The organism is Bradyrhizobium zhengyangense, from assembly GCF_022012555.1.
In the GTDB taxonomy this organism is placed as follows: Bacteria; Pseudomonadota; Alphaproteobacteria; order Rhizobiales; family Xanthobacteraceae; genus Bradyrhizobium; species Bradyrhizobium zhengyangense.
Window position 1 is genome coordinate 443,227 of the sequence record NZ_JAKLTZ010000003.1, and the last position, 113,914, is coordinate 557,140.

109 protein-coding genes and 1 tRNA gene (1 of these 110 cut by a window edge) are annotated in these 113,914 nt (G+C 64.0%); 74 read left to right on the plus strand and 36 right to left on the minus strand.

Annotation, left to right across the window (positions count from 1 at the left end):
• The 5 genes in view from L6639_RS12715 to L6639_RS12735 are tightly spaced (at most 59 nt apart) and all read right to left on the minus strand, a layout consistent with a single transcriptional unit that may run on beyond the window.
• Positions 1–749, minus strand: the 5' portion of a protein-coding gene (locus tag L6639_RS12715) for a cation diffusion facilitator family transporter (protein WP_237861852.1). Its footprint begins 229 nt before the window's first position; the window shows 749 of its 978 coding nt (coding positions 1–749); its start codon is at positions 747–749; the stop codon falls past the left edge of the window.
• Positions 742–3,963, minus strand: coding sequence for an efflux RND transporter permease subunit (locus L6639_RS12720; RefSeq protein ID WP_237861854.1), 3,222 nt, complete (start codon positions 3,961–3,963; stop codon positions 742–744). The genes L6639_RS12715 and L6639_RS12720 overlap by 8 nt, the downstream gene beginning before the upstream one ends.
• Positions 3,956–4,933, minus strand: a complete 978-nt coding sequence (ihpB, locus tag L6639_RS12725) for a divalent metal ion exporter adaptor subunit IhpB (protein ID WP_237861856.1) — start codon at positions 4,931–4,933, stop codon at positions 3,956–3,958. The genes L6639_RS12720 and ihpB overlap by 8 nt, the downstream gene beginning before the upstream one ends.
• Entirely contained in the window at positions 4,930–6,204 is a 1,275-nt protein-coding gene (ihpA, locus tag L6639_RS12730; RefSeq protein ID WP_237861858.1) for a divalent metal ion exporter subunit IhpA, read from the minus strand. The genes ihpB and ihpA overlap by 4 nt, the downstream gene beginning before the upstream one ends.
• Positions 6,205–6,263: 59 nt before the next feature.
• Positions 6,264–6,623, minus strand: coding sequence for a hypothetical protein (locus tag L6639_RS12735; protein WP_237861860.1), 360 nt, complete (start codon positions 6,621–6,623; stop codon positions 6,264–6,266).
• A 369-nt stretch (positions 6,624–6,992) separates the two neighbouring features.
• On the opposite strand from L6639_RS12735, the gene L6639_RS12740 reads away from it, so the two are divergent.
• Positions 6,993–7,886, plus strand: coding sequence for a hypothetical protein (locus tag L6639_RS12740; protein ID WP_237861862.1), 894 nt, complete (start codon positions 6,993–6,995; stop codon positions 7,884–7,886).
• Between the two features lie 7 nt (positions 7,887–7,893).
• Here L6639_RS12740 and L6639_RS12745 read toward each other — a convergent pair whose 3' ends face one another.
• Positions 7,894–8,484 (minus strand): MarR family winged helix-turn-helix transcriptional regulator, encoded by a 591-nt coding sequence (locus tag L6639_RS12745; RefSeq protein ID WP_237861864.1) that lies wholly within the window; start codon positions 8,482–8,484, stop codon positions 7,894–7,896.
• Between the two features lie 245 nt (positions 8,485–8,729).
• On the opposite strand from L6639_RS12745, the gene L6639_RS12750 reads away from it, so the two are divergent.
• Positions 8,730–9,818 carry an AraC family transcriptional regulator gene (locus L6639_RS12750; RefSeq protein WP_276576233.1) on the plus strand — a complete coding sequence of 363 codons (1,089 nt, stop codon included), beginning with the start codon at positions 8,730–8,732 and terminating at the stop codon, positions 9,816–9,818.
• A gap of 2 nt (positions 9,819–9,820) precedes the next feature.
• On the opposite strand, the gene pepT is transcribed toward L6639_RS12750, so the two are convergent.
• Together pepT and L6639_RS12760 are read right to left on the minus strand one after the other, a co-directional pair.
• A complete protein-coding gene (pepT, locus tag L6639_RS12755) occupies positions 9,821–11,068 on the minus strand; it encodes a peptidase T (RefSeq protein ID WP_237861868.1) in 1,248 nt (415 codons plus the stop codon).
• 117 nt (positions 11,069–11,185) lie between these two features.
• The gene (locus L6639_RS12760; RefSeq protein ID WP_237861870.1) at positions 11,186–11,545 is read right to left on the minus strand and encodes an HU family DNA-binding protein; all 360 of its coding nucleotides are present in this window, start codon (positions 11,543–11,545) and stop codon (positions 11,186–11,188) included.
• Between the two features lie 232 nt (positions 11,546–11,777).
• On the opposite strand from L6639_RS12760, the gene L6639_RS12765 reads away from it, so the two are divergent.
• A tRNA-Asp gene (locus L6639_RS12765) sits at positions 11,778–11,854 on the plus strand.
• Positions 11,855–12,047: 193 nt separating this feature from the next.
• Here L6639_RS12765 and L6639_RS12770 read toward each other — a convergent pair.
• The gene (locus tag L6639_RS12770) at positions 12,048–12,251 is read right to left on the minus strand and encodes a hypothetical protein (protein ID WP_237861871.1); all 204 of its coding nucleotides are present in this window, start codon (positions 12,249–12,251) and stop codon (positions 12,048–12,050) included.
• Between the two features lie 215 nt (positions 12,252–12,466).
• On the opposite strand from L6639_RS12770, the gene L6639_RS12775 reads away from it, so the two are divergent.
• Positions 12,467–13,369 carry an alpha/beta fold hydrolase gene (locus tag L6639_RS12775; protein ID WP_237861873.1) on the plus strand — a complete coding sequence of 301 codons (903 nt, stop codon included), beginning with the start codon at positions 12,467–12,469 and terminating at the stop codon, positions 13,367–13,369.
• 6 nt (positions 13,370–13,375) lie between these two features.
• Here L6639_RS12775 and L6639_RS12780 read toward each other — a convergent pair whose 3' ends face one another.
• Entirely contained in the window at positions 13,376–14,668 is a 1,293-nt protein-coding gene (locus L6639_RS12780; RefSeq protein WP_237861875.1) for a spinster family MFS transporter, read from the minus strand.
• A 56-nt stretch (positions 14,669–14,724) separates the two neighbouring features.
• Positions 14,725–15,915, minus strand: a complete 1,191-nt coding sequence (locus L6639_RS12785) for an aromatic ring-hydroxylating dioxygenase subunit alpha (RefSeq protein ID WP_237861877.1) — start codon at positions 15,913–15,915, stop codon at positions 14,725–14,727.
• Between the two features lie 196 nt (positions 15,916–16,111).
• Here L6639_RS12785 and L6639_RS12790 point away from each other — a divergent pair, with 196 nt between their 5' ends.
• The 24 genes from L6639_RS12790 to mtnK all read left to right on the plus strand — a co-directional run bounded on the left by L6639_RS12790 (position 16,112) and on the right by mtnK (position 37,702).
• Entirely contained in the window at positions 16,112–16,627 is a 516-nt protein-coding gene (locus L6639_RS12790; RefSeq protein ID WP_237861879.1) for a MarR family winged helix-turn-helix transcriptional regulator, read from the plus strand.
• A 69-nt stretch (positions 16,628–16,696) separates the two neighbouring features.
• Positions 16,697–16,921 carry a hypothetical protein gene (locus L6639_RS12795; RefSeq protein WP_237861881.1) on the plus strand — a complete coding sequence of 75 codons (225 nt, stop codon included), beginning with the start codon at positions 16,697–16,699 and terminating at the stop codon, positions 16,919–16,921.
• A gap of 250 nt (positions 16,922–17,171) precedes the next feature.
• Positions 17,172–17,537, plus strand: coding sequence for an NADH-quinone oxidoreductase subunit A (locus L6639_RS12800; protein ID WP_092290902.1), 366 nt, complete (start codon positions 17,172–17,174; stop codon positions 17,535–17,537).
• Complete coding sequence (locus tag L6639_RS12805) at positions 17,528–18,115, plus strand: NuoB/complex I 20 kDa subunit family protein (protein WP_237861883.1); 588 nt, start codon at positions 17,528–17,530, stop codon at positions 18,113–18,115. Before L6639_RS12800 ends, L6639_RS12805 begins: the two co-directional genes overlap by 10 nt.
• Before the next feature lie 11 nt (positions 18,116–18,126).
• Positions 18,127–18,738, plus strand: a complete 612-nt coding sequence (locus L6639_RS12810) for an NADH-quinone oxidoreductase subunit C (protein WP_237861885.1) — start codon at positions 18,127–18,129, stop codon at positions 18,736–18,738.
• Positions 18,739–18,740: 2 nt separating this feature from the next.
• The gene (locus L6639_RS12815; RefSeq protein WP_237861887.1) at positions 18,741–19,937 is read left to right on the plus strand and encodes an NADH-quinone oxidoreductase subunit D; all 1,197 of its coding nucleotides are present in this window, start codon (positions 18,741–18,743) and stop codon (positions 19,935–19,937) included.
• Entirely contained in the window at positions 19,937–20,899 is a 963-nt protein-coding gene (locus tag L6639_RS12820; RefSeq protein WP_237861889.1) for an FkbM family methyltransferase, read from the plus strand. Before L6639_RS12815 ends, L6639_RS12820 begins: the two co-directional genes overlap by 1 nt.
• A gap of 10 nt (positions 20,900–20,909) precedes the next feature.
• Positions 20,910–21,521 (plus strand): NADH-quinone oxidoreductase subunit NuoE, encoded by a 612-nt coding sequence (gene nuoE, locus L6639_RS12825; RefSeq protein WP_237861891.1) that lies wholly within the window; start codon positions 20,910–20,912, stop codon positions 21,519–21,521.
• Complete coding sequence (locus tag L6639_RS12830; RefSeq protein ID WP_237861893.1) at positions 21,521–21,724, plus strand: hypothetical protein; 204 nt, start codon at positions 21,521–21,523, stop codon at positions 21,722–21,724. The genes nuoE and L6639_RS12830 overlap by 1 nt, the downstream gene beginning before the upstream one ends.
• 15 nt (positions 21,725–21,739) lie before the next feature.
• Complete coding sequence (gene nuoF / locus L6639_RS12835) at positions 21,740–23,065, plus strand: NADH-quinone oxidoreductase subunit NuoF (protein ID WP_237861895.1); 1,326 nt, start codon at positions 21,740–21,742, stop codon at positions 23,063–23,065.
• Positions 23,066–23,070: 5 nt separating this feature from the next.
• Positions 23,071–25,146: an NADH-quinone oxidoreductase subunit NuoG gene (nuoG, locus tag L6639_RS12840; protein ID WP_237861897.1), complete on the plus strand. Its 2,076-nt coding sequence runs from the start codon at positions 23,071–23,073 to the stop codon at positions 25,144–25,146.
• Between the two features lie 6 nt (positions 25,147–25,152).
• On the plus strand, positions 25,153–26,220 hold the full coding sequence (nuoH, locus tag L6639_RS12845; protein WP_128961317.1) for an NADH-quinone oxidoreductase subunit NuoH: 1,068 nt from the start codon (positions 25,153–25,155) through the stop codon (positions 26,218–26,220).
• A 14-nt stretch (positions 26,221–26,234) separates the two neighbouring features.
• Positions 26,235–26,723, plus strand: coding sequence for an NADH-quinone oxidoreductase subunit NuoI (gene nuoI, locus L6639_RS12850; protein ID WP_026232873.1), 489 nt, complete (start codon positions 26,235–26,237; stop codon positions 26,721–26,723).
• 9 nt (positions 26,724–26,732) lie between these two features.
• On the plus strand, positions 26,733–27,371 hold the full coding sequence (locus L6639_RS12855; protein ID WP_237861899.1) for an NADH-quinone oxidoreductase subunit J: 639 nt from the start codon (positions 26,733–26,735) through the stop codon (positions 27,369–27,371).
• On the plus strand, positions 27,368–27,676 hold the full coding sequence (gene nuoK, locus L6639_RS12860) for an NADH-quinone oxidoreductase subunit NuoK (protein WP_008547737.1): 309 nt from the start codon (positions 27,368–27,370) through the stop codon (positions 27,674–27,676). Before L6639_RS12855 ends, nuoK begins: the two co-directional genes overlap by 4 nt.
• An 8-nt stretch (positions 27,677–27,684) precedes the next feature.
• Complete coding sequence (gene nuoL, locus L6639_RS12865) at positions 27,685–29,766, plus strand: NADH-quinone oxidoreductase subunit L (RefSeq protein ID WP_237861901.1); 2,082 nt, start codon at positions 27,685–27,687, stop codon at positions 29,764–29,766.
• On the plus strand, positions 29,767–31,275 hold the full coding sequence (locus L6639_RS12870; protein WP_237861902.1) for an NADH-quinone oxidoreductase subunit M: 1,509 nt from the start codon (positions 29,767–29,769) through the stop codon (positions 31,273–31,275).
• 22 nt (positions 31,276–31,297) lie between these two features.
• Entirely contained in the window at positions 31,298–32,734 is a 1,437-nt protein-coding gene (gene nuoN, locus L6639_RS12875; protein ID WP_237861904.1) for an NADH-quinone oxidoreductase subunit NuoN, read from the plus strand.
• Position 32,735: 1 nt separating this feature from the next.
• Entirely contained in the window at positions 32,736–33,542 is an 807-nt protein-coding gene (locus L6639_RS12880; RefSeq protein WP_237861906.1) for a biotin--[acetyl-CoA-carboxylase] ligase, read from the plus strand.
• Positions 33,542–35,212 (plus strand): ribonuclease J, encoded by a 1,671-nt coding sequence (locus L6639_RS12885; RefSeq protein ID WP_237861908.1) that lies wholly within the window; start codon positions 33,542–33,544, stop codon positions 35,210–35,212. Before L6639_RS12880 ends, L6639_RS12885 begins: the two co-directional genes overlap by 1 nt.
• A gap of 43 nt (positions 35,213–35,255) precedes the next feature.
• Positions 35,256–35,660: a methylmalonyl-CoA epimerase gene (mce, locus tag L6639_RS12890; protein ID WP_237861910.1), complete on the plus strand. Its 405-nt coding sequence runs from the start codon at positions 35,256–35,258 to the stop codon at positions 35,658–35,660.
• 9 nt (positions 35,661–35,669) lie between these two features.
• The gene (locus L6639_RS12895; RefSeq protein ID WP_237861912.1) at positions 35,670–35,945 is read left to right on the plus strand and encodes a DUF1467 family protein; all 276 of its coding nucleotides are present in this window, start codon (positions 35,670–35,672) and stop codon (positions 35,943–35,945) included.
• A 33-nt stretch (positions 35,946–35,978) separates the two neighbouring features.
• On the plus strand, positions 35,979–36,326 hold the full coding sequence (locus L6639_RS12900) for a hypothetical protein (protein WP_237861914.1): 348 nt from the start codon (positions 35,979–35,981) through the stop codon (positions 36,324–36,326).
• A gap of 86 nt (positions 36,327–36,412) precedes the next feature.
• Positions 36,413–37,702: an S-methyl-5-thioribose kinase gene (mtnK, locus tag L6639_RS12905; protein ID WP_237862563.1), complete on the plus strand. Its 1,290-nt coding sequence runs from the start codon at positions 36,413–36,415 to the stop codon at positions 37,700–37,702.
• A gap of 37 nt (positions 37,703–37,739) precedes the next feature.
• Here mtnK and L6639_RS12910 read toward each other — a convergent pair whose 3' ends face one another.
• Positions 37,740–38,075, minus strand: a complete 336-nt coding sequence (locus L6639_RS12910) for a hypothetical protein (RefSeq protein ID WP_237861916.1) — start codon at positions 38,073–38,075, stop codon at positions 37,740–37,742.
• Between the two features lie 259 nt (positions 38,076–38,334).
• On the opposite strand from L6639_RS12910, the gene L6639_RS12915 reads away from it, so the two are divergent.
• The 6 genes from L6639_RS12915 to L6639_RS12940 all read left to right on the plus strand — a co-directional run bounded on the left by L6639_RS12915 (position 38,335) and on the right by L6639_RS12940 (position 44,418).
• Entirely contained in the window at positions 38,335–39,921 is a 1,587-nt protein-coding gene (locus L6639_RS12915) for an ABC transporter substrate-binding protein (RefSeq protein WP_237862564.1), read from the plus strand.
• Positions 39,922–39,980: 59 nt separating this feature from the next.
• Positions 39,981–40,904 (plus strand): ABC transporter permease, encoded by a 924-nt coding sequence (locus tag L6639_RS12920; protein ID WP_237862565.1) that lies wholly within the window; start codon positions 39,981–39,983, stop codon positions 40,902–40,904.
• Positions 40,901–41,722, plus strand: a complete 822-nt coding sequence (locus L6639_RS12925; protein ID WP_237861917.1) for an ABC transporter permease — start codon at positions 40,901–40,903, stop codon at positions 41,720–41,722. Before L6639_RS12920 ends, L6639_RS12925 begins: the two co-directional genes overlap by 4 nt.
• Positions 41,719–42,699, plus strand: coding sequence for an ABC transporter ATP-binding protein (locus L6639_RS12930; protein ID WP_237861919.1), 981 nt, complete (start codon positions 41,719–41,721; stop codon positions 42,697–42,699). Before L6639_RS12925 ends, L6639_RS12930 begins: the two co-directional genes overlap by 4 nt.
• Positions 42,692–43,723, plus strand: a complete 1,032-nt coding sequence (locus tag L6639_RS12935) for an ABC transporter ATP-binding protein (protein WP_237861921.1) — start codon at positions 42,692–42,694, stop codon at positions 43,721–43,723. Before L6639_RS12930 ends, L6639_RS12935 begins: the two co-directional genes overlap by 8 nt.
• Positions 43,724–43,974: 251 nt before the next feature.
• On the plus strand, positions 43,975–44,418 hold the full coding sequence (locus L6639_RS12940) for a CBS domain-containing protein (protein WP_237861923.1): 444 nt from the start codon (positions 43,975–43,977) through the stop codon (positions 44,416–44,418).
• 101 nt (positions 44,419–44,519) lie between these two features.
• Here the strand turns inward: L6639_RS12940 and chrA are convergent, their stop codons facing one another.
• Positions 44,520–45,758, minus strand: a complete 1,239-nt coding sequence (gene chrA, locus L6639_RS12945) for a chromate efflux transporter (protein ID WP_237861925.1) — start codon at positions 45,756–45,758, stop codon at positions 44,520–44,522.
• Positions 45,759–45,843: 85 nt separating this feature from the next.
• On the opposite strand from chrA, the gene L6639_RS12950 reads away from it, so the two are divergent.
• The 3 genes from L6639_RS12950 to L6639_RS12960 all read left to right on the plus strand — a co-directional run bounded on the left by L6639_RS12950 (position 45,844) and on the right by L6639_RS12960 (position 47,711).
• Positions 45,844–46,086 (plus strand): hypothetical protein, encoded by a 243-nt coding sequence (locus tag L6639_RS12950; RefSeq protein ID WP_237861927.1) that lies wholly within the window; start codon positions 45,844–45,846, stop codon positions 46,084–46,086.
• Positions 46,087–46,548: 462 nt separating this feature from the next.
• Entirely contained in the window at positions 46,549–47,469 is a 921-nt protein-coding gene (locus tag L6639_RS12955; RefSeq protein WP_237861930.1) for a DUF6065 family protein, read from the plus strand.
• A complete protein-coding gene (locus L6639_RS12960) occupies positions 47,466–47,711 on the plus strand; it encodes a hypothetical protein (RefSeq protein WP_237861932.1) in 246 nt (81 codons plus the stop codon). The genes L6639_RS12955 and L6639_RS12960 overlap by 4 nt, the downstream gene beginning before the upstream one ends.
• Positions 47,712–47,753: 42 nt before the next feature.
• Here L6639_RS12960 and L6639_RS12965 read toward each other — a convergent pair whose 3' ends face one another.
• The 6 genes from L6639_RS12965 to L6639_RS12990 all read right to left on the minus strand — a co-directional run bounded on the left by L6639_RS12965 (position 47,754) and on the right by L6639_RS12990 (position 52,907).
• Positions 47,754–48,098 carry a serine hydrolase gene (locus L6639_RS12965; protein ID WP_237861933.1) on the minus strand — a complete coding sequence of 115 codons (345 nt, stop codon included), beginning with the start codon at positions 48,096–48,098 and terminating at the stop codon, positions 47,754–47,756.
• Positions 48,095–48,640, minus strand: coding sequence for a serine hydrolase domain-containing protein (locus tag L6639_RS12970; RefSeq protein ID WP_237861935.1), 546 nt, complete (start codon positions 48,638–48,640; stop codon positions 48,095–48,097). The genes L6639_RS12965 and L6639_RS12970 overlap by 4 nt, the downstream gene beginning before the upstream one ends.
• 134 nt (positions 48,641–48,774) lie before the next feature.
• A complete protein-coding gene (locus L6639_RS12975) occupies positions 48,775–49,803 on the minus strand; it encodes an ABC transporter permease (protein ID WP_237861936.1) in 1,029 nt (342 codons plus the stop codon).
• Positions 49,804–49,815: 12 nt separating this feature from the next.
• Positions 49,816–51,318 (minus strand): sugar ABC transporter ATP-binding protein, encoded by a 1,503-nt coding sequence (locus L6639_RS12980; RefSeq protein ID WP_237861938.1) that lies wholly within the window; start codon positions 51,316–51,318, stop codon positions 49,816–49,818.
• A gap of 23 nt (positions 51,319–51,341) precedes the next feature.
• The gene (locus L6639_RS12985) at positions 51,342–52,364 is read right to left on the minus strand and encodes a sugar ABC transporter substrate-binding protein (protein ID WP_237861940.1); all 1,023 of its coding nucleotides are present in this window, start codon (positions 52,362–52,364) and stop codon (positions 51,342–51,344) included.
• Between the two features lie 138 nt (positions 52,365–52,502).
• Complete coding sequence (locus L6639_RS12990; RefSeq protein WP_237861942.1) at positions 52,503–52,907, minus strand: globin; 405 nt, start codon at positions 52,905–52,907, stop codon at positions 52,503–52,505.
• Between the two features lie 479 nt (positions 52,908–53,386).
• Between L6639_RS12990 and L6639_RS12995 the strand changes: the two genes are divergently transcribed.
• From L6639_RS12995 to L6639_RS13030, 8 genes are all read left to right on the plus strand, one after another.
• Complete coding sequence (locus L6639_RS12995) at positions 53,387–53,761, plus strand: DUF2946 family protein (protein WP_237861944.1); 375 nt, start codon at positions 53,387–53,389, stop codon at positions 53,759–53,761.
• Positions 53,762–53,847: 86 nt separating this feature from the next.
• On the plus strand, positions 53,848–56,319 hold the full coding sequence (locus L6639_RS13000; protein WP_237861946.1) for a TonB-dependent receptor: 2,472 nt from the start codon (positions 53,848–53,850) through the stop codon (positions 56,317–56,319).
• Positions 56,320–56,362: 43 nt separating this feature from the next.
• Positions 56,363–56,884 (plus strand): copper chaperone PCu(A)C, encoded by a 522-nt coding sequence (locus tag L6639_RS13005; protein ID WP_237861947.1) that lies wholly within the window; start codon positions 56,363–56,365, stop codon positions 56,882–56,884.
• Between the two features lie 31 nt (positions 56,885–56,915).
• The gene (locus L6639_RS13010) at positions 56,916–57,434 is read left to right on the plus strand and encodes a YcnI family copper-binding membrane protein (RefSeq protein ID WP_237861950.1); all 519 of its coding nucleotides are present in this window, start codon (positions 56,916–56,918) and stop codon (positions 57,432–57,434) included.
• Positions 57,434–58,996, plus strand: a complete 1,563-nt coding sequence (locus tag L6639_RS13015) for a copper resistance CopC/CopD family protein (RefSeq protein ID WP_237861952.1) — start codon at positions 57,434–57,436, stop codon at positions 58,994–58,996. The genes L6639_RS13010 and L6639_RS13015 overlap by 1 nt, the downstream gene beginning before the upstream one ends.
• Positions 58,997–59,143: 147 nt before the next feature.
• On the plus strand, positions 59,144–60,463 hold the full coding sequence (proS, locus tag L6639_RS13020; protein ID WP_237861954.1) for a proline--tRNA ligase: 1,320 nt from the start codon (positions 59,144–59,146) through the stop codon (positions 60,461–60,463).
• A 73-nt stretch (positions 60,464–60,536) separates the two neighbouring features.
• Entirely contained in the window at positions 60,537–61,817 is a 1,281-nt protein-coding gene (locus tag L6639_RS13025; protein WP_212232535.1) for a lipoprotein-releasing ABC transporter permease subunit, read from the plus strand.
• A 7-nt stretch (positions 61,818–61,824) separates the two neighbouring features.
• Positions 61,825–62,529 (plus strand): ABC transporter ATP-binding protein, encoded by a 705-nt coding sequence (locus L6639_RS13030; protein ID WP_128951551.1) that lies wholly within the window; start codon positions 61,825–61,827, stop codon positions 62,527–62,529.
• Between the two features lie 131 nt (positions 62,530–62,660).
• Here L6639_RS13030 and L6639_RS13035 read toward each other — a convergent pair whose 3' ends face one another.
• Positions 62,661–63,740: a quinone oxidoreductase family protein gene (locus L6639_RS13035; protein WP_237861956.1), complete on the minus strand. Its 1,080-nt coding sequence runs from the start codon at positions 63,738–63,740 to the stop codon at positions 62,661–62,663.
• A 263-nt stretch (positions 63,741–64,003) separates the two neighbouring features.
• Here L6639_RS13035 and L6639_RS13040 point away from each other — a divergent pair, with 263 nt between their 5' ends.
• Both L6639_RS13040 and L6639_RS13045 read left to right on the plus strand, forming a co-directional pair.
• Positions 64,004–64,174 (plus strand): hypothetical protein, encoded by a 171-nt coding sequence (locus L6639_RS13040; protein WP_237861958.1) that lies wholly within the window; start codon positions 64,004–64,006, stop codon positions 64,172–64,174.
• Positions 64,175–64,334: 160 nt separating this feature from the next.
• Complete coding sequence (locus L6639_RS13045) at positions 64,335–65,108, plus strand: helix-turn-helix transcriptional regulator (RefSeq protein WP_237861960.1); 774 nt, start codon at positions 64,335–64,337, stop codon at positions 65,106–65,108.
• A 25-nt stretch (positions 65,109–65,133) separates the two neighbouring features.
• Here the strand turns inward: L6639_RS13045 and L6639_RS13050 are convergent, their stop codons facing one another.
• The 4 genes from L6639_RS13050 to L6639_RS13065 form a co-directional block, all read right to left on the minus strand.
• The gene (locus L6639_RS13050) at positions 65,134–65,562 is read right to left on the minus strand and encodes a putative quinol monooxygenase (protein WP_237861962.1); all 429 of its coding nucleotides are present in this window, start codon (positions 65,560–65,562) and stop codon (positions 65,134–65,136) included.
• A 40-nt stretch (positions 65,563–65,602) separates the two neighbouring features.
• Positions 65,603–66,004: a (R)-mandelonitrile lyase gene (locus L6639_RS13055; protein ID WP_237861963.1), complete on the minus strand. Its 402-nt coding sequence runs from the start codon at positions 66,002–66,004 to the stop codon at positions 65,603–65,605.
• A 95-nt stretch (positions 66,005–66,099) separates the two neighbouring features.
• Positions 66,100–66,792 carry a carboxymuconolactone decarboxylase family protein gene (locus L6639_RS13060; RefSeq protein ID WP_237861965.1) on the minus strand — a complete coding sequence of 231 codons (693 nt, stop codon included), beginning with the start codon at positions 66,790–66,792 and terminating at the stop codon, positions 66,100–66,102.
• Between the two features lie 89 nt (positions 66,793–66,881).
• Positions 66,882–68,090 (minus strand): arabinose transporter, encoded by a 1,209-nt coding sequence (locus L6639_RS13065; protein ID WP_237861967.1) that lies wholly within the window; start codon positions 68,088–68,090, stop codon positions 66,882–66,884.
• A gap of 150 nt (positions 68,091–68,240) precedes the next feature.
• Between L6639_RS13065 and L6639_RS13070 the strand changes: the two genes are divergently transcribed.
• The 4 genes from L6639_RS13070 (at position 68,241) to L6639_RS13085 (ending at position 71,955) form a co-directional block, all read left to right on the plus strand.
• Positions 68,241–69,140 carry a LysR family transcriptional regulator gene (locus tag L6639_RS13070; protein ID WP_237861968.1) on the plus strand — a complete coding sequence of 300 codons (900 nt, stop codon included), beginning with the start codon at positions 68,241–68,243 and terminating at the stop codon, positions 69,138–69,140.
• Positions 69,141–69,376: 236 nt separating this feature from the next.
• Positions 69,377–69,991 carry a TetR/AcrR family transcriptional regulator gene (locus L6639_RS13075; RefSeq protein ID WP_237861970.1) on the plus strand — a complete coding sequence of 205 codons (615 nt, stop codon included), beginning with the start codon at positions 69,377–69,379 and terminating at the stop codon, positions 69,989–69,991.
• A 70-nt stretch (positions 69,992–70,061) separates the two neighbouring features.
• A complete protein-coding gene (locus tag L6639_RS13080) occupies positions 70,062–70,919 on the plus strand; it encodes a DMT family transporter (RefSeq protein ID WP_237861972.1) in 858 nt (285 codons plus the stop codon).
• 103 nt (positions 70,920–71,022) lie between these two features.
• Entirely contained in the window at positions 71,023–71,955 is a 933-nt protein-coding gene (locus L6639_RS13085) for a dihydrodipicolinate synthase family protein (RefSeq protein WP_237861974.1), read from the plus strand.
• Positions 71,956–71,990: 35 nt separating this feature from the next.
• Here L6639_RS13085 and L6639_RS13090 read toward each other — a convergent pair whose 3' ends face one another.
• The gene (locus L6639_RS13090) at positions 71,991–73,250 is read right to left on the minus strand and encodes a COG3904 family protein (RefSeq protein WP_237861976.1); all 1,260 of its coding nucleotides are present in this window, start codon (positions 73,248–73,250) and stop codon (positions 71,991–71,993) included.
• A 630-nt stretch (positions 73,251–73,880) separates the two neighbouring features.
• Here L6639_RS13090 and L6639_RS13095 point away from each other — a divergent pair.
• The 19 genes from L6639_RS13095 (at position 73,881) to lpxB (ending at position 97,780) form a co-directional block, all read left to right on the plus strand.
• Positions 73,881–74,600, plus strand: a complete 720-nt coding sequence (locus tag L6639_RS13095; RefSeq protein ID WP_237861978.1) for an outer membrane protein — start codon at positions 73,881–73,883, stop codon at positions 74,598–74,600.
• Between the two features lie 467 nt (positions 74,601–75,067).
• On the plus strand, positions 75,068–78,571 hold the full coding sequence (gene dnaE, locus L6639_RS13100; protein ID WP_237861980.1) for a DNA polymerase III subunit alpha: 3,504 nt from the start codon (positions 75,068–75,070) through the stop codon (positions 78,569–78,571).
• Between the two features lie 135 nt (positions 78,572–78,706).
• Positions 78,707–79,219 carry a DUF2846 domain-containing protein gene (locus L6639_RS13105; protein ID WP_237861982.1) on the plus strand — a complete coding sequence of 171 codons (513 nt, stop codon included), beginning with the start codon at positions 78,707–78,709 and terminating at the stop codon, positions 79,217–79,219.
• A gap of 101 nt (positions 79,220–79,320) precedes the next feature.
• Positions 79,321–80,061: a carbonic anhydrase gene (locus tag L6639_RS13110; protein ID WP_237861984.1), complete on the plus strand. Its 741-nt coding sequence runs from the start codon at positions 79,321–79,323 to the stop codon at positions 80,059–80,061.
• 162 nt (positions 80,062–80,223) lie between these two features.
• A complete protein-coding gene (locus L6639_RS13115) occupies positions 80,224–82,668 on the plus strand; it encodes a caspase family protein (RefSeq protein WP_237861986.1) in 2,445 nt (814 codons plus the stop codon).
• Positions 82,669–82,877: 209 nt separating this feature from the next.
• Complete coding sequence (locus L6639_RS13120; protein ID WP_237861987.1) at positions 82,878–83,867, plus strand: 30S ribosomal protein S2; 990 nt, start codon at positions 82,878–82,880, stop codon at positions 83,865–83,867.
• A gap of 135 nt (positions 83,868–84,002) precedes the next feature.
• Complete coding sequence (gene tsf, locus L6639_RS13125) at positions 84,003–84,926, plus strand: translation elongation factor Ts (RefSeq protein ID WP_237861989.1); 924 nt, start codon at positions 84,003–84,005, stop codon at positions 84,924–84,926.
• A gap of 60 nt (positions 84,927–84,986) precedes the next feature.
• Complete coding sequence (gene pyrH, locus L6639_RS13130; protein WP_237861991.1) at positions 84,987–85,703, plus strand: UMP kinase; 717 nt, start codon at positions 84,987–84,989, stop codon at positions 85,701–85,703.
• Positions 85,704–85,770: 67 nt separating this feature from the next.
• Positions 85,771–86,334: a ribosome recycling factor gene (gene frr, locus L6639_RS13135; protein WP_128951567.1), complete on the plus strand. Its 564-nt coding sequence runs from the start codon at positions 85,771–85,773 to the stop codon at positions 86,332–86,334.
• 11 nt (positions 86,335–86,345) lie between these two features.
• Entirely contained in the window at positions 86,346–87,104 is a 759-nt protein-coding gene (locus L6639_RS13140) for an isoprenyl transferase (RefSeq protein ID WP_237861993.1), read from the plus strand.
• Positions 87,101–87,943, plus strand: coding sequence for a phosphatidate cytidylyltransferase (locus tag L6639_RS13145; protein ID WP_237861995.1), 843 nt, complete (start codon positions 87,101–87,103; stop codon positions 87,941–87,943). The genes L6639_RS13140 and L6639_RS13145 overlap by 4 nt, the downstream gene beginning before the upstream one ends.
• 4 nt (positions 87,944–87,947) lie before the next feature.
• Positions 87,948–89,171, plus strand: coding sequence for a 1-deoxy-D-xylulose-5-phosphate reductoisomerase (dxr, locus tag L6639_RS13150; protein WP_237861997.1), 1,224 nt, complete (start codon positions 87,948–87,950; stop codon positions 89,169–89,171).
• 44 nt (positions 89,172–89,215) lie between these two features.
• Positions 89,216–90,367, plus strand: coding sequence for an RIP metalloprotease RseP (rseP, locus tag L6639_RS13155; protein WP_237861999.1), 1,152 nt, complete (start codon positions 89,216–89,218; stop codon positions 90,365–90,367).
• Between the two features lie 174 nt (positions 90,368–90,541).
• The gene (gene bamA, locus L6639_RS13160; RefSeq protein ID WP_237862001.1) at positions 90,542–93,076 is read left to right on the plus strand and encodes an outer membrane protein assembly factor BamA; all 2,535 of its coding nucleotides are present in this window, start codon (positions 90,542–90,544) and stop codon (positions 93,074–93,076) included.
• A 149-nt stretch (positions 93,077–93,225) separates the two neighbouring features.
• Positions 93,226–94,293 carry a UDP-3-O-(3-hydroxymyristoyl)glucosamine N-acyltransferase gene (lpxD, locus tag L6639_RS13165; RefSeq protein ID WP_237862003.1) on the plus strand — a complete coding sequence of 356 codons (1,068 nt, stop codon included), beginning with the start codon at positions 93,226–93,228 and terminating at the stop codon, positions 94,291–94,293.
• On the plus strand, positions 94,290–94,751 hold the full coding sequence (gene fabZ / locus L6639_RS13170) for a 3-hydroxyacyl-ACP dehydratase FabZ (RefSeq protein ID WP_237862005.1): 462 nt from the start codon (positions 94,290–94,292) through the stop codon (positions 94,749–94,751). Before lpxD ends, fabZ begins: the two co-directional genes overlap by 4 nt.
• Before the next feature lie 188 nt (positions 94,752–94,939).
• Positions 94,940–95,731 carry an acyl-ACP--UDP-N-acetylglucosamine O-acyltransferase gene (gene lpxA / locus L6639_RS13175; protein WP_237862007.1) on the plus strand — a complete coding sequence of 264 codons (792 nt, stop codon included), beginning with the start codon at positions 94,940–94,942 and terminating at the stop codon, positions 95,729–95,731.
• A 19-nt stretch (positions 95,732–95,750) separates the two neighbouring features.
• Entirely contained in the window at positions 95,751–96,608 is an 858-nt protein-coding gene (locus tag L6639_RS13180; protein ID WP_237862009.1) for an LpxI family protein, read from the plus strand.
• A complete protein-coding gene (gene lpxB / locus L6639_RS13185; RefSeq protein ID WP_237862011.1) occupies positions 96,605–97,780 on the plus strand; it encodes a lipid-A-disaccharide synthase in 1,176 nt (391 codons plus the stop codon). The genes L6639_RS13180 and lpxB overlap by 4 nt, the downstream gene beginning before the upstream one ends.
• Before the next feature lie 127 nt (positions 97,781–97,907).
• On the opposite strand, the gene L6639_RS13190 is transcribed toward lpxB, so the two are convergent.
• From L6639_RS13190 to gltX, 8 genes are all read right to left on the minus strand, one after another.
• Positions 97,908–98,675, minus strand: coding sequence for an SDR family NAD(P)-dependent oxidoreductase (locus L6639_RS13190; protein ID WP_237862013.1), 768 nt, complete (start codon positions 98,673–98,675; stop codon positions 97,908–97,910).
• The gene (locus tag L6639_RS13195; protein WP_237862015.1) at positions 98,672–99,787 is read right to left on the minus strand and encodes an ABC transporter ATP-binding protein; all 1,116 of its coding nucleotides are present in this window, start codon (positions 99,785–99,787) and stop codon (positions 98,672–98,674) included. Before L6639_RS13195 ends, L6639_RS13190 begins: the two co-directional genes overlap by 4 nt.
• A 10-nt stretch (positions 99,788–99,797) precedes the next feature.
• Positions 99,798–100,655 (minus strand): carbohydrate ABC transporter permease, encoded by an 858-nt coding sequence (locus L6639_RS13200; protein WP_237862017.1) that lies wholly within the window; start codon positions 100,653–100,655, stop codon positions 99,798–99,800.
• Entirely contained in the window at positions 100,648–101,523 is an 876-nt protein-coding gene (locus L6639_RS13205; protein ID WP_237862566.1) for a carbohydrate ABC transporter permease, read from the minus strand. Before L6639_RS13205 ends, L6639_RS13200 begins: the two co-directional genes overlap by 8 nt.
• A gap of 50 nt (positions 101,524–101,573) precedes the next feature.
• Positions 101,574–102,860, minus strand: coding sequence for an ABC transporter substrate-binding protein (locus L6639_RS13210; RefSeq protein WP_237862019.1), 1,287 nt, complete (start codon positions 102,858–102,860; stop codon positions 101,574–101,576).
• An 84-nt stretch (positions 102,861–102,944) separates the two neighbouring features.
• Entirely contained in the window at positions 102,945–104,123 is a 1,179-nt protein-coding gene (locus tag L6639_RS13215; protein WP_237862021.1) for an ROK family transcriptional regulator, read from the minus strand.
• A 175-nt stretch (positions 104,124–104,298) separates the two neighbouring features.
• Positions 104,299–105,603, minus strand: a complete 1,305-nt coding sequence (gene gltA / locus L6639_RS13220; protein ID WP_237862023.1) for a citrate synthase — start codon at positions 105,601–105,603, stop codon at positions 104,299–104,301.
• A gap of 144 nt (positions 105,604–105,747) precedes the next feature.
• Entirely contained in the window at positions 105,748–107,175 is a 1,428-nt protein-coding gene (gene gltX, locus L6639_RS13225; protein ID WP_237862025.1) for a glutamate--tRNA ligase, read from the minus strand.
• 144 nt (positions 107,176–107,319) lie between these two features.
• Here gltX and L6639_RS13230 point away from each other — a divergent pair, with 144 nt between their 5' ends.
• The 4 genes from L6639_RS13230 (at position 107,320) to L6639_RS13245 (ending at position 112,107) form a co-directional block, all read left to right on the plus strand.
• Positions 107,320–108,996, plus strand: a complete 1,677-nt coding sequence (locus L6639_RS13230; RefSeq protein ID WP_237862027.1) for a glutamine--tRNA ligase/YqeY domain fusion protein — start codon at positions 107,320–107,322, stop codon at positions 108,994–108,996.
• Between the two features lie 20 nt (positions 108,997–109,016).
• Positions 109,017–109,403 (plus strand): nuclear transport factor 2 family protein, encoded by a 387-nt coding sequence (locus L6639_RS13235; protein WP_237862028.1) that lies wholly within the window; start codon positions 109,017–109,019, stop codon positions 109,401–109,403.
• 88 nt (positions 109,404–109,491) lie between these two features.
• Positions 109,492–109,725 carry a DUF2171 domain-containing protein gene (locus tag L6639_RS13240; RefSeq protein ID WP_063194708.1) on the plus strand — a complete coding sequence of 78 codons (234 nt, stop codon included), beginning with the start codon at positions 109,492–109,494 and terminating at the stop codon, positions 109,723–109,725.
• A gap of 99 nt (positions 109,726–109,824) precedes the next feature.
• On the plus strand, positions 109,825–112,107 hold the full coding sequence (locus L6639_RS13245) for a ComEC/Rec2 family competence protein (RefSeq protein WP_237862030.1): 2,283 nt from the start codon (positions 109,825–109,827) through the stop codon (positions 112,105–112,107).
• A 10-nt stretch (positions 112,108–112,117) separates the two neighbouring features.
• Here the strand turns inward: L6639_RS13245 and L6639_RS13250 are convergent, their stop codons facing one another.
• The 3 genes from L6639_RS13250 to lexA form a co-directional block, all read right to left on the minus strand.
• Complete coding sequence (locus L6639_RS13250) at positions 112,118–112,552, minus strand: hypothetical protein (RefSeq protein ID WP_237862031.1); 435 nt, start codon at positions 112,550–112,552, stop codon at positions 112,118–112,120.
• A 191-nt stretch (positions 112,553–112,743) separates the two neighbouring features.
• A complete protein-coding gene (locus L6639_RS13255; RefSeq protein ID WP_237862033.1) occupies positions 112,744–112,950 on the minus strand; it encodes a hypothetical protein in 207 nt (68 codons plus the stop codon).
• Between the two features lie 158 nt (positions 112,951–113,108).
• Positions 113,109–113,810 carry a transcriptional repressor LexA gene (lexA, locus tag L6639_RS13260; protein ID WP_128951590.1) on the minus strand — a complete coding sequence of 234 codons (702 nt, stop codon included), beginning with the start codon at positions 113,808–113,810 and terminating at the stop codon, positions 113,109–113,111.
• Positions 113,811–113,914: the final 104 nt, after the last annotated feature.

The window sequence follows — 113,914 nt, forward strand, 5'->3', positions numbered from 1 at the left end:
AGGAACGCCTTGATCGCGGCAAGGTCGGTGCCCTTGGGCGCGGCCGCCATGGACATGTCGATGGAGCCGCGGAGCAGGCTGGTCGTGCCCCACAAAATGCTGGCGCAGATGGCGAGGCTGGTAACTGGGTCGAGCCAGAGCCAGCCGGTCCAGATGATCAGCGCCGCCGAAATCACGACGCCGAGCGAGACCGCGGCGTCGGCGGCCATGTGCAGATAGGCGCCCTCGATGTTGATGTCGTCCTTGCGGCCGCTCGCAAACAACATGGCGGTAAAGCCGTTGATGAAGATGCCGATGCCGGCGACCACCATCACGGTCACGCCCGCGACGGGCTCGGGCTCGCGCAGCCGCAGGATCGCCTCCCAGCCGATCGCACCGGTCGCCACGAGGAGAAACACGGCATTGGCGAGCGCCGCCAGAATCGTGGACGCGCGGAAGCCATAGGTGAAGCGGCCGCTCGGCGCACGCTTCGCCGCGACCGAGGCGCCCCAGGCCACGACCAGGCCGAGCACGTCGGACAGATTATGGCCGGCATCGGCGAGCAGCGCGGTGGAATTGCCGATATAGCCATAGATCGCCTCAGCCACGACCAGCGCGGTGTTGAGCGTGATGCCGATCGCGAAGGCCTTGCCGAAATTGGCGGGCGCATGGACATGGGCGTGACCATGACCATGGGAATGATCGTGGCCATGATCATGCGCGTGGCCGTGGTCATGGTGGTGATGACCGTGATGGTCGTGGCTACCCAAACCTAGCGCTCCCGGCTTCAGCCAAATCAGGCGCCATTGTAGGCGTTTCGCCTGCGCCGTCACGTCGGAACAGCATGTAGAGCGCCGGTAGCACCAGCAATGTCAGGATGGTCGAGGAGATGATGCCGCCGATTACGACGGTCGCGAGCGGCCGCTGCACTTCGGCGCCGGCACCGGTTGCGAGCGCCATCGGCACGAAACCGAGGGAGGCGACCAGCGCCGTCATCAGCACCGGGCGCAGCCGCGTCAACGCACCCTCGCGCACGGCCTCGGCGACGGGGCGTCCGTCGCTGCGGAGCCGCTCGATGAAGGCGATGATGACGAGGCCGTTGAGCACGGCGACCCCTGATAGCGCGATGAGGCCGACCCCGGCGCTGATCGACAGCGGAATGCCGCGCAGCAAGAGCGCCGCGACACCGCCCGTCAGCGCCAGCGGTACGCCGGAGAACACCAGCGCCGCATCTGCCGCCGATCCCATGCTCATGAACAGCAGCAGGAACACCAGCGCGAGCGCGACCGGCACGACGATCGTCAGCCGCTTGCTGGCGGAGACCAGTTGCTCGAACTGGCCGCCCCAGCCGATCCAGTAGCCCGGCGGGAGTTTTACTTTCTCGGCGACGGCGGCTTGCGCCTCAGTGACGAAGGAACGCAGGTCGCGGCCGCGAACATTGGCCATGACCACCACACGGCGCTTGCCGTTCTCGCGGCTGATCTGGTTGGGGCCGGGCGCGATCTCGATCGCGGCCACGGAGGAGAGGGGGACGTAGCGGAGCGTTGCGCCCGAGACGCCGGACCAGGCGGTCTTGGTGACGGGCATCGCATCCTCGCCCGGTGGCAACGGGATCGGCAGCGACTTGATCGCGTCAGGATCGGCGCGCAGGCTCTCCCGCAGCCGCACCACGATATCGAAGCGGCGATCGCCCTCGAACAGCTTTCCGGCCGGCTTGCCACCGATCGCGATCTCGACGAGGTCTTGCACTTCGCTGAGGCTGAGGCCGTAGCGCGACAGCGCCTGGCGGTCGAGCTTGACGGTGAGGATCGGCAGGCCTGCGATCTGCTCGGTCTTGACGTCGGCCGCGCCGTCGATGCCGCGCATGACGCCATTGACCTGCTGCGCAACATTGGCCAGCACGTCGAGATCGTCGCCAAAAATCTTGACGCCGACGTCGCTCCTGATGCCGGCGATGAGCTCGTTGAAGCGCATCTGGATCGGCTGGGTCATGCCATAGGCCGTGCCGGGCAGGGTGTTGGCGGCGCGTTCAATCGCCTCGATCACCTCATTCTTCGGCTTGGCGGGATCGGGCCATTCCTCGCGCGGCCTCAGCGTGACATAGGTGTCGGCGGCGTTCGGCGGCATTGGATCGTTGGCGATTTCGGCGGTGCCGATCTTGGAGAAGATGGTCGCCACTTCCGGCACCTGTTTGACCGCCTTCTCCAGTCGCAGTTGCATGTCGACGCTCTGGGTCAGGCTGGTGCCGGGAATCCGGATCGTCTCGATGGTGATGTCGCCTTCATCGAGGCTCGGGATGAACTCGCCGCCCATGCGCGTTGCCGCAAACAGGCTGCCGGCGACGATCAGGACAGCACCGAGCGCAACGCCGCGCCGGTAGCGGATGGCACGGTCGAGCAGCGGCACATAGACCCGCTTCGCCGCGCGCATGAAGATGTTCTCGGTCTCCGAGACCTTGCCGGTGACGAAGATCGCAATCGCTGCCGGGACGAAGGTGACGGAAAGCAGGGCCGCGCCGGCGAGCGCCATCAGCACGGTCAGCGCCATCGGGGTGAACATCTTGCCCTCGGTCCCCGTCAGCGTCAGGACCGGGAGGTAAACCACGGCGATGATGAGCGTGCCGACCAGGCTCGGCTTGATGACCTCGCTACTGCCGTCTCGGATGGTCTGGAGCCGTTCATCCAGCGTCAGCAGCCGGCCGCCCCGGTGCTGCTCGGCGGCCAGCAGCCGCAGGCAGTTCTCGACGATGATCACTGCACCGTCGACGATGATGCCGAAGTCGATGGCACCTAAGCTCATCAGGTTGGCGCTCACCTTGCTTTCGACCATGCCGGTGATCGTGAACAGCATGGACAGCGGAATGACGCAGGCCGTGATCAGCGCGGCACGGATGTTGCCGAGGATCAGGAACAGCACCGCGATCACCAGCGCGGCGCCCTCAATGAGGTTCTTCTCGACGGTTTGAATGGTGGCTTCCACCAGATGGGTGCGGTCGTAGACCGCGTGCGCGATGACGCCGTCGGGCAGCGATTTTGCGATCTCGCCTAGCCTTGCTGCGACCCGCTGGGCCACCGTGCGGCTGTTTTCGCCGATCAGCAGCATGGCAGTGCCGAGCACCGTCTCGCTGCCGTTTGCTGTCGCAGCGCCGGTGCGCAGGTCCTGGCCCTCACTCACCTCGGCGACGTCGCGGATGCGGACCGGCACCCCGCCGCGCGAGCCGATCACGATGTCTCTGATATCAGCGATATCGGCGACCTGGCCCGGCGCACGGACCAGATATTGCTCGCCGTTGCGTTCGATATAGCCGGCGCCGATATTGGCATTGTTGGCGGCAAGCGCCGTCATGATGTCGCGGAAGCCGAGCTTGTAGGCCATCAGCCGGCCGGGGATCGGCAGCACGTGGAATTGCCGCTCATAGCCGCCGATCGAGTTGACCTCGATCACGCCGGGAATGGTGCGCAGCTGCGGCTTGATGATCCAGTCCTGGATGGTGCGGAGCTCCGTCGGCGTAAAATCAGCACCGCTCGGCGACTTCGCGCCCGCCTTGGCTTCGACCGAATAGACATAGATCTCGCCGAGCCCGGTCGAGATCGGTCCCATCGCGACCTCGGTGCCTCCAGGAAGCTGATCCTTGGCCTGCTGAATGCGCTCGTTGACGAGCTGACGCGCGAAATAGATGTCGGTGCCATCCTGGAACACGACGGTCACCTGGCTCAGGCCATAGCGCGAGATCGAGCGGGTGTAGTCGAGCCTGGGCAGGCCGCCCATCGCGGTCTCGAGCGGGAAGGTGATGCGCTGCTCGGCTTCCAGCGGCGACAGGCCCGGTGCGCGCGTGTTGATCTGCACCTGCACGTTGGTGACATCAGGGACGGCGTCGATCGGCAAGCGGGTGAAATTCCAGACCCCGAAGGCGCCGGCCGCGAGCGCAAGCAGCACCACCAGCCAGCGCTGGCGGATAGAGAAGGAAAGCAGCGCGTCAATCATGATCGGCGTCTCCTTTGCCCATCTCGGCCTTCACGACAAAACTGTTCTCGGCGACGTAATGCTCGCCCGCGGTGAGCCCCGCCTTGATCTCGACGAATTGCGGATCGGAGTCGCCAAGCTCGACCGGGCGCGCCTCGATCTTGTCGCTGTCCTCGCGAACGAACACGATGGTCCTGTTCTCCAGCGTCTGGATCGCGCTCCGGCGCACGGCGACCGCGACATTGCGGGCGGCGAGGACCAGCCGCGCGGTGACGAACAGGCCAGGACGCAAGCGTCCGTCGGGATTTGCCAGCAACACGCGGGCGAGAGCAGTCTGTGTCTCGCTCGAGCCGATCGGTGCGATGTAGGAGATCGTGCCTTTGATCTCTCCGCGGCCGTCGTCGGGATCGATCAGCACCTGATCGTTGAGGCGCACGCGCTTGAGGTCCTGCCGATAGATCGAGAGGTCGACCCAGATGGTGGAGAGGTCGGCGACGACGAAGGCCGGCTTCTGCTCAGAGGCGTATTCGCCGAGCGAGATCTGCCGGTCGATGATGGTGCCTGGTATCGGCGCCTTCAGCTCGTAGACGGTGAGACTCTGGTTGCTCTCGATGGTGGCAAGCAGATCGTCCTTGCCGACCTTGTCGCCGATGCGCTTCTGGATCGATTTTGCCACCCCCGGAAAACGCGGGGTGACCTGGACGACCGCTTCTTGATTGGCGCGCAGGATGCCGTTGAAGGAGAGCGTATCGGTCAGCGTGGCGCTCGCAGCTTCCGCAAGCGTCACGCCCGCTGCGGCCAGCTTGACATCGGAGATGCGGATGCGGTCGGCGCCGTGCTCGTCCTGCTCGATATGGTCGTTCGGCTTCTCGGGCCTCTTCTCTGCCGCGTGGTCGGTCGATGCGACCTTGACCGGCGTGAGCATGGAATAGCCGTAGGCGCCGAGGGCGGCGGCCACGATGGCCACAACAATGGTCGAGGACGTCTTCATCGCGCGCTCTCCCGGGCCAGCGCAAAGGGATTGCCGACGAGGCCTTCAATTGTGGCGACGCCGGCGTGGAAGTTCTGCAGGGCTTCCTGCTCGCGCAGCCGCGCCTGTGTCACGCTCGCCTGGGCGTCGAGCACCTCGAGCAGGGTGAAGCGGCCCTGGCCGTAGCCTTGCGAGATCGCATCCGCCGCTTCCGTCGCCTTGGGGATGGCGGTCTCGCGCAGCACCGAGAGCTCGCGCAGCGAGCCCTGCAGTGAGTCATAGGCGCGCCCGGCGATCACGATCAGCGTGTTGCGGTTGGCCTCGCGTTCGGCTTTCGTCTTGGCGAGACTTTCCTGGGCCGAGAGGACGTTGCCCTGGTTCTGGTCGAACACAGGGATCGGCACCGAGACGGTGAGACGCACCGCGTCGTCATTGGTTTCGTTGAAATGGCGCCAGCCGGCGGCGATCCGCACGTCAGGATAGGGTTTGAGCCGCGCCATCAGCAGCTCGGCATTGCGCTGCGCATAGACGGCGGTCCAGCGCACCAGCTGCGGATTGGCATCGATGGCCGCGACCACGGACTGGAAGGTCGGCGGCCGTCCCGTGGTGTCGAGCCGGCCGGAGACCTCGCCGAATTTCGCCATGGGATCGCCCATCAGCACGGCCAGCTCGCGCCGGGCGCTTGCCAACGTCGCCTTGAAGCGCTCGCGGTCGGCTTTCACCAGCGCGGAGGCGACCTCGGCGCGGCCGGTCTCGGCCGGCGAGGAGGCGCCGGCCTCCACGCGGCGGTGCAGCAGCGGCGTCAGCCTGTCGATCGCCGCAATCTGCTCGTCGAGGATCTGGATGCGCCGCTGTGCGCCGAGCACGCTGAGAAAGGCGATCGCGGTCTCCGACAGCACCTCCAGCCTGATCGCCTTGCGCTGGATCGCGGCGACCTCCATGCCGGCCGCTCCGGCCGCGATCCGCGCTTCGCGCTTGCCGAACAGCTCAAAGGCCTGGCTGATCTGGAGCGTGGTCTCGGCCGATTTGGTGCCGCGATAGACGCCCGACCCGAACGAATTATCCTGCTCGTAGGATAGTTCCGGATTGAGCAGGGCACCGGCCTGGATGCGCTGGCCCGTGGCGATGCCGACATCGCGCTCCGCCGCGGTCAGGCGCGGGCTCGCGGCCAGCGCGCGCGACAGTGCGGCGCGCATGGTCAGGGTCTGGGCCTGCGCTCGTTGCGCCAGCCAGGGGCTGATAAGCATAGCCATCGCGCACGCAAGGCGCGCGGCCGTCCGTCTGCAAGACATGAAGGTGACCTGTGAACGAGAGCATCATTGGCGCCGCAGCGCCCGGCTGATCAGTTCAGTCAGGACTTGGGGGGCGGGGAGACCGTATCGGGCGCAATTCCGATCAGCGCAGGCACGCGCTGCTGAACCGGCGCTGCCATCAGGTCTGTCGCGGCGCCGGATTGCAGCGGCTGCACGACAGCGACGGAGAAGCAGCCGTGGCAGTGATGGCCTGCCAGCGCCTTGTGATCGCCGTGGCCGTCAAAACCGCTGTCGAGGAGCGATGCGATCTCCGATCCGCCCGAAGGGCTGGTGACATCGATGTCGTGCGCGCCATGGAGCACGCCCGCAAGCAGGTAGATGGTCGCCACCACGACAGCCACCAACCCACGCCAGTTGCGCGGGGAGCAAAAGCTGGAGATGCGGCGGGGCGTGGTCACTGTGGCGCTCGGTTCCTGATCTGCCTCCGGTAGCACGGCGGCCGGAACAGTGTCGACCCGCAACATTGTTACGTGTGGGGAACCTGATGTCGCGAGCGCCCGAACGAAAAGGCCCCAGCCCGGGGCTGACCGGCTGAGGCCTCTTCTGTGCTCACAATCTTCATCCGTTGGGACTTGCAGAGACAATTTCGGTCTCGCTGGTTCGTTCCGGCAGCTTGTAAAATTTAGGAACGTTCTCCGGTCCCCCTCATTAGCGCCCCGGAGCGTTTGAGGAGGAAGGGACTATGGACGGACTGATCTATCTGATCGGCCTGATCGTCGTGATCATGGCGATCTTGTCGTTCTTCGGCCTGCGCTGAGAGACCCGCTATGACGATTGAAACTCTCGTGCAGGACAACATCGTGGAAGGCGGCTTCATCGCCGCCGAGGAGCAGCGGAGCATCCAGTGGAGCTCCGTCATATCAGGCGCTTTCGCGTCCGGCGCAATGTCGTTCATTCTGGTCAGCTTTGGCGTGGCCATTGGCCTCGGAGTCAGCTCGGCGTCGCCGACCTGGCGCGACGCCTCGGCCGCGCTGGCGCTGCTGTCAGGACTGTATCTGATCATCCAGGCGATCGTCAGTTTTGGCTTCGGCGGCTACATCGCCGGCCGCACGGCCAGGCCGGCGCCCACGCTTGCAACGATTGAGGATGACGGCGAGCGGCGCGACGGGCTGCACGGGCTGATGTCATGGGCACTGGCCATTCTGATCGGTGCCGCGCTGCTGGCGATCATCGGTGCCGCGGCGATCGAGCGCTCGCCGGTGCGCAGCGGAGCCGGCAACGCGACCTCCGCCGAGCCCTTGCTCAGCTACGAGCTCGACAAGTTGTTCCGCGCCCCACGCCGACCTGTCAACACCGACATGCGGGAAGCCCGTGCCGAAGCCGGGCGCATCCTGATGACGTCATCGAGCCACACCGGCATCACCGTCGATGATCGTGCCTACCTCGTGCAGCAGGTCGCGGCGCTGACGGGACTGGGCGCACCCGACGCCGAGCGGCGCGTCGATGCGTCGATCGCCGACGCCCACACGGCGATCAATCGCGCCAGGCGCAATTCGGTCATCGTCGCCTTCTCGGTTGCAGCGGCGGCCCTGATCGGCGCTGCCGTGGCCTGGGCTGCGGCCGTGGCGGGCGGGCGTCACCGCGATGGCGAGCCGCTGCCGAACTGGATGGCCAGTTCCAACCGTTTCCATCGCAGCCGGCGTGCCATGCCGGTGCCGTAGCCGGCCTTCAGTCGCCGCTGGCGCGTTCGAAGCTGGTGCAAAGCTGCTCGGTTTCCTGAAGGGTCAGCTGGGCCCGATGAAGCCGGCACCGAAACTCGGTATCGGTGCGCGCCTTGTTCAGGCGCGCGTCGGCACTTCTGCGAAGAAAAATACAGTCGCTGCAACGACCGGCGCTGGTTTCGGTGCGTGGTGCGTCGATGCGGTTCAGGATTTCGTTCAACGCATTCCTGAGCTTCAGGCGATCCTCCGCGACCAGTGTCGCGATCGCGTTCGCCATGCCGCTGATCGGGTCATGCTGGGCAAGCAGTTTGTTGCCTTGTGGGGTCACGCAAAGCATCACCGACCGCTTGTCGCTGGGGGCAGGTTCGCGGACCACATATGATTTGTCCTCGAGCGTCTTGATGATCTGTGTCGCGGTCGCCCGGGTCGTGCCGATATAGTCGGCGACTGCCGTCGGGGATTTCGAGAATCTGTTGGCTCGCGCGAGGAATCGCAGCGCCTTCCATTCCCGGTCACGCAATCCGCGCAGATCGTCCAGAACCTGGCAGGCGCCCGCCGCCTGAACCAGCAACTCAACTGTTTCGCGTATGAGGGGCATGATCAGCTCGGATAAGGACGGAGGGAGGTCTGCCGGCGTGCGGCACGCCCGGCCGGCGGCGGTTTTCGTTGACCCAGATCAAGGGTGGACAAGGTTGCTGCCTGTGAAATCGCAGGCTCAGGGGCGTCAACGCTCGCAGAATCAATCGTGCCGCCCGTCCTGTGATCTAGGAGCGGGCTGCGGTTCCGTGTTGTGATTGCGAGCCGGCGATTTGGCGATCGGGGTCAATCGCGATTGATACTGCCATGCACCACACCAATCGCTTCAGTTCCATCCCCAGCGCATCAGGCGGGATCGCGCGATTGGCTTGCGCGCGCGTTCGCGACGCCGGACGGGATCTTGCACAGATGGCGTCGCGGGCAGGGCTGGCGCTTGCGCTGATCGACGAGCCGGCCCGCCGGCTCGACGTGGCCGCACAGATCAAGCTGCTTGATCTGGCGGCTCGGGAGCTCGGCGACGAGCATCTCGGCTTCCATCTGTCGCAGGACTTCGATCTCCGCGAGATCGGTCTTCTGTATTACGTCATGGCGTCGTCGGAGACCGTCGCGGACGCGCTTCGCAATGCCGCGCGCTACAGCACGCTGAACAACGAAGGGGTTCAGCTATCCGTCGATCTCGATCGCGGCACTGCGATTTCGCTTCACTATCTCGACGTCGAGCGTCAATCCGACCGCCATCAGGTGGAGTTCTGGATCGGCGCCCTGGTGCGCGTCTGCCGGCGGCTCACCAACAACCGATTGGCGCCGCAGCAGATCAGGGTGAGGCATCATCGTCCCGAACTTTCGGCCGGGATCAAAAACTTTCTCGGCTGCGAAGTCCACTTTGGATCTTATGCCGACGAGATCGTCTTTGCCGCGGGCACGGCGTCGCTTCGATCCGTCGACGCGGACTCCTATCTCAACCGCCTGCTGTTGAGTTACGCCAACGAGGCCCTGGGCAAGCGGCCGCAGCCACGATCGAGCTTGCGATCTCGCGTCGAGGAGGCGATCGCTCAGGCCTTGCCACATGGGCAGGCCAATGCTGCCATGATTGCGGGACGTCTCGGCATGAGCCGCCGGACGCTCGCTCGCGCGCTGGCGGAGGAGGGCGTGACGTTCTCGGAATTGCTCGCAGAGCTGCGGTCGCTGCTGGCCAAACGCTATCTGAGTGAGCGCGAGCTTCCGATCTCGCAGATCGCCTGGCTGCTCGGCTACCGCGAGACAAGCTCCTTCACCAACGCCTTCGCCCGCTGGACCGGCTCGACGCCGCGGCAATTTCGCGTCACCCACGGCGGCCGATCAAAGCCGTCCAATCGCCGGCGCGCGGTGAGAATGCCGGGCAATCGCAGCAGATGAGCTTAGGCCTTCTCCTCCCAGATCATCGCCAGATGCACGATGGTCTGCACCGCCTTTTCCATGTCCTGCCGGCTCACCCATTCCAGCCGCGAGTGAAACGCGTGCTCGCCCGCAAAAATGTTGGGGCAGGGCAGGCCCATGAAGGAGAGGCGCGAGCCGTCGGTGCCGCCGCGGATCGCGGTGCGCATCGGGCGCAGGCCGGCCCGGCGGATCGCCTCGATGGCGTATTCGAGGATATGCGGGTAACGATCGATTACCTGCTTCATGTTGCGGTACTGCTCGCGCACCTCGAACTTGTAGGTCGAGCGCGGGTAGTCCTTCATCACGTCCTTGACGATGCTCTCGAGCAAGGCTTCCTTGTCCTTCAGCCCTTCCTCGGTGAAGTCGCGGACGATGAAGGAGAGCGTCGCCTGTTCCAGCGCGCCTTCGATGCCGACCGGATGCAGAAAACCCTGCTTGCCTGAGGTGGTCTCGGGCGAGCAGCCTTCCTTCGGGAGTCGCTCGACGATGGCGGCCGCGATCTTGATGGCGTGCTCCATCTTGCCCTTGGCATAACCAGGGTGGGCGCTGACGCCCGTGATGGTGATGGTGGCGCCGTCGGCGGAGAAGGTCTCGTCCTCGACGCTGCCGGCGCTCTCGCCGTCCATGGTGTAGCCGAAGTCGGCGCCGAGCTTCTTGATGTCGACATTGTCGACGCCGCGGCCGATCTCTTCATCCGGCGTGAACAGGATCCTGATGGTGCCGTGCTTCACGTCCGGGTTGTTGATGAAGAAATGCGCGGCATCCATGATTTCGGCGACACCGGCCTTGTTGTCGGCGCCGAGCAGCGTAGTGCCGTCGGTGGTGATGATGTCGTTGCCGATCTGGTGCTTCAGCGCGGGATGCTCGGTGAAGCGGATCACCTGGCTGGCGTCGCCCGGCAGCGTGATGTCGCCGCCGCGATAGTTCTTCACGACCTGCGGCTTGACGTCCTTGCCGGTGACGTCGGGCGAGGTGTCCATGTGCGAGCAGAAGCAGATCACCGGCACTTTCTTGGTCGTGTTGGCCGGGATCGTCGCGTAGACGTAGCCGTAATCGTCGAGATGGGCATCCGCGACGCCCATGGCCTTCAGCTCTGTCACAAGAACGCGGCCGAGATCCTTTTGCTTCTCGGTCGATGGCGAGGCAGGGGAATTCGGATCGGACTGGGTGTCGATGGTGACGTAGCGCAGGAAGCGTTCGGTCACGGTATGCGTGAAGGTCAGGGACATTTCTGGTCAAACCGCCGGGCTTTGGGGAGCAGGTGTTGGGAAGCAGCCGATATACCAGAAAGCGGGCGGCGTTGCGGCACCGGCGACGCTGGATCAGGCTTAACGAAGCGTGAGCGCTCAGATCGCCTCTTTCAGCTCCTTGACCGGGCGGAACGCGACCTTCTTGCTGGCCTTGATGTGGATGGCTTCGCCCGTGGCTGGATTGCGGCCGGTGCGGGCGGCGCGCTTGCGAACCTGAAGGATGCCGAGCCCAACGATACGAACGCGGTCGCCCTTCTTGAGGTGCTTGGTGATGAGGTCGACCATGTCGGTCAGGACCGCTTCGGCATGCTTCTTGGAGAGGTCCTGGCTCTCAGCGATGTCGGCGGCCAGGTGCTTGAGCGTGATCGTGGCGGGGGCGGTGGCCTTCTTCGCCGAATCCTTCTTGGCCGAGTCCTTCTTAGCCGAGTCCTTCTTAGCCGAGTCCTTCTTAGCCATGTCTGGCCTCCTCGATTCTTGCGGGGTCGCGGAGAGAGGGCCTCGGAACCTCGCAAGTAACGGAAGGCGTAGACGATTCGGGACCGGGCTGACTACGTCGCGGGATGTGGGAGGGACGATACCTGCGCGCTGGCGGCGCGACACGGGACTATTCCGGCTGTGGGTGCCAACGTCCTTGACTTCACAATGTCACGCCTTTAAGTCCCCCCTCGTTCCGCGGACATCGCGTCACGCGGGAGTAGCTCAGTTGGTTAGAGCGCCGGCCTGTCACGCCGGAGGTCGCGGGTTCGAGCCCCGTCTCTCGCGCCATTTTTGGCAACATCTTCCTCCCTTCGCCGCCACCATCACTATCCAAACCACGCCCGTCGTGCGACCGCCGCTGATCAGGCGGCAAATTCATTTGTCTTATCAAGATGTTGTGTGCTGATCTTCAGTCGTTTCAGGAAAGCAAAAGGCCGCCTCGTGGCAGCCATTGCATCTCAAGTCGGACCTTTTTCGGCGATTAGCGAATTTCAGAGGTGCCCGAGCTCGTGATCGCCACCGGCTTGCCGGCCTTGATCACATGAGTGGACTGGGCGGTCTGGCTAAATTCGGCGTTGGTGCGGGCTGCGATCCCGAAGGCGGCCACTGCGATGCCGGCCACCAGCGCCACCACCACGATCTTCAGGTGGGTACCCCGATCTGCAGAGTGAATTGAGTGGTTCATCGAAGCCTCCCGACGGGCTTTGGCGCCGTCTGTAGGCTGATGTCTTAAGGAGCATCTGTTTCCGGATCGTTTCGCGGGTTCCGCAAAATGGTTTCATCTGGCGATTTCACCGCTTCGCCTTGGGCCCTCTTACCTGCCGCGTAATCGCACAGGCCCCGTCAGCTCGTCATGATCGCTTCCATCGGCCGCGAACAATCCGGCAAGGGAGAAGCACCATGAACCGTCGAACCGTCCTCGAAGCCACGCTACTCGGAACCGCCTTGGCGGCATCGGGCACAAGTGCGCCAGCAGCGGCCCAACCTGCTGTGCGATCGCCCTATGTGACCGCCAGGGACGGCACGAAACTGTTCGTGCAGGACTGGGGCAACGGAAAGCCTGTGCTGCTGCTGACGGCCTGGACCTTCGATGCCAGCACCTGGGGCAGTCAGATCGAGGCTCTCACTGCGAAAGGCTTTCGTTGCGTTGCGCCTGACCGGCGCGGACATGGCCGATCGGAGATGCCCTCATCGGGCTATGACCTGGACACACTGACCGACGATGTCGCCGCGGTGATCGAGGCACGCAATCTGCGTGACGTCACGCTGGTGGGCTTCTCGATGGGGACGGTCGAGGCGGTGAACTATCTCGGACGATATGGCTCGGACCGGATCGCAAGGCTGGTGCTGGTCGCGCCGACGACGCCGTTTCTGGTCAAGACCGAAGACAATCCGGATGCTGTTCCGAGGGCGATGATCGAGGCCGACAACGCGGCCGTCGCGCGCGACTTCGCCAAATGGATTGCGGCGAATGAGGCGCCGTTCTTCCTGCCCGAGACGCCGGAGATCACGCGGACCTGGATCCGCGAGATGATGCTGCGCGTGCCGTTGCCGGTGGCGATGGCCTGCCGCAAGACCATCTCCCTCTCCGATCTGCGCGCGGCTGCCGCCAGGATCGATCGCCCGACGCTGATCCTGCATGGCGACAAGGATGCCAGCGCGCCGCTGCCCTTGACGGGAGCCAAGACCGCGAAACTGATCAAGGGCAGCAAGCTGATCGTCTACGAGGGCGCGCCGCACCCTCTGCCGCTGACGCACGGCGAGCGGCTGATTGCGGACATGCTTTCGTTCATGGCGGCTTGAGGGGGCTCAGCCCGCCCTGACGATATCGGCGCGGATGGTCCGCGCCGCCCAGATGAACAGAAGCGCGCCGAGCGTGGTCGTGACCGCCGCTGAGAGCAGCGAATAGCGCACGGCATCATTGCCGTAGCTGCCCTTCAGCGCATCATTGACCACGCCGACGGCGAGCGGGCCGACACCCTGGCCGAAGCAGGTCGCGGTGAGCGCGATCAGAGCCGAGGCCAGCGCCCGCATGCTGGGCCTGGCCACCGTCTGCGCAATCGCGAAGATCGGCCCGAGATGGAAGCCGACCAGGAAGGAGGTCAGCGCCAGCATCGCGACCATCATCGCGAAATCCTGCGTCAGCATGCAGAGCGCAAAGACGGGACCGGCGAGGCCTGAGGTGATCGCCGGCGCCCACAGCTTCCAGCGGTCGTCGCGGCGGCTCACTTGTGCCACCACGAAGCCTCCGAGCAGGGTGCCGGCCATGCCGGCAAGCCCCTTGAAGGTGCCGGCATAGGTGCCGATCTCGGCGCTCGACAGATGATGCACGCGCGCCAGGAACGGCGGGATCCAGGCCGCGGTCGCGTAATTGGTGTAGGTCGTGAGGCAGAAGCCGATCAGCACGATCATAAAGCTCTGCTGCGAAGCGAGGAAGCGCAGCGTCGGTCCGAGTGGCTCGGGCACGAAGCTCTCCTGCATCGCGCCGCGCTTTGGCTCGGAGATCGTCAGCCACAGGGTCAGCGCGAGCAGGATGCCCGGCACGCCCGCGACATAGAAGGCCATGCGCCAGCCATAGTGCTGATTGACATAGCCGCCGACGAAATAGCCGAGGAAGACACCGAGATAGGTGCCGATGGCGTAGACGCCGAGCGCACGCGGGCGCTCGTTCTTGGCAAACAGGTCGGCGACGATCGATTGCGAGGCCGGGGAGCCCGCGGATTCGCCGATGCCGACGCCGATCCTCGCAAACGCGAGCGCTGTCACGCTCGACGCGGCGCCGCACAGCGCCGTCATTGCGCTCCAGAACGCGAAGGCGATCGCCACGATGTTGCGGCGGTTGAGCCGGTCGGCGACGCGCGCGATGGGAATGCCGAGCAGGGAATAGAACAGCGCGAAGCCGAAGCCCGCGAGCAGGCCCATCATGGTGTCGCTGAGTTGAAACTCCTTCTTGATCGGCTCGATCAGGACGTTGAAGATCGTGCGGTCGAGAAAGTTCAGCGCGTAGATGATGGTGAGCAGGCCGAGCACGTAATAGCGCCGCGCCGTGGGTTTCTCCGCGGAGGTGGTCTGCACCGACATTTGTGACGTCACATCGACCATCGCTCCCCCCAATCTGTCTTTTGTTGTTATCGTTGGTCCAGCCCAGTTCGGGCTGACTAGCCTTCGCGGATGTAGTTCCCCGCTTCGAACGCGACTTGCGGCGCGCCTGTGTCGAATGAAACGCCGACCGGGTCACGGCCTGCTTCCATCGCTTCCAGTTGCTCGCCCAGCATGCGCCGGATCATCAGGATGCCGCGGTCGCTTTGGCCGAAATGCTCCTCGGAATGAACGGTCACCGGGCCCTGGCCGACCTGGGCCTCGTAATCGCCGGGGAATTGCTGGTGCTCTTCTTCCGTCATGTCCCACCAGAATTTTCCGTTGAACTTCGAGCGCATGCGGCCGATGTCGCCTGATGTCTTGACGCGGCCGGCGACATAGATGCGGAACGAGGTGTCGTCGATCGGCAGCGTCCAGCCGATCGACTCGACACGGGCAAATTGGGCGACGCGCGGATTGGGAACCACGCGCAGCGTGGGGAGGGCGGCTTCGGTGACGCGGTAAAAAACTTTGCCGTCGTCCTGCTTGCGGATCGAGCGCACGGCGATGCCGCGTGGCGTCTTGTCGAACGTCACCTCCGGCATCGAGGCCATCATGTTGGTGAATTGCGGCCCCGAGAACGAGCCGTGCAGGACCGGCACGTGATAGGGATCGACCACGTTCTCGAAATGCTGCAGCCAGTTGCAGGGAATGATTGCCGGTCCGCCGCCACCGATCGATGAATCGTCGGCCTCGACGAACTCGCCGTCGTCCATGTTTTCGAGGCACTCGTAAGCCGGCAGCACCGGACGTTTCTCGGCCGGGCCCATATAGGCGAAGATCAAGCCGTAGCGCTCCTCGACGGGGTACCAGGGCTGGCGCACCTTGTCCTCGAACTGGCCGCCATCGGGCTCACAGGGTTGCTCTAGACAATGACCCTCGGTGTCGAACTTCCAGCCGTGGTAGCAGCAGCGGATGCCGTCCTCTTCGACCTTGCCGTAGTAGAGCGTGGTGCCGCGATGGCAGCAGCGGGCGTGAAGCAGGCCGACGCGGCCGTGCTTGTCGCGGAACAGGATGAGGTCCTCGCCAAGTGCGCGCACCTTCTTCGGCGTGTCGGTGGCGTCGCTGACGAGGCCGACCGGATGCCAGTAGCGGCGGAGCAATTCGCCCATCGGCGTGCCGCGTACGACCGAGGTGAGCTCGATGCGCGTGAGCGCCGGCTTCATCGCATAGGCTGTGCCGAGATCGCGATCCCGCTGGGTCATCGTCATGCTGGTTCCTCCCGCCGCGGGCCTTGGGTGGCCCCGTCGCTCCTGGCGCGTTGAGCTAGTGAAAAATAATTCGATGACAATGTCAACGATCATCCCAGGGTGCTTCACAAGCGCATTTGGGACAGATTGGGCAGGTTGCGCTACCAACGCTCTACGACCACTTGGCACGTCCTGGCTTTCTTGGCAGAGGTGGGCCATGAGCCAGACATCGAGCAGGGACGGGCGTGCATCGTCCGATACGGACGACAATCATTCGCCGGCCCCGATCACCGTGATGCTGTCGTCACGGCTGATGGTGCTGGCCAATCTGCTCAAGCGTGGCGCCATCCTGCGCTACAAGCGTCTCGCCGGATTGTCCTCGGTCGAGTTCGGTCTGGTCGCCTCGCTCGGCCGGCGGCCATCGATGAGCGTGGCCCGGCTCGCCGAAGCGGTCGGTCAGGACAAGGGGCAGATCAGCCGTGCATTGGCGGAACTCGTATCGCGCAAGCTGATCGAGAAGTCGACAAATCCGAAGGATAGTCGCGAGGTGCTGGTGTCGCTGACACCAGCAGGCCTCGCCGCGCATGATGTGATCGTCGAAGGCGCGCGGGAGCGCAACCAGATGTTGCTCGAGCAATTGAGCAATGACGAACTCGTGACGCTGCTCGCGCAAATCGATCGTCTCACCGCAACCGCGGAAGCGATGCTCGAAGCCGAGAAGGTTGTGCGCTGATCGTCCGGGTATCTCCGGATCTCCTGACATGACGCATTCGCTAGACGAGCCCCGGTCCCGTCGTGACGCATGGCTCCCCTGACCGCGCGCCTATGGATACGTGTCTTTGCTGCACCGGTCTTGCTCGCCGCCGCGACCAGCACGGGTCTGTTGGCTGCGCTGCTCTGGGGAACGGCGGGCCAGTATGTCGCCTGGGTGACAGTCGGGCCACCGGTGGCGGTCGTCGCCTGGGTTTGGGTGCGTCGCCGCAGCGAGAAAACCCGGCCATTTCCGCCGGCGATCCAGGGCAAATAGCGGGGCGTGGCGGGTCCGCCGCAATCTCAGAAACTGCTGCCCTGCAAATCTGTGCCTGCCCTTGTCGCGTCGGGCGATCTGCTCCATACCAGCCGCCGGGTGATTCCGGGATTTCCACCGGTCTGGGAGCAGCAAAGGGCCTGAAAAGAGCGTGTCTTGCGCCCATTGGTGCACTGCGCTAAGGCTCAGAATAATTCCAAATCGGACGAATCCGTGGCTGTCCCGAGGCTGCGGGAAAAAGGGCTCGTCAATGAGCGGCATTCTACAGAACTATCTTCCACTCGTCGTCTTTATAGGGGTAGCGGCCATCATCGGCCTGGTGCTCCTGATCGCGCCCTTCATCGTGGCGTTCCAGCAGCCGGATCCGGAAAAGCTGTCGGCGTATGAGTGCGGTTTCAATGCCTTCGACGATGCCCGCATGAAGTTCGACGTCCGCTTCTATCTGGTCGCCATCCTCTTCATCATCTTCGACCTCGAAGTGGCGTTCCTGTTTCCGTGGGCGGTGGCGTTTGGCAAGCTTGGCGCGACCGGCTTCTGGTCCATGCTGGTGTTCCTCGCCGTTCTGACGGTGGGCTTCGCCTATGAATGGAAGAAAGGCGCACTCGAATGGGATTGAACCCTGCAACGTCCTCCGGTCCGGTCGTGGCGCCGGCGCCCAAGGGCATCCTGGACCCGTCGACCGGCAAGCCGGTCGGGGCCAATGATCCGTTCTTTCTTGAGGTCAATTCCGAGCTCTCCGACAAGGGCTTCTTCACGGCTGCGACCGACGACCTCATCACCTGGGCCCGTACCGGCTCGCTGATGTGGATGACCTTCGGTCTCGCCTGTTGCGCGGTCGAGATGATGCAGGTGTCGATGCCGCGCTATGACGTCGAGCGCTTTGGCTTTGCGCCGCGTGCCTCGCCGCGCCAGTCCGACGTGATGATCGTCGCCGGCACGCTGACCAACAAGATGGCGCCGGCGCTGCGCAAGGTCTACGACCAGATGCCCGAGCCGCGCTACGTGATCTCGATGGGCTCCTGCGCCAATGGCGGCGGCTATTACCACTATTCCTACTCGGTCGTGCGCGGCTGCGACCGCATCGTCCCGATCGACATCTATGTGCCGGGTTGCCCGCCCACGGCGGAAGCGCTGCTTTACGGCGTGCTGCTGCTGCAGAAGAAGATCCGCCGCATCGGCACCATCGAACGCTAAGGTTTTACGTCATGGACGACGCCAAGCTCGACGCCCTGGGGCAGACGATCGTGAGCGCGCTTCCGGGCGCTGCCACCGGTTATCAGGTGGCCTTCAACCAGCTCGCGGTTGATGTCGAGGCCAGCAAGATCGTCGAGGTGGTCAAGTACCTCCGCGACGATCCGAACTGCCGTTTCGTCAACTTCACCGACATCACGGCGGCCGACTATCCGTCGCGCGAAAAGCGTTTCGACGTGATCTATCACTTCCTGTCACCGACCCTGAACACGCGCATCCGTCTCAAGGCCCAGGCCGACGAGACCACGCAGGTGCCGTCGCTGATCGAGGTGTTCCCCGGCGCCGACTGGTTCGAGCGCGAGGCCTACGACCTCTACGGCGTGTTCTTCGTCGGTCACCCCGACATGCGCCGCATCCTCACCGATTACGGCTTCGAGGGGCATCCGCTGCGCAAGGATTTCCCGCTGACCGGCTTCCTCGAGGTCCGCTACGACGACCAGGAGAAGCGGGTGGTGTACGAGCCGGTCCGGCTCAACCAGGAATTCCGCAAGTTCGATTTCCTCTCGCCATGGGAAGGGGCGGACTATCCGCTTCCCGGTGACGAGAAGGCAGGACCGAAGGCCTGATCATGAACGAGCAACCTGAACAGCTTCGTAATTTCACCATCAACTTCGGGCCGCAGCATCCAGCCGCGCACGGCGTGCTGCGTCTGGTGCTGGAGCTCGACGGTGAAGTCGTCGCTCGCGTCGATCCGCATATCGGCCTGCTTCACCGCGGCACTGAAAAGCTGATCGAGCAGAAGACCTATCTGCAGGCGATCCCGTATTTCGACCGGCTCGACTACGTCGCGCCGATGAACCAGGAGCACGCCTTCTGCCTCGCCGCCGAGAAGCTGCTCGGCATCGAGGTGCCGCGTCGCGGCCAGTTGATCCGCGTGCTCTATTGCGAGATCGGCCGCATCCTGTCGCATCTGCTCAACGTCACCACGCAGGCGATGGACGTCGGCGCGCTGACCCCGCCGCTGTGGGGCTTCGAAGAGCGCGAGAAGCTGATGGTGTTTTACGAGCGCGCCTCGGGCAGCCGCATGCACGCAGCCTTCTTCCGTGTCGGCGGCGTGCACCAGGACCTGCCGCAGAAGCTGGTCGACGACATCGAGGCCTGGTGTGATCCGTTCCTCGAAGTGGTCGATGACCTCGACCGCCTGCTCACCGCCAACCGCATCTTCAAGCAACGCAACGTCGACATCGGCGTGGTGCCGCTGAAGGAAGCCTGGGAGTGGGGTTTCTCCGGCGTGATGGTGCGTGGCTCGGGCGCGGCCTGGGACCTGCGCAAGTCGCAGCCCTATGAATGCTATGCCGAGATGGATTTCGACATTCCGATCGGCAAGAACGGCGACTGCTACGACCGCTACCTGATCCGCATGGAAGAGATGCGCCAGTCGGTGCGCATCATGAAGCAGTGCATCCAGAAGCTGAACGCGCCTGATGGCAAGGGCCCCGTCGTCGTCGAGGACAACAAGGTCGCGCCGCCCCGTCGTGGCGAGATGAAGCGGTCGATGGAAGCCCTCATCCACCACTTCAAGCTCTACACCGAAGGCGTTCACGTGCCGGAAGGCGAGGTCTACGCCGCGGTCGAAGCGCCCAAGGGCGAGTTCGGCGTCTATCTGATCTCCGACGGCACCAACAAGCCCTACAAGTGCAAGATCCGCGCGCCGGGCTTTGCCCATCTCCAGGCGATGGACCACATCTGCCGCGGCCATCTGCTTGCCGACGTCTCGGCCATTCTCGGCTCGCTCGACATCGTGTTCGGAGAGGTCGATCGGTGATGGCGCAGGCGCCAATCCAGTTTGACCGTGCCTCGGGGGCCCTTGAAGGGGCCAACCTGTGGGAGCGGACGGCTGCCTTGGCGCTGGTGACGGGCTCGAAGATCTCCTCGCACTTCTCGCACATGGGCTACATCGCCTGCGCGAATTTGCTGCGGAAGACGCTGCCCGAGCGCAACATCGCGATCAAGCTCAACCCGGACGCCGTGTTCGAATTCCCGTACGGCGACGGTTACTGGAGCAAGCTGCTCAACCGGTCCTATTGCTATGAGGACGAGCTGGAGCTCTTGTTCAGCGACTCCATCGACGTCGATTACACGTTGCTCGATTGCGGTGCGAACTACGGCTACTGGTCGGTGCTGGTGTCGAGCAAGCCGTTCGGTTCGCACAAGGCGATCGCGATCGAGCCGTCGGGCCAGAACTATCCGAAGCTCGCCAATAATTCGCGCATCAACGGCAACCGCTTCGAGACCATGAAGTGCGCGATCGGCGCTGCCCGCGGCACCGCGCATCTGTCAGGCACCAAGCACGAAGCCTTCAGCATCGCCGGCGACGCATCGGCGGGCGGCGAAGAAGTGCCTGTCCTTGCACTCGATGACCTCATCGACGACGGCAAGGTCCCGGCATCAGGCAAATACCTGATCAAGCTCGACGTCGAGGGCGTCGAGATCGAGGCGATCAAGGGCGGCGCTCGCCTGCTTCAGACCGACAGCGTCATCATGTGCGAGGAGCACGGCAGCGACCGTTCTCATGCGGTGTCGCGCTACATCCTCGAACAGACCCCGATGAAGCTGATCGTGCTCGATCCGCGCACCAACCGGCTGGAGACCGTGACCGAGCTGTCGATCCTCGACCGCATCAAGGTCTCGACCCACGTCGGCTACAACGTTTTCGGCACCGCAAGCGCGTTCTGGCAGGACAGGATCAATGCCCTGAACGCCAAAACCGCGCGCCGCATGCAGTGAGAGATCAGATATGTCCGTTCGCCGATTAGCACCGAAGGAAGTCCAGCCCGCGAGCTTTACGTTCACGGACGAGAACCTCGCGTTCGCCAAGCAGCAGATCGCGAAATATCCAGCCGGACGTCAGGCGTCGGCCGTCATCGCCATTCTCTGGCGCGTCCAGGAGCAGCATGACGGCTGGGTTTCGGAAGCCGCGATCCGCGCCGTCGCCGACCTGCTCGACATGCCCTATATCCGCGTGCTCGAGGTCGCGACCTTCTACACGATGTTCCAGCTCGCCCCCGTCGGCAAGAAGGCCCACGTCCAGGTCTGCGGCACCACGCCGTGCCGCCTGCGCGGCGCCGAAGATCTGATCCATGTCTGCGAGAGCCGGATCCATCACGATCCCTTCCACCTCTCCAAGGACGGCAATTTCAGCTGGGAAGAGGTGGAGTGCCTGGGCGCCTGCGTGAACGCGCCGATGGTGCTGATCGGCAAGGACACCTATGAGGACCTGACCGCGGAAAGCTTCGGCAAGGTGCTCGACGGTTTCGCGTCGGGCAATCCGCCCAAGCCCGGTCCGCAGAACGGCCGCCAGTTCTCCGCGCCGATGGGCGGGCCGACCACGCTGAAGGAGACCTCCTGATGGGTCTTCCGTCCAAGGCGAATCGGGGGAGCGAAGCCGTGAAGAAATGGGGCTTCATCGCCATGCACTCCGCGCTCGCCGCCGCCTTCATGTTCCTGCTGCAGCGCTTCGTGATGAACGCGACGCAGGAATCCAGTCTGCTCTGGGCGCTGACCTTCGCCGTCTGCGCCGCCGGGCTTGCCTACAAGCAGGCCAACCGTTGATCGGAAAGCACTGATATGCTCGAGGACAAGGATCGCATCTTCAAGAACCTCTACGGCCTCCATGATTGGGGGCTCGAGGGCGCGCGGCGCCGCGGCGCCTGGGATGGTACCAAGACTATCATCGACAAGGGCCGCGACTGGATCATCAACGAGATGAAGGCGTCGGGCCTGCGCGGCCGCGGCGGCGCCGGCTTCCCGACCGGTCTGAAGTGGTCCTTCATGCCGAAGGAATCCACCGACGGCCGTCCGAGCTATCTCGTCGTCAACGCCGACGAATCCGAGCCCGGCACCTGCAAGGATCGCGAGATCATGCGGCACGATCCGCATCTCCTGATCGAGGGCTGCCTGATCGCCAGCTGCGCGATGAACGCGCACACCTGCTACATCTATGTCCGCGGCGAATTCATCCGCGAGCGCGAGCACCTACAGGCCGCGATCGACCAGGCCTATGACGCCAAGCTCGTCGGCAAGGACAACGTCAACGGCTGGCCGTTCGACATCTACGTCGCGCACGGCGCCGGCGCCTATATCTGCGGCGAAGAGACCGCGCTGCTCGAAAGCCTCGAAGGCAAGAAGGGCCAGCCGCGCCTGAAGCCGCCGTTCCCGGCCAATGTCGGCCTGTTCGGTTGCCCGACCACCGTGAACAACGTCGAGTCGATCGCGGTTGCCCCGGACATCCTGCGCCGCGGCGCCGCCTGGTTCGCCGGCATCGGCCGTCCGAACAATGTCGGCACGAAGCTGTTCTGCATCTCCGGCCATGTCGAGCGGCCGTGCAACGTCGAAGAAGCCATGGGCATTCCGTTCCGTGAGCTGATCGACAAGCATTGCGGCGGCATCCGTGGCGGCTGGGACAATCTCAAGGCCGTGATCCCCGGTGGCTCGTCGGTGCGCATGGTACCGGCCGAGCAGATCATCGACACGCCGATGGATTTCGACAGTCTGAGCAAGCTACGCTCGGGCCTCGGCACCGCGGCCGTGATCGTGATGGACAAGTCCACCGACCTGATCCGTGCCATCGCCCGCATCTCCTATTTCTACAAGCATGAAAGCTGCGGCCAGTGCACGCCGTGCCGCGAGGGCACGGGGTGGATGTGGCGCGTGCTCACCCGGATGGCCGAAGGCCGCGCCCACAAGCGCGAGATCGACATGCTGCTGGAAGTCACCAAGCAGGTCGAAGGCCACACCATCTGCGCGCTCGGCGACGCGGCGGCCTGGCCGATCCAGGGCCTGATCGCGCATTTCCGTCATGAGATCGAAGCGCGTATCGACCAGTATTCGCACAAGGCCGACATCGACGATGCCGGCGTCCGCGATCCCGTGAACATGGTCGCGGCGGAGTAGAGAGAATGACCAAGCTCATCATCGACGGCAAAGAGATCGATGTCCCCGCCGACTACACGCTGCTTCAGGCGTGCGAGGCGGCCGGCGCAGAGATTCCGCGCTTCTGCTATCACGAGCGCCTGTCGATCGCCGGCAATTGCCGGATGTGCCTCGTCGAGGTGAAGGGCGGCCCCAAGCCGGTCGCATCCTGTGCCTGGGGCGTGCGTGATTGCCGTCCGGGCCCGAAGGGCGAGCCGCCGGAAATCTCGACGCGGTCGCCGATGGTGAAGAAGGCACGCGAAGGCGTGATGGAATTCCTCCTCATCAACCATCCGCTGGACTGCCCGATCTGCGATCAGGGCGGCGAGTGCGACCTCCAGGACCAGGCGATGGGCTATGGTGTCGACACCAGCCGCTTCGCCGAGAACAAGCGCGCGGTCGAGGACAAGTATCTCGGTGCGCTGGTCAAGACCTCGATGAACCGCTGCATCCAGTGCACGCGCTGCGTCCGCTTCTCGGCGGAAGTCGCCGGCGCCCCTGAGATGGGGGCGACGGGGCGCGGCGAGGACATGGAGATCACGACCTATCTCCAGCACGCACTGACGTCGGAGCTTCAAGGCAATCTCGTCGACATCTGCCCGGTCGGTGCGCTGACATCGAAGCCCTATGCATTCGCTGCGCGCCCCTGGGAGCTCGGCAAGACCCAGTCGATCGACGTGATGGACGGCATCGGCTCTGCGATCCGCGTCGACACGCGCGGCCGTGAAGTCATGCGCGTGCTGCCGCGCATCAACGAGGCCGTGAACGAGGAGTGGATCTCCGACAAGACCCGCCACATCGTCGACGGCCTGCGCACCCAGCGCCTCGACCGGCCCTATATCCGCGAAGCTGGCAAGCTGCGCGCAGCGAGCTGGCCGGAAGCCTTCGCGGCGATCGCCTCCAAGGCGGCGCGAACCGACGGCAAGCGCATTGGCGCGATCGCCGGCGATCTCTCCGGCGTCGAAGAAATGTTCGCGGTGAAGGATCTGCTGGCAAAATTCGGCTCGGCCAATCTGGCGGTGCAGGGCGGCGACGCCTTCGATCCCGCGCTCGGCCGCGGCTCCTACATCTTCAACCCGACGCTCGCAGGCGTCGAGCAGGCGGATGCGCTTCTCATCATCGGCGCAAATCCGCGGAAGGAGGCGGCCGTATTCAACGCCCGCATCCGCAAGCGTTGGCGCGCCGGCGGCTTCAAGGTCGGTGTGATCGGCGCCAAGGCCGATCTCACTTACGACTATGATCATCTCGGCGCAGGCACCGAGACGCTCGGCGAGCTCGCCTCCGGCAAGCACTCCTTCATGGACGTGCTGAAGAACGCCAAGAATCCCGTCATCCTGGTCGGCGCAGGCGCAGCCTCGCGCCACGACGGCGCTGCCATTCTCGCCGCCGCCGCCAAGCTCGCGCTCGACGTCGGCGCGGTGAAGGACGGCTGGAACGGCTTTGGCGTGCTGCACGAGACCGCTTCGCGCGTCGGCGCACTCGACATCGGCTTTGTTGCAGGTCAGGGCGGCCTGAACGCCGCGCAGATGACGACTTTCGGCACGCTGGATCTGCTGTTCCTGCTCGGCGCGGACGAGATCAAGGCGCCTGATGGCACTTTCGTCGTCTACATCGGCACCCATGGCGACCGCGGCGCGCACCGCGCCGACGTGATCCTGCCGGCGGCCGCCTATACCGAGAAATCAGCGATCTACGTCAACACCGAAGGCCGCGTGCAGATGACCGGCCGTGCCGCGTTCCCGCCGGGCGAAGCCCGGGAGGACTGGGCGATCATCCGCGCGCTCTCGGAAGCGCTTGGCAAGAAGCTCGGCTACGACTCGCTTGCCGCGCTGCGCCAGGCGATGTTCAAGGCCGTGCCGCATCTGATCCGTCTCGACCAGATCGAGGCCGGCTCCGCCGACCAGGTCAAGAAGCTGGCGGGGAAGGGCGGCTCGTCCGAGAAGGCGCCGTTCAAGGCCGTCATCGAGGACTTCTATTTGACCAACCCAATCGCGCGTGCGTCCGCCGTGATGGCGGAATGCTCGCGGCTTGCCTCCGGGCAGATGCTGACCGCAGCGGAGTGAGCTAGAATGGAATTCTTCGAAAGCGCATTCTGGACCGGCTTCCTCTGGCCGCTGATCATCATGATCGCGGAGAGCGTGCTGGTGCTCGTCGTCCTCCTGGTCGCGATCGCCTACATCCTGCTCGCCGACCGCAAGATCTGGGCGGCGGTGCAGATCCGCCGCGGCCCGAACGTGGTCGGGCCCTGGGGCCTGTTCCAGTCCTTCGCCGACCTGCTCAAATTCGTGCTGAAGGAGCCGATCATTCCGGCCGGCGCCAACAAGGGCGTGTTTCTCCTTGCTCCCTTGGTCTCCTGCGTGCTCGCGCTGGCGGCCTGGGCGGTGATCCCGACCAATCTCGGCTGGGTGATCTCCGACATCAATGTCGGCATCCTCTTCATCTTCGCGATCTCGTCGCTGTCGATCTACGGCATCATCATGGCCGGCTGGTCGTCGAACTCGAAATACCCGTTCCTGGCCGCGCTGCGCTCGGCGGCGCAGATGGTGTCCTACGAGGTCTCGATCGGCTTCGTCATCATCACGGTGCTGCTCTGCGCCGGCACGCTGAACCTCTCGGCCGTGGTCGAGGCCCAGCATGTCCGCGGTCTTGCCAGCCTGATCGGGCTGCCGCAGCTGACGATCCTGAACTGGTACGTCTGGCCGCTGTTCCCGATGTTCGTGGTGTTCTACGTCTCGGCGCTGGCGGAAACCAACCGTCCGCCCTTCGACCTTGTCGAAGCTGAATCCGAGCTCGTCGCCGGCTTCATGGTCGAATACGGCTCGACGCCGTATCTGCTGTTCATGCTCGGTGAGTACGTCGCGATCGTCACGATGTGCGCGATGGCCACGATCCTGTTCCTCGGAGGCTGGCTGCCGCCGGTGGACCTGCCGCCCTTCAACTGGGTGCCGGGGATCATCTGGTTCTCGCTGAAGCTGTTCTTCATGTTCTTCCTGTTCGCGATGGCAAAGGCGATCGTGCCGCGCTACCGCTATGACCAACTGATGCGTCTCGGCTGGAAGGTGTTCCTGCCGCTGTCGCTGGCGATGGTGGTCGTGGTGGCCGGCGTGCTGCAGTTCGCCGGCATCGCGCCGAAGTGAGGGCCGTCATGGGTATCAACATCAACGCCACTGCACGCTCGCTTCTGCTGTCGGAATTCGTCTCGGCGTTTTTCCTCGCCATGCGCTATTTCTTCCAGCCGAAGCCGACGCTGAACTACCCGTTCGAGAAGGGCCCGATCTCGCCGCGTTTCCGTGGTGAGCACGCGCTGCGCCGCTATCCGAACGGCGAAGAGCGTTGCATCGCCTGCAAGCTCTGCGAAGCGGTCTGCCCGGCGCAGGCCATCACCATCGAGGCCGGTCCGCGCCGCAACGACGGCACCCGCCGCACCGTGCGGTACGACATCGACATGGTGAAGTGCATCTATTGCGGCCTCTGCCAGGAGGCCTGTCCGGTCGACGCCATCGTCGAAGGTCCGAACTTCGAGTTCGCGACCGAGACCCGCGAGGAACTGTTCTATGACAAGGCCAAGCTGCTCGCCAACGGCGACCGTTGGGAACGCGAGATCGCGAAAGCGATCGAGCTCGACGCGCCGTACCGGTGAGATGAGAGCATGATCCTTCCCGCGCTCTTCTTCTATCTCTTCGCCGCCGTCTGCGTCGCCTCGGCCGTGATGGTGATTGTCTCGCGCAATCCCGTGCACTCCGTGCTGTACCTGATCCTGGCCTTCGTCAACGCCTCGGGCCTGTTCGTGCTGATGGGCGCCGAATTCCTCGGCATGATGCTGATCGTCGTCTATGTCGGCGCGGTCGCGGTGCTGTTCCTGTTCGTGATCATGATGCTCGATGTCGACTTCCTCGAGCTGCGCGAAGGCTTCATCCAATACCTGCCGGTCGGCGTCGTGATCGGCGGCATCTTCCTGTTCGAGCTGCTCCTGACCGTCGGCGCCTGGGTCATCAACCCGACCGTGAGCAAGACCATCACGGCGCCGATCCCGAGCAACGTCTCGAACACCGAGGCGCTCGGCCTGGTGCTCTATACGAAGTACATCCACTACTTCCAGCTCGCGGGCATGGTGCTGCTGGTCGCCATGATCGGCGCCATCGTGCTGACGCTGCGCCACAAGGCGAGCGTGAAGCGGCAGGACATCAACGTTCAGAACGCACGCACGCCCGACATGGCGATGGCGATGCGCAAGGTGGCGCCGGGGCAGGGGCTCTCGGACGCGGATGCTGCGGAGTGGGTGAAATGACGATCGGGCTCGGACATTATCTGGCGGTCGGCGCGATCCTGTTCACGCTCGGCATCCTCGGTATCTTCCTGAACCGCAAGAACATCATCGTCATCCTGATGTCGATCGAGCTGATCCTGCTCTCGGTCAACATCAACCTGGTGGCATTCTCGACCTTCCTCGGCGACATCGTCGGTCAGGTCTTCGCGCTGCTGGTCTTGACCGTTGCGGCCGCCGAAGCCGCGATCGGTCTTGCCATCCTGGTGGTCTATTTCCGCAACCGCGGCTCGATCGCGGTTGAGGACGTCAATCTGATGAAGGGCTGAGCTCTCAAATGGTCCAGGCAATTGTCTTTCTGCCGCTGCTGGGCGCCATTCTGGCCGGCCTGATCGCGCTCGTTGGCGCGCATGGCCGCAACCCCTCGGGCGACGAGGTCGAGCATCACGGCGATCACGGCCATGGCGATGCGCATGCCTCAGTCGCTCATGACGACCATGGTCACGACGACCACGCCCATGACGACCACGGCCACGGTCCGGTTGAACCGGCAGCCGCCGGCTCGCGCGGTGCCGAGCTGATCACCACGGCGCTGCTGTTTGTCTCGGCGGCGCTGTCCTGGATGACGCTGGTGGATGTCGGCTTCAACGGCCACGACGTCAGGTATCAGCTGCTGCCCTGGATCTTCTCTGGCGACCTCGAGGTCTGGTGGAGCTTGCGCGTCGACACGCTCACCGCCGTGATGCTGGTGGTGGTGACGACCGTGTCCTCGCTCGTGCACCTCTATTCCATCGGCTACATGGACGAGGATCCGAACCGACCGCGCTTCTTCGGATATCTCAGCCTGTTCACCTTCGCCATGCTGATGCTGGTGACGGCTGACAATTTGGTGCAGCTGTTCTTCGGCTGGGAAGGCGTGGGCCTGGCGAGCTATCTCCTGATCGGCTTCTGGTACCAGAAGCCGTCGGCGAACGCCGCCGCCATCAAGGCCTTCGTGGTCAATCGCGTCGGCGATTTCGGCTTCGCGCTCGGCATCTTCGCGATCTTCATGCTGACGAACTCGACCGATTTCGAGACCATCTTCCATGCCGCGCCCGGCCTGACCGGCAAGACCATCAACTTCCTCGGCTGGCATGCCGATGCGCTGACCCTCACTTGCCTCCTGTTGTTCATGGGCGCGATGGGCAAGTCGGCGCAGTTCCTGCTGCACACCTGGCTGCCGGACGCGATGGAAGGCCCGACCCCGGTGTCGGCGCTGATCCATGCCGCGACCATGGTCACCGCCGGCGTGTTCATGGTGGCGCGCCTGTCGCCGCTGTTCGAGCTCGCTCCGAATGCCCAGGCCGTCGTGATGTTCTTCGGCGCCACCACAGCGTTCTTCGCGGCGACCATCGGTCTCGTCCAGAACGACATCAAGCGCATCGTCGCGTACTCGACCTGTTCGCAGCTCGGCTACATGTTCGTGGCGATGGGAGCAGGGGCCTATTCGGTCGGCATGTTCCATTTGTTCACGCACGCCTTCTTCAAGGCGCTGCTGTTCCTAGGCTCCGGCTCGGTGATCTACGCGATGCACCACGAGCAGGACATCCGCAACATGGGCGGTCTCTGGAAGAAGATCCCGTACACGTTCGCGGTGATGACCGTCGGCACGCTGGCGCTGACCGGCTTCCCGCTGTTCGCCGGCTACTTCTCCAAGGACGCGATCATCGAGGCGGCCTATGCTTCGCATAACCCGTTCTCGACCTACGCCTACCTGCTGACGATCGTGGCCGCCGGCCTGACCTCGTTCTATTCCTGGCGTCTGGTGTTCAAGACCTTCTTCGGCGAACCCCACGACCAGGAGCATTACGAAGCTGCACATGAGAGCCCGATCTGGATGCTGATCCCGATCGGCGTGCTGGCGGTCGGTTCGGTCCTTGCCGGCTTCCCGTTCAAGGAACTGTTCACCGGACCGCACGGCGTGGAGGAATTCTTCCGCGAGTCCGTGAAGATGAACCCGCATATCCTCGAGGATATGGAGCACATGCCGCATCTCTTGGGCTGGCTGCCCTTCGTGATGATGGTGGGCGGCTTCCTGGTGTCCTATACGTTCTACATCCGCAAGCCCTACCTGCCGGTCGAGCTCGCGAACACGCAGCCGATGCTCTACAAGTTCCTGCTCAACAAATGGTACTTCGATGAGCTCTACGACCTCATCTTCGTCCGTCCGGCGAAGTGGATCGGCTACCAGCTCTGGAAGAAGGGCGACGGGTTCATCATCGACGGCTTCGGCCCCGACGGCGTCTCGGCCCGTGTGCTGGATGTCACCCGCAACGTCGTGAAGATCCAGACCGGCTATCTCTATCACTACGCATTCGCCATGCTGATCGGCGCCGCTGGCCTGATCACCTGGTTCATGTTCGGCTTTGGAGGCCAGTAAATGACAACCTGGCCCATCCTTTCGGTCACGACGTTCCTGCCGCTGGTCGGCGCGCTGATCGTTTACCTGAGCCGCGGCGATGACGAGGCTAGCAGGCGCAATTCGCGCTGGATCGCACTGTGGACCACGATCATCACCTTTGCCGTGTCGGTGATCCTGGTGATGCGCTTCGACCCCTCGAATGCCGACTTCCAGTTCGTCGAGAAGTCGGCCTGGCTCGCCACCGGCATCACCTACCACATGGGCGTCGACGGCATCTCATTGCCGCTGGTGATCCTGACCACCGCGATCATGCCGTTCTGCATCATCGCGAGCTGGAAGGCGATCACCAACCGCGTTCGCGAATACATGATGGCGTTTCTGATCCTGGAAACGCTGATGATCGGCACCTTCTCGGCGCTCGATCTCGTGCTGTTCTACCTGTTCTTCGAAGGCGGCCTGATCCCGATGTTCCTGATCATCGGCGTCTGGGGCGGTCCGCGCCGGGTCTACGCGTCGTTCAAGTTTTTCCTCTACACGCTGCTCGGCTCGGTCTTGATGCTGCTCGCCATCATGGCGCTGTACTGGAACGGCGGCACCACCGACATCCCGACCCTGATGCACACGGCCGTGCCGCGGTCGTTGCAGACCTGGGCGTGGCTGGCCTTCTTCGCCTCCTTCGCGGTGAAGATGCCGATGTGGCCGGTGCACACCTGGCTTCCTGATGCGCACGTCGAGGCGCCGACCGCGGGCTCCGTGGTGCTCGCCGCGATCCTGCTGAAGATGGGCGGCTACGGCTTCCTGCGCTTCTCGCTGCCGATGTTCCCGCTGGCCTCGCACGACTTCGCGCCGCTGATCTTCACCATGTCCGCGATTGCCATCATCTACACCTCGCTGGTGGCCTTGATGCAGGAGGATATGAAGAAGCTGATCGCGTACTCGTCGGTTGCGCACATGGGCTTCGTCACCATGGGCATCTTCGCCGGCACCATGCAGGGTGTGGCCGGCGGCATGTTCCAGATGATCTCGCACGGCATCGTCTCCGGCGCGCTGTTCCTTTGCGTCGGCGTCGTTTACGACCGCCTGCACACCCGCGAGATCGCGGCCTATGGCGGCCTCGTCAACCGGATGCCGCTCTACGCGCTGACCTTCATGATCTTCACCATGGCCAATGTCGGTCTGCCCGGCACATCAGGCTTCGTCGGCGAGTTCATGACATTGCTCGGCACCTTCAAGGTCTCGATCCCGACCGCGTTCTTCGCCACTTTCGGCGTGATCCTGTCGGCTGCTTACGCGCTGTGGCTTTACCGCAAGGTCGTGTTCGGGACGCTGGTCAAGCCGACGCTGATGAGCATGAAGGATCTCACCTTGCGGGAATGCGTGATTCTGTTCCCGATGATCGCGCTGACGATCCTGTTCGGCGTCTATCCGAAACCGGTGCTCGACATGTCGGCCGCCTCGGTCCAGCAACTCGTCAATAATTACAACACCGCTGTGACGGCCGTGAAGGCCGCCGCACTGCTCCAGTGATCGGGCAGGTCAGGATATCGCCATGAGCATTACGACTGCAGGTTATCAACTGGCGCCGGTGCTGCCCGAGCTCGTGCTCGCGATCGGTGCCATGGCGCTTCTGATGCTCGGCGCTTATCGCGGGCAGGGGACCACGAGCACGGTCACGACGCTGGCGGTGCTGCTGCTGATCCTGGTCGGCGTGCTCGAATACATGCTGCCCGCAGGCAAGCAGGTCACCTTCGGCGGCAGCTTCATCGTCGACGACTTTGCCCGCTTCATGAAGATCCTGGCGCTGATCGGCTCGGCGGTGACGCTGATCCTGTCGACCGAGTTCCTGGCCGACGCGTCGCGCCGCATCTTCGAATACGCCATTCTGGTGCTGCTCTCGACGCTCGGCATGATGGTGCTGATCTCGGCCGGCGATCTGATCACGCTCTATCTCGGCCTCGAACTAATGTCGCTCGCGCTCTATGTCGTGGCGGCATCGAACCGCGACAACGCCAAGTCCACCGAAGCCGGCTTGAAGTATTTCGTGCTGGGCGCGCTGTCCTCGGGCATGCTGCTGTATGGCTCCTCGCTGGTTTACGGCTTCACCGGGACCGTCAGCTTCACCGGCATCGCAACGGCCGCGACCGCCGCGAATGTCGGCCTGGTGTTCGGCCTGGTGTTCCTGCTCGCCGGCCTCTGCTTCAAGGTCTCGGCCGTGCCGTTCCACATGTGGACGCCTGACGTGTACGAGGGCGCGCCGACGCCGGTCACCGCCTTCTTCGCCTCGGCGCCGAAGGTCGCCGCGCTCGCGGTCTTCACGCGCGTCACGCTGACCGCATTCCCGGGCATCGTCTCGCAGTGGCAGCAGATCCTGGTGTTCGTGGCGATCGCCTCGATGGCGCTGGGCTCGTTCGCCGCGATCGGCCAGAGCAACATCAAGCGCCTGATGGCGTATTCCTCGATCGGCCATATGGGCTTCGCGCTGGTCGGCCTCGCCTCGGGCACGGTCGAGGGTGCACAGGGCGTGCTGATGTACATCGTGATCTATGTCGCGATGACGCTCGGTTCATTCTCGATCATCCTCGCCATGAAGCGCAACGGCCAGGCCGTTGAGCAGATCAGCGACTTCGCCGGTCTCTCCCGCACCAACCCGCTGCTCGCCTTCATGTTCGCGATGCTGCTGTTCTCGCTCGCAGGCATTCCGCCGCTCGCCGGCTTTTTCGCCAAATGGTACGTGTTCGTCGCCGCCATCAAGGCGAATTTGTTCACGCTCGCCGTGATCGGCGTGCTCTCCAGCGTCGTGGGCGCCTACTACTATCTCACCATCGTCAAGACGATGTACTTTGATGAGCCGGCCGGCCAGGTCGATCCTGTCAGGTTCGAGGTGAAGTCGGTGCTGGCGGTCGCGGGCCTGTTCAACATCCTGTTCGCCCTGTTCGCGGGCCCGGTGGTGAGCGTCGCCTCCGCCGCAGCAAAATCGCTGTTCTAGGATGGGATTCGCGCTCGGTTCTCGCGCGTCAGCGGCAGGCTACAAGCTCGCCGCCCTTGAGCGGACCGGCTCGACCAATGCTGACGCCATCGAAGCGGCCCGCGCCGGCGAGCGCGGCCCGATCTGGTTCGTCACATCAGAGCAGACGGCCGGTCGCGGCCGTCGCCAGCGCCCCTGGATCGCGCCCAAGGGCAATCTCGCCGCCAGCGTCCTCGAAGTCCTGGACGTCTCCCCAGCCGTCGGCGCCACGATCGGCTTCGCCGCCGGACTGGCCGAGGAGGCCGCCTTGGAGAAGGTCAGCCTCGAGGCTGCGCTACGGCTCGGGGAAGGCAGGCCCCGCTACACCTTGAAATGGCCGAACGACGTCCTCGCCAACGGCAAGAAGCTGGTCGGCATTGGCCTGGAGGCCGAAATCGTCGGCGATCGCCTGGCCATCGTGGTCGGCATCGGCACCAACATCGTGGCGGCCCCCGAGGGCACGCCGACGCCGGCGGTGTCGCTCGCGGCCCTCGGCGTCCAGATCAGCGCGGAGGAGCTGTTCTCGGCGCTCTCGGACGCCTGGGTCGAATTCCGCGGCATTTGGGACAATGGCCGAGGCTTTGCCGAGATCCGTAAGCTGTGGCTGGAGCGTGCCGCCCGCCTGGGCGAGCCGATCGCGATCCATACGGGAACCACGGTCTTGGAAGGCATCTTCGATACGATCGACGACACCGGCTGCCTGATCGTCCGCACCGCGGAGGGCCGCCTTGTGCCCGTGGCGGCGGGCGAAGTGTTCTTCGGCCCGGCCCGTTCGGTGGGAGCTGCGTGATGGCAAGGCCTGACGAACTGGTGTTTGCGCCGCTCGGCGGTGTCGGCGAGATCGGCATGAACCTGTCGATCTACGGCCTCGGCAACCGTCACCAGCGGTCTTGGCTCGCGGTCGATCTCGGCGTCTCCTTCGGCGACGAGGAGCATCTGCCCGGCATCGACCTGATCATGCCGGACATCTCCTTCCTTGAGAAGGAACGCAAGAACCTGATGGGCCTGGTGCTGACGCACGCCCATGAGGACCATTTCGGCGCCATCATCGACCTCTGGCCGAAGCTGAAATGTCCGATCTATGCGACGCAGTTCAGCGCGGCGCTGTTCGAGGCCAAATGCGCCGCCGAGCGCAACGCGCCCGTCATCCCCGTCACCGTGGTCCCGTCAGGTGGCCGCATCGACGTCGGCCCGTTCAACATCGAGTTCATTCCGGTTGCGCATTCGATTCCGGAAGCGCATGCGCTGGCGATCCACACCGATGCCGGAGTGGTGCTCCACACCGGCGACTGGAAGATCGACCCGACCCCGACGCTCGGACGTCCGACCGATGAGAAGCGGCTGCGTGAGCTCGGCGAGGAGGGCGTGCTCGCCTTGATCGGGGATTCCACCAATGCCGTGCGCGACGGCCGTTCACCGTCGGAAGCCGAGGTCGCGCGTACGATCATTGATCTCGTCAAGTCGGCCAAGGGCCGCGTCGCGGTCACGACCTTCGCTTCCAACGTCGCGCGTATCAAGGCGGTCGCCGATGCCGCGAAGGCCGCCGATCGCGAGGTCGTCGTGGTCGGCCGCGCCATGGAGCGCGTGGTGCAGGTGGCGCGCGAGACCGGCTATCTCGACGGCGTGCAGAACTTCCGCTCGCCCGAGGTCTACGGTCATCTGCCGCAGGACAAGGTGCTGGCGCTGTGCACCGGCAGCCAGGGCGAACCCCGCGCGGCGCTCGCCCGCATCGCCAATGACGACCACCCTGAGATCACGCTCAACCGCGGCGACAGCGTGATCTTCTCCTCGCGCACCATCCCGGGCAACGAGAAGGCGGTCGGCTCGATCATCAACAATCTGGTGCTGCAGGGCGTCGAGGTCCTCACCGACCGCGACCATCTGGTCCATGTCTCGGGCCATCCGCGCCGCGACGAGCTGCGCGACATGATCTCCTGGGTGAAGCCGCAGCTGCTGATCCCCGTCCACGGCGAAGCGCTGCATTTGAACGAGCACGCCAAGCTCGCGCGCGCCGCCGGCGTGCCGCGAGTCCTCGTCATTCGTAACGGCGACCTGGTCAAGCTCGGCCCCGGCGATCCCGGCGTGGTCGGCGAGGTGCCGTCGGGCCGGCTCTACAAGGACGGCTCCATCCTTGAGGATTCCAAGTCCCGTGCGGTGGTCGAGCGCCGCCGCATGGCGTTCTCCGGCTGCGCCTTCGTCGCCATCGCCATGACCGCGCAGGGCGAGCTTGCCGACGAGCCCGAGGTCGATCTGGTCGGGATCCCCGACAAGAACCGGGCCGGCGAGCCGCTCGACGACATCGTCTTCGATGCCGTGATGTCCACGGTCGAGGGCCTGCCGAAGGCGCGCCGGCGGGATCCGGATGCGCTGGCGGAATCGGTGCGACGCGCCGTCCGGGCCGTCATCAACGAACATTGGGGTAAAAAGCCCCCCTGTCTGGTCCACGTCCTGACAGTGTAGGTTGGGCGTGGTCTTTTGGATCATGCCCTGAGGGAGAAGAGACATGCTGGGTCGCCTCAATCACGTCGCGATCGCGACCAAGGACGCCACCAAGGCCGCCAGGATCTACGGCGCGGCGTTCGGCGCCCAGATCTCCGAGGCCGTGCCGCTGCCCGAGCATGGCGTCATCACCGTGTTCGCGACGCTGCCCAACACCAAGATCGAGTTCATCGAGCCGCTCGGCGAAGCCTCCCCGATCGCAAAATTCGTCGAGCGCAATCCTGATGGCGGCATCCACCATGTTTGCTACGAGGTCGTCGACATCATCGCCTCGCGCGACACGCTGGTGAAGGAGGGCGCGCGGGTGCTCGGCGACGGCGTGCCGAAGATCGGCGCCCACGGCAAGCCGGTGCTGTTTCTGCATCCGAAGGATTTTTCCGGCGCGCTGGTCGAAATCGAGCAGGCGTAAGACCGGATCATGGCCATCCAGATCTCAACCGCGCTCGCGATCTACTTCGTCATCTGGTGGATCTCGCTGTTTTTGACGCTGCCGTTCGGCGTTCGCAGCCAGCACGAGGACGGCGTCGGCGCACCCGGCACGGACCCCGGCGCGCCTGTGCTGACGGGCATGAAGCGTAAGCTGATCTGGACCACGATCATCTCCGCGATCATCTATGGCCTCGGCGTTGCCGCCTATCACGCCGGCTATCTCTCGCTCGAGCGTCTCTCGAGATTGATGGGCATGCCGTTTTAGCTTTTTCCGTTGCGTCTGGTTTTGGGGGAGCAAATGACTTTTCAGAGGATCGTCGTCGCGCTTCTGGTGCTTGTGGTCGCCGGCCTCGGGGCGATCGGCTATTTCGAGTGGAAGATGGCTGTGCAGGTGCGAACGCTCAAGGCGTTCGTCGAGGGCTATGTCTTTAACGAAGCCGTGATGGCCTGCGAGCAGGCCAAGAGCTCGACGCCGTTCAAATGGAATGGCGGCAAAAGCACCTCGGTGATCGGCCTGAACTCGGTCAAGCTGGATAAATACACCGTCAGCGCCAGCTACACGCTGGTGGCGGACAGCGTTTATTGTGATTACGATCCCATCAAAAGAAAGGCCGAGATCGGCTCGAGCTTCCTGGAGCGGGAGTAACGATCCGGCGCCTACCAAGCATGATCCGGAAAAGTGTGAAGCGGTTTTCCGAGAAGATCATGCTCAAGCAATTGGACAGGATCGTCATGACCGGGAGCCGGGCGGGGGACTATCGGATCTTGCAGGAAGCGGCCTTGCGGGACTATCTCGCAGGCCTGCCTGACATCAAGAAGCTGCTCGGCGGCGAGCCGGCCGTCTGGTCCATTACCGAGGTCGGCGACGGCAATCTCAACCTCGTCTTCATCGTGAAGGGCGCGAGCGGCGGCATCGCCGTGAAGCAGGCGCTGCCTTACGTCCGCCTCGTCGGCGAGAGCTGGCCGCTGCCGCTGTCGCGGGCCCATTACGAATATCTCGCGCTGTCCCGGCAGGCCCGGCTGGCGCCCGGCCTCGTGCCGGCCCTGCTGCACCACAACGAGACGCTCGCGCTCACCGTGATGGAGCTGCTCGAGCCCCACATCATCATGCGCAAAGGGCTGGTCGCGGGCACGCGCTATCCGCGCTTCGTCGACGACATCACGACGTTCATGGCGAGGACGCTGTTTTTCACCTCCGATCTCGCGCTCATCGCTGCCGAGAAGAAGGAAGCCATCGCGTCCTTTGCCGGCAACCATGCGCTCTGCAAGATCACCGAGGATCTGATCTTCACGGATCCCTACCGCATCGCCGAGCAGAACCGCTGGACCGCGCCTTATCTCGATGGCCTCGCCGCATCCTTGCGCGAGGACATGGAGCTGCATGTCGCCATCAGCAGGTTGAAGCTGAAATTCATGTCGAGCCCGGAAGCGCTGCTGCATGGCGATCTCCACACCGGCTCGATCATGGTGACGGCGTCGGAGACGCGGGTGATCGATCCGGAATTCGCCTTCTTCGGTCCGATGGGGTTCGATGTCGGCGCGGTGCTGGCCAATCTGCTGATGGCTTATTTCGCGTCCGCCGGCCACGAGCGCGCGGCGGGCGAGCGGCGCGAATTCGAGACTTGGATGCTGGAGACGGTCGAGCAGGTCTGGAGCGAGTTTGCGCGAAGATTCCTCGACCTCTGGCGATCGGAGGCGAGCGGCGATGCCTATCCCGTCTCGCTCTTTGCCGGCGAGAAGGGCGCGATGCGCCTCGAGGCCGAGCGGCAGGCCTACATGCAGCGTCTGTTTATCGACACCGTCGGTTTTGCCGCGGCCAAAACCATCCGTCGCATCTTCGGCCTTGCCCACAACATCGATTTCGAGCTGATCGAGGATCCCAGAAAGCGGGCGATCAGCGAAGCCCGCGCCATCAGGCTGGCCCGCGGGATGATGGTGGAGGCGGCGGCATTTCGGACGATCGCCGACGTCACCGGAGCTGCGCGGAAATTGCGGGAGTGGCAGCCGGAATTGTCAGGTTAAAGCCGTCGCAATGACGGGGCGAGACGGTCGCAGAACGCTAATAAAGATGCACTGGCAGCAAGACGCCGTGCGTCTCGACCAGCAGACCCCAGGTCTCGTTGGCCGCGACCTCAAACTCCCGGCTGCGCGCCGCACTGCCGTCCACCGCGTTGCAGATCAGACGCTCGCCGAGAAAATTGGGGGAGCAAGGACCCCAGACCGTCCACCAGATATCGGCAACTTCCCCGTTTGACCGCGAGATGTGGGACCAGCCGGCCTCGATGCCGTCAGCGGCTCCGTCCCTGTCAGGGGTCGGTGTGACGGGGATCGCCATCGCAGCGATCGCGGCGACCAGAATGCCGGCGAGCAGGACAGCTGGCGTTCGACGATTCATTTTTTCCGCAATCCCTGGCGCTTAGACAACGATCGTCAGCTTGGTCGCGGCGATCCCGAAAAATGTTCACCGCCCTGGTTGCTCGATGACGCACTGCGTCATCAGGCGGGCTTGCGTCACGTGGGAATGCAACCCCGCGAGGTCTTCATGCCTGCCTCAGGAACCGGCATCAGCTGCCATCAAAACGAAGCTTGCATTCCACGGGCGACGGATGATCAAATCCCTGATCGAAATACCTGCGTTGATGGGGGACCACATGATGTTCAGGATGAGCGTGATCGTCGCGGGGATGGCACTGGCGCTTGCCGGATCAGCGGAGGCCCAGACCCCACGCAAGGGCGGAACCATCCGCATGACCGCGCCCTATGGTTCGAGCTTCACCAGCCTCGACATTCACACCACCCAGCGTGCCCAGGACGAGATCTACGCCAAGGCGCTGCATCGCTCGCTCTACACCTGGGACTCCGCGGAAGGAAAGCCGGTTCCGGAACTTGCAAAGGAGGTCGTCGTCTCGGGCGGCGGTCTCGTTCAAACCTTCAAGCTCCGCGACGACGCCTATTTCCACAACGGTCGCAAGATGACGGCCGACGACATCATCTGGACCTTCAACCGCATCATGGACGGCACCAAGGCCTATCCCGGCGCGCGTTATGTCCGCATCATCGAGGGGGCGGCCGCAGTCGAGAAGGGGCAGGCCAAGGAGATATCCGGCCTGAAGAAGATCGACGACTTCACCCTCGAGATGAAGCTGACCGAGAAGGTCGATCCGGGCTTCTATTTCTTCACCGCGCTGACCTCGATCTATCCCGCCGACGAGGGCGCCAAGGACAGCTTCATCCAGCATCCGATCGGTCTTGGACCGTTCAAGTTCGTCGAGCACGTGCCGGGTTCGCGCATCGTTCTGGAGCGGTGGGACAAGTTCTACAAGCCCGGCAAGCCCTACGCCGACAAGGTCGTCGTCTCGATCATGGGCGAGGCCGCGGCGCGCGACGTCGCCTTCCGCAACAAGGAAATCGATACCTCGGTGCTCGGGCCGGCGCAGTATGTCGCCTATCAGGCTGATCCCAACCTCAAGGGCACCATCGTCGAGGTCGCCGAGGTCTTCACGCGCTACATGGGGATGAACCCCGCGTTCAAGCCGTTCTCCGACAAGCGTGTCCGGCAGGCGATCAACTACGCGATCGACAGCGACCTGATCATCAACAAGCTGGTCAAGAACAAGGCCTATCGTGCCACCAGCTGGCTGCCGCTGACTTCGCCGGCCTACGACAAGACGATGAAGCCGTATCCCTACGATCCGGCCAAGGCCAAGCAGCTGCTCACCGAGGCCGGCTATCCCCAGGGCTTCGAATTCGAATGGACCACCAGCCAGAATGAAAGCTGGGGCCTGCCGATCGTCTCGGCTGTCATCCCGATGCTGGACAAGGTCGGCATCAAGGTGAAGGTCAAGCAGGTCGAGACCGCGGTGCTGGCGGAGGTGGTGCGCACCGGCGACTACCAGGCCTTCATCTATTCCCAGCAGAGCGGACCGGATCCGCTGGCTGCGCTCAAATGCTTCCACTCGTCGACGCCGCAGCCGGCCTGCAATTACATGAATTTCAGGAATCCCGACTTCGACAAGATCCTCGACGAGGCGGGACAGACCGACGACACCGCCAAGCGCAACCAACTGCTGCAAAAGGCCAATGCGTTCCTCTACGAGGAAGCGCCGGTCTGGTTCTTCAACTACAACAAGGCGGTCATGGCCGTGCAGCCCTGGCTCCACGGCATTCAGCAGAATCCGACGGAGCTGACCCATCAGAACACCGAGGAGCTATGGGTGGACGACACTTCGCCCGCGAAATGACACGCGTTCTCGTGCTCCCTCCATCGCCATGAGCGGTGGAGGGACGGAAGAAAGTGCCGATGCTCTCCTTCCTGATCCGTCGTCTGCTGCAAACCATTCCGACCGTGCTCGCCGTGGTGCTGCTGGTCTTCGTGCTGTTCAGCGTCGTTCCCGGCAGCATTGCCTCGACCATCAGCGACGACGTCGATCCCCAGGTCGAGCTGCGCCTGAAACAGCAGCTCGGCCTCAACGATCCCATCTATGTGCGGTTTGGCAATTACATCGGCAAGCTCGCGATCGGTGATTTCGGGACGTCGTTTCGGACCCGCGAGCCTGTCACGAGCATGATCGCCAAGCGGGCCTGGCCGACGCTGCAGCTGATCTTCACGGCCATGGCGTTTTCCGTCTTGCTCGGCGTGCCGCTTGGCTTCGTCGCCGCTTTGCGGCCGGGCGGCCTTGTCGACAGTGCGGCGATGATCGTCGCGGTGACGGGACTGTCCATTGCCAAGTTCTGGCTCGGATTGGTGATCATGTACGTCTTTGCGCTGAAGCTCGGCTGGCTGCCGAGTTTCGGCTATGGCGATGGCGGCCTGAAACATCTGCTGCTGCCGGCCTTGACCCTCGGCGTCTCGCCGATGGCGCTGTTTGCGCGGACGACGCGCGCTGCGGTCCTCGAGATCATGACGGCCGATTTCGTCCGCACCGCGCGCTCCAAGGGCATGAGCGAGACCAGGGTGGTGAAGTGGCATGTGATGCGCAACGCGCTCGTCATCATCCTCACCACCGTCGGCCTGCAATTCGGCGGGTTGATGGGGCAGGCGGTCGTCGTCGAAAAACTGTTTTCCTGGCCGGGCATCGGCTCGCTGCTGGTCGACAGTGTCCTGCAGCGCGACATTCCCGCCGTGCAGGGCTCCATACTTGTGGTGGTGCTGGCCTTTCTCGCGATCAATCTGCTGGTCGATTTGCTCTACGGCGTGATCGATCCGAGGATCAGATACGCATGAAGCTCCGCGCCAATCTCATCATCGGTGGCACGTTGTTCGCGCTCGCGATCGTGGTCGGCGTGCTGGCCCCATGGCTGGCGCACACCGATCCCGTCATGGATGCCAACCTCATGAACGCGGAAGAGCCGCCGAGCTGGACCTGGTGGTTCGGCACCGACGACCAGGGCCGCGACATCTATTCCCGCGTCGTCTATGGCGCGCGCGTCTCGCTGACGGTCGGCATCGTCTCGCAGCTCATCAACAGCGTCATCGGCGTGGCGCTGGGCCTCAGCGCCGGCTATTGGGGCGGCTGGTGGGACGATGTCGTCAACGCCCTGACCAATGTCATGCTCGCGATCCCCTCGCTGATCTTCGCGCTTGCCATCATGGCAGTGCTGGGACCGGGCCTGACCAGCCTCCTGATCGCGCTTGGCCTCACCAACTGGTCCTTCACCTGCCGGATCGCGCGCGCCTCGGCACTCTCGCTGCGGAGCCAGGGCTATGTGCAGGCCGCCACCGTGCTCGGCTATGGCGATTTGCGCATCATGATCACGCAGCTGCTGCCGAACATGCTGGGACCGATCGTCGTCATCGGCACGCTCGGCATGGGCAGCGCGGTGCTCTCGGAGGCGGCCTTGTCGTTCCTCGGCCTCGGCGTCCGTCCACCGTTTCCGAGCTGGGGCAGCATGCTGTCGGATGCCCGCGACCAGATTACGACGGCACCGTGGCTCTCGTTATTTCCGGGCCTTGCCATCTTCCTGACGGTGCTCGGCCTCAATCTGCTCGGCGACGGCCTGCGCGACATTCTCGATCCCCACTCGCGGAGCCGGCGGACATGACGGGCGAACCGCTGATCGAAGTCGAGGACCTCCGTATCGATCTCGACAGTGGATCCGGGCGCGTTGCCGCGGCCGAGGGCGTCTCGTTCCGCATCGATCGCGGCGAGACTTTTGGTCTCGTGGGCGAATCCGGCTGCGGCAAGAGCATCACGGCGCTCGCTCTGATCGGCCTGTTGCGGCCGCCGCTGTCGATCGGGGCCGGCGTCATCAGGTTTGACGGTCGGGAGATCCAGCATCTGTCTGCGGCCGCCCAGCGCGACCTGCGCGGCAACAGGATCGCCATGATCTTCCAGGAGCCGATGACGGCGCTGAACCCGGTCTCGCCGGTGGGGCGGCAGATCGCCGAGATGTTCGTGCTGCACAAGGGCAAGAGCTGGCGTGAGGCCAACAAACTCGCGGTCGAGGCGCTGGCTGATGTCCGCGTGACCGCACCGGAGCGGCGCGTGAACGATTACCCGCACCAGCTTTCCGGCGGCATGCGCCAGCGCGTGATGATCGCGATCGCGCTCGCCTGCGGCCCGGATCTGCTGATCGCGGACGAGCCGACCACCGCGCTCGATGTCACCGTGCAGGCCGAAATCATCGAGCTGATGCGCAATCTCTGCGCCGAGCGCGGCACGGCGATCCTGATGATCAGCCACGATCTCGGCCTTGTTGCCAATGTCTGCCGCCGCGTCGCCGTCATGTATGCCGGCCGCATCGTCGAGGAGCGCGGCTCTGCCGATATTTTCCGCGCGCCTTCGCATCCCTATACCCAGGGCCTGGTCGACTCGCTGCCGCGGCTGGGCAGCCGCGCAGCGCTTGGCCGGAGCAGGCTCAAGGAGATCGCGGGCGTCGTCCCGGCTATCACCAGTTTCCCTGACGGCTGCCGCTTCAACCCGCGCTGCGCCCATGCGACCGACATTTGCAGGAGCGTCGTGCCGACGGCGGATTTCCTGGAGGCTGGCGGCCTGGTGAGGTGTCACCACCATGCATGAGCCGCCAGGGAAGGTGGACAACGATCTCATTCTCAGCGTCGAGGATCTCGCGGTTCATTTTCCCGTTGGCGGCGGCCTGTTGGGCCGCAACCGGCGAGTGCTCCGCGCCGTTGATGGTGTCGATCTCAAGCTCAAGCGCGGCGAATGCCTCGGCCTCGTCGGCGAGTCCGGATCGGGCAAGTCGACGGTGGCCTTGTCGATCCTGGGCCTGCTGGCGCCGACACGCGGCCGCATCGTGCTGGACGGGCAGGTGGTGACATCAAGGCCATCAGGCGATCGCAAGGCGCTCGCCCGCATTGTGCAGATGGTCTTCCAGGATCCTTACGCCTCGCTCAATCCGCGCCAGACCGTGCGCCGGACGCTGGAAGATCCCCTGCGCGTGCATGGCGTGACCGCAAGAAGCGAGATCGAGGACCGCGTCGCGACCATGCTGCGGCATGTCGGCCTGCGGCCCGAACAGGCCGACCGCTACCCGCATGAATTCTCCGGCGGCCAGCGCCAGCGCATCGGCATTGCGCGCGCGCTGATCCTCAACCCCAAGATCGTCATCTGCGACGAGCCGGTATCGGCTCTCGACGTGTCGATCCGCGCCCAGATCATCAATCTGCTGCTGGAATTGAAGGACACGCTCGGTCTGTCCTACATCATGATCAGCCACGATCTCGGCGTCGTCGAGCACATGAGCGACCGCGTCGCCGTGATGTATCTCGGCCGCATTGTCGAAAACGGCGACTGGCGTGAAATTTTCGAGCGGCCGGCGCATCCCTATACGCGGGCACTGATATCAGCGATCCCCGATCCCCTGCACCATGCGCCATTGGCGACGACCGGCGGCGATTTGCCCAATCCGCTCAATCCGCCCAACGGATGCGCCTTCAGTCCGCGGTGTCGGTACGCGGAAGACGTGTGCCGCCATGAGCCGGGGCCGGCGCTGGAGACGCGGCCCGATGGGCATGCGGTAAGGTGCTGGCGAGCTGAGGAGATTGCCGGACGCATGGCACTCGCGTCCACTGAGGGCGGATAGTCCTGGACACGCTGACGAACCGGCTGACCGGCTTCGTCCGCTGGCCCGGCGAGGCGCGTGACCATGCGCGCAGCAACCAGGTGTCGGGCAGTCTGAGCGTCACGTTCTGAACGCGTTTGGCGTAGCGCCCTGGCGCTTTTGCGGTCGCAAGCTTCGCCGGCGATATCGGCGCGGTGCTGACGAGGCCAGATATTTCGACTATCCTTCAGTCTGGATCATCAAAGGCGGGCAGGGCCCACGAGGGGAGATCGATGAGCACAGTAAAAAGCGCTCTGGCTCAGAAGCGTGGCGCCCTGATCCATGTTCGTTCCAGCGACATGGTCGTCGAAGCCCTGCGCCAGATGCGCGACAACAAAGTGCGCTCGGTGCTGGTCATGGACGACGACGTCCTTGTCGGTATCGTGACCCAGGGTGACTGCGCCATCAAAGTGCTGCTGCCCGGGCTCGACGCGAAGCAGACGCCGGTGAGCCAGGTGATGACGGGCAACCCCGTCACGGTCAAGCCGGATGATCCACTGGAGGGCTGCATGGCAATGATGGCTCAGCGCGGTTTTCGCCATCTGCCGGTGCTCGACGCGGGCAAGGTCGTGGGCGTGATCTCGGTCGGAGACGTCGTCAAGAACATCATCCGGGATTTGGAGCACAACGTAGACGACCTGATGGGCTACATTATGAAGGACGGCCCCGGGGGCTAATAGACGAACCGAGCGGTGCCCATAGTCCATGACAACCGATTGCTGGGGCGCCCTGAGAGAACGTCATTGAAGTCCGATAACGCCGCTCTGCGGACCAGACCTCAAATCAGCGCCATCGCAGTTCCTGCAGCGGCGCTGAAGGCGACCACGACCAGGGGAGGGGCGCGCCAGGCGACCAGCAGGACGAAGCCGACAAGGGCGATGCCGAAATCCCGTGGCGAATGCACGGTGGTGGTCCAGACCGGATTGTAGAGCGCCGCACCGAGCACGCCGACCACCGCGGCGTTGACGCCGCGCATCATGGCCTGGGCGCCTGCGCGCTTCCGGAACGAATCCCAGAACGGCAAGGCACCGAGCAGGACGAGGATCCCCGGCAGGAAGATGCCGACAAGGCCGAGCACCGCCCCGGCCACGCCATGCGGTTCCGGAGAGACCACCGCGCCGAGATACGCCGCAAAAGTGAAGAGCGGGCCCGGCACCGCCTGGGCTGCGCCGTAGCCGGCGAGGAAGGCATCGTCGGTCAACCAGCCCGGCGTGACGAAAGCTTCCCGGAGGAGCGGCAACACGACATGGCCGCCGCCGAACACGAGCGCGCCGGAGCGATAGAAGGCGTCGAACAGGGCGATGCCCGTCGAGCCGGTCAGGGCCTGGAGCGCAGGGAGACCTGCCAGAAGAACGAAGAATATCCCGAGGGTGACAAACCCTGCGGTACGTGACACCGGCATCTCCACATGCCCGGACGAGGCTTGCGCATCGCTACGGCACAGCCACAGACCGGCGAGCCCGCCAAGGACGATCGCGCCGATCTGGGCGATCGAAGCGGTACTGAACAGGATGATCAGTGCCGCCACGACGGCGATCGACGCACGCTCGCGATCCGGGCAGAGGTTGCGCGCCATGCCCCAGACGGCCTGCGCCACGATGGCGACCGCGGTGAGCTTCAGTCCGTGCAGCAGGCCGGCGCCGACCGGTCCGCCCAGCGCGCCGGCACCATAGGCGAACAGGACGAGGATAGCGGCCGACGGCAGGGTGAAGCCGGTCCAGGCGGCGAGTGCGCCGGGATAGCCGGCGTGCGTCAAGCCGATCGAGAAGCCGACCTGGCTGCTGGCCGGGCCAGGCAGGAACTGGCACAGCGCGACCAGATCGGCGTAGGCGTGCTCGTCGATCCACTTTCGCCGCACGACGAACTCATCACGAAAGTAGCCGATGTGAGCGATCGGGCCGCCGAAGCAGGTCAGACCCAGCTTGAGGAAGATGCGCAGGACTTCCAGCGGCGAGCCTGCCGGGGATGCTTGACCGGCTGAGATGCCGGTCGATGGATTGAGCTTGCTCGTGGGCATTGAACCTCATGCGCCTTACCGGATCCTCGTAATTGGAACGAGGTTTCGGGTCGGAGGCGCCACATTAGCAGCGAGGAGAGCGGCCATGGCAAGTGCGGCAGATCGCGATCCCCGACACCATGCGCAGAAGATGCAGAAGGCCTCGCACGATATAAGGAACCATCTGCGCGAAGACGTCTCAAACGAGTACGACGCGATGGCCGAGGACTTCGAGAAGAAAGAGCATGAATTGTTCGGCGAAGACGGCTTCGAGAAGATGGCCGCGCGCGTCGCTCAGCTGGAGCAGCAGATGGGCATTCACGACCTGAACCAATTCACACCGCGCTGACGCTGGGTATGGATATTCAACCTGCGCTCGCCATCAGGTGGGTCCAGCAAGCGTCGTCCTTTCCCGATCACCCCGAGGTGGCCGCTCTTCGGTAAGTCTCGAAGTGCCGCATCTCGTGCAAAACATCGATGTCGAGTTGATCCGGAACGCGCAATCGCACGATCGACGAGCCGCGGCTGGTGCAGGTGGATGAAGCTCACGACATCGATGTCGTCCGACACCGTGAGTGTAACACAAGATTGCCTGCGAATCGTATATAGTATCTGAGCATGCATGCTTCCCGGAGATGCTGCTGAATTCAGGCGTGAAACATTCCTAAATCCAGGAGCATCTCGCTCCGATAGGAGGTCCGCATGAAGTTGGGTGTGAAGGTCGAAAAGACTTTACCGAAGAACATTCGTGATCGGGACAATGTGAATATCGGTGGTATGGCGCCCGTGTTCACGGCGGTGAAGTAGCCTTTTGTTCGACGAGATGGGGCCGGCATCGCTTGCCCCATTTCCCGTAAAGCTGCTGGTATATTCGAAAGCAAGTGGAGTGGCCGTATCCCTCGCCCGTCTTTCGTCGCGGTGGGCGAAGCGGTGCGTCTGCTCATGTGCGGCGAAGCGAATACCTGATGGGTCGGGAGGTCTGCCAGTGTCTCTCATCACATTTCATGAGCTCGTCTACAATCATCGTTCGCCGGTTCGCGCGTCCAAGACGGCGGGCGACCAGCTTCCCGCCGGGCATCATCGTTGCGAACCGGTGCGAGCTGCATCGGGCCTCGGATGGTATGTTTTCCTGCCGATCTCGTTCAAGCTTCTGTGGTCGGGTCGCAAAACCCTGATCAGCCTCGACGACGGCAAGACCTGGAATAAACTGGACGCTATCCAGTATCCGGACTTCGAGCCGATGTTTCAGAGCCGCGCGCCAGAGTCTGCGAAATTCTCTTCACCCTGGATGTGCGGCATGACCCAGTTTTATGGGATCATGCAGATATGGCCGGGGTACCTGATCAAGACGGCGCCGGGCTATAGCCTGATGGTGCGCGCTCCCGTCAACGTCGTGCCGGATGATGCCTATCACATCATGGAGGGCATCGTTGAGACCGACCGCTGGTTCGGTCCGCTGTTTACCAATATCAGGCTGATCGACACCGGCATTCCTGTCGACTTTCGCGCCGATCAACCGTTCCTTCAGTTGATCCCAATTCACCGCGCCGAATATGCCGATGAGAAGCTGAACAATTTCACGGTGCATACGGGTTTCGATGGATTGACGGCCGAGGACTGGCAGGCATTCAAGCGCACGATTGTTGAGCCCGGCATGAACCCGATCGGGCGGCGGCAAGGGGCTTATGCAGTGGCGGCGCGCAAACGCCGCGCCGGGGAGCAGCGGTTATGACAAGGCAGGATTTCGTCACTTACATGCCGTGGGGCATGTCTTTGATGACCATGTACGGATATTGGGTCATCGGCAACAGGAGCTGGTGGTCGTGGTATGTGCCGCTTCTCACTCAGGCACTCTGGTTCATCTGGATCGCGATCTCCGGAAATCTCGGCTTTCTTCCGGCAGCCGTATTCCTGACGGCAATTGCAACGCGCAACCTGTTCAAATGGCGGCGTGAGTTGCTTCAGCCTGCCTGAACATCACGTGGCGGGATGTCTCGCAGAGCCATTCCGCCTGCGTCAATTGGCGGGAGCCATAATTTGCCGAACGAGGTCGAGAAACGTCGTGGAGTGAATTCCTTGCTGGCGTTCATTCAATTCAACGACCTGAACGGCGACGAGACGCTTCTCCGGAACGATCACGATCAACTGTCCTCCGTAGCCGGACGCAAAGATTGCGCCGCGTCCCCACGCGCCGGCATCGAGAGTCCACCATGGATAGCCATAGCCGCGGTGTTTTCGATCGGTCTCTGAATAGGCCTTCGTCGACTCCGCCGTCCATTGCGACGGAACGACGGAAGCGTCATTCCATCGCCCCTTGTTGAGGAACAGCAATCCAAAGCGTGCAAGATCCCGCGCGCTCATGCTGAACACATAGGCGCGATATCGCGACGAACCGTCTCCAACGAAAGTCCCGTCATGGGCCGTGAAATCCTGCATCCCGATGGGACGCGCGATGATGGGGCGGTGTCGTCGATTCTCAATTGTTCGAGCGTGCTTTCGAGCTTAATCTGGCCGCGCTCTATGGCGATGCCGTAGAGAGCACTCAAGAAGCTCTTTCGAACGGAGCGAACATTGACCTTGCGGGAGATGTCGCCCGAGGTTGCGACCACGAGTCCGTCCTGCACGACCATGATTGCAGTCGGCTTGTATTTTCGCGCGTAGCTCTCGATAGCGCCTTGAACTGGCGACACCCGCGCCGCCTGCTTGGAATCCAGAGACTGCCATTCAGATCCGGGCTCGTCGCTTGCCCACCCCGACCAGAACGGCAAGGTCGCGAGCAGCACAAGATACCGCATGACAATGGCCTCGCTCTGAGGGTGGTGGAGGATCGGAGAGGGAGGAGAGGAACCGCGGGTCGCTTCACCAACCCGGGCACGCACCCCGGGCCGGGTGCTCGCCGCCATGATGACATCCTACTCCTGTTTTGCCCGACGCGTCAAACTGGAGTTCGGAAATATCGCAATGTGCTCCGCGCCGAATTCTCCAATGATTTGTACTGTGCATGGGGTTGTTTTCGCGGCTTTGTCTTGCGGGCGGTCTACTCCGCCGTTTTTTCGCGCAAGCGCTGCGCATAGACGTTGATGATCAGGGCGGCCAGCAGGATCAGGCCGCGGATCAGGATCTTCAGGAAGCTGTCGATGTTGACGTGGTCGAGGCCATTGTTGAGCACGCCGAGCACGAACAGGCCGACGATGGTGTTGCCGATGCCGCCGCGCCCGCCGAACAGGCTGGTGCCGCCGACCACGACGGCGGCGATGGAGTCGAGCAGATAGGTGTCGAACTCGTTCTGCTGCGCGCTGCCGAAATGGGCGACGCCGAGCATGCCGCCGATGCCGGAGCACACCGCGGAGATGATCATCACGCTGCCCAAGATGAGCTTGACGTTGAGGCCGGAATATTCGGCCGCCTCGCGATTTCCCCCGACCATGTAGACGTAGCGGCCGAAGCGCGTGTAGGTCAGCACGAGGTGGCCGGCGAGCAGCATGATGGCGGCGACGATGACGATCCAGGGTATGCCGCCGATCGAGCCCGAGCCGAGGGTCGTGATCAGACTCGGGACCTTGTAGGCGATCTGGCCACGCACCAGGAGGGCCGAGATGCCGGCCGCGATCTGCATCATGGCCAGCGTCATGATGAAGGAGGGGATGCCGATGACCGTCAGCCCCAGCGCGTTGACGAGGCCGAGAGCCGCGCAGAGCAGGAGCGACAGGATGATCGCGATCGCGCCGGGCAGCGGGATGTTGGCGATGTTGACGTAGGACTCCTGCAGCGTGAAGTAGGCGACCGCGATGCCGGTGACGTTGGCGATGCCGGCAATCGAGAGGTCGATCTCGGCGCAGAGGATCACGAAGGTGAGGCCGACGGCGATGATGCCTGTGACCGACACCTGCGTCAGGATATTGCCGAGATTGTCGATGGTCGCGAAGGAGGGGCTGGCGACGGCGAAGAAGGCGGACAGGAAGATCAGCGTCAGGAACGGCGCGATGTTGCGCATCTGCGAGCGCAGGAAGGTCGCAACGCCGCGTGCGCGTTGGCTTGCTGCCGGTGCCGTCTCACTGCTCGCCATTGTGCTTCTCCGTCACGCCGCTTCCAGCAGGCGGTCCTTGCTGACCGGCTCGTTCTTGAATTCCCGCACCAACGCGCCGCGCTTGAGCACAAGGATGCGGTCGGCCAGCGACAGCACCGTTTCCGGCTCGGTCGACAGCACGATGATCGCGAGTCCCCTGGCGCGGAGGTCGCGGACGATGTTGATGACGTCGTTCTTGGCGCCGACATCCATGCCACGGGTCGGCTCGCACAGCACGAGCAGCTTGGGCGGATAGGTCAGCCATTTTGCCAGCGCAACTTTCTGCTGGTTGCCGCCCGACAGCATGCCGAGATCGAGGCCGACCACCGGCGGCCTGATCTGCAGCTGCTCGACCTGACGCTGGGCGATATCGCGCTCCTGCGCCGGCTTGAGCAGCAGCGACGAGATGCGGTCGAGGATGCTGATCGAGATGTTCTTGTAGACCGGCTCCTGGTGGAACAGCATCGCGCGCCGGCTCTCCGGCACCAGCGCGATGCCCGCGCGCCGCGCCGCCGCCGTGCTGGCGAAAGTCTTGGACGCGCCTTCGACGATCAGCGTGCCGGTGTCGGGCTTCAGCTTGCCGAACAGGATGCGCGACAGCTCCTGCTGGCCGCAGCCCATGAAGCCGTAGATGCCGAGCACCTCTCCGGCGCGGGCCTCGAAGGAGACGTCCTTGAGGCTGCGCGCCAGCGACAGCTGGTCGACCTTCAGCACGACCGAGCTGTCGCTCGGTTTCGGCAGCATCAGATCATCGGTGTAGCTGTGCTCGAGCGCCTCGCCGCCGCGGCCGATCATGGCCTCGATCAGCGCGCCCTTGGTGGTCGCAGCGCTTGCGGTCTCCGCGACCTTCCGCCCGTTGCGGAAGACAGTCACCGTGTCGGAGACGCGAAGAATGTCCTCGATGAAATGCGAGATGAAGACGATGGCCGTGCCTTCCTCGCGCAAGCGCCGCAGCGTCGTAAACAGCCGCTCGACCTCGGGCGGCGAGAGGGCGGAGGTCGGCTCGTCCAGGATGACGATGCGCGCGCCCGAGAACAGCACGCGGGCGATCTCGATCAGCTGCTGCAGCCCGATCGGCAGGTCGCCCAGTCTCGACATCGGATCGACATTGATGCCGAAGCGCGCGAGCTGCTCGCCCGCCTCGCGCGCCATGCGTCGCCATTGCACGAGGCCAAGGGCGTTGGTCGGCTGGTTGCCGAGGAAGACGTTCTCCGCGACCGTCAGGTCAGGGGCGACAGAGAGCTCCTGATGCACCATGGCGATGCCGGCGGCGTGCGCATCGCGCGCCGAGCGGAAATGGGTCTCATGGCCGTCGATCAGGAAGCGGCCGGAGAATTCGGTGTGCACGCCGGCGATGATCTTCATCAGCGTGCTTTTTCCCGCGCCGTTCTCGCCGACGAGACCGTGGATCTCGCCGGGGAGAAGCGCGAAGTCGACACCACGAAGTGCCTCGACGCCGCCGAAGCTCTTCGTGATGCCCTGGAGTTCCAGGATGGGCTGTCGACCCTCAGGCATGCAAGATCAGATCTTGGAGGATTTCAGATCAGGAAGTGATCCTGCATCCACTGCATGCCGGCGGCATTGGCCTTGGTCACGACAGGGCCGTCGGTCACGACGTTTTTGGGAATGCCCTGGCCGCTCTTCTCGCCGCCCGCCACCGCCGCGACGCCCGCAACGATCGCGCCGCCATGGATGCGGCAAGACGGATTGCGGACGGTCGCGTACATCCGGCCCTCGCTTACCGCCTGGATGGCCGGCGGCATGGCATCGACGCCACCGATCAGGATGTTGGTGCGGTTGTGCGCCTTCATGATGTTGGCGGCAGCAAGCGCCATGTCGTCGTTGTGGAAGAACGCCGCGTCGATCTGCGGGTACTTGGTCAGGTAGGTCTCCCAGAGCCGCGCGGTCTTGGAAACGTCCCAATCCGCCGGCTGGGTGTCGAGCACCTCGATCCCAGGGAATTGCTTCACCACCGAGTTAAAGCCCTTGGCGCGGCCTTGCGCGCCGGTATGGCCGAGCGCTCCTTGCGTCATGATGATCTTGCCCTTGCCGCCCATGGCGTTGCAGAGCGCCTGCGTCACCGAGGCGCCCATGAACTCGTTGTCGGGGGCGAGGAAGGAATGGACGTTGATTTGATCAAGAGGAGCAATCAGCGTGTCCATGTCGATGACGGGCGTGCCGGCGTCGATCATCTTCTGCACAGGCTGGGTGAGGGTGCCGATGCCGAAAGCCTGGATCGCGACGAAATCCCATTTCTGCGAGGCCATGTTGTCGATCGCAGCGCGCTGCTTCACCGCATCGAGCTGGCCGTCGAACCAGGTGACTTCGACATTGAACAGCTTGCCCCAGAATTCCGCGGCCTGCTTTCCCTGCGCGCACCAGGTGGCCTGAAGGCCTGCATTGGAGAACGCCGCCTTCAGCGGCTTCTCGCTTCGTCCCATTTCGGCTGCCAATGCTGGGTTTATGCCCATGCTGCCGAGGATGGCAGTCGCGGCGCCGGCGGTCGCAGCCGCCTGAAGAAGATCGCGCCTCGTCGTCGAGAAATCTTTCGTCCCGGACATCGCTCGCTCCCATATATCTTGTCGTCGGCGCGTCATTGGTTGCGCTACCGATCTGGAAAGTGTCTCACAAGAAGTGATGCCACTCAATGCGCAATCAATGGTGAGATTGTCACGGCAGCGTTGGTGCAGCGCAAAGCGTTACACTGCGCTGCCTACGAAGTCCTCGATCTCGACGAGGAAGGTGTCCCACGCTTGAGCAATGTTCGGTGACCATGCGCTGCCGAGCAACTCGCGCAACGTATCCCGGATGACGCCGAAGAAGGCGATGAACAGCTCGCGCGGCGTGCCATAGGCGTCATGCGAGGCGGCTTCGCAGGCGATCAGCCTGAAATGTCCACTGCGCTCGCCTGCGAAGTCGAGAATCGCCTCGATCGTCAACGCGAGCATCGATCCCATCACGAGCTCGCTCCCCTGTGTGCGGAACATCGTCCGCGTTTCTGGATGCTCTTCGAACAGCCGCTGGTAGACGAGGGGCGTGAAATCGGCGCAGCGCAAGGCTGCGAGCTCGAAGCTCTGTTCGATCGGATTGGGGGAGGTACTCATCGGCACATCAGCCGCGCAGATAAAAAAAGAGCGGGGCCCTAGCCCCGCTCAAAAATTGTGTCGACCCTATTATCCCCGATTCTAAGATTTGCTCTTGATTGACGGGGCGACGCTGCGTTTTGCGCGCCAGGGGCTCCTCCCGAGACTTGGACCACCAGACTTCGACCTCACGGCCAGCCTGAGCAAGAGGGATGCTAGATCAACTTTTCTCACTTGTCATCATTTTCGGCAACGATTGTTCAAAATTCGAGCAGTTGACGAAACGATCGGGCTGTAAGGGGCGTAAGTATATGACAAATATATGAATTTTGTAGATATGGCGGGGCGGTGCCGCTGCCTCAAATGCCGGATACCGCCCGGGCGGAGCCCTCCGAGGACATCCGTCGAGAAATTTGCGCCGCCCCAACGAGGCTGGCGATGTGATCTCGACTCGAGCCAAGCGTGGTGTTTAGTTAGCAGACGAACGAATGGTTCGGCGGATGCGCGCACGGCTGCAAAAATTCCTACCGGTTGTCCTGCTCGCTTTGGTGATGCAGGTGCTGGCGCCGATTGCCGCCTGCTGGGCGGCCGGCCAAGCCGTTGCCGATCCGGTTGGTGCCGGCATCATCTGCCACAGCGTCAGTGAGCAGGGCGCTCCGAATAACCAGGGTGGCTCGCCGATCGCCCATTCCGGTGCCTGCGCGCTGTGTTGCCTGGCGCAGGCCAACGCGTCGTTCGATTCGCCGCCGCATGCAGCGCTCTCCAGTCCCCTCCGTCACGCCGAACGCGTAGTGTGGCATGAGGCGGATGCATCCGTTCTCGTCGCTCACAAAGGCGCAAGCGCCCAAGCTCGGGGACCTCCCTCCATTTCCTGACCAGCCTTCATGATCGCAGCGGTCCATCCGCTGGCGATTGATGTTGTCGATTGGCCGGAGCGACAGCCGGCGTCAGGAATGCAACCATGTTACCTCGTCATGCCCGCTGCGGCGTGAGCGTCGTTGCCGTTCAGGCAGCGCTGCTCGCCGCGCCGAGTGGAACCTTTGCCCAGAGCAGTCCACGAGAACTGCCAAGAGAACTGCCAGCGGTGACCGTTGACGCGCCCGCAACGGCGAAACCCAGGCCGCGCAAGCCCACCGTACAAACTGCTGGTATCAGGAGAAATTCGGCCAAGCCGACGGTCGAGCGGCCGGCCTCGGTCGCCACAACCAATGAGCAAGGCACGGGCAGATCCCGGGCGTCACTCGATCAGCCGACGGCGGTGGCGCGCTATCAGCTGCCGCAACGCTCCTTCAGCATTACGGCCAAGGAGGCCGACGAGACCATCAATCTCAAGGACCCCGAAGACGCCGTCAAATACATGCCGAGCCTGTTCGTGCGAAAGCGCAACGACGGTGACAACCAGGCCGTCCTTGCGACCCGAAGCTGGGGCCTGAACTCGAGTGCGCGAACGCTGATCTATTACGATGACCTGCTGATCTCGGCCCTGATCGGCAACAACAACTCCGGCGCCTCGCCGAAGTGGAATCTCATCTCGCCTGAGGCGATCGGGCGGATCGATTTCCTCAATGGACCGTTCGCAGCTGCCTATCCCGGCAATTCCATCGGCGGTGTCCTGCTGATCACGTCGAAGATGCCGGACAAACCGTTTGCGGTGGCGAAGGAAACCGTCTCGGTGATGCCGTGGAATCAATACGGCACCAAGGACACCTATGTGACCAGCCAGACGAGCACCGCTGCGGGCAATCGCGACGGCAAGCTGTCCTGGCTCGGCAGCGCGAACTATCTCGACAGCTACCAGCAGCCGCTGACCTACACGACGAACGCCACATTCCCCGCCGGTACGACTGGCGGCTTTGCAGCCCTCAACAAGACCGGAGGCGTCGCCAACGTCGTGGGCACGGGCACGTTGGCGCATTCGCAGCAGACATCCGGCAATCTGCGACTCGCCTACGACATAACGCCGCTGGTGCAGGCGACATACTCGCTCGGCATCTGGAATAACCACCAGACCTCCGATCCGCAGACCTATCTCAGATCAGCAGCGACAGGTTTGCCGACGTTTGGCGGCGTCAGCAGCTTCGCCAGCAGCAAGTATACCTGGGACCAGCTCCACATGAGCAACGCCGTCGCGCTCAAGAGCGACACCAAGGGCGTTTTCGACTTCGACCTCGCTGCCTCAAGCTACAACTACCTCCAGGACACCCAGGTCAATCCCTTTACCGTCGTGCCGTCGCCTGGCCTCGGCTATTCGCTCAATGGCAAGGTAACGCGGATGGATGGGACAAACTGGCAGAACGCCGACGCCAAGGGCATCTGGCGCCCGTTCGGCGGCGATGGTCCGCACGAGATCAGCTTTGGCGCTCATGGCGACCGCTATCGGCTGGAGAACCCCGTCTATGCCTCGACCGTCTGGTTCAATGCGTCCTCGACAGGGAATGGCCAGGTCTATTCGACCGGTGTCGGCGAGACGCGCACCGAAGCGCTCTGGCTACAGGACGCCTGGAAGATCAATCCGCTCGTCAAGCTGACACTCGGAGGACGGCTGGAGAGCTGGCAGGCGGTGGAAGGCTTCAATCTCAACACCACGACGACGGGCGCTGGCGTCATCACATCGGCGGTGCCGACATGGCAACCGGGGCTGTCCTCAACCAATTTCTCACCGAAGGCGTCGCTTTCGTTCGATCCCACCAAGGACTGGAACGTGACCGCCAATTTCGGCGAGGCCTACCGCTATCCGACGGTGACCGAGCTCTATCAGAATATCAGCGTCGGCGGCGTCACCTATCTCGCCAATCCGCTGCTATCACCGGAGCAGGATTTCACCGGCGAGCTCAATCTCGAACGGCGCTGGGTCGACGGGCGTGTACGGCTTTCCGTGTTCGGCGAGCGGACCAACAACGCGCTGATCTCGCAATCGACCACCGTGACGGACGCAAGTGGGGCGCAGTCGGTTCAGACGGCCGTCAGCAACGTCGGCGCTGTTCGCATGAACGGCGTTGAACTGTCGGCTGACAAGGACAACGTGCTCGTGAGCGGCCTGCAAGTTTTTGGCAGCGTCACTTATGTCGATTCCAGGATCATCTCCGATCCGAACTGGAAGGGCCCGACCGGCGTGGTCGGCAAGCGCGTGCCTTTCGTGCCCGACTGGCGCGCCAAGTTCGGCGTCACCTATCGGCCGAACGAGAGCTGGGCCTACACGGTCGCGGCGCGCTATAGTGGCAAGCAGTATTCAACATTGGACAACACCGACAGCGTGTCGCACGTCTACGGCGCCTTCGATAACTTTTTCGTTGTGGACTTGAAGATCCATTACAACGCGACGAAGAATTTCGCGTTCGACTTCGGCATCGATAATCTGTTGAACGAGCAATATTTCCTCTTCCATCCGTTCCCGGGACGAACTTTCGTTCTCGCCGGCAAGTATACGTTCTGACGGATGGGGTACTCTCTCGACGGCGACAAGAAAGGCAATCGACATGAACAAGCTCTCAACTCTCTTCGCGTTCGCGGCTCTCTCAGCCGTCGTGATCGCGGCTCCCGTCCGCGCCGACGACGTCAAGGCTGGCGACCTCGTCATTTCGCAGGCCTGGAGCCGGGCTACGCCTGGAGGCGCCAAGGTCGCCGGAGGTTTCCTGACCATCGAAAACAAAGGCACGGCGCCCGACAAGCTCATCGCCGTGTCCGCTGAGATCGCCGGCAAGGCCGAGGTCCACGAGATGGCGATGGACAATGGCGTGATGAAGATGCGCCCGCTGGACAAGGGCCTCGTCATCGAGCCCGGCAAGACCGTGAAGCTTGCGCCCGGCGGCAACCATCTGATGCTCCAGGACCTGAAGGGCCCCTTCAAGCAGGGCGATAAGGTGCCGGTTACGCTCGAGTTCGAGAAGGCCGGCAAGGTCTCCGTCTCGCTCGACGTCCAGGGCGTCGGCGCGCAGGCGCCAGGCGGTGGTGGCATGATGATGAAGAAGATGCCCGATCATTCGGGAATGAAAATGTAACAGACGTGATCTAACGTCCGGGAGATAGAGCATGTCAAAGACACCCTGGCTGATCCTGATGGCTACGCTTGCCGCATCGCCTGCGGCGGCCCACGTCTATCTGGAAGGCAAGCAGGCCACGGTCGGCGGGTCCTACAAGGCCGTCTTCGCCGTGCCGCACGGCTGTTCCGGTTCGCCGACGGTCAAGATCCGCGTGCAGATTCCCGAAGGCGTGATCGCCGTGAAGCCGATGCCGAAGGCCGGCTGGAACGTCGATGTCGTCGAGGGGCAGTATGCCAGCGCATACGACTATCACGGCAATAAGCTGACCTCGGGCGTAAAGGAAGTTGTCTGGTCCGGCGGCAAGCTGCCGGATCACAATTACGACGAGTTCGTCGTCAGCAGCTTCCTCACCGACAGCCTGAAGCCGAACACCACGCTCTATTTCCCGGTGGTGCAGGAATGCGAGAAGGGTGTCAGCCGCTGGATCGAAATCCCGGCGGAGGGCGCAGCGCATTCGCGTGAAGACAAGTCGCCGGCGCCTGGCGTGAAACTGCTGCCCAAGCCGTAATGCGTCTTCTCGCCGCGCTCGTCACGCTGCTCATCCTCGTCGGCACCTCGACCGGCGCGTCAGCGCATGCGGCGCTGATTTCGGTCGAGCCGGCGAGCGGCAGTGTCCTTGCGAGCGCGCCAAAGGCGGTGGAATTTCGCTTCAACGAGGCGGTGACGCCAGGCGCGATCCAGTTGATCGACGGCGCGGGCAGGGCGCGCGATGACGCACGCGTCACGACATCGGGCGCGGGCATTTCCGTTGCGATGCCGCCGGACCTGCCGCAGGGCACGGCGGTCGTGAGCTACCGTGTGATCTCGCAGGACGGCCACCCTGTGGCGGGATCGGTGATCTTTTCCGTCGGCGCGCCGACGGCCACACAGCCTCTGCCCAATGCCGACGGCCGGTTGGACGTGTTGATCTGGCTGTCGCGGATCGGTCTCTATCTCGGACTGTTCGTCGGCGTCGGCGGCGTGTTCTTTGGCCGCTGGATCGCGTGGTCGATGACGGGCATGGGCATGCCGCGCGCGACGCTGCTCATCGGCATCCCGAGCGCGGTCGTATCTCTTGGCGTGCTGGGCCTCGATCTCCTCGGCCTGCCGTTGGCAGCTGTTGTGACGACGGCGCCTTGGAGCATCGCATTCGCGACCAGTGCCGGCCCCGCCTTGCTCGTCGCCATGGCGGCGATGCTGCTAGCGCTGATGGCGCTGAGCCGGGCTTGGTACGCGCGCGTGTTTGCCGCCATCGCGTTGGCCGGCGTCGGCCTGTCGCTCGCGATGACCGGCCACGCGGCAACGGCGTCGCCCGAGGTGCTGACGCGACCGGCGGTCTTCGTCCATGGCCTCGCTGTCGCTTTCTGGATCGGCGCATTGGCCCCGCTGGCTGCGCTGGTCTCGAAGCCGACGCCGGCCGCGCTACCGCTCCTGAACCGCTTCTCGCGCATCGCCATGCCGGTGGTCGTGGCGCTGGCTCTGACCGGGCTTACGCTTGCGATCATCCAACTCGAAAAGCCGTCGGCACTGATAGAAACCACTTACGGCCTCATTCTGTCGGTCAAGCTGGCGCTGGTCCTGTCCTTGTTGGTGCTAGCTGCGCTCAATCGCTATCGATGGACGCCAGCGCTGGCGAAAGACCGCGGGGCCGCATCCGCGCTCAAACGTTCGATCCTGCTGGAGTGCGGGGCTGCGTTCGGTATCTTCGCCATCGTCGCTGGCTGGCGCTTCACGCCGCCGCCGCGGACCATCGTGCCGGAGACGCCGCTCGCGATCCACATCCACAGCGACAAGGCGATGTTCCAGGTGCTGGTTTCCCCGGGCAAAGCCGGCATGGACGATTTCGTGCTCCAACTCATGACCGGCGAGGCGACGCCGCTGAAGGCCAAGGAGGCGACGCTGACGCTGAGCCTGCCGGAGCGCGGGATCGAGCCGATGGAGCGTAACGCCGAGCTCGGGCCCGACGGCTATTGGCACGTGCGCAAGGTCGAATTGCCCTTCGCCGGCCGCTGGCATGCGCGGATCGACGCGCTGGTGACCGATTTCGAGAAGATCACCCTTGAGGACGACCTCGAGGTCGCGCCGCCCTAGCTTCGACACGGTTCAACTCGAACCTTAAGGCAACGGAAAAATGACAGGAATTCCGCCGCGTTAGCGGCTTTTCCTCATTCCCGGTCTTGTTTTTTCGCTCCCAATCCGGTTTCACTGCAACCCCTCACTGATTCCCAGAGTATTGCCATGCGGTTGTCGCGGTTCTTTCTGCCCATCCTGAAGGAAAATCCGAAAGAGGCGGAGATCGTCTCGCATCGGCTGATGCTGCGCGCTGGCATGATCCGGCAGGAGGCGGCCGGTATCTACGCCTGGCTGCCGCTCGGTTTCCGGGTGCTGAAGAAGATCGAGCAGATCGTGCGCGAGGAGCAGGACCGCTCCGGCGCGCTGGAACTGCTGATGCCCACGCTCCAGCTCGCCGACCTCTGGCGCGAGAGCGGCCGCTATGACGCCTATGGTCCGGAGATGCTGCGCATCGCTGACCGCCACAAACGCGAACTGCTGTATGGGCCGACCAACGAGGAAATGATCACCGAGATCTTCCGCGCCTACGTGAAGTCCTACAAGAACCTGCCGCTGAATCTCTATCATATTCAATGGAAATTCCGCGACGAGCAGCGTCCGCGCTTCGGCGTGATGCGCGGCCGCGAGTTCCTGATGAAGGACGCCTATTCCTTCGATCTCAACGAGGCCGCGGCACGTGTCGCCTACAACAAGATGTTCGTCGCCTATTTGCGCACCTTTGCGCGGATGGGGCTGAAGGCGATCCCGATGCGCGCAGAAACCGGCCCGATCGGCGGCGATCTCAGCCACGAGTTCATCGTGCTCGCTGAGACCGGCGAATCCGGCGTTTTCATCAATCGCGACGTGTTGGACCTGCCGGTGCCGGGCGAGGACGTCGACTATGACGGCGATCTGACGCCGATCATCAAGCAATGGACCTCGGTCTATGCCGCGACGGAAGACGTCCACGATCCCGCGCGGTTCGAACAGGAGGTGCCGGCCGAGAAGCGCGTGAACACCCGCGGCATCGAGGTCGGTCAGATCTTCTATTTCGGCACCAAGTACTCCGAGCCGATGAAGGCGATGGTGGCGGGCCCCGACGGCGTCGACGTGCCGATCCACGGCGGGTCCTACGGCGTCGGTGTCTCGCGCCTGCTTGGCGCCATCATCGAGGCCTGCCATGACGATGCTGGCATCAAATGGCCGGAGGCGGTGGCGCCGTTCCGCGTCGCGATTCTCAACCTCAAGCAGGGCGACGCGGCCGTCGATGGCGCCTGCGAGAAGCTCTATGCCGAGCTCACCACCAAGGGCGTCGATGTGCTCTACGACGACACCGACCAGCGTGCCGGCGCCAAATTCGCCGCCGCCGACCTGATTGGTATCCCCTGGCAGATCATGATCGGGCCGAAGGGGCTGGCCGACGGCAAAGTCGAGATCAAGAAGCGCAGTGACGGCGCCCGCGAGACGATGTCGCCTGCGGACGCGGTCGCGCGCCTGGTCGGCTGAATATTGTTCATCGCCCGAGATCGCGGCCGCCAATCCGGCCACAATTGACCCCGAATCATGGGATTATCGAGCGATGGATGAAACCATGACCGAGACCGTCCAAACTGCGCCGTTCGCGCCCTTCGAGTGGATGCTGTCGGCCCGCTATCTGCGGGCGCGGCGCAAGGAGGGATTCATCTCGGTCATCGCCGGGTTCTCCTTCCTCGGCATCATGCTGGGCGTCGCGACGCTGATCATCGTGATGGCCGTGATGAACGGCTTCCGGAAGGAGCTGCTGGACAAGATCCTCGGCCTGAACGGCCACATCCTGGTGCAGCCGCTGGAATCGCCGCTGACCGACTGGAAGGACGTCGCCGAACGCATCAGCCAGGTCCAGGGCATCCGGCTGGCGGCTCCCGTGGTCGATGGCCAGGCGCTGGCGTCCTCGCCCTGGAACGCCTCGGGCGTGCTGGTGCGCGGCATCCGTTCCGACGACCTCAACAACCTCACCTCCATCGCCAAGAACATCAAGCAGGGCTCGCTCGAGGGCTTTGATGACGGGCAGGGCGTCGCGATCGGCCGGCGGCTCGCCGACCAGCTGTCGCTGCATGCCGGCGACAGCGTGACGCTGGTGGCGCCGAAAGGCGCGGTGACCCCGATGGGCACGACGCCGCGCATCAAGCCGTACAAGATCGTCGCCGTATTCGAGATCGGCATGTCCGAATACGACCTCGGCTTCGTGTTCATGCCGCTCGCCGAAGCGCAGGCCTATTTCAATCGCAGCAGCGACGTCACCTCGATCGAGGTGTTCACCACCAACCCTGACAGGATCGACGCCTTCCGCAAATCGGTGACGGAAGCCGCAGGCAGGCCGGTGTTCCTGGTCGACTGGCGGCAGCGCAACTCAACTTTCTTCAACGCGCTCCAGGTCGAGCGCAACGTGATGTTCCTGATCCTGACCATGATCGTGCTGGTCGCGGCGCTCAACATTGTCTCCGGCCTGATCATGCTGGTGAAGGACAAGGGCAGCGACATCGCGATCCTGAGGACGATGGGGGCCTCGCAGGGCTCGATCATGCGGATCTTCCTGATCACGGGTGCCTCGATCGGCGTGGTCGGCACGCTGGTCGGCTTCTTCGTCGGTCTCGTGATCTGCCTCAACATCGAATCGATCAGGCAATTCCTGTCCTGGCTGACCAGCACGGAATTGTTCTCGCCGGAGCTCTACTTCCTGTCGAAACTGCCCGCCGAGATCGACGTCGGCGAGACCACGGCCGTCGTCATCATGGCATTGACACTGTCGTTCCTGGCGACGCTGTACCCGTCGTGGCGCGCCGCGCGCCTCGATCCGGTCGAAGCGCTGCGGTACGAGTGAGGGGCTGATGGAGCAGCAGCAGGGGGCTGAGGATGTACCGGTCATTTATCTCCACGAGATAAGGCGCCAGTATCTCCAGGGTGAAGCGGCGCTGACGATCCTCGACAACGCCAAGCTGGCGCTGTGGGCCGGGCAGTCGGTCGCGCTGGTCGCGCCATCAGGGTCGGGCAAGTCGACGCTGCTGCACATTGCGGGGCTGCTCGAGGCGCCCGATTCCGGCGAGGTCTATGTCAACGGCGCGCCGACATCGCAACTGCCCGACATCGAGCGCACCCAACTCCGCCGCAGCGATATCGGCTTCGTCTACCAGTCGCACCGGCTGCTGCCGGAATTCTCGGCGCTGGAGAACGTCATGTTGCCGCAGATGATCCGCGGCCTCAAGAAGTCCGAGAGCGTCAAGCGCGCCAAGGAGATCCTCGGCTATCTCGGCCTCGGCGACCGCATTACGCACCGCCCCGCCGAGCTGTCAGGCGGCGAGCAGCAGCGCGTCGCGATCGCCCGCGCGGTCGCCAATGCGCCGCGCGTGCTGCTGGCGGACGAGCCGACCGGCAATCTCGATCCGCACACCGCCGACCACGTGTTCCAGGCGCTGATGCAGCTGGTCAAGGCGACCAAGGTCTCGATGCTGATCGCGACCCACAACATGGAGCTCGCCGGCCGCATGGACCGGCGCGTGTCGCTGGCGAACGGCCAGGTCATCGAGCTCGAATAGCCAAAAGCCGAAAACAACCCCATGCACAGTAGACGGCCGCGGCCGGCTACATCAGGGGTGATCGGCCTCCAGCCCTCTGATAAATCAGGCCTATCAGCCGCGACAGCGCGTCGCCACAGCGGGCAGGCCAATCACGGCCTGATCACCGTCATCTTGAACGGCCCGCCATTGGCCGCGGCATGCGCGACAGCCTCGTTGACGTGATCGAGGTCGAAGTTCGTCGTCTGGTATTCGTCGAGCCGCAACAGGCCTGCGCGCACCATCGAGATCAGGCGGCCCGCCGCATCCGGCGGATACATCCAGACGCCATGGATGGAGATGCAGTTGCGCATGAGCCAGGGGTAGGGCAGCTCGAGCCCCGCACCGCCCGCCATGCCGACGCCGCCCATCAGCACGACGCGGCCGTAAGCGCGCACCGTCATGACCGCCGCGCGCACCACGTGGGTGCTGACCGAGGGCGGCATGATGTCGAGCACGCAGTCGATCGGTCCGCCTGCCGCGCGCTTCATCGCCTCGCGGTCGTCGTCCTCGTTGCCGGACAGCTTCACCGGCTTCACCCGCGCGCCGAAGCGGCGGACGAGATCGGCGATAACAGCCTCGTTGCGGCCGGGCGTCACCACGCAGGCCGCGCCCATCGCGAGCGCGACCGAGACGGCCGCGCTGCCGAAATTGCCGGTTGCCCCGCTCACCAGCACGGTCTCGCCCGGCTGAAGCTTTGCGGCGAGAAAGCCGCCATAGGGCACCAGCGCCGTTCCCAGCGCGCACCATTGCGAGGCTTCCTCAGGCGTGATCTGGCCGAGCTTCTTCACGTTCTCGGTCGGCACCCGCATCTGCTCGGCATAGGAGCCGTGGCGAAAATGCCGTTGCAGCTTCATGCCGCCGGGGCCGGCGGCGGTGAGCCCCTGCAGGGCGATGTCGGGCGCCACGACATCGTCGCGCGAACGCACCGTAGGATCGCAGAACACCCAGTCGCCCACGCTGAGCTTGGTGGCATCGGGCCCGATCGCGCGCACCCGGCCGATGGCGCCAGGGCCCGGAATGATCGGCAGATCGAGCGCATAGTTGCGCTCGCCGCTGAAGACCTCGTTCATGTAGGAGAGGACACGCGTGGCGACGACGTCGACGATGACCTCGCCGGTGCCGAGCACCGGGTCCGGAGCAGTCTCGACCACCAGCGGCGATCCCAGGGATTTGAGTACGGCAGCTTTCATGATGTTCACCTCAGAGACAGGTGATAGTCATATGAGGCGGCGCGGTGGGGACAAGAAGGCCTGGTATTATCCTAGTATTGAGGAGGCCCTGCATGCGATCGCGATATCCCTCAACGAAAGAGTGGTTCGCTGACCCCTGAGGGAGTGAAGGCGGGGAAACTACCTCGACCTCATCGGACCGTCTTCTGACGATTTGATTCAGCGCAAGGAAAACGGCTGGCGTTCTGATGCAAATGACCTTGGCTCCAAAGCGGGAGCAGGAGATGCTGGACACAACAACAGCCGAGCTTTCAAAATCTCAAACAGAACGGCGACACGTCGGTGATTTCGCTATTCCGTTCATCTTCTTTACACTCGCCGGCACAGCCATGATCGCATGGATCGCTGGTCTGGGCTGGCTGAGCTGGCGTATCTTAGCGTGGCTGCTATCCTGAGCCGACGAGCATGAACGCCATTTTTAGCGACTCCGCCATGGAGGTAATTTCGTTCAACAATCCGGTCGATCTCCGCCAGCGAAAGCTTCGGATTGCGGACATGCAAGCGCCCCTGGTATTATCCTAGTATTCCAAGACCCTCCATCCGCAGGAGCACGCCATGGCCGATCCCCGCCGCGTCGAGTTCGGCGATTTCCTCCGCTCCCGCCGCGAAAAGCTGTCGCCTAAGACCGTCGGGCTTCCTGCAGGCCAGCGGCGGCGCACCGCGGGGCTGCGCCGCGAGGAGGTGGCGCAACTCGCCGGCATTGGGGTCGACTGGTACATCCGCCTCGAGCAGGGGCGCACCGTCAGCCCGTCAGTCACGACCGTCGATGCGCTGGCGCGGGCGCTGCGGCTGAGCAAAACCGAGCACGCGCACCTCAAGGACCTCGCGCGCGATGGCGCGAGGGGTGCCTTCACCCGCGAAGTGGTTCCGCCGGCCATTCGGCGCCTGGTCGAAAGCCTGCCGCATCCAGCCTACATCACCGGACGGCGCTGGGACGTGCTGGCCTGGAACGAGGCCGCTGAGGAGATCTTCGCGTTCGGCCGGTTGCCGGAAGAGGATCGCAACACGCTGCTGTTGATGATGACCAACAAGAAGACGCGGAAGTCCTACGGTGCGGGCTGGGCTGACGTCGCCAAGCGCATGGTCGCGATGTTCCGCGCCACCCACGACGTCTGGGCCGGCGATCCCGCGTTCGCCGAATTGCTGACGCGCTTGCGCGCAGGCAGCCCCGAGTTCGTCAAATGGTGGGGCGCGCATGAGGTGCACGGCACCTTGTCGGGCCGCAAGACCATGACCCATCCGACCAAGGGCGTGCTGCATTTCGAGCACGCCAGCTTTCAGGCCAATGATGATCCGGCGCTGAAGCTGGTGATCTATACGCCGGTGTAGGCGGGCGGACTCGACGGCCCAGTGTTCACGTTTGTTTTGCGCCCAGCAAGATAGGGACGGTATCCCGGAGCTTGAGGGATTTCACCATGTCCTGCGTGATCGCCTTGTACATCTTGAAATGAGCCGTCTCGATGTGAGCTTTGTAAGCATCGATGTCGGTATAGATCTCGAACACGAAAACGTGCGCCGGATCCTGTTCGTCCGCCACTGCATATAATGCGAGCACTCCCGCTTCGAGCCGGACAGCAGCCTCGATCTGCTCCTTCACTGCCGCCCCGTAGGACTCGACCTGCGACGGCTCGATCTCGATCTCCGCGACTCGCACATAGGGCTGATGCATCTCATGAACTTTCTCTTGGGCTTTCTCTTGGGCTTTCTCTTGGTCTCCTGCGGGACCGGCCAAGGCGACTGTCAGCATCGACGCTGCAAGAACGAGACATTGTCTGGCGTCCATGTCGGCTTCTCGTCTGTGCTCCTTTGGCCGGCTTCCTCGATTACATCCGATATTGCTCGTCGTTAACCTTCTCCATCCAGTCGACATTCTTGCCGTCGAGGGATTCCTGGATTGCGATGTGCGTCATCGCCGTTGTCGGCGACGCGCCGTGCCAGTGCTTCAATCCCGGCGGAAACCAAACGACGTCGCCGGGGCGGATTTCCTCGACCGTGCCGCCCTCGCGCTGCACCCAACCCAGTCCTGCCGTGACGATCAGCGTCTGTCCAAGAGGGTGGGTGTGCCAGGCGGTACGGGCGCCGGGCTCGAACGTGACCTGACCCGCGCCGACGCGGGCAGGATCAGGAGCCTGGAAGAGCGCGTCCACGCGCACCGCGCCGGTGAACCAGTCCTGGGAGCCCTTTTGGGATGGGCGAGATCCGTTTCGCTTGATGTCGAGGTCCATGGCAAACTCCTTTGCTCCGGACGCAAGCGCCCGCGTGCATTCTCCTCCGATTGTCGCGGCGGCGCTGCCGCGGATGAGCACGCCTCTGCGCGCGATCACCGCGGACGTTTTTCGATCACGTCCTTGAAAACGGGCGCCGCGGAGAATGCATTGGGCCATCCGGCGTAGAAGGCGAGATGACCGAGCACTTCGCCGGCTTCCGCGCGCGTCAATCCGTTGTCCATCGCCCGGTTCAAATGGTAGGTGATCTGGGCGACTTGGCCCGTCGCGATGAGAGCGCTGACGGTGACCAGGCTGCGGTCCCGCGGTGCAAGATCGGGCCTCAGCCAGAGATCCCGGAAAAGTGCGTCGGTCGTGTATTGGACGAGGCTCGGTGTAATCTGGCCGAATTGTTCGCCGACGCGCGTTGCCCGCTCAGTCTCGGCCGCCTCGTCGAGAGGCAGCTGCGGCCCTGATGCCGGCGGAAGCTGATCGGCCCCGATATTGCGGCTCTTGAAGACCTCGCTCAATGCAGAGGTCGCACTCGTCGCGTTGGACCATCCGGTATAGAACGCCAGATGCGTGACGATTTCGGATATCTCGGCAGGCTTCACACCGACGTCGAGGGCAAGGGCGAGATAACGCGACAGTTCGACGGTCTGGTTGCGCGCGATGAGAGCCGCGACCGTGACGATGCTGCGGTTACGAGCAGAGAGACCGGCGCGCTTCCAGAGATCGTCGACCAGAAATTTCTGCCCGTACATCTCCAGCGCGGGTGCGACGGCGCGGACGTCTTCCGATTTCAACATGGGATCAGCTCCTTTGATGGCGGCCTATTCGGCGGCAGTCGCGCCGCCAATCCACAGACCGATGGAAAACAGAGTGGCTGCGCTCGGTTTCATTGCCGGCTTCCTTCGGCTGTGAACGGGTTTGCCAGCAACCACCACGCAACCAGCGCAGCACACAGCACCGTCAGGGCGCTGGCGAGAAACAGGACGTTCAGCCTCGCTCCGGTCGCGATCAAACCAAGCACGGGGCTGGCAAGTCCCTGGGCCAAGTCTAGAAAGGCCGTGTAGGCTCCCATCGCCATGCCGCGGCTCTGCGCTGGAACGCGGCGAACCGCCTCGACCCCGAAGCCCGGGTAGACCAGCGAAAAGCCGAACCCGGTGAGGGCCGCCCCTGCCAACGCCATTTCGGGTCGAACCGCCAGCCAGATCAGGATTTGGCCGACGGCTTCGATCAATGCGCAGGCTAGCGCAACCTTTGCGCCGCCGATCGCATCGGCCAAGTGACTGAAGCAGATCCGGGCCAAAATGAAGGCCGTAGCGTAAGCCGTATAGGCGAGCCACCCGTTGGCCCAGCCGCGGTTGGCGAATAGCAATGCAACGAACGTTGTCACCGCACCGAAGCCGACGCTTCCGAGCGCCGAGCCAAGGCCGGGCACCCAGACGGCACCGACCACTTCGGTGAACGAAGGGCGCGCGTGCTGGATCGGCGCGACCGTGGGAAGCGGTACGACGAGCAGCAGCTTCATCAACGGAGCCGCGGCCGTGGCGATCGCGATCGCTGCGAAGCCGTGGACGGCATAGAGCGCGGCGCCTGTGGGTGCACCGATCGCGAAGGCCGCGAACATCGCCGAACCAACCCAGGCAATGACCTTGCCTGTGCTACGGGCGTCGGCGAGCGCCAATCCCCAACTGACCGCTGCGGTGATGATGAAGCTCTCCGCCGCACCGAGCAGGCCTCGCCCCAGCAGGAGAATAGTTACAGAGGCCAGCGGCAGCTCGCTGAAATACAGCGAGAGCAGATAGAGCAGCCCGGAAGCCGCCGCCGCAACGAGACCAACGACCACGCCTCGCTTCGCTCCGCGGCGGTCCGAAAAGTGACCCGCCCACGGCCGCGAGATCAGCGAGGCTCCAAACTGGCTGCCCGCGACAACGCCCACAGCGAGCGTACCGAGCCCGAGACCGTCGTGCACGTGGAGCGGAAGCACGGGCATCGCGACACCGATGACCAGAAAGGCGACGAACACCACGCCCATGATCGGCAGCAAGTCCCCGGCGACCCGAGGACTCGCGGTCGGCTCTCGTAGAGCGGCTATTGACATGTCGACCTCGAAGTTCCCGCTGGGGGCCGGCGGTGGAGCATTGCGTGCCGGACACGGCGTTGCCGCCCGATGGCTGATCGGAACCTAGGCCTTTCGTCGTCCCGTGATTAGGTGATAAATTCCGAATGCAATCATTAGGGCAGCTAATCAATGCATCGGGACGACGCGAGCGACCTCCTGGCCTTCCTCGCTGTTGCGCGGGAGCGCAACTTCACGCGCGCCGCCTCGAAGCTCGGTATGACGCAATCCGCGCTCAGCCAGATCATCCGGAATCTGGAGGAACGGCTGGGCGTCCGGCTGCTGAACCGAACGACGCGGAGCGTCACACCGACCCAGGCCGGAGAACGGTTGTTCTTGAGCGTCGGACCCAAATTTACCGAGATGGATGCCGATCTTGCCGCGCTCGGCGAATTTCGTGAAAAGCCGGCGGGATTGGTCAGACTGACGGCGACAGAATATGCCGCCGCTGAAATCCTGTTGCCCGCGCTGAAAAAAGTCCTGCCGAAATACCCCGACATCCACGTCGAGATCATCATTGATTACGGTCTTACCAACATCGTGGCGCAGCAGGTGGATGCGGGCATTCGCCCGGGCGAGCTCGTTGCCAAGGATATGATTTCGGTCCGCGTCAGTCCCGATCTGCGGATGGCCGTCGTGGGATCGCCGTCCTACTTTGCCGAGCGCAAGCGCCCAAGAATTCCCCAGGATCTCACGCATCACAACTGCCTCAACCTTCGCCTACCGACCCACGGTGGCAGCCTCTATGCGTGGGAGTTCGAGAAGAATGGGCGAGAGCTCAATGTGCGCGTCGAGGGACAGCTGGTGTTCAACAGCGCGGGCCTCCTCCTGGATGGAGCACTCAAGGGATTGGGACTCGCCTACCTGACGGAGGGACACGTGCAGCCCTACGTTTCGCAAGGACGGCTGGTCAGGGTCCTGTCCGATTGGTGTCCGCCATTCTCCGGCTATCACCTCTATTATCCCAGCAGGCGCCAGCCTTCGCAGGCGTTTTCGCTGCTCGTCGAGGCTCTCAGGCATCGTGGGAAATAGCATCGGCCTCTCGGCGGGCTGAGGCCGTGAAGTCCGAGAAGGCCAGTGAACCGTTTTGCGACACCACGAAGTTTCGGAGCAGGTTCGTCATTCGAACCAGTGGCGGGGCCGCGGACATGCGCCAGCGGGGGGTACGCGGGATTGCAGCAACTCGCGTCGGCCTTTGAACAACGAGTAGAAACGCCAGGGCGAATGGTTCTTGCCATTTAAAGACCGAGTAGTCTATATATGTGCCTATGCGCCGCCAGACCTCAGAGCCGTTGCCCCGTGGCCGTCCCCGGACGTTCGACACGGAGGCTGCCGTCGAACGCGCGATGAATGTGTTCTGGACGCGCGGCTATCACGCCACGGCGCTGCCTGATCTTCTTCGGGCGACCAAGCTCTCGCGCGGCAGCCTTTATGCCGCCTTCGGTGACAAGCACTCGCTCTTTCTGCGTGCACTTGATCGCTACATTGCCGATGCCCTCGCTCGGATGGACGTCGAGTTTGCCCCTCATAGAGAGCCGGTCGACGGCTTGCGGGCGTACTTCGCCGGCTATGTCGAGCGCAACAGCGGCGCCAATGGTCGGCGCGGATGCCTGCTGGTCGCCACGGCCATGGAGCTGGCTGGCCGCGATGCCGAGGTTGACCGTCGCATCGCGAGCTTTTTCAAAGCCATGGAGGCGAGGGTGGCTGATGCACTGTCCCGTGCGAAGGCCGCGGGCAAGTTGGCCGATGGCGTCGAGCCTTCGAGTGCCGCACGAATTATCGTCTGTTTCGTCGAGGGCATGCGGGTGGTCGGGAAAACGGCTCCGACACGGGTCATTTCGCAAGCCACCGTTGACGCTTTGCTCGATCGCTTCATCAGGTAAACACGCCATGGACGCTCCCGCTGGTCGCACGTCAATATCTGGACCGAATGGTCTTGAAAGTAACGGTGCCATGTCGACCATCCAGGTCGTCTGTGCCGTGGCCGTCCCCTTGCTCTGGGGTTATCAGTTCGTGGTCATCAAGGTCGGCGTGACGGAATTTCCGCCGCTCTTCTTCCTCGCACTGCGCTTTATGGTCATCGCGCTGCTGCTCGTTCCTTTCGTCAGGCGGCCGACGCGGCAACAATTCGGTCCCGTCGCTGCCATTTCGCTGTTCCTCGGCGGACTGAATTTCGGGCTCTTCTATGTCGGTCTCGGGCTCGGCTCGGGAAGCCTGTCGGCCGTCGCGTACCAGCTTGCCCCGCCCTTCACCGTCCTGTTGGCCTGGCCGCTGCTGGCGGAGAAGCCGTCGCTCACCACCTCCGGCGGCGTCGTGATCGCGTTCGCCGGCGTGGCCGTGCTCGCTGCGGGGCCGGGCCTGTCGGCCAACGCGCTTCCGCTGCTGCTCGTGGTCGGAGCCGCATTCGCGTTCGCGGTGTCCAACGTCCTGACCAAGCGCTATGGCCCTTTCGATCCGCTGATGCTGATGGGGTGGTCGTCGCTGCTCACGGTGCCGCAGGTGCTGGTGATGTCGTTGCTGCTCGAGCATGGACAGCTCGCAAGCCTCGTCGTCGCGGATGAACGTGGTTGGCTGGCGCTGGCCTACACGATCTTCATCGGAGGGATTGTCGGATTCGGCCTTTGGTTCTGGCTGATCGCCCGATGCTCCATGGGCCGCGTTGCGCCGTTCGGCCTGCTGCTGCCGGTGTTCGCCTTGATATCGAGTGTGTTGTTCCTCGGTGAGCACGTGACGCCAAAGCTGGTCGTCGGCGGGCTGCTCGCGATATCAGGTGTTGCCATGACACAGGTGCGAGCGGCCTCTCGTCCGTAAGAGGGACAGCGGCGAAGGACCTTGTCCACTGAGCCTCTTTGCGAAACGACGACGTTTCGGGGTAGGTTCGTCGGCACTATCAGATATCGTTTGGAGCTCGCCTGTGACCATCGCCCTCAAGGGCATCATTCCCGTGATGCTGACGCCGTTCACCGAAGCGAACACGATCGATTATTCCGGCCTCGAACGGCTGATCGAATGGTATGTCGCCAATGGTGCCGACGCTTTGTTTGCGGTCGCCCAGTCGAGCGAGATGCAGTTCCTGACGCTGGACGCGCGCGTCGCGCTGGCGCGGTTTGTCGCCAAGACCGCGGCCGGCCGGCTTCCGGTCATCGCCTCAGGCCATATCAGCGATTCCAGGGAAGACCAGCTCGCTGAGCTGTCGTCGATCGCGAAGACTGGCGTCGACGGATTGGTGCTGGTGACGAACCGTCTCGCCTCGCGCGATCCGGCGGGAACTGACTTCACCGCCAATCTGACCTGGCTGCTCGACCGGCTGCCCAAGGACATGACGCTCGGCCTCTATGAATGCCCGGCGCCGTTCCGCCGACTGCTTTCCGACGACGAGCTGGCCTTTTGCGCCGACAGCGGCCGCTTTGCCATTCTCAAGGACGTCTCGTGTGATTTGCCGACCGTGCAACGCCGGGTCAAGCTGACCAGCGGCTCGCCGCTGACCATCGTCAATGCCAATGCGGCGATCGCCTTCGATGCGATGAAGTCGGGCGCTCCCGGCTTTACCGGCGTGTTCACGAACTTCCACCCGGATCTCTACAAATGGCTGTTGACGCGGCACCAGAAGCATCCGCAGCTTGCGACCGAGCTTTCGGTGTATCTGGCGCTCGCTGCGATGGCGGAGCCTATGGGCTATCCGAAACTGGCAAAACTCTATCACCAGCGGCTCGGCACCTTTTCCTGGATCGAGAGCCGGGCGGTCGACTTCGACATCCGCGAGCGGTTCTGGGCGCTGGATGCACTGATCGACAAGATCGTCGAGGGACAGGAGTCGTTCCGCGCGAGAATCGCGGCGACGCGCTGAGCAGGGCGCACGAGACCGCCGGAATCTCGATGGAGTCAGGGCGACGGCGCGGCCGATGGTGTTGCCGTGGTCTTCGGCGGAGGAATTGCCGGCCAAGGGGGCTTCTGGCTCGTCGTCGCCGGTGGGCATGTTTCCTCGAGCTGCGTCCAGGCCGAAGGCAGGCCGGTGGTGTCGATGTCGAACTTTGCCGTGTCTGCCGTTTCGTCCGGCTTCTGCGTGGTCTCACGGACATGCAGGGCGCGGGACGCCATGACCGCTCTGAACCTGCCGAAATCGAGCGAGCCGCTCCACACTTCGTACTTGCCTGACCGCAGCGGACGTCCTCCCGCTTCCTCGGTGGGGGCGGCATCCGCCGTCATCATGATGGTGCGCTGGCCGCTCGCCGTCTCGTCGATCTCGGCCGCGAACATCAGCGGCACGCGAGTTTTGCTGTCGCAGTACAGGCGCCATTCCATGGTTCGGAACGACGGGCCGTTGTCGCTTCTGAGCGTCGCGAACTTGCTGATATAGGGCCGGGCTCCCTTCACCAGCCGCCACATCGTCTCGGCCAAGGGCCGCTTGTCGATGTTGAACCTGTCGAGCTCGGTGCGCGTCAGCATGTGCAGGTTTTCAAACTTCACACTATGAATTAGATCGTCAAGCTCGCGGCTGATGCCCATCGCTACGATATAGGCCGCGCGCTCGTGGTCGGCGCTTGCGGTCCGACGCTGCCTGAATTCGGCGAGCAATGCCTCGGGCGGATGGCCGTGAATCGCGAAGACGAGCCGAGAATTATGAACCCCCAGCGCAGCGTCGGGCGCCACTTCGCGCGATGTCGCGCCGAGAAACACGTAGCCGCAGGCCGAGTTGCACATCGCATGATAGGTGGTGAGCTCGGCCTCGATCTCGCCGCCTGCGTTCTTCGCCTTCAGGCAGGCGGCGTCAACCTGCGTGCCTGCGGCACACGCTGTTGCAATCGTCTGGCCGACGCGGGCAACCGCCTTGCGGCTACGAAGGAGCCGCCCGATGACATAGGACTGCTCCACATTGCCGCCGGGCGAATGCAGGTAGATCGGGCGCTGCGTGTCCTTGACGCCGGCGAGGAAGCGGCGAACGCGCGACGCCGCGTTCGCGTCGATCTCGCCCTCGATGGCGATCCAGCGGTCGCAGCCCGGTCCGCATGCGCCAGGTGCGCCCTTCGCAAGATAGATCGTCAGATTGGAGGCAAATCCGGCTTTCTCGGCCGCCGTCTGCTCCGCGCACAATGCAGTGGGAATCGTCAGGGAGGCCAAGAGGAGCAGAACGCGGACAAGCATGGAATGAGGAAGCCGATGTGATGAAGGACGTGAGCCAACGTTACAGGACGATCGGAGCCGCCACAACTTTTAGTGGCACGCTGGCGCGCTGTGATGCGATGTGGCCGCGGCCCTCCCGGTTGAGATGCGCGCAGACTGTTTGCGCGCCTTCATGGAGAAGTCCCACGCAATTCGCATCTCGCCCTTGGACGCTTCAGCGCTGTTGCGCTGTGATGATCTGGCGCAACGAGGCGAGGAGAGCGCGGTCGTGATCGCGCCGTCCTTGCGCGTTCCGCCTTGGCAATAAGAGCAGCGCGTCACGTGCTCGCACGCGAGGTGAATGCAAATGTGGCGATCGCGTGCGACAATGTGGCAGCAATGCGGAGAGAAAACGCGCTTCGCTTTTCCAATCACAGAATCGTGCGTGCGGCGTCGTTACGCGGGTTCCCAACGCAATGCGCAGCTTCAACGCTGGAATCGCTGAACACTCTTGTTTCAAAGGGTTTCCACGCACGCGTTGCTAAACACTCGGTAATGAAACCGGGCCCTTTGGCGTGAACTGTTGCGTCGGAGTTACAGCAATTCCGTCGATCACTGTTATGACGTCGCCACGGCCCGGGGGCCTAACGACGAAACTGGAACGGGATTCAAATGAACAAGAATTTGTTGCTCGCTGCTGTGAGCCTTGTCGCGATCAGCGCGACTGCGCCGGCGCTGGCTGCTGACCTCGCTGCGCGTCCTTACACCAAGGCGCCGGCGATGATCGCCACGGTCTATGACTGGAGCGGCTTCTACATCGGTATCAACGGCGGCGGCGCTTCGGCGCACACGACCTGGGATCAGACCGCTCCGCTGGTGGCCGGTGAAGGTTCCCACAACGCCACGGGCGGCACGGTCGGTGGCCAGGTCGGCTATCGCTGGCAGTCGGCGCAGTGGGTGTTCGGTCTCGAAGGCCAGGGCAACTGGGCTGACTTCTCGGGCGACAATCTCAGCGCTGTGACGGGCTTCACCGATCGCTCGAAGATCGATTCGTTCGGTCTGCTCACCGGTCAGGTCGGCTACGCCTGGAACAACGTCCTGCTCTACGTGAAGGGCGGTGCGGCTGTGGTTGGCACCAAGAACGAGCTGCGCGCCGCCGGCACGACCTTCGCTTCGGTCAGCGACACCCGCTGGGGCGGCACCGTCGGTGCGGGCCTGGAGTTCGGATTCGCTCCGAACTGGTCGGTTGGCGTCGAGTACAACCACATCTTCCTGTCCGGCAAGGATGTCACCTTCGCCGGCTTCCAGACCGACCACATCAAGCAGGACGTCGACATGGGCCTCGTCCGCCTGAACTACAAGTTCGGTGGCCCGGTCATCGCCAAGTACTGAGTACTGAGAATAATCGCTCTGGAACGGGCGATTGTGGAAAGCCCCGGCCTTGCGCCGGGGCTTTTTGTTGCGTGGATTCAGCGAGTTAACCATTTCATTTTGAAGCGCCTGAGTTTGCTTGACTCCATAGAACGAAATGAGAACAATGTTCCTCATACGTTCTGGTGATGGAGCAAGCCATGTTCAGGATTTTCGTGGAAGAAGCCGCTGCACTGACGTCGATCGCACTGTTTGTCGGGATGATCGCGATCTGGGCTCAGGTCATACCGCAGCTGTGATCCCGCAGCTCCAGGCCCCTTGGGGAAAACCGGGATGAGACGGCGAAGCGGCAGCTACAGCGTGGACTCTGGCGCGGCGAGCCCCCACCATTGTGAGGCGAGTCGGCAAGGGTACTCCAATGGCGAGTGGATGATGATCCCGACGCCGGCGACCGCTCCATCTCATCTGCAAGAGGCCGTTACGCGACCATGCCGAGCGCCGGATTTGTCCACCTTCACGTTCACTCGGCCTATTCGCTGCTCAAGGGCTCGATCAAGATCGCCAAGCTCGGCGAGCTCGCGAAGAAGGACCACCAGCCCGCGCTGGCGCTGACCGATACCGACAATCTATTCGGTGCGCTCGAATTCTCCGACAAGATGGCAGGCTACGGCATCCAGCCGATCGTCGGCCTGGAACTCGCGATCGATTTCGGCGACCAGGATCCCAGCGCGCGCAACGCGCTGCCGCCTTCGCGCGTGGTGCTGCTGGCAGCGCAGGAGCGCGGTTATCGCAGCCTGATGCGGCTGAATTCGCGCGCCTTCCTCGAATCCCCTGACAGCCACGCGCCGTTCATCAAGTTCGATTGGTTCGACGGCGAGACCGAAGGCCTGATCGCGCTGACCGGCGGCCCTGATGGCCCGATCTCGTTGGCGCTGGCGAGCGGCCAGGCCGAGGTTGCGGCCGCGCGCTGCGAGCGTCTCGCCGGCCTGTTCGGCGATCGCCTCTATGTCGAGCTGCAGCGCCACAACGTCGACAAGGAACGGCGCATCGAGAGCGGGCTGATCGACATCGCCTACGCCAAAGGCCTGCCGCTGGTCGCGACCAACGAGCCGTATTTCGCGTCGACCGACGATTATGAGGCGCATGACGCGCTGCTCTGCATCGCCGGCGGCCGGCTGATCGCGGAGAGCGAGCGCGAGCAGCTCACGCCCGATCACCGCTTCAAGACCCGCGCCGAGATGGCGGTGCTGTTCGCGGACATTCCGGAAGCGCTGGCATCCACCGTCGAGATCGCCGAGCGCTGCTCGTTCCGCCCGATGACGCGCAAGCCGATCCTGCCGTTCTTCACGGTCGGTGCCGCGGCAAGCACGGACGCGGCCGCGGTCGAGGCGGCGGAGCTGAAGCGGCAGGCGGAGGAGGGGCTCGCCAATCGCCTGCGCGTGCACGGACTGTCGCAGGGCACGAGCGAGGAAGATTACAACGAGCGTCTGGCGTTCGAGCTCGACGTCATCCTGCGCATGAAGTACGCGGGCTACTTCCTGATCGTGTCCGACTTCATCAAATGGGCGAAGTCTCAGGGCATTCCGGTCGGCCCCGGCCGCGGCTCCGGCGCAGGCTCGCTGGTGGCGTGGGCCTTGACCATCACCGACCTCGACCCGATCAAGTTCGGCCTGCTGTTCGAGCGCTTCCTCAATCCCGAGCGCGTCTCGATGCCGGACTTCGACATCGACTTCTGCCAGGATCGCCGCGGCGAGGTGATCAGGTACGTCCAGGAACGCTATGGCCGCGATCAGGTCGCGCAGATCATCACCTTCGGTACGCTGCAGGCCCGCGGCGTGCTGCGCGACGTCGGCCGTGTGCTGCAAATGCCCTACGGCCAGGTCGACAAGCTCACCAAGCTCGTGCCGCAGAATCCGGCGGCGCCTGTCACGCTCGCGGCCGCGATCGAGAGCGAGCCGAAGCTGCAGGCCTTCCGCGATGAAGATCCGATCGTGGCGCGCGCCTTCGACATCGCCCAGCGCCTCGAAGGCCTGACCCGTCACGCCTCGACCCACGCGGCCGGCATCGTGATCGGCGATCGTCCGTTGAGCGAGCTGGTGCCGCTCTACCGCGATCCGAAATCCGACATGCCGGTGACCCAGTTCAACATGAAATGGGTCGAGCCGGCCGGCCTCGTGAAGTTCGACTTCCTCGGCCTGAAGACGCTGACCGTGCTCGACGTCGCCTGCAAGCTGCTCAAGCCGCGCGACATCCATGTCGATCTCGCCACGCTGCCGATCGACGATGCCGAGAGCTACCAGATGCTGGCGCGCGGCGAGGTGGTCGGCGTGTTCCAGGTTGAAAGCCAGGGCATGCGGCGCGCGCTGGTCGACATGCGGCCCGACCGTTTCGAGGACATCATCGCGCTGGTCGCGCTGTATCGCCCGGGCCCGATGGCGAACATCCCGACCTATTGCGCGCGCAAGCACGGCGACGAGGAGCCGGAATATCTGCACCCCGTGCTCGAGCCGATCCTGAAGGAGACCTTCGGCGTCATCATCTACCAGGAACAGGTGATGCAGATCGCGCAGGTGATGTCGGGCTATTCGCTCGGCGACGCCGATCTCCTGCGCCGCGCCATGGGTAAGAAGATCCGCGCCGAGATGGACAAGCAGCGCGACATCTTCGTCGCGGGCGCGGTGAAGAACGGCGTGCCGAAGGGGCAGGCCGAGACCATCTTCGAACTGCTCGCCAAGTTCGCCGACTACGGCTTCAACAAGAGCCACGCGGCGGCCTACGCGCTGGTGTCCTACCACACCGCCTACATGAAGGCGCATTATCCGGTGGAGTTCATCGCAGCGTCGATGACGCTCGATCTGAACAATACGGACAAGCTCTCCGAATTCCGCTCCGAGGCGCAGCGCCTCGGCATCAAGGTCGAGCCGCCGAACATCAACCGCTCCGGCGCGACCTTCGAGGTCGGCGACAAGGTCATCTATTACGCGCTCGCCGCGCTCAAGGGCGTCGGCATCCAGGCCATCGACCAGATCATCGAGGAGCGGACCAAGCGCGGCCTGTTCACCTCGCTCGCCGACTTCGCCGCACGCGTCAATCCGCGCGCGATCAACAAGCGCATCATCGAGAGTCTCGCTGCCGCCGGCGCCTTCGACACGCTGGAGCCGAACCGCGCCCGTGTTTTCGCCGGCGCGGATTCGATTCTGGCCGCTTGCCAGCGCGCGCATCAGGCCGAGACCAGCGGCCAGAACGACATGTTCGGCATGGCGGCAGATGCGCCGACCATCATGCTGCCGCAGATCGAGCCGTGGCTGCCGGCCGAAAAACTCCGCCGCGAATACGACGCCGTCGGCTTCTTCCTGTCGGGCCATCCGCTCGATGATTACGCCACCGTGTTGAAGCGGCTGCGGGTGCAGTCGTGGGCGGAATTCTCGCGCGCGGTGAAGACCGGCGCCACCGCGGGCAAGGTTGCAGCGACGGTGGTATCGCGCATGGAGCGGCGCACCAAGACCGGCAACAAGATGGGCATCATGGGGTTGTCCGATCCCACGGGCCATTTCGAGGCCGTGCTGTTCTCCGAAGGCCTTGCACAATATCGCGATGTGCTGGAGCCGGGCGCGGCCGTGCTGCTGCAGCTCGGTGCGGAATTGCAGGGCGAGGACGTCCGCGCCCGCGTGCTGCATGCCGAGCCGCTCGATGACGCTGCCGCCAAGACACAGAAGGGCCTGCGCATCTTCGTGCGCGATACCAAGCCGCTGGACTCGATCGCCAAGCGCCTGGCCGGCCCCGAAGCCGCAGGCACGAATGCCGCCGCACCAAAAATCGGCAGCCCCGGCATCGCACCGCGCTCCAACGGCGACGGCGAGGTCTCGCTGGTGATGATGCTCGACCTCGAGACCGAGGTCGAGATGAAGCTGCCCGGGCGCTTCAAGGTCTCGCCGCAGATCGCCGGTGCCATCAAGGCGGTGGCCGGCGTGGTGGATGTGCAGCAGATATAGCCGTGCTGCCGCGCAATTGCGCGTGAGCCCGGCGGGCGCGGTAAACGCAAACACGCCGTTGCAACCAGACGATGTTTCCGGCTAGCATGCCTTCGGGGAATAAAGTTCGGGGGCGTGATGTTGTTGCGTGGACTGGTGCTGCTCGTGGCTGCGGCGTTGCTGTGCGGCTGTGAGACGACTGCTCGAAGCGGGCTGGATTATGCGGACACGCTGCGGAAGATCGGGCCACCGAAAGCGGGCCAGGCGCGCATCGTTGTGCTTCGCGAAAAGGGTTATGGCGGTCTTGCCGATGCGGGCTGGGGATTTAAGCTTGATGGCACGCCGCTCTCGGGGCTGAAGACCGGCACCTACGTCTATGCTGATCGTCCGGCAGGTCTGCATTGGTTCGTGGCGGAGGAGGCAGGCTTTCCCGGCGTCACGCACGTCGAGTTTACTGCGCGTTCGGGGGAGACCTTGTTTTTCGTCGCCCGCGTGAGCGAACGCAAGAACGCCGTGATCGCAAATGCCAGTACGGGATTGCTGGGCTATGGTCTCACACTCGCAATGACCTCCGGCTACAAGAACCAGGGGCCCGTCGATTTCCTGGCGCTGGATGAAGCGGCGGCACGAACGACGATCGCCGAGCTGAAGCTGGCCCAGGCCGAGTAGGTGCGGAGCAGGGCGACTCCGGGGTTCGTGACGTCGTCGCAGCAGGGATGTAAGATAGCGCGTCTGCGCTGATCCCGTCGGAACGGTCGAGGAGACCAATCATGTGCGACCAATGCCCTGAAGATCGCTCCAATCATGCAGTGCCTTCACGCCGGTCTGCGATACTGCTCGGAGCCTCTGTGCTGGGCACCGTCTTCGCCGATCGCGCCTTCGCCAAGGAGCACAAGGCGCCGCCCAAGCCGCAGAATGTGCTGGCGCCGGACGCGGCGCTGAAGCGGCTAATGGACGGCAATGCCCGCTACGTCGACGGCGTCACGCGGCGCCACGATTTCAAGCACGAGCGTGAGGCGTTGGCCGGCGGGCAGAATCCGTTCGCGGCAGTGCTGAGCTGCGCCGACTCGCGCATCGCGCCGGAGTACGCGTTTGACACCGGACGCGGCGATCTCTTCGTCTGCCGTGTCGCAGGCAATTTTGCCGGCACCGAGACCATCGCCAGCATGGAATACGCGGTCGCGGTGCTCAATACGCCGCTGATCCTCGTGCTCGGCCATGACGCTTGCGGTGCGGTCGATGCAACGCTGAAGGCGATCAAGGACGACAAGCCGCCGCCGGGACATATCCCCTCGCTGGTCGATGCGATTGCGCCGGCTGCAAAGGCCGCGATGCAACAGGGCGGGGACACGCTCGACAAGGCGATCCGCCAGAACGTGATCGACAATGTCGCGAAGCTGAAGGCGGCGGCGCCGATCCTCAACGCGGCCGTGGAGCAGGGCAAGCTGAAGATCGCCGGCGGCATCTACCGGCTCTCGACGGGAACAGTGGATCTGATCGCGCAAGGCTAAGGCAAAGGCATAGGCGGAAGCTTACGCGGAGCTGACGCGAGCTGGCGGGATCGGCAGATGCCATGGCGCCGCCTCAATCCGAGCCTTTCGTTCAAGTGCCGTTCAGACGGCCGCGCGTCTGATGCGTGGTGGACACTCAACAACAATAATGGGCAGCAAGCCATGCGCGGGACACACAAGGCCTTCCTCTGCTTCCTTCTACCGATCCTGCTTGTTGCAGGCGTGATTGCTCCGGCGCGCGCGCAGCAGCAGGAAAAGCGCATCGCGCTCGTGGTCGGCAACGGCGCCTATTCCAAGTCGCCGCTGGCAACCACCGCCAATGATGCCGGCCTGATCGCGCAGACGCTGCAGGCCGCGGGCTTCGACGTGGTCGGCGCGCGCGATCTCGATGGCGACACGCTGCGCAAGAGTCTGCGTGACTTCATCCAGAAGGCGCAGGCCTCGGGACCCGGCACCGTCGCGATGATCTATCTGTCCGGCTACGGCGTGCAGCTGGCCGGCGAGAACTATTTCATCCCCGTCGACTCCAACATCACGCGGGACACCGACATTCCGACCGAGGCGCTTCGCCTCAGCGACTATGCCCGCCAGCTTGCCGCCATCCAGCTCAAGGCCAACATCATCGTGCTCGACGCCGCGCGGGCGCAGCCCTTCGTCGAGGGCGGCCAGCAGCCGATCGCGAGCGGACTGGCGCTGGTCGAGCCGGATCCGAACATGCTGATCGCCTTCAATGCGGCGCCGGGCACGGTGGCCCCAGAGGAGCCGGGACCCTACGGTATCTATGCGCAGTCGCTTGCCGAGATGATCCGCACCGGCGGCCTGTCGTTGCCTGAGGTGTTCGACCGTGTCCGCCTGCGCGTCAATGAGTCCTCGAAAGGCGCACAGGTGCCGTGGGACGACCAGAAGGTCTCCGCACAGTTCACCTTCTTCGATCGCGCTCCCGACGCGCCGCCGCCAGCGGCCGCGCCCGACCAGGTCGCGGCGATCCGCAACAGGCCGATTCGCGATCTCGGCGTGCAGGATGCCTATGCCGCCGCGCTCGAGCGCGACACGCTGCCGGCCTATGAGGATTTTCTCGCAGCCTATCCCGGCGATCCCCTGGCCAAGCGCGTGATGGCCATCGTCGCGGCGCGCCGCGAGGCGATCACCTGGCGGCGGTCCTATCGCGCCGACACGCCGGATGCCTATTGGTCGTATCTGCGCCGCTATCCGCGCGGGCCGCATGCGGGCGATGCAAGGCGCAGGCTCGCAATCCTGACCGCGCCGCTCGAGCCGCCGCCGACTTTCGCGATGATGGACTATGACGTGCCGCCGCCGCCGCCGGAGGAGGTCGTCTATGTCGACCGTCCGGTGCTATATTTCAGCGATCCTGTGTTCGACTTCGTGCCGCCGCCGCCGCCGCCGATCTATTTCTGTCCGCCGCCGCCGCCTGACTTCGTGGTGCTGCCGCCGCCGCTGCCGGTGGTCGGCTTGTTCGTGCTGCCGCAGCCGGTCTTCGTGCCGATCCCGGCGTTCTACAGTCCGCCGGTTTATGTCACGCCGCCGCCGAACAACATCATCTTCAACAACATTCATAACACCACGGTCATCAACACCGTGATCAACCAGCCACCGGCGCCGCTGCCGGCCGGCAACGCGGCTGCGGCCGCAGCCATTGCCGCCAACGGACCGGGGCGCCCGAGCGGGATGACGCAGGTGCCGACGGTCGTGAAGCAGCAGGCGCAACAGATCCAGGCCAATCCGAACCAGCCGCTCAAGCCGAGCCAGGCGGCGCTCGTCAGCAACCCCACGGCAAAGCCGGCGGCGATGAAGGTGATGCAGGTTCACGCGACGCCGACCGCGGTCACTCCGTCTACGGCGGCGCCCGGCCATGCGTTGCCGGGCTTCCAGAACCCGCCGGCCGCGCCAGCCGGTGCGGCCCAGGCCCCCAACGGTAAACTGGCGCCGACGGCAAATGCGCCGGCCAGTGGCCAGCCGCCGGCCCATCCCGCTACGTCGGCCGCGCCCACCACCACAACTGCTCCGGCCAACGCCGCAACCACGCCGGCTTCCAAGCCGCCCGTGGCGCAAACACCGCCGACGGGCGCGCCGGATCCGCATGCCAAATCACTGGCGCATGAGCCGCCCGTCACGCCGCCGACCACGACCCCGGCAGGCAAGCCGGGCGTGACCACGACCAATGTGACCAATGGAAAGCCGACGCAGCCGTCGCCGCCCGTCGCCGCGCACGAGCCGATCAAGCCGCAGGGCCAGCGGCCCGCAACGCCATCGCCCGCGCAGGTAACAAGGCCGCCGCCGCCGGCGCCGCACCCGCAGGCGCTCGCAAGGCCGACGCCTCCACCTCCGCCACACGTGGCGCCGCCTCCGCCGCGGGTAGCGCCCCCGCCGCCGCGGGTGGCCGCGCCGCCCCCGCCACCGCGCCCGCCGGTTGCAGCCGCACGGCCCGCTCCGCCGCCGCCGCCCGTGGCCAGGCCGGCGCCCCCACCGCCGCCGCCGCGAATGGCGGTCGCGCCGCCCCCGCCGCCGCGTCCGGCCGCACCGCCGCCACGACCGCCTGCACCGCCGCCAGCGGCGAAAAAGTGTCCGCCCAACCAGCCCAAGTGCTAGCGGACAGGGCGCAAATCCCGAAAAAGGCCTTTCGCGAGCGGTAAAAGCCCCGAAAGGCCCTTATTTCCTTGCTTCTGGCCGAAATGGCGCTATATAGCGCGCCATCTCACACGGAAGCATGGCTCACAAGGCCGTCCGGTGGCAGCCGGGGCGACATCGCTCCGTTTTGCTCACACGCTTCCGGAGGAACCAACCGGAGAATTAGAACGATGGCACTACCCGATTTCACTATGCGTCAGCTGCTCGAAGCTGGCGTGCACTTTGGTCACCAGTCTCACCGCTGGAATCCGAAAATGGCTCCGTTCATTTTCGGCACCCGTAACAACATCCACATCGTCGACCTCGCTCAGACCGTGCCGTTGCTGCACACGGCTCTTCAGGCCGTCAGTGACACCGTCGCCAAGGGCGGCCGCATCCTGTTCGTCGGCACCAAGCGCCAGGCGCAGGATGGCGTTGCCGATGCGGCCAAGCGCTGCGCGCAGTATTTCGTCAATTCGCGCTGGCTCGGCGGCACGCTGACCAACTGGAAGACGATCTCGGCCTCGATCAAGCGCCTGCGTCACCTCGACGAAGTGCTGGCCAGCGGCGACGCCAGTTCCTACACCAAGAAGGAGCGCCTGACGCTCCAGCGCGAGCGCGACAAGCTCGACCGCTCGCTCGGTGGCATCAAGGACATGGGCGGTCTGCCCGACATGATCTTCGTGATCGACACCAACAAGGAAGACATCGCGATCCAGGAAGCCCAGCGGCTCAACATCCCGGTCGCCGCGATCGTCGATACCAATTCGGATCCGAAGGGCATCACCTATGTGGTGCCCGGCAATGACGATGCCGGTCGCGCGATCTCGCTCTATTGCGACCTGATCGCGCGTGCCGCAATCGACGGCATCGGACGCGCCCAGGGCGATTCCGGCATCGACGTCGGTGCTTCGGTTCGTCCGGTCGCCGAAGAGCTGCCCTCGACGGCTGGCTTCCAGGGCCTTGCCGGTCCGCGCGGCACCGCCGACGACCTCAAGAAGCTCCCGGGCGTGTCGGGCGCGATCGAGAAGAAGTTCAACGACCTCGGCATCTTCCACTTCTGGCAGCTGGCTGAGCTCGACCACGACACCGCACACACGATCGGCGAAGAAGTCGGTCTGCCGAGCCGCGCGGATGCCTGGGTGGCCAAGGCCAAGGCGCTGACCGCGGAAGCGGAATAGTCAAAACGGCGATGGGTTGGCCGGACCGGATCCGGCCACCATTTCATTCAGTTGACGCGAATTCCTGAGATGGACCGCGGCGGGGCAATTGGAGCCACGCCGCGGCAAACCGGCAGGCAAGAAGGATTTTCAACGATGGCAACGATCACTGCTGCGATGGTCAAGGATCTGCGCGAGTCCACCGGCGCAGGCATGATGGACTGCAAGGCCGCGCTGACCGAGAACGACGGCAACATGGAAGCTGCGCAGGATTGGCTGCGCAAGAAGGGCCTGTCCAAGGCCGCCAAGAAGTCGGGCCGCGTCGCGGCCGAAGGCCTCATCGGCGCGCTCACCAAGGGCAACAAGGGCGTCGTGGTCGAGGTCAACTCCGAGACCGATTTCGTCGCGCGTAACGGCCAGTTCCAGGGCCTGGTCAAGATGGTCGCCCAGGTCGCTTTCGACGCCGGCGCCGATGTCGAGAAGATCAAGGCCGCCAAGGTCGGCGACGTCACGGTGGAAGCCGCGATCAACGACGCGATCGCGACCATCGGCGAGAACATGACGCTGCGCCGCGCGGCTTCGCTCGAAGTGAGCCAGGGCGTGGTGTCGAGCTACGTCCACGGTGCGGTCGTCGACGGTGCCGGCAAGATGGGCGTGATCGTGGCGCTGGAATCGCCCGGCAAGGCCGACGAGCTCGCAGCGCTCGGCCGCCAGATCGCGATGCATGTCGCCGCCGCCAACCCGCTTGCGCTGGACCCGTCCGGTCTCGATCCGGCCGTCGTCAAGCGCGAGAAGGACGTGCTCGCCGACAAATATCGCCAGCAGGGCAAGCCCGAGAACGTGATTGAGAAGATCGTCGAGTCCGGCCTGAAGACCTACTACAAGGAAGTGTGCCTGCTCGAGCAGGCCTTCATCCACGACACCGGCAAGTCGGTGGCGCAGGCGGTGAAGGAAGCCGAGGGCAAGGTCGGCGGCGCCGTGAAGATCGCGGGCTTCGTGCGCTATGCTCTCGGTGAGGGAATCGAGAAGCAGGAATCGGACTTCGCGGCTGAGGTCGCGGCGGCCAGCGGCAAGAAGTAAGCGCCGGAACGTTCCTTCCGGCGTGCCGCCGGAAGCGGCGCCCGGACGAGGAAAGTGCTCATGACTGATCCGGTCTATCGTCGCGTCGTGATCAAGCTATCCGGCGAATATCTCGCAGGACAGCAGGGGTTTGGCATCGATCAGCCGACCATGGACCGGGTTGCGGATGATCTGATCGCGGCCCGCCAGCTCGGATGCGAGGTGGCGGTCGTGATCGGCGGCGGCAATATTTTCCGCGGCGTCGAGGTCTCCTCGCGCGGCGTCTCCCGCACGACCGGCGACACCATGGGCATGCTCGCCACCATGATGAACTGCCTCGCGCTGGAAGCCACCATCGAGCGCAAGGGCGCGCCGGCGCGGACGCTGTCGGCGTTTGTCATGCCCGAGATTTCCGAGCTGTTCACGCGCACCGCGGCGCACAAATACCTCGCCGAGGGTCGAATCATCGTGCTCGGTGGTGGCACCGGCAATCCGTACTTCACCACGGACACGACGGCCGTGCTGCGCGCCGCAGAAATCGGCGCCGAGGCGGTGCTGAAGGCCACCAATGTCGACGGGGTTTACTCGGCCGACCCGAAGAAGGACCCGTCGGCCAAGCGGTTCGACCGGCTGACGCATTCGCAGGCTATCGAAGGCGGCTACAAGGTGATGGATGCGACCGCCTTCGCACTTGCCCGCGAGACGTCGCTGCCTATCATCGTATTTTCGATCGCGGAGCCCGGTTCGATCGGCGCGATTCTGCGCGGCATCGGCCACGGGACTGTTGTCGCCGGCTGACGGGCTCGTCTTGGTGCCCCGAAGGAGGGGTGCGGTGAGGTCGCCGGACTATTGAAGGAGAAGCGTGATGGCCACGGGTAATTTCGACCTCAACGAAGTGAAGCGCCGCATGCAGGGCGCGGTCGCATCCCTCAAGCACGAACTCGGTGGCCTGCGCACGGGCCGTGCATCGGCCTCGATGCTCGATCCGGTGCAGGTCGACGCCTATGGCAGTCACATGCCCCTCAATCAGCTCGCCACCGTCAGCGTGCCCGAGCCGCGCCTGATCTCGGTGCAGGTCTGGGACAAGTCGATGGTCAAGGCCGTCGAAAAGGCGATCGTCGATTCCAATCTCGGCCTGTCGCCGGCAACCGAAGGCCAGGTGCTGCGCCTGCGCATCCCTGAACTCAACGAGGAGCGCCGCAAGGAGCTCGTCAAGGTCGCGCACAAATATGCCGAGGCCGCCAAGGTCGCCGCGCGTCACGTCCGCCGCGACGGCCTCGATGTCCTCAAGAAGCTCGAGAAGAATCACGAGATGTCGGAGGACGACCAGAAGCGTCACGCCGACGAGGTGCAGAAGGCCACCGACGGCACCATCACCGAGATCGACCAGCTGCTGGCCGCCAAGGAAAAAGAAATCCTCACCGTTTAAGGCCTTTTTCGATGTCCAACGCCGCCGCGCCCGCAACGGACGGACCTGATCGGTCCGATGTGCCTGCGCATGTCGCCATCATCATGGATGGCAACGGGCGTTGGGCGGCCGCGCGCGGTCTGCCGCGGGCCGAGGGCCATCGCCGCGGCGTCGAAGCGCTGCGGCGCGTGGTGCGGGCCTCACACGAGCTCGGCATCCGCTATCTCACCATCTTCTCGTTCTCGTCCGAGAACTGGTCGCGCCCGGCAAGCGAGATCGGCGATCTCTTCGGACTGCTCCGGCGCTTCATCCGCAACGATCTCGCCAGCCTGCATCGCGACGGCGTCAAGGTGCGCATCATCGGCGAGCGCGCCGGGCTCGAGGGCGACATCTGCGCGCTCCTCAACGAGGCCGAGGAGTTGACGCGCGACAACACGCGCCTCACGCTCGTCGTCGCCTTCAATTACGGCTCGCGGCAGGAGATCGCGAAGGCCGCGCAGAAACTCGCCCGCGAAGTCGCCGACGGCACGCGCGATCCCAAAACGATCGACGCCGACGCACTCGGCGCCCATCTCGATGCGCCCGACATTCCCGATCCAGATCTCATCATCCGCACCAGCGGCGAGCAGCGCCTCTCCAACTTCCTGATGTGGCAGGCCGCCTATAGCGAGCTCGTCTTCGTGCCGGTCCATTGGCCGGATTTCGACAAGGCGGCGCTCGAAAGCGCGGTCGCCGAATTCGCCAGGCGCGAGCGCCGTTTCGGCGGCCTGGTCGCGAAATCAGCCTCGTGAGCGAACCCGAGGCCGCACCGGCGGGCACGACGCCGGCCCCGAGCAATCTGGTGATGCGAGTTCTCGCTGCGCTGGTGCTGGCGCCGATCACGCTCGCGCTCGCCTATGCCGGCGGCTGGCTGTGGGCGCTGCTCGTCACCCTGGTGTCGATCGGGCTGTTCACGGAATGGCTGACGGTGGTGGGCGCAGGCTCGACCGCGCTGACCGGGGCAGGGACCATCGTCATTGCCATGATGGGCTTGTGCGTTGCCGCAGGCGCGCTGAAGACCGCCGTCATTGTCGGCTTTATCGGCGGCGCGATCGTGACGCTGATCGCGCGCGGCAAGTTCGTCTGGGCCGCGAGCGGATTTGCCTATGCATCCGCGGCGCTGCTGGCCTCGATCCTGGTGCGGAAGGATCTCGTGCACGGCTTCACCGCGCTGATGTTCGTGCTGCTCGTGGTATGGGCGACCGATATCGGCGGCTATTTTGCCGGCCGTGGTATCGGCGGGCCGAAGCTTTGGCCGCGCGTCAGCCCGAAGAAGACCTGGGCCGGCGCGTTCGGCGGCTTTGCGGCGAGCCTTGCCGTTGCGGGCGGCTTCGCGGCCTTCGGCATCGGAAAGGCGGTTCCACTGCTCGCCGTCAGTGCCGTCCTGTCGGTGGTCTCGCAGGCAGGCGACCTGTTTGAATCCGCTGTGAAAAGACGCTTCGGCGTCAAGGATTCCAGTCACTTAATTCCCGGCCATGGCGGGCTATTGGACCGTCTGGACGGCTTTGTCGCCGCCATCCTGGTGGCATGGATTATCGGCTTCCTCCGCCATGGTGTGCATAGCGCCGGAAGCGGTCTTATGGTTTGGTGAGGATATGAGCGCAGTCCCATTGCGTAATAACAAGCTTGCTGCGACCGACATCCGCAGCGTCACGGTCCTCGGCGCCACCGGCTCGATCGGCGACAGCACGATGGATCTGCTGCGCGCTTCGCCCGAGCGCTATCGCGTCGAGGCGCTGACGGCGAACAGCAATGTCGAAGCGCTTGCAAAACTCGCGAAGGAATTTTCCGCGCGCTTCGTCGCGATTGCGGACAGCACCAAGCTTGCCGACCTGAAGTCTGCTCTTGCGGGCACGAGCACGGAATGCGGCGCCGGCGAAAGCGCGGTGATCGAAGCAGGCGCGCGCCCGGCCGATTGGGTGATGGCCGCGGTGAGCGGCGCGGCGGGATTGAAGCCGGCGCTGGCTGCGGTCGATCGTGGCGCGCATGTCGCGCTCGCCAACAAGGAATGCCTGGTCTGCGCCGGTGATTTCTTCATGCAGCGCGCGGCGAAAGCCGGCGCATGCATTCTGCCTGCTGATTCCGAGCACAATGCGCTGTTTCAGGCGCTGGCATCGGGCAATCGCGACGAGCTGGTCCGCGTCATCATCACGGCATCGGGTGGCCCGTTCCGGACCTGGAAACCCGCCGACATCGAGAAGGCGACGCTCGAGCAGGCCCTGAAGCATCCGAACTGGAGCATGGGCCAGAAGATCACGATCGACTCCGCCTCGATGATGAACAAGGGCCTCGAGGTGATCGAGGCGTCCTATCTGTTCGCGCTTTCGCCCGACGAGATCGACGTGCTGGTGCATCCGCAGTCGATCATCCACGGCATGGTCGAGTTTTCGGACCGCTCGGTAATGGCCCAGCTCGGCTCGCCCGACATGCGCACGCCGATCGCCCACTGCCTTGGCTGGCCCGACCGGATCAAGGGACCGGCGGCCAAGCTCGATCTGGCCAAGATCGGCCAGTTGACCTTCGAGGCTCCCGACTTCGAGCGGTTCCCCGGGCTTCGCCTGGCTTTCGAGTCGCTCCGGACCGGGAAGGGGGCGACCACCGTCTACAACGCCGCCAACGAGGTCGCGGTCGCGGCCTTCATCGCCGGCAAGATCCGCTTTGGTGCCATCGCCCGCCTGGTCGAGGCGACGCTGGAGGACTGGATCCGGAGCGGGAACCAAGGCCCCATGACGTCAGCGGATGATGCAATAAACGTTGACCATGTTGCGCGAAATAAAGCTGCCGCCCTATTGCCTCAAATTGCCTTAAAGGCATCCTAGACAGTTCGGGGCCAGGGCCTTGCGGCGCTGGATGAGGGAATTCGATGATCGACTTTTTTACCCATAGTTTCAATACGTTGAGCCATGGGCTCCTCGGCTACGTCGTTCCCTTCCTCTTCGTCCTGACCATCGTCGTGTTCTTCCATGAGCTCGGCCATTTCCTGGTCGCGCGCTGGGCGGGCGTTCGGGTGCTAACCTTCTCGCTCGGGTTCGGACCTGAGCTGGTCGGTTTCAACGATCGCCACGGCACGCGCTGGAAGATCTCGGCAATCCCGCTTGGCGGCTACGTCAAGTTCTTCGGGGACGAGAGCGAGGCCTCGACGCCGTCGGCCGCGACGCTGGAGGCGATGACGGCGGAGGAGCGCGCCGGCAGCTTCCACCACAAGAAGGTCGGCCCGCGCGCCGCCATCGTCGCCGCCGGACCTGTCGCCAATTTCATTCTCGGCGCCCTGATTTTCGCAGGCATGGCCCTGTATTACGGCAAGCCGAGCACGATCGCCCGCGTGGACGGCGTCGTCGCCGACGGTGCCGCGGCCGCCGCCGGCTTCAAGATCGGCGACGTCGTCGTGCAGATCGACGGCAAGCCGATCGAGAGCTTTGCCGATATGCAACGGATCGTGGCGACGAGCGCAGGTTCAGCCCTGGCTTTCGAGGTGAAGCGGGACGGCGGGCTGGTGTCCCTGACCGCGACCCCGGCGCTGCTCGAGCGCAAGGATCCGTTTGGCAACAGTCACAAGGTCGGCGTGCTCGGTGTCGAACACAAATCGCAGGCCGGTGAGGCCTCGACCTCGCCGGTCGGTGTCGGCGAGGCGCTCAAGATCGGGGTCGAGCAGGTCTGGTTCATCATCACCAGCACCTTCAAGTTCCTGGGCTCGCTGTTCATCGGGCAGGGCAATCCGAACGAGGTCAGCGGCGTCCTCGGCATCGCCAAGATGTCGGGACAGGCGGCCAGCGCCGGGTTCCAGTTCGTGATCAATCTATGCGCGGTGCTGTCGGTTTCGATCGGCCTGCTGAACCTGTTCCCAATTCCGCTGCTCGATGGCGGTCACCTTCTGTTCTACTCGGCCGAGATCGTCCGCGGCCGTCCGCTGTCCGAGCGGACTCAGGAGATGGGGTTCCGAATCGGGCTCGGTCTGGTGCTGATGCTGATGGTGTTTGCCACCTACAACGACATCCTGCGGATGGCCGCTTCCTGATCGGGGCTTTTTTGTGGCGTTGCTGTTGAGCAACGTCTTGGAATGAAATTGAAATTACCCTGTCAGCTGCCGTTTGCGATGTCGGGGAAATTGGCTACAAGCGGCTAGAACTTGGGGAATCTCCCAGACCGGCTTTGGGGTTGGGTCTGGTAAGTTGATAAGGGCGCGTTGCGCATGAAGTTTGGACTGCGACTCCGGGGGGGCTTGCTCGCAACCCTGATCATGTTCGGCGCGCCGGTGGTTGCCCCGGTTGGGGCTGTTTTGGTGTCTTCGTCTGCGCTCGCTCAGACCGTGCAGTCGATTTCCGTCGAAGGAAATCGCCGCGTCGAGGTGGAGACGATCCGCTCCTATTTCAAGCCGGGCCCCGGGGGGCGCCTCGATCAGGGCGCCATCGATGATGGCCTCAAGGCGCTGATCGAGACCGGCCTGTTCCAGGACGTGAAGATCAACCGTGGCGCTGGCGGCCAGCTCGTCGTCTCCGTTGTGGAAAACCCGGTGATCGGACGCATCGCGTTCGAGGGCAACAAGAAGATCAAGGACGAGCAGCTCACCGCCGAAGTGCAGTCCAAGGCCCGCGGTACCTTCTCCCGCGCCATGGTGCAGTCGGACACGCTGCGAATCGCCGAAATCTATCGCCGCTCCGGCCGCTATGACGTGACCGTCACGCCCGAGATCATCGAGCAACCGAACAACCGGGTCGATCTCGTCTTCACGATCAACGAAGGCGCCAAGACCGGCGTCAAGTCGATCGATTTCGTCGGCAACAACGCGTTTTCGTCCTACCGCCTGCGCGACGTCATCAAGACGCGCGAAACCAATCTGCTGAGCTTCCTCGGCAGCGGCGACGTGTACGACCCCGATCGCGTCGAGGCCGACCGCGACCTGATTCGCCGCTACTACCTGAAGAACGGCTTCGCCGACGTTCAGGTCGTCGCCGCGCTCACCGAATACGATCCGGAGAAGAAGGGCTTCAACGTCACCTTCAAGATCGAGGAAGGCCAGCAGTACCGCGTCGGCACCGTCGATTTCCGCTCCACCATCCCGAACTTCGACCCAACCACGTTGCGCTCTTTTTCGCGCGTCAATGTCGGTTCGCTCTACAATGTCGAATCGGTCGAGAAGTCGGTCGAGGAGATGCAGATCGAGGCCTCGCGCCGCGGCTATGCCTTCGCGGTGGTGCGTCCGGCCGGCGATCGCAATTTCGATGCGCACACCGTCGCCGTCGTGTTCAACATCGATGAAGGTCCGCGCACCTACATCGAGCGCATCAACATTCGCGGCAACACCCGTACCCGTGACTACGTGATCCGCCGCGAGTTCGACATCTCCGAGGGCGATGCCTACAACCGTGCGCTGGTCGACCGCGCCGAGCGCCGCCTGAAGAACCTCGACTACTTCAAGACCGTGAAGATCACGACGGAGCCGGGTTCGTCCAGCGACCGCGTGGTCCTGGTCGTCGATCTCGAAGAGAAGTCGACCGGCGACTTCTCGGTCTCGGGCGGTTACTCCACGACGGACGGTGCGCTGGCCGAAGTCTCCGTCTCCGAGCGCAACCTGCTCGGCCGCGGCCTGTTCGCCAAGGCGTCGGTCACCTACGGCCAGTATGCGCGCGGCTATTCGCTCTCGTTCGTCGAGCCTTATCTGCTCGACTATCGCGTCGCGCTGGGCCTCGACCTCTATCAGCGCCAGCAGCTGTCCAACAGCTACATCTCCTACGGCACCAAGACGCTCGGCTTCTCGCCGCGTCTCGGCTTCGCCTTGCGCGAGGATCTGTCGCTGCAGCTGCGCTACTCGATCTACCGGCAGGAAATCACGCTGCCGTCCTATCTGGCGAACTGTAACAACGTCCCGACCTCGGGCGCGTTCAACCCGAGCCCGGCCTATGCTGCCCTCAACGGCATTGATCTGAGCTCGACCAACGGCCTCGGTTGCTACAGCGACGGCGAGGCCTCGCTGCCGGTCCGCAAGGAGCTTGCGAACGGCAAGACGCTGACCTCGGCGCTCGGCTACACGCTGACCTACAACACGCTCGACAACAACAAGAACCCGACCGACGGTCTGCTGGTCGACTTCCGGCAGGACTTCGCCGGCGTCGGCGGCGACGTCTCCTATCTGAAGACCGCCCTCGACGCGAAGTACTACCAGTCGCTGGTGTCGGACCTGGTCGGCCTCGTCCATCTCCAGGGCGGTGTCCTGAACAAGATCGGCAGCAAAGATCTGCGCATGCTCGATCACTTCCAGATGGGTCCGAACCTCGTTCGCGGCTTCGCGCCGAACGGCATCGGCCCGCGCGACATCAACCCGTACGACACGCAGGACGCGCTCGGCGGCACCAAGTATTGGGGCGCCTCGCTCGAATTGCAGATGCCGTTCTGGTTCCTGCCGAAGGAAGTCGGTCTGAAGGGCGCGGTCTATGCCGATGCCGGCGGTCTGTATGACTACCAGGGCCCGACGACCTGGACGCTGACAGGCGAAACCACGACGACCAAGAACTCGAATTGTATCGCGTCGACGATCAATCCGAACACCGCCGGAACCTGTACTGGCCTCGTCTACGACGACAGCAAGGTTATCCGGTCGTCGGTTGGTGTCGGCTTGATCTGGGCCTCACCGTTCGGTCCGCTGCGCTTCGACTACGCAGTGCCGCTCACCAAGGGCAAGTACGACCGTACGCAGGAATTCCGGTTCGGCGGCGGCACTTCGTTCTAATTCGATCAGCAGGGCTTGAGCCGGCCGCTTTGGGAATTCCTCCAGGAATTCCTTGGGGCCGGCCGCCAAAAAGATCGTGCTCAATCCGTGAGATAAGGCATGATGCGGCCTGACCGCTTCATGCCGAAGCCGGACCGCGACGGGGTGGAATGGCGCAGCCGACCTTCTTCAAGAAACCGCCTGCTACGGCGCTGGCCGATATCGCCACGCTGACAAAGGCGCAACTGGTCGACCCGAGCAGGGGCGGTCATGTCATCACGGGTCTCGCTTCGCTGGACGAAGCCGGTCCGATGCATCTGGCGTTCTTCGACAACCTCAAATACGCCGATGAGCTCAAGGCGACCAAGGCTGGCGCCTGTCTGGTGAGCCCGCGATTCGAGGCGCAGGTGCCCGCGCATACGGCCGTGCTGCGGGTGGCGCAGCCGTTCCGGGCCTTCGTCAGGATCGCCCGGGAATGGCACGCGGACGCATTGCGCCCAAAGTCCTGGTTCGGCAACGACGGCATCGCGCCATCGGCCATCATCGACCCGTCGGCACGGCTGGAGGACGACGTCATCGTCGAGCCGCTGACCGTCATCGGTCCTGACGTGGAGATCGGCAGTGGCACTGTGATCGGGGCGGGCGTGGTCCTAGGTCCAGGCGTCAAGATCGGCCGGGATTGCAATGTGGGCGCACGTACGGCCATCCAGTGCGCGCTGATCGGCAACAACGTGCTGATCTACCCCGGCTGCTCGATTGGCCAGGACGGCTATGGCTTCATCTTCTTCGGCCCCGAGGGCCATTTGAAAGTGCCCCAGACCGGTCGTGTGCTGATCCAGAACAATGTGGAAGTCGGCGCCGGCACCACCATCGATCGCGGCTCCCTGCGCGACACCGTGATCGGGGAGGGTACGAAAATCGACAATCAGGTCCAGATCGGCCACAATGTGACCATCGGCCGGAATTGCCTCTTGGCGGCCCAGATCGGGCTCGCGGGCAGCTTGACCATCGGCGACAACGTGGCGCTGGGAGCGAAGGTTGGTATCAACAATCACCTCAAGATCGGCGATGGAGCCCAGGTGACCGCCATGAGCGCGGTCAAGGACGACATCCCCCCGGGGGGGCGTTGGGGCGGGCATTTCGCCAAGCCGACCAAACAATGGTTCAAGGAGATCATCGCGGTGGAGCGCCTGGTACGCGACAGCAAGGCCGATCCGAAGGACGAGGGACGGGAATGACGGAGGAATCACCTGTTAAGTTTGCGCTGGTGGATATCAATGCGATCCTCCAGACCCTGCCGCATCGGTTTCCGATGCTGCTGATCGACCGGGTGATCAACATCCGCGCCGATTACAGCGGTATCGGCATCAAGAACGTCACCTTCAACGAGCCGGCCTTCCAGGGGCATTTCCCGGAGCGTCCGGTCTATCCTGGTGTCATGATGATCGAGGCGATGGCGCAGACCGCAGGTGTGATTGGCATCAAGTCGGTCGAGGGCACCGAGAAGCCGCGCGCGGTGTATTTCCTCACCATCGACAAGTGCAAGTTTCGCAAGCCCGTGCTTCCAGGCGACACCATCGAGTATCACATGCGTTCGCTCGGCCGCCGCAAGGCGATGTGGTGGTTTCACGGTGACGCCAAGGTCAACGGCCAGGTCGTCGCCGAGGCCGACGTCGGAGCCATGTTGACCGATTGAGAACGGCGGGTCGCCCGTTCAAGTGTTGGATGAAGTGATTGATGCGAGCTGCACGGCTTGTTCAGCCGGCGTCTGAAACATGCCGAGATCATACGTCACTGGACAGATCGGGCGCAGTCGCGCTAACCAGCGGAAAGCCGAGCAAGTTCAACACATAGTCAGACCTTGTTGATAAGTAAGATCGCTTGATGAGTAAGATCGACCCCACCGCGCGGGTGGAAGACGGCGCCGTGATCGGCGAGGGCACCGAGATCGGGCCCTTTTGCATCATCGGCCGCAACGCCCGGATCGGGACCAATTGCAAGCTGATCGGACAGGTCACCGTCATCGGCCACACCTCGATCGGCGACGGCTGCGTGATCTCGCCGTTCGCGGTGCTTGGCGGCGCGCCGCAGGACCTCAGCTACAAGGGCGAGCCGACCACGCTCGACATCGGTTCTGGCAACACCATCCGCGAAGGTGCGACGATGAACGTCGGCACCGTCAAGGGCGGCGGCAAGACGCGCGTCGGCAATGACGGCTACTTCATGAACAACAGCCATGTCGGCCATGACTGCGTGGTCGGCAACAACGCGATCTTCGCGACCTCAGCGACGCTCGGCGGCCATTGCGAGATCGGCGACGCCGTCTATATCGGCGGCCTGTCCGCGGTGCATCAGTTCACCCGTATCGGCAACTACGTGATGGTCGGCGGCCTCTCGGGCGTGCGCGACGATATCATCCCGTATGGGCTCGCCAACGGCCAATATGCGGTGCTGGAGAGCCTTAACCTGATCGGCATGAAGCGGCGCAAGTTCACCAAGCAGCGGCTTGTGACGGTGCGCGCGTTCTACCAGAAGCTCTTCCACGGCCCCGGCACGTTTGCCGAGCGGCTGGAGTCGGTGCTGCCGCTTGCAAGCGAAGATCCCGCGATCGCCGAGATCCTCGGCTTCATCGGCAAGGGCAAGCGCCCACTCTGTCTTCCGACCATCGAGAAGTGATTTTGGGATGGCCGCGGGCATGACATCGGCGGCTTCAGAGGTTTCATCGCCAGTCGGCGTGGTCGCAGGCGGAGGCGCCATGCCGTTCGCGGTCGCCGACTCGCTCGCTGCGCGCGGCATCACGCCGGTGCTGTTTCCTCTCCGGGGGGCCTGCGACCCGGTGCAGGTGGAGAAATTCCGCCATCGCTGGATCTCAGTCGGACAGCTTGGCCGCGCCATGCGGCTGTTCCGCGAGGAGGGGTGCCGCGACCTGATCTTCATCGGCACCTTGGTGCGGCCCTCGATCACGGAGATCCGCTTCGACATCAAGACGCTGCGACTGCTCGGTAACGTCATCCGCGCCTTCCGTGGCGGCGACGATCATCTGCTGTCCGGCGTCGGGCGGATCCTGGAGCAGGACGGCTTTCGCATGGTCGGCATCAAGGACGTCGCGCCCGACCTCCTGATGCCAGAGGGCTGCATCAGCCGCGCCTGGCCGGCGGATAATGCCAAGAGCGACATAGAGCGCGGTCGCGCAGTGCTCACAGCGCTCGGGCCGTTCGATATCGGGCAGGCCGCGGTCGTGATCGACGGCCATGTCGTGGCGGTCGAGGACATCGAGGGCACCGATGCGCTGCTGGCGCGCGTGGCGCGCCTGCGCGAAGAGGGCCGCATCCGCGCGGCCACGGGGCGCGGCGTGCTGGTGAAGGCGCCGAAGAGCAACCAGGATCTGCGCTTCGACCTGCCGACGATCGGCCCGCGCACGATCGAGGGTGTCGCCAAGGCCGGCCTTGCCGGTGTCGCTGTGATCGCCGGCAACACCATCGCTGCCGAGCCGCAGGCGATGATCGCGCTTGCCGACGCCAAATATCTCTTCGTTGTTGGTCTGCCGGCGTGATGCAGGTTCGCGATCCCAAGCGGAAGATTTTTCTGATCGCGACGGAGGAGTCCGGCGACCGGCTCGGCTCGGCCCTGATGAAGGTGCTGCGCCAGCGGCTTGGCGATGGCGTGGAGTTCGAGGGCGTCGGCGGCCTCACCATGGCGCGTGAAGGGCTCGAGACGCTATTTCCCATCGAGGAACTGTCGATCGTCGGCCTTGCCGCCGTGGTGCAGCAGCTGCCAAAAATCCTGCGGCTGATCCGCGAGACCGCGGACGCCGTGACCGAGGCTGCGCCCGACGTGCTCGTCATCATCGACAGTCCTGATTTTACCCATCGGGTTGCCCGCCGTGTGCGCGCGAAGAATCCCTCAATCCCCGTGATCGACTATGTCTCGCCCTCGGTCTGGGCTTGGCGGCCGGGGCGGGCGCGCGCCATGCTCGGCTATGTCGATCATGTGCTCGGCCTGCTGCCGTTCGAGCCGGAGGAATATCGCAAGCTCGGTGGGCCGCCCTGCAGCTATGTCGGCCATCCCCTGACCGAGCAATTGGGCTCGCTGCGGCCGAACATGGAGGAGCAGAAGCGCCGCGCCGGCGAGCCGCCGGTGCTGCTGGTTCTGCCCGGCAGCCGCCGCAGCGAGATCCGGCATCATCTCGACGTGTTCGGCGCGGCCATCGGCCAATTGCAGTCCAGCGGCGTCGCATTCGAATTGATGCTGCCGACCATGCCGCATCTCGAAGCCACCATTCGCGCGGGCGTCGCGAATTGGCCCGTCAAGCCGCGGATCGCGGTCGGCGAAACCGAAAAGCGCGCCGCGTTCCGGATCGCGCGCGCGGCGTTGGCAAAATCCGGCACGGTGACGCTGGAGCTGGCACTGTCAGGCATCCCGATGGTGACGGCTTATCGCGTCGGTGCGATGGAAGCTTTCATCCTGCGCCGCGCGATCCAGGTATCTTCGGTGATCCTTGCCAATCTCGTGATCGGCAAGGATGTGATCCCCGAATTTCTGCAGGAAGACTGCACGCCTTCGAGGCTCGCCGGCGCACTGTCCGAAGTGCTGACCGACTCTCCGATGCGTCGGCAGCAGGTCGAAGCCTTTGCGCAGCTCGATACCATCATGTCGACCGGCGACAAATCGCCGAGTGTGCTCGCCGCCGATATCGTTCTCGCGACGATGCGGAAAGGGCGGTAGACAGCGGTCTTGTAGGGTGGGCAAAGCGAAAGCGTGCCCACGCACTGTTTGTGACCGAGAGAGATGGTGGGCACGGCGCAAGGGCGCCTTTGCCCACCCTACGAAACTACGGATACTTCCCGTGCCGTCAGGCTAAGCCACCATCGACCCGAAAACACTGGCAGCTGATGCGTTGACTCGCATCTGAGGCGAGGAACAGCGCCATGTCAGCGATATCGTCGGGCGTCACCGCATCGGGGATGGCCTGGCGCGTGCGCATCTCGGTGATCTGCCGCTCGTCCGGATACCATAGCTTGCGCTGCCGCTCGGTGATGACCATCCCCGGTGCGATGGCGTTGACGCGGATACGGTCCGGACCGAACTTGCGGCCGAGCGAATTGGTGAAGCCGACGATCGCCGCCTTGGCTCCGGCGTAGACCGGCAGCCCTGGTGCGCCGCGCATCCAGGCGATCGAGGACATGTTGATGATCGAACCGCCGCCGCGCGCCTGCATCTGCGGCACCACGGCTTGCGCGGCAAAGAAGACGTGCTTGAAATTGACACCGATCATCCAGTCGAAGTCCGTCGGCGTCACGTCTGAGAGCACCTGGCGCTGGTCATTGGCGGCGTTGTTGACGAGAACCGCGGCATCGCCAAGCGATGCGTGGACCTTCGCCAGCGCGGCGCGCAGCGCGTCGATATCAAGGAGGTCGCAGGGCACGAACAGCGGCGCTGTGCCTGACTTCTTGGCCACCTCCTGCGCCAGCGCTTCGCCGGCCTGCGTGTCGATGTCGAGGAAAGCGACGCGGGAGCCCTGGGCAGCGAATGCGTGCACGAAAGCGGCGCCGATGCCGCTGGCGCCGCCGGTAATCACCACCACGCGATTGGCGAGGTCGGCATAGGTCGTCTGGGTCATGCGATCAGTCGCTCCGTCTCAGGGTCGAACAGGCAAATGCGCCTGATATCAAGGGCAAAGGAAGCGGTGGTACCCGGCGTCGGGCGGATGTCCGGCGAGATGCGCGCCTGGGCGGGCTCTCCGCCCAGCCGCAGCAGGACGATGGTCTCGGCGCCCGTGGGCTCGACGAGCTCGACCGGTGCGGTGACCATGACGGGCGGCCCCACGGCTCCGGAGAACACGCGGTCGCCCTCAGCGATGCATTCGGGCCTGATTCCGAGCACCACGTCGCGGCCGACATAGGAGGCCGCCGCGTCATAGCCCTGCAGGCGGAGACGGACCTCGTCCGGACGGCCTGAACCGATCACCACGACAGGTCCGTTGCTATCTGCCTCGAGCCGGGCCGGCATCGTGTTCATCGGCGGCGAGCCCATGAAGCGGGCGACGAAGAGATTGGCGGGATAGCGGTAGACGGTGTCGGGGTCGGCGAATTGCTGCACCACGCCGCGATGCATCACGGCAATGCGGGTCGCCATTGTCATCGCCTCGATCTGGTCGTGGGTGACATAGACGATGGTGGCGCCGATGCGCTGGTGCAGCCGCTTGATCTCCATGCGCATCTCGACGCGCAGCTTGGCATCGAGATTGGAGAGCGGCTCGTCGAACAGGAAGAGCAGGGGATCGCGTACCAGCGCGCGTCCCATCGCCACGCGCTGGCGCTGGCCGCCTGACAATTGCGACGGCTTGCGACCGAGCAGCGGCTCGATCTGGAGCAGTCGGGCGACGTTCGCCAGCGCCTTCTCCTGCTCGGCTTTGGCGACGCCGCGGCATTCCATGCCGAAGGTGATGTTCTGACGCACCGTCATCGAGGGATAGAGCGCATAGGATTGGAACACCATGGCGATGTCGCGGTCCTTTGGCGGGACGTCATTGACGATCCGCCCTCCGATCTCGATGGTGCCGTCGCTGGCGCGATCGAGCCCGGCGACGATGTTGAGCAGCGTGGACTTGCCGCAGCCGGACGGCCCAACCAGCACGGTGAATTCGCCGCTCTCGATGTCGAGGTCGATGCCCTTGAGCACCTCGAGATTGGCGTAGCGCTTGGACAGGGCGCGAATGCTCAGTGCTGCCATGACATATCCATCATTTCACGGCCCCGGCAGTGAGGCCGCGTACAAAATACCTGCCGCCGAAGAGATAGATCAGCAGAGTGGGCAGGGCGGCGATGATCACCGCGGCGCTCTGCACACCTTGCTTGGGGATATCTGCGACAGGGGTAGACAGTGCGATGAGCGCGGCCGTCACGGGCTGCTGCTGGCCGGTCGTGAAGGTCACGCCGTAGAGGAATTCGTTCCAGATATGAGTGAACTGCCAGATCACGGTGACGATCAGGATGGGTGCCGAGAGCGGCAGGATGATACGCCAGAAGATGCGAAAGAAGCCGGCGCCATCGATGCGTGCGGCTCGGATCAGCTCGTGCGGAATGGCGACATAATAGTTTCGGCAGAACAGCACCGTGAAGGAGAGCCCCTGGATCGTGTGGATCAGCACGAGACCCGACAGCGTGTTGATGAGCCCGATGTCCCGCAACACGATGGTCCAGGGCAAGAGGCGCATCTGCTGGGGCAGGAAGAGGCCGAGGGTGACGATGCCGTAGATCCAGTTATCACCGCGAAAACGCCAGAGCGATACGGCGTAACCGGCGACAGCGCCGAGCAGGGTCGAGAAGATCGTCGCCGGGATCGTGATGAGCGCTGAGTTCAACATGTACGGCCGGATGCCGGCGCAGGTCTCGGCGACGCAGAAGCCGCTCCACGCCATGGCGTAATTGCCAAAGGCCCAGTTTTGCGGCCAGCCGATCATCGAGCTCTGCGCGATCTCCTCATTGGTCCGCAGCGAGTTCAGGACGACGACGACCAAAGGCGCAAGGTAGGCGGCCGCGAACAAGGTCACGATCAGATAGATCAGAGCGCGGCTTGGGGTGAAGCTTCGGTCACGCATGGGCCGCCCGCCGTTGCCGGACATAGCGCCACGCCGCATAGGGCAGCAGCACTGCAAGAAGGATGAGCAACATCAGCACTGCCGCCGCCGCGCCCCGCCCGAGCTGGCTGCGCTGGAACATCAAATCGTAAACGACAAGGGCCGGCAGCTGGGTCGCGATTCCCGGCCCGCCATTGGTGAGTGCGCGGACGAGGTCGAATGCCGAGATCGCAAACTGCAACTGGACGACGATGACCGTGACGGTGATCGGCCAAAGCGTCGGCAGAATGACGCGCCAATAGGTTCGAACAGGCCCGGCACCGTCGATCTGTGCCGCCTTGATGATATCGGAATCGACGGAGCGGAGGCCGGCCAGGAAGAGGGCCATGGCAAAGCCGGAGGATTGCCAGATCGCGGCAATGACAATGGTCCAGATCGCCATGTCGCGGTTGACCAGCCAGTCGAAGTGGAAGGAGGTCCAGCCGAGATCATGGGCAAGCTTCTCGATGCCGATGCCGGGATTGAGCAGCCAGCTCCACACCGTGCCGGTCACGACGAAGGACACGGCCAGGGGATACAGGAAGATGGTCCGCAGCACGTTCTCGCCGCGAATGCGCTGATCGAGCAGGATCGCGAGCAGGAGGCCGGTCGTCAAACTGAGCAGCACGAAAGCGATGCCGAACAGCAGCAGATTGTCGAAGGCGATCTGCCAGTTTCGCGACGCCAGGACCGAATTGTAGTTGCGCAAACCGACCCAGCCCGTCACGGGAATAAGGGTGGAGGGCGTGAACGAAATCCAGATGGTCCAGATCGAAAACGAGATGAGGTGCGCTGCTGATAACAGCAGCGGCACCCAGATCACCAGAAATTCGGGCAGCCGGCGCACCATCTCGGAGGTCGCCGACCGGCCCGGCCGTGTTGCTGTCGAAGCGACGTCGGTCAACGTGCGCCCTCGACGGCCTCGGCGAGGCGGCTGACGGCCTCATCCGGCTTGATCGTCTTGTTCTTCACATATTCGGTGATGACGTCGATTATCGCGGCGGTCAGGCCGTTTTCCTGGGCCATGTTGTGGGCGAGGCTGAGGACGGCCTGATTGTTGCCCATGGCATTCTTCAGTGCAGCCGCGGTTGTCCGTTGACCGTCCGACCAGCCTGCACCGGTCAAATCGACATCGGTACGCACGGGGATCGATCCCGTGATCTGCGAATACATGGTCTGGATCGCCGGATCCATCACGAGCTGTGCCATCAACATCTGGCCGGCCTGGAGATCGGCCTCCTTGCGCTGCCAGAAGATGAAGGCATCGGCATTCAACAGGAAGACAGGCTTGCCGTTGTCACTGGGGCCGGGGGTGATGACGTAGTCGTCAAACTTGAAGCCGGCGTTCTTCAACACGCCCTGCGCCCAGCCGCCCATGATCAGCATGCCCATGTCGCCGTCGACGAAGCGCTTCAAATTAGTGGCATAGGGTTGGACGCCGACATTGGGGTCACACCAGTCGGAGATCTTGCGCGTCTGCGCGAAGGCTGCCTTCATCTCGGGGCCCTCCAGCGCCTTCTTGTCGAGATTCATGCAGGCGGCGCGGTATGCCGTCGGGCTGATGCCGGCCAGGGATGCCTCGAATTTCTGCCCGTCGTCGGCGCGGGTGCCGCCATTGGCGATGGGGTAGGCCATTCCGGCCGACTTCATTTTCTCGGCAAGGTCGTTGAAGTCAGCCCAGGTGACGGGGACCTTGTCAGCCTTGGCCTTGTCCATCCCGCGCTTGGAGAGAAACAGCATATTCGTGCTGTAGATCTGCAGCGGCAGCGCGATCCACTTTCCGGCCGGCTTGTGCAATTTTGCAAGATCCGGCGCGACGACCTTCTCGTAGCCGGCCGCCGCGACCACGGCGTCGAGATCAACGGTCGGAGCAATCTTCGACCAGGCGGCAATCTCGGGGCCCTTGAGCTGCGAACAGGCCGGCGGATCGCCGGCGATGATCTGCGCACGCAGCTTGTTCATCATGTCCGTGGTGAAGCCGGGGACGGGCGAGTGCTGCCAGACGCCGCCTTTCTCCTCGAATTTCTTGCCGAGTGCGGTGATGGCGGCTCCATCGCTGCCGGCGGACCATTGCGAGATTGCGGTGAGGCGCGGCTTGACCGCGCCCTGTGCGCGGGCAAAGGCCGGCAGCGCGAGTGCGGCAGCAGATCCAGCGAGCAGACGGCGCCTTGTTGTTGTGATCGGCATGGCTAGTTCCTCCCGGGTGTGAAGTTTTTGCGCCGTTTTGGCGCGGTTGTTGGCGTGCGCGAGCCGCACGCGGCTTAGGTCATCTCAGGCGGCCTCCGTCGATGCGGCGGCCATGCCGCCGGATCTCGCCAGGCAGAACGCGGCGAAGGCGAGGGCGGCCTGCGGATCGTTGCCGGTCGAAGGCGGCACAAAGGCGAGCGACACCTGCGCCAGCTTCCGGCCGCCGAGCAGGCTGGAATCGATGCCGTCGCTCACGGCTTTTCGATCGTCTTCCGCAAGAAGCGATGGCCAGCCGCTGACGACAACGCCGCGGCATGGTTTGACGTTCAATGTGTTGCCGATGGCGAGACCGAGCCGGAACAGCCGCTGGCGCAATTCCTGCCGCAGCCGCGTCGTGAGGGGGACCGTTGTCACCCAGTCAGAGCCAAGCTGGAGCAATTCTGCTTCGGTCATGCGCAGCAGCTCGGCCAGCGCCGGCAACGACGTGTAGGCTTCGACGCAGCCATGATGTCCGCAGCGACAACGCGGGCCGTCGGTTCCAAAAACCATGTGGCCGAGCTCGACCGGCTCGAGTGCGTCGTCCTCACTGGGATCACCGATCCAGGCGCCCGCGACACCCTGGCCGACGAAGACGAACAGATGCGCGTCGGCGAACGGATAGTTTTCGTTGCGGCAGCGATGAAAGGCGGCGTGCGCGACCACCGAATTAGTGAAAGTCACCGGCACGCCCGCAAACAGCTCGGCGAGCATGTCGCCGATCTGTTCGATGTCACAGGGAATGATGGGGTTGCCGAACTCGCTGAGGCGGCCGAGGCCCGGAACGGTCACGCCGACATGTGCGAGCCTGATGCGGCGGCGGCGCGTCCAGTCGCGCAGCAGGTGCAGGGCTTCGCGGAACACCCGGCCCATGGTTTCGACGGTCGGCTTTCGCGGCAGCGGCACACGCTCGATGTAATGCAGCTCGCCCGACAAATTGCCAACGCCGACGCTGAGCCATTCTCCGGTGAGCTCGAGTGCAGCCAGCGCCACCGTGCGATCGAGCGAGACGAGACCGGTCGGGCCGCCGACGTAAGGAGCAGGGCGCCTGACTTCCTCGATCAGGCCTTCAGCCTTGAGGTCGAACAGGATGCGCGACAGGCTTGCTTCGGACAGCCGCACGGCTCTCGCCAGCGGCGGCCGGAACGAGCCGCCGGACTGGAGCAAATGAGTCAAAATGGCGGCGCGCGTCTGCCGCCGACTTCTCGGCTGCTCCGGCATTTCCATCCCTGTCGTCATTCTTACTTAGAGTAAGAATTTGCCTACGGAGCGTTTCAACTGTCAAGCGCTCGTCGGCGCGATGCGTCGACTTGTTGTTGTGCGGGGCAACACGTAGGGTGAGCACAAACAAAAACGGCGCCATCGCGAGATGGCGCCGCTTCGAAAGCCGTATCGACAAGACTTACTTGCGATCCTTGATCGCGACGTAGTCGCGGCGGGTGACGCCGGTGTAGAGCTGGCGCGGACGGCCGATCTTCTGCTGCGGATCCTCGATCATCTCGCTCCACTGGCTGATCCAGCCGACGGTGCGGGCGACGGCGAACAGCACGGTGAACATGGAGACCGGGAAGCCCATCGCCTTCAGCGTGATGCCCGAATAGAAGTCGACGTTCGGGTACAGCTTGCGGTCGATGAAGTACTGATCGCTCAGGGCGATCTTCTCGAGCTCGAGCGCCACCTTCAGCATCGGATCGTCGCCATGGCCGGTCTCCTTGAGCACGGCGTGACACATCTTCTGCATGATCTTGGCGCGCGGATCGTAATTCTTGTAGACGCGGTGACCGAAGCCCATCAGGCGAACTTCGGAATTCTTGTCCTTCACCTTGGCGATGAACTCGGGGATCTTGTCGACGCTGCCGATCTCGGCGAGCATCGCGAGCGCAGCTTCGTTGGCGCCGCCATGCGCCGGACCCCAGAGGCAGGCGATGCCGGCGGCAATGCAGGCGAACGGGTTGGCGCCGGAGGAGCCGGCGATACGCACCGTCGAGGTCGAGGCGTTCTGCTCGTGGTCGGCGTGCAGGATGAAGATCTTGTCCAGCGCGTCAGCGAGCACCGGGTTGATCTTGTACTCCTCGCACGGCACCGCGAAGCACATGTGCAGGAAATTCTCGGCGAACTTCAGCGAGTTCTTCGGATACATGAAGGGCTGGCCGATGGTGTACTTGTAGGCCATCGCCGCCAGCGTCGGGATCTTCGCGATCATGCGCATGGAAGCGATCATGCGCTGCTTGGGATCGTTGATGTCGGTCGAGTCGTGGTAGAACGCGGCGAGCGCGCCGACCGAGGCCACCATGACTGCCATCGGATGGGCGTCGCGGCGGAAGCCCTGGAAGAAACGGGCCATCTGCTCGTGCACCATCGTGTGATGGATCACGCGATCGTCGAAATCCTTCTTCTGCGCGGCGGTCGGCAGGTTTCCGTAGAGCAGCAGGTAACAGGTCTCGAGGAAGTCGCCGTTCTCGGCGAGCTGCTCGATCGGATAGCCGCGGTATTCCAGCACGCCCGCATCACCGTCGATATAGGTGATCTTGGACTGGCAGCTCGCGGTCGAGGTGAAGCCGGGATCGTAGGTGAATAGGCCGGACTGGCCGTACAGCTTGCCGATATCGATGACATCAGGTCCGACGCTGCCGCTGTGAATCGGAAGATCGTAATTCTTGTTTCCGACCGTCAGCGTGGCGGTCTTTGGGCTTTCTTTGGCGTCCATCAGAGGTCCCCGATGTGTGGTGAAACGGGCCGGAGCCGGAGGCCCCCAAGGAGAAGATGGGGCAGGCCGGATGTTCCAGAATGTACGGGGAGATGGGTATATTATTGCTGTGTGCGCTGCAAGATCATGGCAGCCATGGCCTACTTACGTCGTAGATTGGTCCTTAAGCCGGTCCAGGCTTTCCTGGCGTCCCAGCACGTCCAAAACCTCAAATATTCCAGGCGACGTGGTGCGGCCGGTCAATGCTGCTCGCAGCGGCTGGGCGACCGCGCCGAGCTTGAGACTATTTTCCTCGGCGAAGGCGCGCAGCGCAGCTTCGGTGGCAGCGCCGCTCCAGGTCTCGACTTTCTCCAGCGCGGAATGAAGCTGGCCGATCAGCTTGCGGTTCTCGGGCGTCAGCAGGGCTGCCGCCTTCGGGTCGAGCTGCAACGGCCGGTCGGCGAAGATGAAAGAGGCGCCGTCGATCAGCTCGATCAGCGTCTTGGCGCGCTCCTTCAGGGATGGCATGGCCTTGAGCAGCTGGGCGCGCGTGGCGTCGTTTAACTTGGCCTTAATCTCGTCGCGCGCGGGCACGACGTGGTCGAGCACGTCCTCGAACATCTTCACGAGCGATTGATCGTCGGCGTGACGGATGTAATGGCCGTTGAGGTTCTCCAACTTGGCGAAGTCGAAGCGGGCGGCGGCGCGGCCGACATTGGCGAGGTCGAACGCCGCGATCATCTCCTCGGTCGAGAAGATCTCCTGATCGCCATGGCTCCAGCCGAGCCGGACGAGGTAATTCCGGAGCGCGGCCGGGAGGTATCCCATGGCGCGGTAGGCATCGACGCCGAGCGCGCCGTGGCGCTTGGAGAGTTTTGAGCCGTCCGGGCCGTGGATCAGCGGGATGTGGGACATGTTCGGGAGCGCCCAGCCCATCGCATCGTAGATCTGCTTCTGGCGGGCGGCGTTGATGAGGTGGTCGTCGCCGCGGATGACATGGGTGACGCCCATGTCGTGGTCATCCACGACCACAGCGAGCATGTAGGTCGGGTTGCCATCGCCGCGCAGCAGGACGAGGTCGTCGAGGTTCTCGTTCTGCCAGACCACACGACCCTGGACCTGGTCCTCGATCACGGTCTCGCCGGTCTGCGGCGCGCGCAGGCGGATGGTCGGCTTGACGTCAGCCGGCGCGGTGGCCGGATCGCGGTCGCGCCACATGCCGTCATAGAGGCGGGTGCGTCCTTCCGCGCGCGCCTTCTCGCGCATGGCGGCGAGCTCCTCGGCGGTGGCGTAGCAGCGATAGGCCTTGCCGTCGGCGAGCAACTGCTCGGCGATCTCGCGGTGGCGGGCCGCGCGGCTGAACTGGTAGATGACGTCGCCATCCCAGCCGAGCTCCAGCCATTTCAGCCCGTCCAGGATCGCGCCGATCGCAGCCTCGGTGGAGCGCTCCCGGTCGGTGTCCTCGATCCGGAGCAGCATCTTGCCGCCGTGCTTCTTCGCAAAGAGCCAGTTGAACAGCGCCGTGCGGGCGCCTCCGATATGGAGGAAGCCGGTCGGGGAGGGAGCAAAGCGGGTGACGACTGAATCGGTCATTCTTGGCAGGGCCTATGCATTGGAGGCGGTGGTATATAACAGGACCAGAGCATAACTAAAGCCCGACAGCGGACGCCTTAAGGCCTTGGCTCAGCCAAGCGAATTTGGCAGAAGGACCGCTGATTTCCCTACAGGATTTTCATAATGACAGAACCGGTGGCGACTGAGGTTGGGCGCGATTTCATTCGTGACATCATCCAGGCCGACCTCGATCAGGCCAAATACAAGGAGATCGTGACCCGGTTCCCGCCGGAGCCGAACGGTTACCTGCATATCGGCCACGCCAAGTCGATCGCGCTGAATTTCGGCATCGCCCAGGAATTTCCGGGCCGCTGCCATCTGCGCTTCGACGACACCAATCCGGTCAAGGAAGAGCAGGAATATATCGATTCCATCCAGGCCGACGTGCACTGGCTCGGCTACGATTGGGGCAAGAACCTGTTCTATGCCTCTGATTATTTCGACCGCCTGTACGAATGGGCGGAGAAGCTGATCCGCGACGGGCTCGCTTATGTCGACGACCAGTCCCAGGAGGAGATCCGCCTCGCGCGCGGCACGCTGACCGAGCCCGGCAAGAACTCGCCGTTCCGTGACCGCAGCGTGGAGGAGAACCTCGACCTGTTCCGCCGCATGAAGGCCGGCGAATTCCCGAACGGCGCGCGCGTGCTGCGGGCCAAGATCGACATGTCCTCGGGGAACATCAATCTGCGCGACCCCGTGCTCTATCGTATCCTGCATGCGCATCATCCGCGCACCGGGACGAAGTGGAGTATCTATCCGAGCTACGACTATGCCCATGGCCAGTCGGACGCGATCGAAGGCATTACGCACTCGATCTGCACGCTGGAGTTCGAGGACCACCGGCCGCTCTACGATTGGTTCATCGAGAAGTTGCCGGTGCCGTCCACGCCGCACCAGTACGAAATGGCGCGGCTCAATCTGACCTACACGCTGCTGTCCAAGCGTGTCCTGACCCAGCTCGTCCGCGACGGCCATGTCGCCGGCTGGGACGATCCGCGCATGCCGACCATGGCGGGGATGCGCCGCCGCGGCGTGCCGCCGGCGGCCTTGCGCGAATTCATCAAGCGCATCGGCGTGGCCAAGGCCAACAGCGTGGTCGATGTCGGCATGCTCGAGTTCTGCATCCGTGAGGAGCTGAACCGCACGTCGCAGCGGCGCATGGCGGTGTTGAAGCCGCTCAAGGTCGTGATCGAGAACTATCCGGAAGGGCAGACCGAGGAGCTCGAGGCGATCAACCATCCGGATGATCCCTCGGCAGGCACGCGAAAAATCACGTTCGGCCGTGAACTCTATATCGAGCAGGACGACTTCATGGAGAGCCCGCCGAAGAAGTTTTTCCGCCTGTCGCCCGGCAATGAGGTGCGGCTGCGCTACGCTTATTTCGTCAAGTGCACCGGCGTGATCAAGAACGACAAGGGCGAAGTGGTGGAGCTTCGCTGCACTTACGATCCCGCGACCAAGGGCGGCAACGCGCCTGACGGCCGCAAGGTCAAGGCGACCATGCACTGGCTGCCGGCGGCCAATTCTGTGCCCGCGGAGATCCGCATCTACAACCAGCTGTTCGCCAATCCGAGCCCGGACGCCTCGAACTTCGCGGCCGATCTCAATCCGAACTCGCTGGAGATCCTGTCCGACGCGCGGATCGAGGCCTCGGTTGCGGAAAGCAATTCGACCGAGCCGATGCAGTTCGAGCGCCAGGGCTATTTCGTGCGCGACAAGGACTCGACGCCCGGCAAGCCGGTGTTCTCGCGCACCATCGGCCTGCGCGATACCTTCGCGAAGGAAGTGGCCAAAGGCTGACGCAAAGGGCTGACAGGCACATGAGCAGCGAGGCCGACGCCATCGTTTCCGCCATCATCGCGAAATGGTGCGCCGGGTTCGCGACGCTCGATGCGGCTGCGCTGTCGGCGCTGTATTCGAAGAACGCATTCTTCTTCGGCTCCAACCCAAGGCTCTATCGGGGCAGGGATGGCGTCACCGATTATTTCAACGGCCTGCCGCGCTGGCGCAAGCCGGGCGCGGCATTTTCCGAGGTGCAGGCGGCGCAGGTCGGTCCCGATCTGATCAATATGGGCGCGACCATCACGTTCAACTTCGCAGGTGAGCGCCCGGATCTCGTCGTCAAGATGAGTTGGGTCATCATCCGCCAGGACGGTGACTGGAAGATCGTCAATCACCACGCCTCGGCCAAGGCGCTGCTGATCTGACAGGCGCGCCGTCACACGCTATCGTCATTCCGGGGAGAGCAACGAACGCGCTCCCTATGCGTTGGGTGGGTCCAACGAGGATCCCACCATGCAGAACATCGCAGAGCATATGGAAGTCATCGGCGCCGACGGCGTCCATATCGGAACGGTCGACAAGGTCGAGGGCAACCGCATCAAGCTGACCAAGAAGGATAGCGGTGAGGGCAGTCACAAGGGACACCACCATTTCATCGACAAGGGCCTTGTCGCCGGTGTCGAAGGCAACAAGGTCCGCCTGTCGGCCAAGGCGGACGTCGCGGTGACGATGGAAGAGGAAAAGTAGGGGCGCGGCCCCTTCGTTCCTGATCCGTACCGCTATTCGGCGACCTGCACGTTCCGGTAGGCTCTGCGCCCGTCGCGTATCGCAGGGGTTGCCAAGGGAATGGCGGAGCCGGGCCGGCCGCAGCGTCTGTCGCAAGGCATTGCCGGGACTTGGCCGACAGGCCGGGCCGCGTCGGCCGGAGGCTTTGTGCCGGCAGGGTCGGGCGTCTGGCCCGGGGTTGTCGGGACGCTGCGCGAATGGGCCAAGGCCGAGGCTGGTGCGGGGCGGCTGTTTCCCTGGGTGCCCATCGCCTTCGGCTGCGGCATCGCGCTCTATTTTACCGCCGATCACGAGCCGGTGCTGTGGGTCACGGTTGCGACGGCGGCCGCGCTCACGCTCGGCGCGGCCCTGTTGCGGAGGAGCCGGTGGTTTGCGCCCGCGATCATGATCGCGGCGGTCGCGGCCGGTTTTGCGGCGGCGACGTGGAAGACGGCGCGCATCGCCCACACTGTGCTCGCAAAGCCGCTTTATTCCGTGTCGCTGTCGGGCTTCGTCGAGACCCGCGACATCCGCGAACGCACTGACCGCTTCGTGCTGCGCGTCACGGTGATGGAGGCGCAGCGCAGCGACGTGAAGCTGGAGCGCGTCCGCCTCTCCGTGCGCAAGGGAACCGCCCCCGACGTCGGCAGCTTCGTGCAGCTGAAAGCGCGGCTGATGCCACCGCTGTCGCCATTGCGGCCGGGCAGCTACGATTTCTCGCGCGACATGTTCTTCCAGGGCATCGGTGCGTCCGGCTTTGCGATGGGAGCAATCACGACTGTGACGCCGCCCGTGCCGGGCGGATTGCAGCTACGCTACGCCGCGGTCATGCAAGGCCTGCGCGATGCGATCGACGCGCGCATCCGCGCGACACTCGACGGCGACAACCGCGCCATCGCGACCGCGCTGCTCACCGGCCGCCGCGATGCGATCACCACGCCCGTCAATGACGCGATGTTCATCTCGGGGCTCGGTCACGTCCTCTCGATTTCAGGCTATCACATGGCCGTCGTCGCGGGTGTCGTCTTCTTCGCGGTCCGCGCGCTGCTCGCGCTCGTCCCGGGACTGACCGTGGGCTTTCCCATCAAGAAATGGTCGGCCGCCGCTGCGCTGGCTGCGTCGGCGTTCTATCTGCTGCTCTCGGGCGCCGAAGTCGCGACACAAAGATCGTTCTTCATGACCGCGGTGGTGCTGATTGCTGTCATCGTCGATCGCCGCGCGATCACGTTCCGCACCCTGGCCGTGGCGGCGCTGATCGTGCTCGCAGTCGCGCCGGAAGCGCTGGTGCATCCAAGCTTTCAAATGTCGTTCGCCGCAACGCTCGGGCTCGTCGCGCTGGTGCAGGTCGGCATGCCGAGCCTGTTTGCCTCGCCCGATCATTCGGCGACCGCGCGCATCGCGCTGTGGGGCGGCCGCGAGATCGCGATGTTGTTCATGGCCTCGATGATCGCGGGACTTGCGACTACGCCTTACGCCGCCTTCCATTTCCACCGTGTTACGCCTTACGGCGTGCTTGCCAATCTCGGCGCGATGCCGGTGGTCTCGGCGCTGGTGATGCCGGCAGGGCTATTGGGATTGCTCGCGGCTCCCTTCGGGCTGGACGGAGTGTTCTGGTGGTTGATGGGGATCGGCATCGACTGGATGATTTTGGTCACGCGCTGGGTCGCTGCGTTACCGGGCGCGGTCGGCCACGTCGCGGCCTTCGGCACGGCGCCGCTGATCGTTGCGAGCTTGGGCCTGGTCCTGATGGGCCTGCTGCGCACGCCGCTGCGATGGTCGGGAGCATTCGTGCTGGTGGCGGCGACCATCTGGGGTCTTTCCATCAGGCAACCCGACATTCTCATCGCCGGTGACGGTCAGAACGTCGCGGTGCGAGGCAGGGACGGGCAGCTGCATCTGATCAGGACGAAGAAGGACAATTTCCTGCTGAAGGAGTGGCTCGCGGCTGACGCTGATCCGCGCGATGCGGCGAGTGGCTCGCTCGGTGACGGCGTGTCGTGTGACGACGCCGGTTGCGTGACGCCGCTTGCTGACGGCCGCATGGTCGCCCTGGCGCTGCGCATCGACGCGCTGGCCGATGATTGCAGCCGCGCGGCACTGGTGGTGACCGCAAGGCCCGCGCCGCCGGATTGTACCGCGATGGTGGTCGACCGGCCGCGTCTGGTGAGCCAGGGTGCGCTGGCGCTGACACCCCGCGGCGACGGTTTTGCGATTCAGTCGGTGAGGGCGAGGGGCGCAAACCGCCCCTGGTCGCCGGCGGCGGCCGGCGATGGCGATTTCGAACTGACCCTCGTGCCGCGGTCGGCAGCTCCGCGCTCCAAGGACGCAACACCGTCGGAGGCCGACCTTCAGGCCGAGGATTAGAACCGATGGTTCAACCGATCGGCAGGCGCGGAGGCGTCGGACTGATATCGGAAATCACTTGCGGCTTATGCTCGCGCTCACCGAACGGCTGGGTCACCGGCAGCTGCAGCACGGTTGCGCGCTGGCCTTCGACGAGTTGGGTCACCAGCACATATTTGCCATCGGGAAATTCGATCGCGTCGTGATGACGATCGGGAATGTGCGGATCGACCTTGCCGAACTTGCCGACGCGCGAATTGATGGTGCGCGTCCAGATCCACCTGTTGTCGTAACGGACGTTGTCGGCGAAGGCGAGCTCCGTTCCCGGCAGCAGGCAGACCGCGACCGACATGTCGGCTTCGGAGGCGAAGCCGCGCGTCGAGGTGCCGCGGAAGGTTGTCGTGACAATCGTCTCGCCGACTTCTGCGGGACGCGTCGCGACGGCATGCAGGCTATAGTCACACATCGGGTGCTCCTCATCAGCGATAGAGCACCGCGCCTCTTCTGAGGCGCAGGCCTCTATCAGAGTGGAAGCTTGCAATCATATGCGATGTTGGGGGCAAATCTGCGGCTCAGATCCGCGGCTTGCAATCACAATATCTTTCCCGCGCCGATGAGGAACAAAGCCTGCTCCTGTGCATTCGGGAGACTTCGCTCTCAGCGTCCTGATGGTGCCGACCAGCCCGAATACGGCCAGGCCGACTGCGCCTGCTGCTTGACGGCGTTGCGGGCATTGCGGAATTGCTCACTCGTCGTGGCCTGTGGCGCCTTGCGAACGCGATGCTGCGGCTGCGCAGCGATGGCCTGCGACCCTGATGCCGCGATCAGCGCCATCGCGACGGTGCTCAGAATGATTTTGCGCATGGCGGTCTCCTCGGTCTTCGTTGTGGCGTGCCGGGGATGTAGCGCCGAAGAGGGGGCCGGATAATCTGTGCAGAACCTGAAGGACTATCCAGCCGGAGCGGACAATCGTCCGCTCCAATCTTAAGGGCGTGCTCGCCAGGTGCGAGCGCGGGACGAGTTCAGTATTTCCGGTACAGCCCGATCAGCTTGCCCTGGATCTTGACCCGGTTGGGCGGCAGGATCCGGACCTCGTAAGCGGCGTTTGCCGGCTCGAGCGCGATTGAAGCGCCACGGCGGCGGAAGCGCTTGAGCGTCGCTTCCTCGTCGTCGATCAGGGCCACCACGATATCGCCGGTGTCGCAGCTCTCGTTGCGCTGGATCAGCGCCATGTCGCCATCGAGAATGCCGGCGTCGACCATGGAATCACCGCGCACTTCGAGCGCGTAGTGCTCGCCCGCGCCGAGCATGTCGGGCGGGACACTGATGGTGTGGCTGCGCGTCTGCAAGGCCTCTATCGGCGTACCGGCCGCGATCCGGCCCATTACAGGAACCGCGACAGGACGCTCGCCCTCGTCGGCGGGCGGGCTCGAGGTCGTGCGCACCTTGCCGAGATTGCCCTCGATGACGCTCGGCGTGAAGCCGCGGCGGCTTCCGGCGGCCGCCTGGAGCTCGGGCAGCTTGATCACCTCGATTGCGCGGGCGCGGTTGGGCAGGCGGCGGATGAAGCCGCGCTCCTCGAGCGCGGTGATCAGGCGATGGATGCCCGACTTCGAGCGCAGATCGAGCGCATCCTTCATCTCGTCGAAGGAGGGCGGCACGCCGCTCTCCTTCAATCGCTCGCTGATGAACCGCAGGAGCTCGTATTGTTTGCGCGTTAACATCTCGACCAAAATCCCCCTGACGATGTCGTTCGATTCCGAGACGCTGAATTCAGCAATAAGCCGCTACATGCTCGAAACAAATCATGAACGGACACTATATGTTC

Bases quoted from the DNA above. Each gene is read 5' to 3' on its own strand.
- L6639_RS12785 (WP_237861877.1), bottom strand. From the start codon at position 15,915: ATGACGATGACCCAGCGGGATCGCGATCTCGGCACAGCCTATGCGATG.
- L6639_RS13050 (WP_237861962.1), bottom strand. From the start codon at position 65,562: ATGGACGCCAGACAATGTCTCGTTCTTGCAGCGTCGATGCTGACAGTC.
- L6639_RS12805 (WP_237861883.1), top strand. From the start codon at position 17,528: ATGGGATTGAACCCTGCAACGTCCTCCGGTCCGGTCGTGGCGCCGGCG.
- pepT (WP_237861868.1), bottom strand. From the start codon at position 11,068: ATGTCCCTGACCTTCACGCATACCGTGACCGAACGCTTCCTGCGCTAC.
- L6639_RS13240 (WP_063194708.1), top strand. From the start codon at position 109,492: ATGCAGAACATCGCAGAGCATATGGAAGTCATCGGCGCCGACGGCGTC.
- L6639_RS13210 (WP_237862019.1), bottom strand. From the start codon at position 102,860: ATGCCGATCACAACAACAAGGCGCCGTCTGCTCGCTGGATCTGCTGCC.
- fabZ (WP_237862005.1), top strand. From the start codon at position 94,290: ATGACGGAGGAATCACCTGTTAAGTTTGCGCTGGTGGATATCAATGCG.
- nuoH (WP_128961317.1), top strand. From the start codon at position 25,153: ATGGAATTCTTCGAAAGCGCATTCTGGACCGGCTTCCTCTGGCCGCTG.
- L6639_RS12970 (WP_237861935.1), bottom strand. From the start codon at position 48,640: ATGGCGGCGAGCACCCGGCCCGGGGTGCGTGCCCGGGTTGGTGAAGCG.
- proS (WP_237861954.1), top strand. From the start codon at position 59,144: ATGCGGTTGTCGCGGTTCTTTCTGCCCATCCTGAAGGAAAATCCGAAA.
- L6639_RS13080 (WP_237861972.1), top strand. From the start codon at position 70,062: ATGTCGACCATCCAGGTCGTCTGTGCCGTGGCCGTCCCCTTGCTCTGG.
- L6639_RS13000 (WP_237861946.1), top strand. From the start codon at position 53,848: ATGTTACCTCGTCATGCCCGCTGCGGCGTGAGCGTCGTTGCCGTTCAG.
- mtnK (WP_237862563.1), top strand. From the start codon at position 36,413: ATGACCGGGAGCCGGGCGGGGGACTATCGGATCTTGCAGGAAGCGGCC.
- L6639_RS12800 (WP_092290902.1), top strand. From the start codon at position 17,172: ATGAGCGGCATTCTACAGAACTATCTTCCACTCGTCGTCTTTATAGGG.
- lpxD (WP_237862003.1), top strand. From the start codon at position 93,226: ATGGCGCAGCCGACCTTCTTCAAGAAACCGCCTGCTACGGCGCTGGCC.
- L6639_RS12980 (WP_237861938.1), bottom strand. From the start codon at position 51,318: ATGCCTGAGGGTCGACAGCCCATCCTGGAACTCCAGGGCATCACGAAG.
- L6639_RS13140 (WP_237861993.1), top strand. From the start codon at position 86,346: ATGTCCAACGCCGCCGCGCCCGCAACGGACGGACCTGATCGGTCCGAT.
- L6639_RS12915 (WP_237862564.1), top strand. From the start codon at position 38,335: ATGTTCAGGATGAGCGTGATCGTCGCGGGGATGGCACTGGCGCTTGCC.
- nuoE (WP_237861891.1), top strand. From the start codon at position 20,910: ATGTCCGTTCGCCGATTAGCACCGAAGGAAGTCCAGCCCGCGAGCTTT.
- L6639_RS13065 (WP_237861967.1), bottom strand. From the start codon at position 68,090: ATGTCAATAGCCGCTCTACGAGAGCCGACCGCGAGTCCTCGGGTCGCC.
- rseP (WP_237861999.1), top strand. From the start codon at position 89,216: ATGATCGACTTTTTTACCCATAGTTTCAATACGTTGAGCCATGGGCTC.
- L6639_RS13200 (WP_237862017.1), bottom strand. From the start codon at position 100,655: ATGCGTGACCGAAGCTTCACCCCAAGCCGCGCTCTGATCTATCTGATC.
- L6639_RS12885 (WP_237861908.1), top strand. From the start codon at position 33,542: ATGGCAAGGCCTGACGAACTGGTGTTTGCGCCGCTCGGCGGTGTCGGC.
- ihpA (WP_237861858.1), bottom strand. From the start codon at position 6,204: ATGTCTTGCAGACGGACGGCCGCGCGCCTTGCGTGCGCGATGGCTATG.
- nuoG (WP_237861897.1), top strand. From the start codon at position 23,071: ATGACCAAGCTCATCATCGACGGCAAAGAGATCGATGTCCCCGCCGAC.
- mce (WP_237861910.1), top strand. From the start codon at position 35,256: ATGCTGGGTCGCCTCAATCACGTCGCGATCGCGACCAAGGACGCCACC.
- L6639_RS13230 (WP_237862027.1), top strand. From the start codon at position 107,320: ATGACAGAACCGGTGGCGACTGAGGTTGGGCGCGATTTCATTCGTGAC.
- L6639_RS13070 (WP_237861968.1), top strand. From the start codon at position 68,241: ATGCATCGGGACGACGCGAGCGACCTCCTGGCCTTCCTCGCTGTTGCG.
- L6639_RS12895 (WP_237861912.1), top strand. From the start codon at position 35,670: ATGGCCATCCAGATCTCAACCGCGCTCGCGATCTACTTCGTCATCTGG.
- L6639_RS12720 (WP_237861854.1), bottom strand. From the start codon at position 3,963: ATGATTGACGCGCTGCTTTCCTTCTCTATCCGCCAGCGCTGGCTGGTG.
- L6639_RS13120 (WP_237861987.1), top strand. From the start codon at position 82,878: ATGGCACTACCCGATTTCACTATGCGTCAGCTGCTCGAAGCTGGCGTG.
- L6639_RS12910 (WP_237861916.1), bottom strand. From the start codon at position 38,075: ATGAATCGTCGAACGCCAGCTGTCCTGCTCGCCGGCATTCTGGTCGCC.
- L6639_RS13195 (WP_237862015.1), bottom strand. From the start codon at position 99,787: ATGGCAGCACTGAGCATTCGCGCCCTGTCCAAGCGCTACGCCAATCTC.
- L6639_RS13245 (WP_237862030.1), top strand. From the start codon at position 109,825: ATGGCGGAGCCGGGCCGGCCGCAGCGTCTGTCGCAAGGCATTGCCGGG.
- L6639_RS13045 (WP_237861960.1), top strand. From the start codon at position 64,335: ATGGCCGATCCCCGCCGCGTCGAGTTCGGCGATTTCCTCCGCTCCCGC.
- L6639_RS12870 (WP_237861902.1), top strand. From the start codon at position 29,767: ATGACAACCTGGCCCATCCTTTCGGTCACGACGTTCCTGCCGCTGGTC.
- L6639_RS13255 (WP_237862033.1), bottom strand. From the start codon at position 112,950: ATGCGCAAAATCATTCTGAGCACCGTCGCGATGGCGCTGATCGCGGCA.
- L6639_RS12925 (WP_237861917.1), top strand. From the start codon at position 40,901: ATGAAGCTCCGCGCCAATCTCATCATCGGTGGCACGTTGTTCGCGCTC.
- L6639_RS13075 (WP_237861970.1), top strand. From the start codon at position 69,377: ATGCGCCGCCAGACCTCAGAGCCGTTGCCCCGTGGCCGTCCCCGGACG.
- L6639_RS12855 (WP_237861899.1), top strand. From the start codon at position 26,733: ATGATCCTTCCCGCGCTCTTCTTCTATCTCTTCGCCGCCGTCTGCGTC.
- ihpB (WP_237861856.1), bottom strand. From the start codon at position 4,933: ATGAAGACGTCCTCGACCATTGTTGTGGCCATCGTGGCCGCCGCCCTC.
- L6639_RS12770 (WP_237861871.1), bottom strand. From the start codon at position 12,251: ATGAACCACTCAATTCACTCTGCAGATCGGGGTACCCACCTGAAGATC.
- L6639_RS12790 (WP_237861879.1), top strand. From the start codon at position 16,112: ATGAGCCAGACATCGAGCAGGGACGGGCGTGCATCGTCCGATACGGAC.
- L6639_RS12830 (WP_237861893.1), top strand. From the start codon at position 21,521: ATGGGTCTTCCGTCCAAGGCGAATCGGGGGAGCGAAGCCGTGAAGAAA.
- L6639_RS13205 (WP_237862566.1), bottom strand. From the start codon at position 101,523: ATGGTGCGCCGGCTGCCCGAATTTCTGGTGATCTGGGTGCCGCTGCTG.
- frr (WP_128951567.1), top strand. From the start codon at position 85,771: ATGGCCACGGGTAATTTCGACCTCAACGAAGTGAAGCGCCGCATGCAG.
- L6639_RS12780 (WP_237861875.1), bottom strand. From the start codon at position 14,668: ATGGTCGATGTGACGTCACAAATGTCGGTGCAGACCACCTCCGCGGAG.
- L6639_RS13095 (WP_237861978.1), top strand. From the start codon at position 73,881: ATGAACAAGAATTTGTTGCTCGCTGCTGTGAGCCTTGTCGCGATCAGC.
- L6639_RS12960 (WP_237861932.1), top strand. From the start codon at position 47,466: ATGACAAGGCAGGATTTCGTCACTTACATGCCGTGGGGCATGTCTTTG.
- L6639_RS12985 (WP_237861940.1), bottom strand. From the start codon at position 52,364: ATGTCCGGGACGAAAGATTTCTCGACGACGAGGCGCGATCTTCTTCAG.
- L6639_RS13030 (WP_128951551.1), top strand. From the start codon at position 61,825: ATGGAGCAGCAGCAGGGGGCTGAGGATGTACCGGTCATTTATCTCCAC.
- L6639_RS12990 (WP_237861942.1), bottom strand. From the start codon at position 52,907: ATGAGTACCTCCCCCAATCCGATCGAACAGAGCTTCGAGCTCGCAGCC.
- L6639_RS12965 (WP_237861933.1), bottom strand. From the start codon at position 48,098: ATGAGCGCGCGGGATCTTGCACGCTTTGGATTGCTGTTCCTCAACAAG.
- pyrH (WP_237861991.1), top strand. From the start codon at position 84,987: ATGACTGATCCGGTCTATCGTCGCGTCGTGATCAAGCTATCCGGCGAA.
- L6639_RS13115 (WP_237861986.1), top strand. From the start codon at position 80,224: ATGCGCGGGACACACAAGGCCTTCCTCTGCTTCCTTCTACCGATCCTG.
- L6639_RS12935 (WP_237861921.1), top strand. From the start codon at position 42,692: ATGCATGAGCCGCCAGGGAAGGTGGACAACGATCTCATTCTCAGCGTC.
- L6639_RS12740 (WP_237861862.1), top strand. From the start codon at position 6,993: ATGACGATTGAAACTCTCGTGCAGGACAACATCGTGGAAGGCGGCTTC.
- lpxA (WP_237862007.1), top strand. From the start codon at position 94,940: ATGAGTAAGATCGACCCCACCGCGCGGGTGGAAGACGGCGCCGTGATC.
- nuoF (WP_237861895.1), top strand. From the start codon at position 21,740: ATGCTCGAGGACAAGGATCGCATCTTCAAGAACCTCTACGGCCTCCAT.
- dnaE (WP_237861980.1), top strand. From the start codon at position 75,068: ATGCCGAGCGCCGGATTTGTCCACCTTCACGTTCACTCGGCCTATTCG.
- gltA (WP_237862023.1), bottom strand. From the start codon at position 105,603: ATGGACGCCAAAGAAAGCCCAAAGACCGCCACGCTGACGGTCGGAAAC.
- gltX (WP_237862025.1), bottom strand. From the start codon at position 107,175: ATGACCGATTCAGTCGTCACCCGCTTTGCTCCCTCCCCGACCGGCTTC.
- L6639_RS12795 (WP_237861881.1), top strand. From the start codon at position 16,697: ATGGCTCCCCTGACCGCGCGCCTATGGATACGTGTCTTTGCTGCACCG.
- L6639_RS12820 (WP_237861889.1), top strand. From the start codon at position 19,937: ATGGCGCAGGCGCCAATCCAGTTTGACCGTGCCTCGGGGGCCCTTGAA.
- L6639_RS12930 (WP_237861919.1), top strand. From the start codon at position 41,719: ATGACGGGCGAACCGCTGATCGAAGTCGAGGACCTCCGTATCGATCTC.
- L6639_RS13180 (WP_237862009.1), top strand. From the start codon at position 95,751: ATGACATCGGCGGCTTCAGAGGTTTCATCGCCAGTCGGCGTGGTCGCA.
- L6639_RS12745 (WP_237861864.1), bottom strand. From the start codon at position 8,484: ATGCCCCTCATACGCGAAACAGTTGAGTTGCTGGTTCAGGCGGCGGGC.
- L6639_RS12940 (WP_237861923.1), top strand. From the start codon at position 43,975: ATGAGCACAGTAAAAAGCGCTCTGGCTCAGAAGCGTGGCGCCCTGATC.
- L6639_RS12900 (WP_237861914.1), top strand. From the start codon at position 35,979: ATGACTTTTCAGAGGATCGTCGTCGCGCTTCTGGTGCTTGTGGTCGCC.
- bamA (WP_237862001.1), top strand. From the start codon at position 90,542: ATGAAGTTTGGACTGCGACTCCGGGGGGGCTTGCTCGCAACCCTGATC.
- dxr (WP_237861997.1), top strand. From the start codon at position 87,948: ATGAGCGCAGTCCCATTGCGTAATAACAAGCTTGCTGCGACCGACATC.
- L6639_RS13055 (WP_237861963.1), bottom strand. From the start codon at position 66,004: ATGGACCTCGACATCAAGCGAAACGGATCTCGCCCATCCCAAAAGGGC.
- L6639_RS12810 (WP_237861885.1), top strand. From the start codon at position 18,127: ATGGACGACGCCAAGCTCGACGCCCTGGGGCAGACGATCGTGAGCGCG.
- L6639_RS13010 (WP_237861950.1), top strand. From the start codon at position 56,916: ATGTCAAAGACACCCTGGCTGATCCTGATGGCTACGCTTGCCGCATCG.
- L6639_RS12880 (WP_237861906.1), top strand. From the start codon at position 32,736: ATGGGATTCGCGCTCGGTTCTCGCGCGTCAGCGGCAGGCTACAAGCTC.
- L6639_RS12950 (WP_237861927.1), top strand. From the start codon at position 45,844: ATGGCAAGTGCGGCAGATCGCGATCCCCGACACCATGCGCAGAAGATG.
- L6639_RS13235 (WP_237862028.1), top strand. From the start codon at position 109,017: ATGAGCAGCGAGGCCGACGCCATCGTTTCCGCCATCATCGCGAAATGG.
- L6639_RS13035 (WP_237861956.1), bottom strand. From the start codon at position 63,740: ATGAAAGCTGCCGTACTCAAATCCCTGGGATCGCCGCTGGTGGTCGAG.
- L6639_RS12750 (WP_276576233.1), top strand. From the start codon at position 8,730: ATGCACCACACCAATCGCTTCAGTTCCATCCCCAGCGCATCAGGCGGG.
- L6639_RS12760 (WP_237861870.1), bottom strand. From the start codon at position 11,545: ATGGCTAAGAAGGACTCGGCTAAGAAGGACTCGGCTAAGAAGGACTCG.
- L6639_RS13215 (WP_237862021.1), bottom strand. From the start codon at position 104,123: ATGGAAATGCCGGAGCAGCCGAGAAGTCGGCGGCAGACGCGCGCCGCC.
- L6639_RS12815 (WP_237861887.1), top strand. From the start codon at position 18,741: ATGAACGAGCAACCTGAACAGCTTCGTAATTTCACCATCAACTTCGGG.
- L6639_RS13025 (WP_212232535.1), top strand. From the start codon at position 60,537: ATGGATGAAACCATGACCGAGACCGTCCAAACTGCGCCGTTCGCGCCC.
- L6639_RS13090 (WP_237861976.1), bottom strand. From the start codon at position 73,250: ATGCTTGTCCGCGTTCTGCTCCTCTTGGCCTCCCTGACGATTCCCACT.
- L6639_RS12920 (WP_237862565.1), top strand. From the start codon at position 39,981: ATGCTCTCCTTCCTGATCCGTCGTCTGCTGCAAACCATTCCGACCGTG.
- L6639_RS12775 (WP_237861873.1), top strand. From the start codon at position 12,467: ATGAACCGTCGAACCGTCCTCGAAGCCACGCTACTCGGAACCGCCTTG.
- L6639_RS12975 (WP_237861936.1), bottom strand. From the start codon at position 49,803: ATGGCGAGCAGTGAGACGGCACCGGCAGCAAGCCAACGCGCACGCGGC.
- chrA (WP_237861925.1), bottom strand. From the start codon at position 45,758: ATGCCCACGAGCAAGCTCAATCCATCGACCGGCATCTCAGCCGGTCAA.
- L6639_RS13110 (WP_237861984.1), top strand. From the start codon at position 79,321: ATGTGCGACCAATGCCCTGAAGATCGCTCCAATCATGCAGTGCCTTCA.
- tsf (WP_237861989.1), top strand. From the start codon at position 84,003: ATGGCAACGATCACTGCTGCGATGGTCAAGGATCTGCGCGAGTCCACC.
- L6639_RS13190 (WP_237862013.1), bottom strand. From the start codon at position 98,675: ATGACCCAGACGACCTATGCCGACCTCGCCAATCGCGTGGTGGTGATT.
- L6639_RS12995 (WP_237861944.1), top strand. From the start codon at position 53,387: ATGCGCGCACGGCTGCAAAAATTCCTACCGGTTGTCCTGCTCGCTTTG.
- L6639_RS13040 (WP_237861958.1), top strand. From the start codon at position 64,004: ATGCTGGACACAACAACAGCCGAGCTTTCAAAATCTCAAACAGAACGG.
- lexA (WP_128951590.1), bottom strand. From the start codon at position 113,810: ATGTTAACGCGCAAACAATACGAGCTCCTGCGGTTCATCAGCGAGCGA.
- L6639_RS13060 (WP_237861965.1), bottom strand. From the start codon at position 66,792: ATGTTGAAATCGGAAGACGTCCGCGCCGTCGCACCCGCGCTGGAGATG.
- L6639_RS13005 (WP_237861947.1), top strand. From the start codon at position 56,363: ATGAACAAGCTCTCAACTCTCTTCGCGTTCGCGGCTCTCTCAGCCGTC.
- nuoL (WP_237861901.1), top strand. From the start codon at position 27,685: ATGGTCCAGGCAATTGTCTTTCTGCCGCTGCTGGGCGCCATTCTGGCC.
- nuoK (WP_008547737.1), top strand. From the start codon at position 27,368: ATGACGATCGGGCTCGGACATTATCTGGCGGTCGGCGCGATCCTGTTC.
- L6639_RS13015 (WP_237861952.1), top strand. From the start codon at position 57,434: ATGCGTCTTCTCGCCGCGCTCGTCACGCTGCTCATCCTCGTCGGCACC.
- nuoN (WP_237861904.1), top strand. From the start codon at position 31,298: ATGAGCATTACGACTGCAGGTTATCAACTGGCGCCGGTGCTGCCCGAG.
- L6639_RS13250 (WP_237862031.1), bottom strand. From the start codon at position 112,552: ATGTGTGACTATAGCCTGCATGCCGTCGCGACGCGTCCCGCAGAAGTC.